This is a genomic window from Clostridium amazonense, from assembly GCF_056431285.1.
Genome location: NZ_JBWKMH010000028.1, coordinates 188,531 through 271,028, shown reverse-complemented (window position 1 = coordinate 271,028; position 82,498 = coordinate 188,531). Strand labels below are relative to the sequence as shown.

Annotated in this window: 71 protein-coding genes and 1 pseudogene; 10 read left to right on the top strand and 62 right to left on the bottom strand. The window is 25.3% G+C overall.

Features of this window, described 5'->3' with window-relative positions; genetic code table 11:
- From AC07E4_RS12660 to AC07E4_RS12600, 13 genes and pseudogenes are all read right to left on the bottom strand, one after another.
- Positions 1–483 (bottom strand): annotated as a pseudogene (locus AC07E4_RS12660) (collagen-like protein); the annotation flags it as partial.
- 157 nt (positions 484–640) lie between these two features.
- Entirely contained in the window at positions 641–1,411 is a 771-nt protein-coding gene (locus AC07E4_RS12655) for an SDR family NAD(P)-dependent oxidoreductase (protein ID WP_478216574.1), read from the bottom strand.
- A gap of 37 nt (positions 1,412–1,448) precedes the next feature.
- Positions 1,449–2,384 (bottom strand): ribonuclease Z, encoded by a 936-nt coding sequence (locus AC07E4_RS12650; protein WP_430828654.1) that lies wholly within the window; start codon positions 2,382–2,384, stop codon positions 1,449–1,451.
- A gap of 23 nt (positions 2,385–2,407) precedes the next feature.
- Positions 2,408–3,232, bottom strand: a complete 825-nt coding sequence (locus AC07E4_RS12645) for an alpha/beta hydrolase (protein ID WP_430828653.1) — start codon at positions 3,230–3,232, stop codon at positions 2,408–2,410.
- Positions 3,233–3,342: 110 nt separating this feature from the next.
- Positions 3,343–6,567: a ligand-binding sensor domain-containing protein gene (locus AC07E4_RS12640; RefSeq protein WP_478216571.1), complete on the bottom strand. Its 3,225-nt coding sequence runs from the start codon at positions 6,565–6,567 to the stop codon at positions 3,343–3,345.
- Positions 6,568–6,782: 215 nt separating this feature from the next.
- Positions 6,783–8,021, bottom strand: a complete 1,239-nt coding sequence (locus tag AC07E4_RS12635; protein ID WP_040329657.1) for a metal-dependent hydrolase family protein — start codon at positions 8,019–8,021, stop codon at positions 6,783–6,785.
- A 188-nt stretch (positions 8,022–8,209) separates the two neighbouring features.
- Positions 8,210–9,634 (bottom strand): HAMP domain-containing sensor histidine kinase, encoded by a 1,425-nt coding sequence (locus tag AC07E4_RS12630; RefSeq protein ID WP_478216570.1) that lies wholly within the window; start codon positions 9,632–9,634, stop codon positions 8,210–8,212.
- Positions 9,635–9,638: 4 nt separating this feature from the next.
- A complete protein-coding gene (locus tag AC07E4_RS12625) occupies positions 9,639–10,307 on the bottom strand; it encodes a response regulator transcription factor (protein ID WP_040329655.1) in 669 nt (222 codons plus the stop codon).
- Positions 10,308–10,569: 262 nt separating this feature from the next.
- Positions 10,570–11,853: a hypothetical protein gene (locus AC07E4_RS12620; RefSeq protein WP_040329654.1), complete on the bottom strand. Its 1,284-nt coding sequence runs from the start codon at positions 11,851–11,853 to the stop codon at positions 10,570–10,572.
- Positions 11,854–12,680: 827 nt separating this feature from the next.
- The gene (locus AC07E4_RS12615; protein WP_051540440.1) at positions 12,681–13,523 is read right to left on the bottom strand and encodes a sensor histidine kinase; all 843 of its coding nucleotides are present in this window, start codon (positions 13,521–13,523) and stop codon (positions 12,681–12,683) included.
- A gap of 70 nt (positions 13,524–13,593) precedes the next feature.
- The gene (locus AC07E4_RS12610; protein ID WP_478216569.1) at positions 13,594–14,331 is read right to left on the bottom strand and encodes a hypothetical protein; all 738 of its coding nucleotides are present in this window, start codon (positions 14,329–14,331) and stop codon (positions 13,594–13,596) included.
- Complete coding sequence (locus AC07E4_RS12605) at positions 14,324–15,232, bottom strand: ABC transporter ATP-binding protein (RefSeq protein WP_478216568.1); 909 nt, start codon at positions 15,230–15,232, stop codon at positions 14,324–14,326. Before AC07E4_RS12605 ends, AC07E4_RS12610 begins: the two co-directional genes overlap by 8 nt.
- A 111-nt stretch (positions 15,233–15,343) precedes the next feature.
- Complete coding sequence (locus AC07E4_RS12600) at positions 15,344–16,039, bottom strand: response regulator transcription factor (RefSeq protein WP_040329649.1); 696 nt, start codon at positions 16,037–16,039, stop codon at positions 15,344–15,346.
- Between the two features lie 208 nt (positions 16,040–16,247).
- Between AC07E4_RS12600 and AC07E4_RS12595 the strand changes: the two genes are divergently transcribed.
- Complete coding sequence (locus tag AC07E4_RS12595) at positions 16,248–16,793, top strand: NADH peroxidase (protein WP_478216567.1); 546 nt, start codon at positions 16,248–16,250, stop codon at positions 16,791–16,793.
- 65 nt (positions 16,794–16,858) lie between these two features.
- On the opposite strand, the gene AC07E4_RS12590 is transcribed toward AC07E4_RS12595, so the two are convergent.
- The 6 genes from AC07E4_RS12590 to AC07E4_RS12565 form a co-directional block, all read right to left on the bottom strand.
- A complete protein-coding gene (locus tag AC07E4_RS12590) occupies positions 16,859–18,367 on the bottom strand; it encodes a carboxypeptidase M32 (protein WP_040330435.1) in 1,509 nt (502 codons plus the stop codon).
- A 29-nt stretch (positions 18,368–18,396) separates the two neighbouring features.
- Positions 18,397–20,253, bottom strand: coding sequence for a PAS domain-containing sensor histidine kinase (locus AC07E4_RS12585; protein ID WP_478216566.1), 1,857 nt, complete (start codon positions 20,251–20,253; stop codon positions 18,397–18,399).
- 255 nt (positions 20,254–20,508) lie between these two features.
- Complete coding sequence (locus AC07E4_RS12580) at positions 20,509–21,429, bottom strand: AEC family transporter (RefSeq protein ID WP_478216565.1); 921 nt, start codon at positions 21,427–21,429, stop codon at positions 20,509–20,511.
- A gap of 152 nt (positions 21,430–21,581) precedes the next feature.
- Complete coding sequence (locus AC07E4_RS12575; RefSeq protein WP_040330433.1) at positions 21,582–22,118, bottom strand: putative ABC transporter permease; 537 nt, start codon at positions 22,116–22,118, stop codon at positions 21,582–21,584.
- Positions 22,119–22,199: 81 nt separating this feature from the next.
- Positions 22,200–22,598 carry a hypothetical protein gene (locus AC07E4_RS12570; RefSeq protein ID WP_430828645.1) on the bottom strand — a complete coding sequence of 133 codons (399 nt, stop codon included), beginning with the start codon at positions 22,596–22,598 and terminating at the stop codon, positions 22,200–22,202.
- 213 nt (positions 22,599–22,811) lie between these two features.
- Entirely contained in the window at positions 22,812–23,228 is a 417-nt protein-coding gene (locus AC07E4_RS12565; RefSeq protein ID WP_040330431.1) for a hypothetical protein, read from the bottom strand.
- A 243-nt stretch (positions 23,229–23,471) separates the two neighbouring features.
- Between AC07E4_RS12565 and AC07E4_RS12560 the strand changes: the two genes are divergently transcribed.
- The 3 genes from AC07E4_RS12560 to AC07E4_RS12550 all read left to right on the top strand — a co-directional run bounded on the left by AC07E4_RS12560 (position 23,472) and on the right by AC07E4_RS12550 (position 26,665).
- The gene (locus AC07E4_RS12560) at positions 23,472–24,176 is read left to right on the top strand and encodes a hypothetical protein (protein WP_478216564.1); all 705 of its coding nucleotides are present in this window, start codon (positions 23,472–23,474) and stop codon (positions 24,174–24,176) included.
- 396 nt (positions 24,177–24,572) lie between these two features.
- Complete coding sequence (locus AC07E4_RS12555) at positions 24,573–26,036, top strand: methyl-accepting chemotaxis protein (protein ID WP_478216563.1); 1,464 nt, start codon at positions 24,573–24,575, stop codon at positions 26,034–26,036.
- Positions 26,037–26,146: 110 nt separating this feature from the next.
- Entirely contained in the window at positions 26,147–26,665 is a 519-nt protein-coding gene (locus tag AC07E4_RS12550) for a L,D-transpeptidase (RefSeq protein WP_430828643.1), read from the top strand.
- A gap of 45 nt (positions 26,666–26,710) precedes the next feature.
- Here the strand turns inward: AC07E4_RS12550 and clpB are convergent, their stop codons facing one another.
- The gene (gene clpB / locus AC07E4_RS12545) at positions 26,711–29,311 is read right to left on the bottom strand and encodes an ATP-dependent chaperone ClpB (protein ID WP_430828642.1); all 2,601 of its coding nucleotides are present in this window, start codon (positions 29,309–29,311) and stop codon (positions 26,711–26,713) included.
- A gap of 269 nt (positions 29,312–29,580) precedes the next feature.
- Here clpB and AC07E4_RS12540 point away from each other — a divergent pair, with 269 nt between their 5' ends.
- The gene (locus AC07E4_RS12540) at positions 29,581–29,745 is read left to right on the top strand and encodes a DUF3006 domain-containing protein (protein ID WP_148361119.1); all 165 of its coding nucleotides are present in this window, start codon (positions 29,581–29,583) and stop codon (positions 29,743–29,745) included.
- Positions 29,746–29,782: 37 nt separating this feature from the next.
- On the opposite strand, the gene AC07E4_RS12535 is transcribed toward AC07E4_RS12540, so the two are convergent.
- Positions 29,783–29,962 carry a DUF4177 domain-containing protein gene (locus AC07E4_RS12535; RefSeq protein WP_478216562.1) on the bottom strand — a complete coding sequence of 60 codons (180 nt, stop codon included), beginning with the start codon at positions 29,960–29,962 and terminating at the stop codon, positions 29,783–29,785.
- Between the two features lie 257 nt (positions 29,963–30,219).
- Between AC07E4_RS12535 and AC07E4_RS12530 the strand changes: the two genes are divergently transcribed.
- Positions 30,220–30,723, top strand: coding sequence for a SprT-like domain-containing protein (locus AC07E4_RS12530; protein WP_040330426.1), 504 nt, complete (start codon positions 30,220–30,222; stop codon positions 30,721–30,723).
- A gap of 187 nt (positions 30,724–30,910) precedes the next feature.
- Here AC07E4_RS12530 and AC07E4_RS12525 read toward each other — a convergent pair whose 3' ends face one another.
- The 9 genes from AC07E4_RS12525 to AC07E4_RS12485 form a co-directional block, all read right to left on the bottom strand.
- A complete protein-coding gene (locus AC07E4_RS12525; RefSeq protein WP_430828641.1) occupies positions 30,911–31,603 on the bottom strand; it encodes a hypothetical protein in 693 nt (230 codons plus the stop codon).
- Between the two features lie 178 nt (positions 31,604–31,781).
- A complete protein-coding gene (carB, locus tag AC07E4_RS12520; protein WP_430828640.1) occupies positions 31,782–34,997 on the bottom strand; it encodes a carbamoyl-phosphate synthase large subunit in 3,216 nt (1,071 codons plus the stop codon).
- A gap of 35 nt (positions 34,998–35,032) precedes the next feature.
- On the bottom strand, positions 35,033–36,079 hold the full coding sequence (locus AC07E4_RS12515; protein WP_478216561.1) for a carbamoyl phosphate synthase small subunit: 1,047 nt from the start codon (positions 36,077–36,079) through the stop codon (positions 35,033–35,035).
- A 443-nt stretch (positions 36,080–36,522) separates the two neighbouring features.
- Positions 36,523–37,413 carry a fumarylacetoacetate hydrolase family protein gene (locus AC07E4_RS12510; RefSeq protein WP_478216560.1) on the bottom strand — a complete coding sequence of 297 codons (891 nt, stop codon included), beginning with the start codon at positions 37,411–37,413 and terminating at the stop codon, positions 36,523–36,525.
- Between the two features lie 18 nt (positions 37,414–37,431).
- Entirely contained in the window at positions 37,432–38,562 is a 1,131-nt protein-coding gene (locus AC07E4_RS12505; RefSeq protein ID WP_478216559.1) for a glycerate kinase, read from the bottom strand.
- Between the two features lie 10 nt (positions 38,563–38,572).
- Positions 38,573–39,541, bottom strand: a complete 969-nt coding sequence (locus AC07E4_RS12500) for a D-2-hydroxyacid dehydrogenase (protein ID WP_478216558.1) — start codon at positions 39,539–39,541, stop codon at positions 38,573–38,575.
- Between the two features lie 71 nt (positions 39,542–39,612).
- Positions 39,613–40,074, bottom strand: coding sequence for an MFS transporter (locus AC07E4_RS12495; RefSeq protein ID WP_478216557.1), 462 nt, complete (start codon positions 40,072–40,074; stop codon positions 39,613–39,615).
- A 33-nt stretch (positions 40,075–40,107) separates the two neighbouring features.
- Positions 40,108–40,779, bottom strand: coding sequence for an MFS transporter (locus AC07E4_RS12490; protein WP_478216556.1), 672 nt, complete (start codon positions 40,777–40,779; stop codon positions 40,108–40,110).
- A 296-nt stretch (positions 40,780–41,075) separates the two neighbouring features.
- Positions 41,076–42,227, bottom strand: coding sequence for a retropepsin-like aspartic protease (locus tag AC07E4_RS12485; protein ID WP_478216555.1), 1,152 nt, complete (start codon positions 42,225–42,227; stop codon positions 41,076–41,078).
- Between the two features lie 407 nt (positions 42,228–42,634).
- Here AC07E4_RS12485 and AC07E4_RS12480 point away from each other — a divergent pair, with 407 nt between their 5' ends.
- Positions 42,635–43,399 carry a DL-endopeptidase inhibitor IseA family protein gene (locus AC07E4_RS12480; protein ID WP_478216554.1) on the top strand — a complete coding sequence of 255 codons (765 nt, stop codon included), beginning with the start codon at positions 42,635–42,637 and terminating at the stop codon, positions 43,397–43,399.
- Positions 43,400–43,468: 69 nt separating this feature from the next.
- Here AC07E4_RS12480 and AC07E4_RS12475 read toward each other — a convergent pair whose 3' ends face one another.
- Together AC07E4_RS12475 and AC07E4_RS12470 are read right to left on the bottom strand one after the other, a co-directional pair.
- Positions 43,469–43,948 (bottom strand): GNAT family N-acetyltransferase, encoded by a 480-nt coding sequence (locus tag AC07E4_RS12475; protein ID WP_040330413.1) that lies wholly within the window; start codon positions 43,946–43,948, stop codon positions 43,469–43,471.
- A gap of 19 nt (positions 43,949–43,967) precedes the next feature.
- Positions 43,968–44,696, bottom strand: coding sequence for an HAD family hydrolase (locus AC07E4_RS12470; RefSeq protein ID WP_478216553.1), 729 nt, complete (start codon positions 44,694–44,696; stop codon positions 43,968–43,970).
- 219 nt (positions 44,697–44,915) lie between these two features.
- On the opposite strand from AC07E4_RS12470, the gene AC07E4_RS12465 reads away from it, so the two are divergent.
- A complete protein-coding gene (locus AC07E4_RS12465; RefSeq protein WP_430828633.1) occupies positions 44,916–45,665 on the top strand; it encodes a 3'-5' exonuclease in 750 nt (249 codons plus the stop codon).
- Between the two features lie 128 nt (positions 45,666–45,793).
- Here AC07E4_RS12465 and AC07E4_RS12460 read toward each other — a convergent pair whose 3' ends face one another.
- Positions 45,794–46,222, bottom strand: a complete 429-nt coding sequence (locus AC07E4_RS12460) for a hypothetical protein (RefSeq protein ID WP_430828632.1) — start codon at positions 46,220–46,222, stop codon at positions 45,794–45,796.
- 20 nt (positions 46,223–46,242) lie between these two features.
- A complete protein-coding gene (locus AC07E4_RS12455) occupies positions 46,243–47,187 on the bottom strand; it encodes a hypothetical protein (RefSeq protein WP_051540500.1) in 945 nt (314 codons plus the stop codon).
- A gap of 267 nt (positions 47,188–47,454) precedes the next feature.
- Between AC07E4_RS12455 and AC07E4_RS12450 the strand changes: the two genes are divergently transcribed.
- Positions 47,455–49,098, top strand: a complete 1,644-nt coding sequence (locus tag AC07E4_RS12450) for a thiamine pyrophosphate-binding protein (RefSeq protein WP_040330410.1) — start codon at positions 47,455–47,457, stop codon at positions 49,096–49,098.
- Between the two features lie 35 nt (positions 49,099–49,133).
- Here the strand turns inward: AC07E4_RS12450 and AC07E4_RS12445 are convergent, their stop codons facing one another.
- From AC07E4_RS12445 to AC07E4_RS12400, 10 genes are all read right to left on the bottom strand, one after another.
- Positions 49,134–50,021: a sensor histidine kinase gene (locus AC07E4_RS12445; protein ID WP_242838455.1), complete on the bottom strand. Its 888-nt coding sequence runs from the start codon at positions 50,019–50,021 to the stop codon at positions 49,134–49,136.
- Positions 50,022–50,041: 20 nt separating this feature from the next.
- Positions 50,042–50,785, bottom strand: a complete 744-nt coding sequence (locus tag AC07E4_RS12440) for an ABC transporter permease (protein ID WP_040330408.1) — start codon at positions 50,783–50,785, stop codon at positions 50,042–50,044.
- Positions 50,786–50,795: 10 nt separating this feature from the next.
- A complete protein-coding gene (locus AC07E4_RS12435) occupies positions 50,796–51,536 on the bottom strand; it encodes an ABC transporter permease (RefSeq protein ID WP_040330407.1) in 741 nt (246 codons plus the stop codon).
- The gene (locus AC07E4_RS12430; protein ID WP_430828844.1) at positions 51,529–52,452 is read right to left on the bottom strand and encodes an ATP-binding cassette domain-containing protein; all 924 of its coding nucleotides are present in this window, start codon (positions 52,450–52,452) and stop codon (positions 51,529–51,531) included. Before AC07E4_RS12430 ends, AC07E4_RS12435 begins: the two co-directional genes overlap by 8 nt.
- A 200-nt stretch (positions 52,453–52,652) precedes the next feature.
- On the bottom strand, positions 52,653–53,357 hold the full coding sequence (locus AC07E4_RS12425; RefSeq protein ID WP_040330405.1) for a response regulator transcription factor: 705 nt from the start codon (positions 53,355–53,357) through the stop codon (positions 52,653–52,655).
- Between the two features lie 115 nt (positions 53,358–53,472).
- Positions 53,473–53,712, bottom strand: coding sequence for a hypothetical protein (locus AC07E4_RS12420; protein WP_040330404.1), 240 nt, complete (start codon positions 53,710–53,712; stop codon positions 53,473–53,475).
- 147 nt (positions 53,713–53,859) lie between these two features.
- On the bottom strand, positions 53,860–54,303 hold the full coding sequence (locus AC07E4_RS12415; RefSeq protein ID WP_430828631.1) for a GNAT family N-acetyltransferase: 444 nt from the start codon (positions 54,301–54,303) through the stop codon (positions 53,860–53,862).
- A gap of 34 nt (positions 54,304–54,337) precedes the next feature.
- Positions 54,338–55,069 carry a hypothetical protein gene (locus AC07E4_RS12410; RefSeq protein WP_040330402.1) on the bottom strand — a complete coding sequence of 244 codons (732 nt, stop codon included), beginning with the start codon at positions 55,067–55,069 and terminating at the stop codon, positions 54,338–54,340.
- A gap of 14 nt (positions 55,070–55,083) precedes the next feature.
- Positions 55,084–55,542, bottom strand: coding sequence for a GNAT family N-acetyltransferase (locus AC07E4_RS12405; RefSeq protein WP_051540499.1), 459 nt, complete (start codon positions 55,540–55,542; stop codon positions 55,084–55,086).
- Positions 55,543–55,555: 13 nt separating this feature from the next.
- On the bottom strand, positions 55,556–56,128 hold the full coding sequence (locus tag AC07E4_RS12400) for a GNAT family N-acetyltransferase (RefSeq protein ID WP_040330401.1): 573 nt from the start codon (positions 56,126–56,128) through the stop codon (positions 55,556–55,558).
- Between the two features lie 409 nt (positions 56,129–56,537).
- Here AC07E4_RS12400 and AC07E4_RS12395 point away from each other — a divergent pair, with 409 nt between their 5' ends.
- Positions 56,538–57,026 carry a CarD family transcriptional regulator gene (locus tag AC07E4_RS12395; RefSeq protein WP_040330400.1) on the top strand — a complete coding sequence of 163 codons (489 nt, stop codon included), beginning with the start codon at positions 56,538–56,540 and terminating at the stop codon, positions 57,024–57,026.
- A gap of 226 nt (positions 57,027–57,252) precedes the next feature.
- Here AC07E4_RS12395 and AC07E4_RS12390 read toward each other — a convergent pair whose 3' ends face one another.
- The 18 genes from AC07E4_RS12390 to AC07E4_RS12305 all read right to left on the bottom strand — a co-directional run.
- Positions 57,253–58,482 (bottom strand): prenyltransferase/squalene oxidase repeat-containing protein, encoded by a 1,230-nt coding sequence (locus AC07E4_RS12390; protein ID WP_430828630.1) that lies wholly within the window; start codon positions 58,480–58,482, stop codon positions 57,253–57,255.
- A 100-nt stretch (positions 58,483–58,582) separates the two neighbouring features.
- Positions 58,583–62,086 (bottom strand): Ig-like domain-containing protein, encoded by a 3,504-nt coding sequence (locus tag AC07E4_RS12385; protein WP_430828629.1) that lies wholly within the window; start codon positions 62,084–62,086, stop codon positions 58,583–58,585.
- A gap of 48 nt (positions 62,087–62,134) precedes the next feature.
- Complete coding sequence (locus tag AC07E4_RS12380) at positions 62,135–64,108, bottom strand: clostripain-related cysteine peptidase (protein WP_430828628.1); 1,974 nt, start codon at positions 64,106–64,108, stop codon at positions 62,135–62,137.
- 29 nt (positions 64,109–64,137) lie between these two features.
- Positions 64,138–64,824: an ECF transporter S component gene (locus tag AC07E4_RS12375; protein WP_430828627.1), complete on the bottom strand. Its 687-nt coding sequence runs from the start codon at positions 64,822–64,824 to the stop codon at positions 64,138–64,140.
- A complete protein-coding gene (locus AC07E4_RS12370; protein ID WP_430828842.1) occupies positions 64,825–66,432 on the bottom strand; it encodes an ABC transporter ATP-binding protein in 1,608 nt (535 codons plus the stop codon).
- The gene (locus tag AC07E4_RS12365; RefSeq protein ID WP_430828626.1) at positions 66,429–67,331 is read right to left on the bottom strand and encodes an energy-coupling factor transporter transmembrane component T; all 903 of its coding nucleotides are present in this window, start codon (positions 67,329–67,331) and stop codon (positions 66,429–66,431) included. Before AC07E4_RS12365 ends, AC07E4_RS12370 begins: the two co-directional genes overlap by 4 nt.
- 29 nt (positions 67,332–67,360) lie before the next feature.
- On the bottom strand, positions 67,361–68,386 hold the full coding sequence (locus AC07E4_RS12360) for a cell wall-binding repeat-containing protein (RefSeq protein WP_430828625.1): 1,026 nt from the start codon (positions 68,384–68,386) through the stop codon (positions 67,361–67,363).
- Between the two features lie 14 nt (positions 68,387–68,400).
- A complete protein-coding gene (locus tag AC07E4_RS12355) occupies positions 68,401–69,738 on the bottom strand; it encodes a prenyltransferase/squalene oxidase repeat-containing protein (protein WP_430828624.1) in 1,338 nt (445 codons plus the stop codon).
- A 122-nt stretch (positions 69,739–69,860) separates the two neighbouring features.
- Positions 69,861–71,828, bottom strand: a complete 1,968-nt coding sequence (locus AC07E4_RS12350; protein WP_430828623.1) for a cell wall-binding repeat-containing protein — start codon at positions 71,826–71,828, stop codon at positions 69,861–69,863.
- An 85-nt stretch (positions 71,829–71,913) separates the two neighbouring features.
- On the bottom strand, positions 71,914–72,663 hold the full coding sequence (locus tag AC07E4_RS12345; protein ID WP_478216552.1) for a DUF4430 domain-containing protein: 750 nt from the start codon (positions 72,661–72,663) through the stop codon (positions 71,914–71,916).
- Positions 72,664–73,117: 454 nt separating this feature from the next.
- Positions 73,118–74,347, bottom strand: a complete 1,230-nt coding sequence (locus AC07E4_RS12340) for a prenyltransferase/squalene oxidase repeat-containing protein (protein ID WP_430828621.1) — start codon at positions 74,345–74,347, stop codon at positions 73,118–73,120.
- Positions 74,348–74,399: 52 nt separating this feature from the next.
- On the bottom strand, positions 74,400–75,089 hold the full coding sequence (locus tag AC07E4_RS12335) for an ECF transporter S component (protein ID WP_430828620.1): 690 nt from the start codon (positions 75,087–75,089) through the stop codon (positions 74,400–74,402).
- Positions 75,090–76,706 (bottom strand): ABC transporter ATP-binding protein, encoded by a 1,617-nt coding sequence (locus AC07E4_RS12330; protein WP_430828619.1) that lies wholly within the window; start codon positions 76,704–76,706, stop codon positions 75,090–75,092. It lies immediately after the preceding gene.
- Positions 76,697–77,599 carry an energy-coupling factor transporter transmembrane component T family protein gene (locus AC07E4_RS12325; protein ID WP_430828618.1) on the bottom strand — a complete coding sequence of 301 codons (903 nt, stop codon included), beginning with the start codon at positions 77,597–77,599 and terminating at the stop codon, positions 76,697–76,699. The genes AC07E4_RS12330 and AC07E4_RS12325 overlap by 10 nt, the downstream gene beginning before the upstream one ends.
- Positions 77,600–77,622: 23 nt before the next feature.
- Positions 77,623–78,648, bottom strand: coding sequence for a cell wall-binding repeat-containing protein (locus AC07E4_RS12320; protein WP_430828617.1), 1,026 nt, complete (start codon positions 78,646–78,648; stop codon positions 77,623–77,625).
- A gap of 65 nt (positions 78,649–78,713) precedes the next feature.
- Positions 78,714–80,306, bottom strand: a complete 1,593-nt coding sequence (locus AC07E4_RS12315) for an Ig-like domain-containing protein (RefSeq protein ID WP_478216551.1) — start codon at positions 80,304–80,306, stop codon at positions 78,714–78,716.
- Between the two features lie 100 nt (positions 80,307–80,406).
- Positions 80,407–81,468 (bottom strand): prenyltransferase/squalene oxidase repeat-containing protein, encoded by a 1,062-nt coding sequence (locus AC07E4_RS12310; protein ID WP_430828615.1) that lies wholly within the window; start codon positions 81,466–81,468, stop codon positions 80,407–80,409.
- Positions 81,469–81,516: 48 nt separating this feature from the next.
- A partial coding sequence (locus tag AC07E4_RS12305; protein WP_478216550.1) for a DUF4430 domain-containing protein occupies positions 81,517–82,498 on the bottom strand: 982 nt, incomplete at its 5' end.

Sequence of the window (82,498 nt, the reverse complement as noted above, 5' to 3'; positions counted from 1 at the left end):
GCCTTGTTCGCCTCTCGGTCCCCTTGGACCAGTTGGTCCGGTTGGTCCGGTTGGTCCTGTTGGACCTGGACATCCTCTAAATCCTCTTTCTCCTTGGATTCCTTGTGGTCCTCTTTCTCCTTCATCGCCTTTTTCTCCTCTTGGTCCTCTAAGACCCATTGGACCTTCTGGGCCTTGTTCTCCTTGTTCACCTTTTTCTCCTTGTGGTCCTCTAAATCCTCTAGGACCCACTTCTCCCTCTGGTCCTTGTGGACCTCTAACTCCTTGTTCTCCTCTTTCACCTTTTTCGCCTTGTAATCCTCTTGGACCTTGTGGACCTGGATAACCTTCAGGTCCTTCTGGACCTTCTGGACCTGGAACACCATATATACAAATCTTATAATTACATCCGTCTATACATTTATCATAACATTTACATTTGTCTGCATTTTCGCAAAAGAAGTTCTCATCTATTTCAAGATGATCAAATCCGCATTTTTTCATACTGACTACACTCCTATCTAAATTAAACTAAATTATTTAAATATTGCACAATACATCTTATGTATAATATAGGTGTTTTCTCTACACTTTTTTTGACAAATATAAATATTTTATAATAAAAAACTGATATTTAGAATATATCCTAAATATCAGTTTATCACTTTTTATTTATTGCCTTTTTTTGAATATGATTTACAATTTTACTATTAATTAAATTAGGTGAAACTTTTGACATAAAAACTAGCAGCTTATTCATAGAACCTGGAATAATATTTGCTTTTCCCTTTTCTAATCCATAATATGCTATTTTAGCAACCTTTTCAGTACTCATTGCAATATTTAAATCACCTTTACCAGCTCTTTTTGAAAAATTAGTTTTTGTAGTTCCTGGCGATAATGCACTTACAGTTATTCCATAAATTTTAAGTTCTTCTCTTAACGCATAAGTTAATGAAAGTACATATGCTTTTGATGCATAATATACAGAAATCATGGGGCCTGGTTGATATGCACCTGTTGATGCTACATTTAATATTTTTCCACATCTATTTTTTTTCATATCTTTTACTAATAAATTTGTAAGTATTGTAAGAGCTTTTATATTTACATCTATAATTTCTACATTTTTTTCTACTTTAATATCATCAAAATATCCATTGTATCCAAGTCCTGCATTATTTACTAATATATCTATGAAATAATTTTTATTTTTTATATAATCATATAATTTATATAGTTCATCAATATTGCCTAAGTTTATTTGTAATATTTCAACTTTAATATTATCATTAATCTCATTTTTTAATTTTTTTAAAGCCTCATAATTTCTACCAACTAATATTAGATTATGATTATTTTTTGCAAAGATTTTTGAAAGTTCATATCCAATTCCACTACTAGCTCCAGTAATAAGCGCAAATTTCTTTATAATGTTCACCTCACTATTTCTTAAATATTTTTTAAACCTATTCAAATTTTATTGATTTTGTCATTCTATCTTCACCTATTATCACATTTTCAAATATTTCATTTGCATTTTTTATATATATTTGTGGTTCTAACATTGCAGATGTAAAATGTGTTAATATAAGATTTTTAACATTTCCTGAGTCTGCCAACAACGCAGCTTCTCTAAACGTCATATGTTTATTTTTAACTGCTTTTTCTAAATCATCATCATCTCCATAAGTTCCTTCACAAATAAATAAATCACATTCATTTATAAAATCTTTTATACTATCTATTGGTCTACTATCTGTTATATAGCATAAACTAATTCCTTTTCTTTCTTTTCCTAAAACCATATCACTAGTATACAAATTCTCCTCAAAAATTACATTTTCATTTTTCTGAAGTTTATTCCATAGAATCTTAGGAACATTATTTCTTATTGCTTTATCTATATCAAATTTAGGTTTTCTATTTATATTAAACTTATATCCAATACATGAAGTAGAATGTTCTAAACTTATAGTGTCTATTTCAATTTCTGAATTTTCTATTTGTTCTTCCATTTTATTATTTAATGAAAATTTAATTTTACTTTTAGGATTTTCTATAACTCTTATATTATAAGGTAAATAAGGACAAACAACACTAAGCCCTTCAATTACTTTATTTATTCCCTCTGGTCCAATTATTAAAACCTCGTCTTCTCTTCCACTATTGCCCATAGTGGATAAAAGTCCTGGAAGTCCTATAATATGGTCTCCATGACAATGAGTTATACATATAATATCTATAGATTTAAATCCACATTTAGATATTCTCATTGACACTTGTGTGCCTTCACCACAATCTATAAGTATTTTTCGTCCTTTATAACTTATAAGCATAGATGCAAGATTTCTAAAAGGCATTGGCATTCCTCCACCAGTACCTAATAAAACTAAATCTACCATTTTAAATCCTTCTTTCGCTTCTATTATATATTATTTATAAAATCAAAAAGTATATTAGTGTTTTCTTCTCCATTGCCTATCCATAAATTTAGTATGCTTGAATGATACTTACCTTTTATGATTTCTATTCTTGTATTTCCTCCTAATTCATCTATTTTATCTGTAAAATTACTCACACATTTTTTTGGAACTAATTCATCTTTTTCTCCATGTAAACATAAAATAGGAAACTGTGGCTTATAACTTGCCAAATCTAATGGATTTACTTTTCCCTCATATTTAGTTCCTCCTAAATAACCGTCTAAATATTTCTGAGCTCTTTTACTGTTAAATTCTTTAAAATCTAAAACTCCACTTATAGCTATATATGCTTTAAATATCTTAGGATCTATTTCATATCTCTCTTGTAATTTTTTATTCATTACTAAATTAATTCCAAGTTCTGATCCTGCTGAAAATCCAATTACTATAACATTATCATAGTTTCCTTCAGCCCAATATTTTTCTAAAAAATCTTTAAAACCTAAAAATACATCTTCAACTTGACATGGATATTTATATTTAGGTGCTAATCTATATGCTGGAAGTACTGCTGTATATCCCTTCTTTGCAAAAAATTTAGCTATAGCTTTAAATGAAAATGGATTTCCTGACATCCATCCACCACCATGTATAAAATATATTAAAGTTTTCTTTTTAGGTTCATTACCTTCTAATATTAAAGTGTACTTTCTATGATTATGGCCATATTTTACTTTATGAATTTTAAAATCCCTATCTTTATATTTATTCCAAAGCATCATTTTTGCTGCTACAGACAAAATTGATAGTCTTTCTTCTAGTTTCATTGCTATCACCCACCTTAATACTTAATTATTTATATAAAAAGATCTAAATTTAAATATTTAAATTTAGCATCTTTTTATAATTTTTTAAACTTATATATACAATTGACAAATTATTTTTGTTTTATTGGTAAAGTTATTATAAATTCACTACCTTTTCCAACTTCACTTTCTAATTCTATACTACCATTATGTAATTTTACAAGCTGCATAGTTAATGTAAGTCCTAGTCCACTTCCTCCATATTCCTCTGAAGATTTATCATAGGTTTGATAAAATCTATTAAATATAGACTTATGATAAGATTTATCTATTCCTATACCTGTATCCTTTACAGAAATTTTAACATTTTCACCTTCATCAAATATTTTTACTTCTATAAGTCCACCTTTTTCAGTAAATTTTGCAGCATTCCCTAGTAAATTCACTATACATCTTTCTATATCTGATATATCACACTCTATTATTTTCTCCTCTATTTGCGGATCTATAATAAATTCTATTCCCTTATTTTCTATAAAATTCTTCATTGATAGTGAAACTTCTTCAACTAAATAAACTATGTCCGTTTCTTCAATATTTAACTTATAATTCCCAGAATCTATTTTAGATGTATCTATAATATTATTTATAAGTTTTAATAATCTATTAGAATTTTTGTTCATTACATCAGTATAATATAAGAGTTTTTCATCTTCAATTTTTTGCTTATTTACAGTTAGTCTATTTATTAGCTGTAATGTTGAAGATATAATATTCAATGGAGTTCTAAGTTCATGTGATAAATTTATAAAATAATTATTTTTATGTCTTTCCATTTTTATAAGCTTATTATAAAGTTCTTCATTTTCATCTAACTTTTTATTAAGTTCTTTTGTTCTTTGTTTTACCATTTTTTCTAAAATTTTTACATGATTCCAAGCAAAGTAAATTATTATTGTCAATATAATTGCATAAATACAATATGCTAAAGGACTTTCCCAAGGTGGATTCATTATTTTTATTTGTAGCTTTGTTGGATTACTCCATGTTCCAGCTGAATTTCTTGCTATAACCTTAAAAGTATATTTTCCCGGTGGTATATTGGTGTAGTTTGCATGATTCCTATTTTCTATATATACCCATCCTTTATCAAAACCTTCTAATATATATTTATATTCCGATTTAGGTGTACATTTATAATCTGGTACAAAAAACTCTACATCAAAATGATTCTTATCATATTTTAATTCTATATTTTTATGATTATATATTGACCGTTCATTAAATGTAACATCTTTAATGACTACTGGAAAATCATGTTCGCTCTGCTTTATCTTACTTGGGAAAAATGCATTTATTCCATTTATTCCCCCAAAAAACATTTCGCCTTTGCTACTTTTAAACGCTGAATATCCATTAAACTCACTACTTTGAAGTCCATCTGCTAAATTAAACTTTTCAAATTTATTATCCTTTACATCTAATTTAGAAATTCCATTATTTGTGCTTACCCATGGATTTTCTTCTTCATCTAAAAGAATATTATAAACAAAATTATTAGATAAACCTTCACTTTCTGTATACACTGTAAATTTTTCAGTTTCTAAATTAAATTTGTTTAATCCACAATTAGTTCCAATCCAAATATTTCCTAGGCTATCTCCCTTTATTGTTTTTACACTGTTCATGCTCAATGAATTTTCATCATTAGGATTATTTACATAATTCTTAACTTCACCTGTTTGTCTATTGTATTTTAAAACTCCTCCATTCAAAGCAGCTCCAATCCAATAATCTCCATTATCATCTTCATATATAGATGTTATAAATTCGTCCGTTAGTCCACCTTCTTTGAAGATTTCATTTTCTATTTTAAAGTTCCCATTTTTATCTATTACTGTTATTCCATTTCTAGATCCGACCCACATGTTATTCTCTTTGTCAAAATATATGTATCTTGTTTCATTAGATGATAATCCATCCTCTTTATAATATCTTGTAAATTTTTCTGTCCTTTTATCAAATTTATTTAATCCATCAGATGTTGATATCCATATTTCATTATCATTGTTTGAAGCTACATGCCATATTTCATTGTTACTTATAGAGTTTTCATTCTGTGAATCATATTTATAACATTTTATTTCACCAGTTTTTCTATTAAATTTATTTAAACCACTGCTTACAGTTCCAAACCATAAAACTCCTTCATTATCTTCATACATTCCCATTATAGAATTATCACTAAAAGCATTTTCTGCCATCAAATTACTTTTGTAATGAATAAAATTACTCTCTGGATTAAATACACTAATTCCATCATATGTTCCAACCCATACAAGTCCAGTATTATCATGAAATATACTTAATATATTGTTGTTTATTATGCTTTGAGGATCACTTACTTGATGACTAAAAGTTTTAAATTTATTATTTTTAATGTCATACTGAGATAATCCACTATCTGTTCCAATAAATAACTTTTCATTAGAATAATTTAAGTATTGTATATTATTACTAGCAATTTGATTACTATTTTTCATATTCTCATTATTCTTATAATATGTAAATTCATCTTTTAAAATATTTAATTTATTTAATCCTCCACCTCTAGTGGCAATCCACAAGTTGCCATCTTTTGTAGAGCAAATATCATATATGTAATTATTATTTATTGAATTATTTTCACTTTTCATATACCTCTTAAATGTATTATTTTCTTGATTTAACATATTAAGACCATTTTTAGTCCCTATCCATATATTGCCTTTTTCATCTTCATCCATAGATAAAATAAAATTGTCACTTAAACTATTTTTATCATCTTCTTTAGAATAATATTTTACAAATTCATCAGTTTTTTCATCATATAAATTCAATCCATGTTCTGTTCCAATCCATACTCTATTTTTAGAATCTATTAATATACACCTTATATTATAATGTGATATACCACTTTTATTGTTTTTATCATATACATAATTTTTTATGTCATTATTATTTTTACTTATTTTACTTAAACCTTTACTTGTTGCAACCCATATATTTCCAAACGAATCTTCTTGAATATCACCTATATAACTTCCAGATATACTATTCTTATTTTTAGGATTAAATTTAAACACTTCAAAATTATACCCATCATATCTGTTAAGCCCATCTGCTGTACCAAACCACATATACCCTTCACTGTCTTGATAAATAGATGAAACTGAATTTTGTGATAGTCCATTTTGAATAGTTATATTTCTAAAGTTTATATTAGTATTTTTAGCACTAACTGCATATATATTTAGAAATAAACATATTACTACTAAGCTTAAAACCCGTCTTAACCTTCTCATTCTTCTTCTCATTAATTACCCTCTTTTATATTCTAGAAATATATTTTCTTTTTAAAATTATACCAATATTTTGTTAAACCTTCTAGTTATTATAATTAAATTTATAATTTTAAATGTTTTTTGAAATTTATTTAAAATTTAAAAGAGATTATTCTAAACATATATTTAAAACAATCTCTTTTATTATCTCAATTAAATTTTATGAAAACATAAAGTAATTTTTGCTTTTATTTATTTTTAACAAAAGTTCCTTCTTTCATTATTATATCCATTTTATCTACATCTATATTCTTTATATTTTCTAATGGATTTCCATTAATAACAAGTAAATCTGCAAATTTTCCTTCTTCTAATGTACCTGTTATATTATCTATTCTAAGCATTTCAGCACCATTTTTAGTTGCTGCCATTATTGTTTCCATTTCTGTTAATCCAGCTTTATTAAGTGCATACATTTCTGTTATAGCATATTTTCCATATGGAGTTAAACTACTACAGAATGAATCTGAACCTACTGTAATTCTGATGCCCTTTTTATTTGCATTTTGAAGATTATCAATTATTCTATTTAATTCTTTTTCAGCTATTGTTTTTCCTGGATATTTATCATGTATTGGTCTATAAGGTGGTTCATATACTGTAAACCATTCAAAGAAAAATTGAAGTGTAGGACAGAAAGTTATGTCTTTTTCCTTCATTATCTCTAAACATTCTTCATTTAATTCTTGTCCATGTATTATTGCAGATACTCCTGCTTTACATGAATTTAATGCACCTTCATAACCTTCAGCATGAGACCATACAGGAAGTCCAACCATACTAGCTTCATCTACAACTGCTTGAATTTCTTCCATACAATAATGTGAATCAGCTTTTGCATCATGTCTCCAAATTCCACCGCCAGTTGACCAAATTTTAATTGCATCTGGATTTTCACGAAGTCTTCTTCTTATAGCTTTACGTAACTCCCATGGTCCATCAACTCGTTCTGCCCATGGATGAGATTCACTATTATATTCTATTGGTAACTTGTGAGAGTCTCCATGTCCTGCTGTTCTACAAAATCCAAGTCCTGTTGTTACAACACGTGGTCCAGGAATTATACCTTCTTCTATCATATTTCTTATATGTATTCCTGAACGTGAAATTTCACCAACTGATGTTAAACCATGTTCAAGTGATTCACGAGCCTGAGCTACTGCAACTATAGTCTTTTGTATAGGTGGTTCAAGTACCCAATCACTATCATTATCAGTTAAATTACCACTAAAGTGAAGATGACTATCAATTAATCCTGGCATAATACTTTTAGAAGTTACATCTACCTTTTCATAATCATCATCAAAACTCTTCATTACTCCAGCATATTTAATTTTTTTACCTTCTACTAAAACTAATGAATTTTTTATTGGTTCTTTACCAGTTCCATCTATTAGTAAACCACCAACAAATGCAATTTTACTCATAAAAATTCCCCCCAATTAAATTTATAATTAATTATATGTATATGTTTTCACATAGAACAAAATTGATAAATATCATAATTAATATAACTATAAAATTTAAATAAATTTGTAAGTTCTATATTTTATTAACATATTTAGTATATATTAATTTGTAAATTTTATCTAGACAAACTATAAATTTTTTGTTTTTATTTTTCAAAAATTATAACAAAACAAATTTTCCCACTATTTATTTTATAATCAATATTTCCACCATTTTTTTCTATTAAATTTTTACATATAAACAATCCTAGTCCTGAACTTACCATTTTGTTATCTCCATAATTATATTTTAAAAATGGTTCAAAAAGATTGTCACCTATTTCCTTAGGTATATTACCACAATCATTTTCTATGATAATTGTTAATTTTTCATTTTTATAAACTTTAATTTTTATTATATTAGACTTATTATATTTTCTAGCATTGTCTAGTAAATTTAAAAATATTTTTCTTATTGCTTCTTCTTCACCTAGAATGGTAAAAAACTCATTATTTCTTACATAATCTAACTTTTGATATTTTTCCACAATCTGAAATTCCTCAACAACTTCATTTAACACTTCTACAACATCAAAATATTGGGGCTTATTCTTTAAATTTTCCTTTTCTCTGGCTATTAACAACATATTTTCAACCATAGTTTTTAATCTTTTTCCTTCGATTTCTATTCTCTCATATGCTTTATATTTATCTTTATCATTTAGTACATCATTTTTTAGAAGTTCACAATATCCTAAAATCCCAGTTAAAGGAGTTTTCATTTCATGAGTTGCACAATTAAAAAATTCTTTTCTAGAAGCCTCTAATTTTTCTACTTTTTCATTTTCACATTTTAATTTATAAACTTGACTAACTATTTTAATTCTCATTTTTTCAAATTGTTTTGATAGTGTTGCTACTTCATCTTCTCCCTTAATATTAAAATTAGTATTTGAAAGCTCATTATAATTATTTATATCTCCTATTGTTTTAGATAGTTTTCCTATAGAATACACTGACTTGCTTGTCCATATATATATCATAAATATCATAATAGAAAATAATATAATCTGAGCTATTACAATTTCAATAACAAGATATTTATTATCAAGATACTCATTAAAATATCTTTTTTGAATAGTAAGTGTAGCTATATATTTACTATTTTCATAAATAGGATATACATAAGTAGCATAAAAATCTTTCTTTTCTTTATGTGTAAAAATTATAACTGATTTTTTATTACAATCTTTTATAAGGTTCATTTTTTCTTTTTCATTTAATTCTACTCCAATAAATACTAAATTCTTTTTCTCATTCTTATCTAGAGATATATATACATCATATTGACTATTTATATTGTTTAATATAGGTAATAATTCACTTTTACTATTATAAATTAAATTTTCAACACTATTAAATTTAATAAATTCATTGTATGTTATATTTTTAATTGTAGTTATATCATTTATTACATAATCATTAAACTTTTTATGAACTGAAGTTCTAATTATAATGTTTACGACAATAATTATAATTACTGTAATTCCAATTATTCCAATTAAAATTTTCCCCTTCAATGTCTTTATCATTTAATTACCTCATTACATATCCTTTTCCAAAAACTGTTTCTATAATATTAATATCAGTTACATCAAGTTTCTCCCTAATTCTTCTAACATGTACATCCACCGTTCGTGTTCCACCATAATAATCATAACCCCAAACATTATTTAAAAGTTCTTCTCTCCTTAAAATTCTATTTCTGTTATTAACAAAATAAAAAAATACTTCACTTTCTTTCCTTTTAAATACTATTTCTTTTGAATCTTTATAAACCCTTTCCCCTATCAAATCAATACTAATATTTTCATTTAACTTAATTATATTTTCACTTTTATTTTCTTTTTCCAACATTCTAAAGATAGCTTTTACTCTAACTACTACTTCCTTTATTTCAAAAGGTTTTGTTATATAATCATCAGCACCTAATTCAATTCCAATTATTTTATCAAATATACTATCTTTTGCTGTAACCATTACAACTAAAAAATCTTTAGATATTTTTTTGCATAACTCAAACCCATCTCCATCTGGAAGCATTGCATCTAAAAGTATCAAATCTGGATTATATTTATATATAATTTCCTCAGTACTTTTTATATCAAAAGAACTTTTAGTCTCATATCCCTCATTTTCTAATGAAATTCTTAATATCTCATTAATTGAAAACTCATCTTCAACTATCAATATTTTTCTTTTCATTTTGCCCCCCTATAAAATATAATTTCTTCATTATATTTACATTTTAACATGTCTTAAAATTTAATTCTTTAAAATCATCTTTTTATTTATAACTATGCAATTGGAAATTCATTAGAGTTTCTTTGAAATTTTTATGAATAACGTTTTAAATAATTCCTGTTTCCTTTACTAACATTAATCTCATTTAATATTTGAATAACTTAAAGTTTCAACTTGGAACCCTATACAAAACTCAATTTGTAAATTTACTTTCGTACTACTTTTACTCTAATATATATTTTTTATATATATTTTTTTTAAATTCTATATCATTATTTTTTTTAAATTCACTTATGTTTTTATATAAAAGTAATTCTTTTTTATCCATATTGGGTATTACACTAACTAATGTATTTATTGTTTCTCCTTCATCTTCTATATTTTCTTTATATATTGTTTTTAATTCCTTATTACCTAATACTTTAAAATATCTATTCTTAGATTTTATTTTATCTTCCTTTAAATCAAATTCATCTAAAATAATCAAGCCATTTATAAAGTTTGGTGCACTAAAATGAGTGTTTTCATCCACTTTCATAAGCTCAGTAAACTGATTAGTTTTAAAATTAAACTTATCTATTGAAACTAACTCAACATTTCTAAAGTAATCTTTACTTATACAGGGTATTTCTTTATATTGAATTATCAATACTTCATTATCATTAATACTTTTAATTGTTATATTATTATCAGTATTACAATCCAACTTTTTATTTGTATATTTACTTAAATCTATAAATTCTTTAAATTCAAAATATTCCCCTTCAAAAACCATTTTATAAAATTTAAAATTTTCATCTAATCTAATAAGTGAATCTAAAGCTTTTATATACTCTGAATTACTAATCCCATACTTTGAATCAAAACTAAAATTTACATCTTTTAAATTTTCTTTGTATTGATACACTCTATCATTTTCATCATCATATAAATAGAAAAATTTTGAACCGTCCCCAAAAAACTCTAAACTTAAAACAAAATTTTTATTATCATAATTATATTTATAAAGAAATACATTTTCAGTAGCATAGTGACATTTCTTTAACGCCTCAGTTAATTTTTTATTTTCAATACTAATACCATTTTTAGAGTAATCTAATTCATAAACCTTACCATCTTTATAATATATATTGCCATTATAGTTAAATTCTATATCACTCCTTTCTAGCTCATTATTCTCTTTTAATTTATATAACTTTTCCTCCACATATTGTTCTGAATTTTCTTTGATTTTTACTACAGATCCATAAATTTCATTATCTATAAACATATATGGTACAAAATCTTCATTGCCTTTTATATTTAATTCTTCAACATTTTTAACTTTAATATCCATTTTTCCATTACTATTTCTAATATATATTTTATTTTTTTCATTTTCTTTATTTTTAGTTACATCATTATTAATGATAATTTTTGAAGTTTCAAATTCATTTCTTTTATCACATCCGTTCATACACACACAAGCCAAACTTAATAATATAACGAAAATATTCTTTCCTATCATCACTATCTCCCCCTTAATATATAACTTACACTTATATATTAATAAATAATTGTTTTGCTTTTAGTTCTAACTTATTTCCAAGTTGTTAAATATTGTTTTTTATTATTAATTATAATTGTTTAATTTATATAATTTTCCCATTATCCAATAATATGCTAAAAATAAGTTAACCTATCGGAATCCAAGTTAAAACTTTAAGTTATTCATGTTTCAATTGAGAAATTATATGAAATTAACAATACAAATTAGTTTAAAACAATATAAAAACGCAGTTTTTATATATTTCTATTTTAAAATGTTTAGATATTAGGAACAAAGTGAGTAATATCTACCATAACTTTTCACTTTTCACTATTCACTTTTACTTCTTACTTGGATCCAAACATGATAATAGCAATAAACTTGTAAGATTAGTAGTATCATCTTTTAAATTATTAGTTCCAAAACTTGAACACCCTCAAGAGTGAGATTAGTTCCGAATCATCTTAGAATCAACAATTCTTTTAAATACAATATAAATTTTCAAAAATTATACCCAATAAATAATAATTATCTATTGACATTTATTATTTATTGGGTATAATTATATTCATAAGTATAAATTATTTATTTTGAAAATGAATTAAACATTGTAAACATAGTATATCCCCCTAACCTTAACTTATATAAAACTAACATCCTTTTATATACTATGTTTACATGTTAAGTTTAAGGTATATAATTGTTACCTCCATAAAAATTATTATATACTTTTAAATACAGTTAAACATTTATTATTCACATAAAAAACACTCACCAATGCATCATTTAGGTGAGTGTTTTCTATTTTATATTTTATTGAAGCTAATATAAATTTTAAGTATATCTCCATTTAATTTTGCGTATATTTTCCCATCAATTTTCTCAATAAGTTTTTTAGTTATAGTAAGTCCTAATCCTGTACTTTTAATATTAGGATTTCTTGAAATGTCTTTAGTAAAAAACTTATCAAACATTAAATTTAAATCGTCTTCATTTAAATTTTCAATTTGATTTTCGAATTCAATTATTACTATTTCATATTCTTTATACAATCTAATTACTTCTTTCCCCTTAGAGTGTTTAATCATATTAGTTATTAAATTATCTATGCTTCTTCTTAAATAACTTTCATCGCCTACTATTCTTAAACATTCACTCAAAATATCTATTTGTGGACTAATAGAATGTTTTTGAAATTTATCATAAAATGCTGTTATACTTTCACATAATATATTGTTTACATTTAAACTTTGCAAATTAGCCTTGCACTCTGATGATTCTAAAACAGATAATTCAAAAAATTCATCTAGAAGCTCCTTTAAATTATTAGAACGCTTTTCAACTATATTAATATACTCATTATATTTTTCATCATTTATCTCTTTTCTTTTTAACATTTGTATATACCCCAAAATAGATGTAAGTGGTGTTCTAATATCATGAGATATACTAGCTATTGCAATTTTAAGTTTTTCTTCACTATCTTTATATTCTGACATTATATTTTCTATTAAATTTAAATTTTCATTTATATTTACTGCTAATTTTTCTATATCTTTATCACCTAAATTAATACTTATTTTCTTTTTTGAATTTAAGATATTATAATCATATAGTTGATTACTAATACTTCTTATTTCTCTTTTCAAAAAATAAACTTTATATAGTAAAATTAAAACTATTATAACTAAGATTATTATATTATCACCACCTAAAATACTAAAATATATCTACTTTTGAAAAATAATCTACGCCTAAAAGAACACTACATAAAACAACAACTATAGAAATTAATATATATTTTAAAACATTTACATTAGAAATTCCATTTGAAGCTATATTCATTAGCATTAATGAGGTTGTATTATCCCTTAGCAATTCACCAAATATTGTAACAAAAAATATAGAAAAAGCTACATATATTGTTGCTGATAAAAACTTACTCTTTACAACTATACAAATAAAAGTATAAAAACTGCTAATTGTACAAATAAGAATTATGTATATGATAAATTCTTTAATTAATATTATATTAGTATTTAAGTCTAAACTTGAAATATCTACTTTAAGTATAAAACACATAAAATTAAAAATTAAAGTTATTATAACAGTACATACATTAATAACTATTAAACTAGCTATATAAATATCTCTTCTATTGTATCCATATGAGATAGCCTGTCTTGTAATTCCGCCATTATATTTATCTACTACTATATTATTTATGAGCATTATAATTATTATAATTAATATAGGTGTTGCCCCCATAGCTGTATGAAGTGCATCTATGGGTTTTATTGCATTAAGTTCTAAGAAAAAGCCAAAACCATTTATATCTACAAACTTCACATTACTTCTAGAAGATGTAATACCTAATATAAATGTTACTAGGATTATTATGTTAAAAAACATACTATTTTTTATTCTATAAAACTCCGCTTTAATTAAATTATTCAAGAGCTTCACCTCCAATTAAGCCTATAAAGTAACTTTCTAAATCTCCTTTTGTAGATACTATTTTTTCTATACCTATATTATTTTTAGAAAGTGTAGATGAAACTTTTATTGGATTATTAATATAATCGTAAATTTTTACAATATTGTTTGGCAAAACCTTAAAATTTGTACTTTTAAGTTCATTTTCTATAACTAAAACAGCTTTATTAATATTATCTACTTTTACTTCTATTGCACTTTCACATCTTTTTTCTAATTCTTCTTTTGTAAACTCATCTATTAGCATTCCATTATCTATAACTCCATAGTTTGTGGCTATTTTTTCGAGTTCTCCTAGTATATGACTAGTTATAAGTATTGTTACATTTTTCTTTTTATTTAGATACAGTAATAATTCTCTTATTTTTATCATGCTTATAGAATCTAATCCATTAATTGGTTCATCTAATATAAGAAATTCTGGATCTCCAATCATTGCCATAGCAATTCCTAGTCTTTGCTTCATTCCTAAAGATAATTTTTTTATATTTTTATGTGCTTCATTTTGTAAATTCAAAAGTTCTAATTTTTCATTTACTTCATATTTATTAGGAATTCCCCTTTGAATTCTTATAAATTCTAAATTCTTATAAACTGTCATATCTTCAATCAAACAAGGTTTCTCTATTAAAGCACCTATTCTTCTTCTTGATTTTTCTAATCCAGCTTTTGTATACTCACCAAATAATTTTATTTCCCCATCATTAGGATATATAAGACCCAATATAACCTTAATAAGCGTTGATTTACCTGAACCATTTTTTCCTATTAACCCATAGATTTCTCCTTTTTTAATCTGCATATTAACTGAATTAAGCATTGTTACATCAAAATATTTATTGCTTAGCCTACTTGTTTTCAAAATAAATTCATCCATTTTTGTCCATTCCTTTCTTCAATTTTTCTTCTATACTAAAAGTATATTTACAAATCACTAAGCAAATATTAATCATTCCTTAAGCAACTCTTAAGTTTAAGTATCTAATTTATACCCAATTCCCCAAATTGTTTGTATGTATTTATATTTATTATTACTAGTGTTTAATTTACTTCTTAAATTGCTCATATGTACATTAATTGTATTATCATCACCTAAAAACTCTTCATTCCATACACTTTCAAATATATTTGATTTACTAAAAACTTTTTTAGGATACTCCATTAATAACTTCAGTATTTCAAATTCTCTTGTGGTCAAATTAATTATCTTATTATTTATATATACTTCCATATTGTCTATATTTAATAATATTTCTTTATACTTCAAAATATTTTCTTCTGAAGCAGAAAAACTATCTTCTTTAAATGTCTTATATCGTCTCATTTGGGCATATACCCTAGCTTCAACCTCATCTATATCAAATGGCTTACTTATAAAATCATCAGCACCTCTTTTTAATAATTCTATTTTCGTGTTTTTATCGTTTTTTGCTGATATTACGATGATAGGTATTGATTTTAAAATTCTTATTTCTTTTAATACTTCTTCTCCACATTTACCTGGTAACATTAAATCTAATATAACCATATCTATATTTTCATTTTTCAAATACATTAATGCTTCTGTACCAGAGTAAGCAGATTTAATTTCATAATTTTTTTCTTCTAGCATTTCAGAAATCAATTTATTAATATCATTGTCATCTTCTACAATTAGTATTTTATTCATTCCATCCTCCAAATCCATAAATAGTATATATATGTATATTATCATAAATTTTATATAAGTTTATATTTAAAATATTTTTCAAATAATAATTATTATCCGTTGACAATAATTATTTTATGATATATAATAAATCTTGTAAGGACGAAAGATTAATAAAACATTATAAATTATAAATAAAAAAAGTATTGAATTTTGAGGAGGATATATTATGAAAAAATTTGTTTGTACAGTTTGTGGTTATATTCATGAAGGAGAAAGTGCACCAGAAATTTGCCCAGTTTGTAAAGTAGGTGCTGATAAATTTGTTGAAAAGAGCGATACTATGGTTTTTGCTGATGAGCATAGAATAGGAATTGCTAAAGATATAGATCCTGAAGTTATTGAAGGTTTAAGAGCTAATTTTATTGGGGAATGTACTGAAGTTGGTATGTACATTGCTATGAGTCGTCAAGCTGATAGAGAAGGTTTCCCTGAAATTGCTGAGGCTTATAAGAGAATAGCATGGGAAGAAGCTGAACATGCTGCTAAATTTGCTGAAATCTTAGGTGAAGTTGTTGTAGCTGATACAAAAGCTAATTTACAAGCTAGAGTTGATGCTGAACACGGAGCTTGCCAAGGTAAAAAAGATTTAGCTACTCTTGCTAAAAAATTAAACTTAGATGCTATTCATGACACTGTTCATGAAATGTGTAAAGATGAAGCAAGACATGGTTGTGCCTTTAACGGATTATTACAAAGATACTTCCAAAAATAATTAAACATTTATTATTAATATAACAAAACACTCACCTTAGTTTAACTAGGTGAGTGTTTTGTATTTTATAAATTGTAAATTTCACTAAATTTCTTATTTAAATATTCTATGAAATATTTTGAGTTCAATTTTTCGCCTGTTACCTTTATTAATAATTCTTCCGGCTTGTATAGTTTACCATATTTGTGAATATTATCTCTTAACCAAGTTCTTAAATTATCTAAATTTCCATTTTCTATTTCCTTATATAAATTAGGAATATCTTTTAATATTGCATTTAAAAATTGTGCTCCATATATATTTCCTAACGCATAGCTTGGAAAATATCCAAACTCTCCATCTGACCAATGTACATCTTGAAGGACTCCTTCACTATCATTTTGGGGCCTTACACCTAAATATTCATAATATTTGTCATTCCATATCTTAGGTAAATCTTTAACTTCTATCTTTCCTGCAATTAAATCTTTCTCTATTTCATATCTTATGATTACATGTAAACTATAAGTTAATTCATCTGCTTCTGTTCTTATCAGTGATGGCTTAGCTATATTCATTAATTTATAAAACTCTGCGAAATCAATATCTTCAAATTTTTTAAAGTGTTTCTTAAGCTCATCATATATAAAACTTAAAAATGCCTTACTTCTACCTATTATATTTTCATAAAATCTTGATTGTGATTCATGAATTCCCATTGATGCACCATCTTGTAATCCATATTCTTCTAATTCATCACATATTTGTTGTCCATAAATGGCATGTCCACCTTCATGTATAGCACTATACATAGCATTTGAAAAATTACTTTCATCATAATGATTAGTTATTCTAACATCTTTATTACTAAATTCAGTAGTAAATGGATGTTCTGATGTTGATATATTACCTCTATTTTTATAATCATATCCTATTAAGTCCAAAAGATATTCATTAAATTTTATTTGTTCTTCAGTACTATAATTACCTTTTAGTATATTTTCATCAATTTTAACATTAGATGATTTTATTCTATTTAATATATCAACTATAGAATTTCTTAAATTACCAAAAACTTTATCTATAATTTCTACAGTCATTCCCTTTTCATATTGGTTTAACAATGCATCATATGGATGTTTTTCATATCCATAAAAATTTGCAAATTGTCTTTTATAATTAACCATTTTTTCTAAATGTGGCTCAAATATAGAAAAATCTGATTTGTTTTTTGCTTCCTCCCAAGCCATGCTTGATTTGGCAGAATCTACTGAAAACTTAGCATATATATCTTCTGGTATTTTTTTAGTTTCATTGTATGCATCTTTAATATCACTTATCATAGCTACTTCAAACTCTGATAATCCTTTTTCATTTTCTAGTTCATCTATTAGTTTTTTTATTTCCACACTTGTTATCATTTTATAATATTCTGAAGATAGATAACCTATTACATTTCCTCTTGATTCTCCTGCTGCTTTAGGCATGTTTACACACATGTCCCAATGCACAATTCCAAGTGACTGTCTTAAATAATTCATATTTCTAACTAATTCTTTTAATTTTTTAATATTACTTTCACATACTTTCTCCATAACATATCTCCTTAACTAATATTTAAAATTTAAAAATATACATCTGAAAATTCTATTTCTCTCTTTTCTTTATTTGAATTTATATTGTACTCTTCTTTTAAAAAAGCACTACACTCATCTATTGTTTTGTTAGGCAATTTAACTACAAATTCTGCACCCTTTCCACTTTCACTTTTTACACTTATGTCTCCATCATGAAGTTCAACTAGCGACTTTACTAATGAAAGACCTATTCCTGTTCCACCAGCCCTTTGAGTTAGTAATGCATCTACTTGCCTATACCTATCAAAAATTTTATCCACATTCTCTTCTTCAATACCACTTCCACTATCTTTCACTGTTATTTTTATAAATTCTCCATCTTCCAACAATAAAACGTAAACCTCTCCATTAGGTGGTGTATGTTTTAATGCATTTGACAATAAGTTTAATATTATTCTTTCAATTTTTTCTGCATCACATGAAATTAATTTTTCTTCTACATTAGTGTCAAAAATTATATCTACACCTTTATATTTAGCATACTCAACTACTGACATTGTAGTATCTTCTACTAAGTTTACTATATCATAATTTGCAAGTTGTAATTCAAAATATCCTGCGTCAATTTTGGTCATATCCATTATATTGTTAACAAGTTTCAACAATCTACATGAATTTTGTCTAATAGAATTCATATATTTCTTTAAATTTATATTTTCATTCAATTCAAGTTTTTCTTCATCTATTTTTTTTAAAATTAATTGTGTTGTAGCTAAAATTATATTTATTGGAGTTTTGAAATCATGGGATATATTTGTAAACAATTTATTCTTTGCATTTTCCAAGCTAACTTTATTCTCTAACGTCTCATTTTTACTTTCCAAATTTATTTCTTCCGTAACATCTTCAGCTATAACCATAAATGCATTTCTTTCTATGCACTTATAATTGATCTCTAACCATTTATATTCTCCATTCTTAGTTTTATACTTATTTATAAATGGCCTATTTTCGGCTACCTTGAAACCCTTTAAAAATTCTTTATCTATAATTAATTCCCTATAATTCATTGATAAAAATTCTTTTTCACTCCAGCCCAACAAATTTACACATTGTGGCCCTACTTTTTGAAAATACCCCTTTTTATCAATTATACATATCATTCGCTTCGAACTACTTAAAAATATCTCCATTTCTTTTTGCAGTTCAATTCTTTTTCTCAATTCGCATTTCAACACTTCTATAAGCTTGCATCTACTCATTATTGGACCAATTTTTTTGCAGAATTCACCAATAAACATATTTTTTTCATTTATAGAATCATTTATTTTTTCATATCCTATTATCAATAATCCAATTAAGTTATCATTATTCATTATTTTATAACAACCTAAATACTTTATATTATTCTTTATAAATACTTCTTTATCGTCAAATTGAAAAGCTCCTATTTCTTTAATTCCCTCATAATATTCAGTATGAATTATCTTATACTCTTCATTTTTAGTTATTTCAAAATCTTTATGATTTTCACAAAAGTTTTTTCCAAATTCCAACATATCATTTTTTATTAATGAACAATTTTCAGCATCATATATAAATATATTCATTAAATCTGCATTTGAAAAATTAAATAAACATTCTCCAATATTTCTTAATAACTTAATCGATACTGTTTCTCTGCTAGCCATATCTAATAAATTATTTAACTCTTCTTTTATATAATAATTATTTTGTAATTTAAATTTTCTATTTTTCAACACTAAATTTTCATCAATAGTTTTTACAACTTTTTTCTTTTCTTTATATGATTTAAAATAAAGATAATTATATTTAGGTTTATTTATTTGTTTTTCTTCTATATCATTCAAATTATTTTTAAAAGAATTAGATAGTGATTTCATAAGTGTTCCCCCTAATTACTTATTACCACTTGTATAAAATGCAGTAAGTAATATTTTGTAATTTTTCTTTCATAAGCTTCATCAAGCGCTTGAATTTATACAAAAGAATTTATTTTCTGAATTTTCATTTAAATAGTAACATATTATACTTATTTTTACAATATATTGAACATAGCTCTAATTCTACTTCTACACTTAAAAATACAATATAGACTACACTAATCACTATCTTTATCTTTAATACTATTTATATATTTAAATTTTTAATACAATTTTTAATACACATGAAAATGTAAATACTGACAAAAATGTAGTCATAAATACAAAAACTGCTGCATATTCAGCTTCTTTATTAAAGCTTTCTGCTAAAATCGATGTCATTGCTGCTGCTGGCATTGCCTGAAGTATAACTAAAGTTTTTGAAACTACAGTATCTTCTTTTATAAATATAAAAAACAATAAAGTTATCATAGGAATTATTATAAGTTTTATAAAAGAACCATAATAAATTGTTATATCTTTTAAATATCCTCCTAAATTAATATCAGCAAGCATAGATCCTATTATTAACATTGATAATGGTGTTGTTATAGATCCAACTGATTTTATACTGCTAAATATTACTTCTGGCATTTTTATATTTAATAACATTATCAAAGCCCCTATGTACACACCTATAACACCAGGATTTAAAAGAACTTTTTTTATTTCCTTTATAGAGATTTTATCACTAAATAGCATTACACCATAACTCCACATAAATATACTAAAAAACATATTGAATATTGATGCATATATTATCCCTTCACTACCATATATACTTTCTATTATAGGAAATCCCATAAAACCACAATTAGAAAAAACATTACCAAATTCTAATATCTTTCTTTTGTTTTTATCTTTCACTATTAACAATAATAAGTGAGTTACAACTATAGAAAGAACAATTATTATTGCACTATAAAATAATGTTTTTCTTATATTGCTTTTTATACCACTATTATAAGTTATATTAAATGATGCAATAATCATAAGTGGTAGCGTTATCTTAGTTAGTATTTCTGTTAACCCCTTATTTAATTCTTTAGTTATAATTTTTCTTTTACTTCCATAAAATCCTATTATTATTATTAAAAATATAGAAATAACCTGATTCATTATAGAGTTAATCTTCAAACCCATCTCCTCCTTTTTATATTTATGTAATTATTTAAAATTATTTACATTTGTTATTATATATAGAATACTTTTCAATTACAACTTTCTTTCAATAAATATATAAAGCTACAGCAAAATACTGTAGCTTTAAAAAATATACATTATTAAATTTAATCTTGATTGGCATTTTTTAAAAGTGATGATTTTTTATTCATTGTAATTATGGTATATATCATATCTAATGTCATTATTCCTATAAAGAACGGTGTTAATATTGACCATAAAGCTGGCTCTATTTGATAAATTATATTAATTACTGGCTGAACTATATATATAGCTACAAAAGTTAATAAAATCCAATAAAATGAAAACTGTAAACTTATTAATCCATTGATTTGATATTTCAAGTTTGAATAGTCCCAATAACTTTTTGAGAAAACTGCTTTTAATATATAACCTGTACAATATTCTGTAATTGTAGGAATTATAAATCCAATTATAATTTTTTCTATTAAATTCAAATTAAATGCTGTATTTAATAGAATTATTATAGCTCCTGCTATGCCATACATAGGTTTAAATGGTCCAAATAGAAAACCATCTTTTTGAAACTCTCCTTTTGTAGCAACTGAATATATATTTTCTACAATCCAACCAATAAAAGAATAAATTATAAAGTTAAATAAAGTAAATATAACTAAATCCATTGAAATTCCTCTTTTCTAAATTTAAATTTAAACTTAGTATGAGCAATTTTAATCTAATTTATTTACATCATCTAATAGTATTTAATCAACTCTCTTTGCAATTAAAGAAATGTTTCTCTCTTTATTCCCATTTGTTATACCTATACCCCTTACTTTAATTGTTTCTCCTTTTCTTATATCAGTTAACTTTTCTTCTTTTGGAAATCCTAAAATTATATCCTTATCTCCATTTTTAGCTTTAATTATATGTTTTTTATTATCTATACTCTTTACTTTAACTTCCAACTCCATTATTTTTCCCTTTAAATACTCATCGTCAATTTGATTTATAGAATTATTTGATTTTATAATCAGAACTTCATTGTCACTAACTTTCTTGATTTTAGAGTATAAATTATCTGCACTAACTCTTATTCCTATTGTTGACATTATAAGCATTATAGTCATTATATTTACTATCATTATTATCTTTTTCTTCATAATCCTTGCTCCCACTAAACTATTTATATATAGTTTTATTTCTCAATACATTCTATATTGTACACACGACTTCTTTAATTTTCCTTTATTAAATCTTAATTTAATCTTAATTTTTTATTTTAATGTAATATTTGTATATATAAAAAAAGAACTTCCTAATAGTTCTATCAAGTAAGTTCTTTGATGTAATATAAGTCTAACACACTTATTATTTTATATAGATGAATATATAATCTCATTATCTTTATATATTAAAACATTCAATTTGTAATTAAATATATTATAATATATTTTTATATTATCAATATCTAACATATCACTAAAAATCATATCTTTATGCTTAAGTTCTGAAGTTTTATTTCTATTTTCTCCATTTTTATAGAAATATATTCCAACAACCATTCCATATTTATATCCTTTTACTGGACCATCTTTTTTTATTATAACTGGGAACATATTTTCTCCAGCACCTTCAACTACAATTTCATCACTCTCTCTTCTTCCTAATCCAAAATGAGCAAGTCCTTCTATAGATGTTAATGCAGCCTCTTCCTTTTCATCTCCATTTATAAATTCAAAATGTAATGATTTATCATTTTTCTCTATAATATTAATATCTAAATTTCTCATCCTATGTCACCTCTAAAATAAACTTTAGCTTATTGTATTTACATTATACTATATATAAACTCTATATGTATTACATATTAATTAATTTTTAAATTTATAGATAATATATATTGTAATATTATACATATTATATATAATGTATCTATAATTAAGCCTTACAATTATTTCTAAAACTATATATTAATCTTATTCATTATATTTAACTTTACTTACATATTAAAAAATGTAATATACTTTAAGGAGATGATAAAAATAAAGAAAAAAAACTTTTTTCTAATTATTTTAATTGGAATAGTGATTATTTTCTTATTGTTAATTTTTATTCCAACTAAAACTAATTCCACAGATATTGGAGATTACACAATTATACGTGATGATGATTTAGCTATAAAATTTGCACCTATTATATATACAACTAATGAATTTGAAATTCCTAAAAAACTATATTATAGAGCTGCTTTAGATGAATATGAAAATTATCATATTGCTTATCATATTTTATGGGATAGAGAAATAAATAAGACTAAAGGTTTTATGCCTTTTTTAAACAAATGTTTATATACTAACGGCTTGAAAATTCAAAGTTTAATGTTTGGCAAAGGTGATATTGAGGTCATTGAAATTATTTTAGATAAAAATAAATCACCTAAAACTTTAACATATGCGACTTGTAAAAATTATAATCCTAAGGACTTTAGTGTTAAGCATAGTACAATTTCTATAGATAAACCTATACATTCACCTTTTAAATTTGAAGTTATATCTTGGAATCATCTTTTTAATTATATTTCAAATGATCAATCTAATGATAATTTAAACGAAGTAACTTTAAAACCAGAATATTTCACAGAAGAATTATGGACTAATTTTGAAATGTTCAAAGTTAAAGAAACCTTTTTCAAAAAAAATAGAGCTCATTTCATTTATGAAAGAGAATGTTATAAATAAAAGCGAAATATCTTTTCGCTTTTATTTATTTTGTATCATAATTTATATAATATTTAACTAATTTACTATGCACCTTATTCTAAAATGCTATTTTAAGACTAACAATTCATTTTTACTCTTCATCTCTAATTTTTTTATATAATAATTCTATTTTTCAATAGTTTATTTTATATAAATTTATCTGTCTCATTTAAAATATGGTAAATTTTTCTTTTTTTATACGATAAATTATTATATTAATTTACAAATTCTAAAAATATAATTTTAAAAGTAATATTTTGTAAGTTTTGTTCTAATTAAGTAATTACTTTTATATCAAGTGTTATAATTTATAATGTAAACTTAAAATTTATTATGCTGATTTTTATATTTTAATAATTAGGGAGGGTATTCACATTGAATAAAAATTTAAATTCTAAAATACTCATTTTATTCTCAATTACACTTGTTCTATTTTGTTTTTTATATGGCTATAATGGAAAGCATTTAGTAGCTCTTATAACATTGGGATTAATCAGTCTCTCAATTATGTCACTTCCATTAATGTTTAAAAAGTTAGATAAATATAGTTCCTTAATGGTTCCTATATCAATGCTACTATTTTTATATGTTTTTATATTAATTGATGGCTTTAGTATTTTAATGCTACTATGTTTCTTTTTACCTATAATTGTTTCAACGTTGTATAGTGCTCCTAAATCTGCATTATTCACTAGCATTTTAAGTTCTATTTATTTAATAATAATGTATTTTGGATTTAAAGACATAGCTATAAATAGTAATACATACGCCTTTTTAACTTTTCAACATATACTTACTTTTATAGCAATATTATTAGTTGCTGGTATAATGTCATATATACAATGTAAACGTGGTCTAGATATGATAAAAAATGTAACAAATAATGCTAAAGAAATAGAACAAAATAATATAAATAATCTAAACACTATAAGTTCTGTACAAGATACATCAAACTCAGTTGATAAATCTATTGAATCCTTAAATTCAAACTCAGATAATATGGTATTTATATGTAAAGATATTTCTCACATAGTTACAAATATTTCTGACAACTTAAGTTTTGAACGTAACTCTATTGGTAAAACCATTGCTTTCTTTGATAATTTAAAAAATAATTTTGAAGATATGAATTCTTCTTTTAATGAAGTAGATGAAAATATATATTCTACAGAAAATATTTGCAATATAAACTCTTCAAACATGGATAAAATGTCAAATAAAATGAATGATTTAAAAATTACAACTAAAGATTTACTTTTATTTATGAATGATATAAGTGAGCATAATAAAAAAATAGAAGATATTCTTAAGGTTATAAATACTATTTCGAATCAAACTAGAATGCTTAGTTTAAATGCTTCTATAGAAGCTTCTAAAGCTGGTGAGTTTGGACAAGGTTTTTCAGTTGTAGCTAATGAAGTAAAAAAACTTTCTATTCAAACTGACGAATATGCAAAAGAAATTGGTGCTTGTTTATCTCTTATAAATGAGTCTGCATCTAAAGCTAAGTTAACTTCTGAAAAATGTGCTGCTGAAGTTCACGAAGGAGTTATTTATGCAACGGAAGCCAAAACCTCTTTTAATAATATACTAATTTCAATACGCACCATTGGTAATTCATCTAAAACATTTGTATCTAATTTAAGTAATTTAAACTTAGAGTTAAATTCATTAAATGATGACTTACTTAATATCTCATCACTTAATGATGAATCTAATAAATATGTTAAGGATATTGTTGAGCTAACAAATGAGCAGTCTAATAATGTAAATATTTCTAAAGACAATTTAACAGAAATTTTGAATAAAATGGATGATTTAAAGTCTTCTCTTAACTAATTTTTAAAATACATTTATTAACATTTCAAACAATAATCAATATTATAATTAGTAGTTAAACTTTTATATTATTGATTATTGTTTTTTATTTTTTAATAATAGGTGATTATATGAAAAAAAATATAACCTCTTTACTCAAAAGTTCTAAAAATATTTTTTTATCAACTTTTTATAATTTAAAGTCAAACTTTAGAAATACAAATGATTATTTTGAAATAGCTACAAATTATGCTAACTCAAATAGTTTTTCAAGCTCTACTACCTATTTCATATGGGTTGATAAAAATAATTTTAAAACTAATATATTTAAAGGATCTAAAAATAATTGGAAACTAATTAATAGTTATCTTTGCACCATAGGTAAACCTTCTACTCAAACTCCAAGTGGTAATTTTAAAATTGGTGTAAAAGGCTTATATTTTGGAGTTAATAAGGGCTATAAATGTAAATATTACACACAATTTTATGACAATTACTTATTTCATTCAATTATCTATAATTTAAACGGCTCCATTCGTGATGGCCGACTTGGTATGGAACTTTCTGATGGCTGTATTCGTCTTTCTTTAAATAATGCAAAATGGATTTATGATAATATTCCTAAAAATACTTTTGTTCATATTTCTTAATAAAAAATTATCGCAAAACATTTAAGTTTTGCGATAATTTTTATTTTATTTTACTCTTATTTCTAAAATTTCATTTTTTCCATCTATAACTACAGTAGATCCATTATATATTTCTCCTGCAATCATTTTTTTAGCAATTTGAGTTTCTAATACATTACCAATATACCTTTTTAAAGGTCTTGCTCCATATATAGGATCATATCCTTCTTTTCCTAAAATCTCTTTTGCTTCATCTGTAACTTCCATTTTAATATTTCTATCTTTTAATCTGTTTTTTACATCTTTTAAGAATATATCTATTATCTTTTTAATGCCTTCACAACTTAATGGTTTAAACATTATAATGTCATCTACTCTGTTTAAAAATTCAGGCTTAAATCTCATTTTAAGTGAATTCATTACTTCTTCTCTTACTTTTTCATCTATTGTAGCCTTATTATGATTTTCTAGTAAATAGCTACTACCTATATTAGATGTCATTATTATGATAGTATTTTTAAAATCTACAGTTTTACCTTTATTGTCTGTAAGTCTACCATCATCCAATATTTGTAAGAATATATTGAAAATATCATCATGTGCTTTTTCAATTTCATCAAATAATATTACTGAATATGGATTTCTTCTTACTGCTTCTGTAAGGAAACCGCCTTCTTCATATCCAACATATCCTGGAGGAGGTCCTATAAGTCTAGACACAGCATGTTTTTCCATGTATTCAGACATATCTATTCTTATTATATTATCTTCACTATCAAATAAGTTTCTTGCAAGTGTTTTTGCGAGTTCTGTTTTTCCTACACCTGTTGGCCCTAAGAATATAAATGAACCTATTGGTCTTCTTTCATCTTTAAGTCCAGCTCTAGCTCTTATTACAGCATTTGCTACAGCAACAGTTGCTTCATCTTGTCCTATTACTCTTTTTCTTAGTTCTTCTTCAAGTCTTAAAAGTTTTTCTCTTTCACCTTCTACAAGTCTTGTTACAGGTATCCCAGTCCATTTAGAAACAATACTTGATATCTCTTCTTCAGTTACTTCTTCTTTTAAAAGTGCACCTTCATAATTTTTGTTCATATCTTCTTCTTTATTCTTTATTCTTTCTTCTAATTGTGGAATTACACCATACTTGTATTCGGCAACTTTATTTAAATCATACTCTCTTTCAGATCTTTCTAAAATTCCTCTAGCTTCATCAAGCTCTCTTTTCAAATTTCTTATTTCAAGAATATGACCTTTCTCTTTTTCATATTTAGATGTCATTTCATCATTTTTTGCTTTAAGTTCTGCTAGTTCTTTTTCAAGATTTTCAAGTCTTTTCTTAGATGCTTCATCACTTTCCTTAGTTAATGCTTCTTTTTCAGTTTCTAGCATTAATTTTTTTCTTCTTATAACATCTAATTCTGTTGGAAGCGAATCTATCTCTGTTCTTATCATTGCTCCAGCTTCATCTATTAAATCTATAGCCTTATCTGGAAGAAATCTATCTTGAATATATCTATCTGAAAGCTTTGCTGCTGCAACTATAGCTGAATCATGTATTCTTACGCCATGATGTATTTCAAATCTCTCTTTTAGCCCTCTTAATATAGACACTGTATCTGAAACTGTTGGTTCTTCTACTATAACTGGTTGGAATCTTCTTTCAAGTGCCTTATCTTTTTCTATATATTGTCTATATTCATCAAAAGTTGTAGCACCAATACAATGAAGTTCTCCTCTTGCAAGTAATGGTTTTATTAAGTTACCTGCATCCATAGCACCTTCTGTTTTACCAGCGCCAACTATAGTATGAATTTCATCTATAAATAATATTATTCTTCCCTCTGAGCTTTGAACTTCTTTAAGAACAGCTTTTAATCTCTCTTCAAATTCTCCTCTATATTTAGCCCCAGCAATAAGTGCTCCCATATCTAATGAGAAAATTATTTTATCCTTTAACCCTTCTGGAACATCTCCTCTTACAATTCTTTCTGCTAATCCTTCAACTATTGCTGTTTTACCAACACCTGGTTCACCTATTAAAACTGGATTATTTTTAGTTCTTCTTGAAAGAATTCTTATAGTTCTTCTTATTTCTTCATCTCTTCCTATAACTGGATCTAATTTATGCTTTTTAGCTAACTCTATAAGATTAGTTCCATACTTAGCAAGTGCATCATATGTTCCTTCTGGGTCTTGTGTATCAACTCTTTGATTTCCCCTAACCTCTGATAATACTTTTAGAAAATCATTTTTATTTATAGCAAACTTCTTTAGTATTTTCCCTACAATTCCATTTTTATCAACATCCATCATTGCAATCATTACATGTTCAACACTTATATAAGAATCTTTGAATTCTGTAGCAATGTTTTCTGCTTTAACTAAAACTTCATTTATTCTTCTTGTTGCTGTTACCCCTGAAGCATTGGCACCTTCTCCTAAAACTTTTGGCATTCTTTCCAATTCTTCATGGATATCATTTCTAAGAAACGTTAAATTAACTCCCATCTTTTCAAAAATATTTGGAATTAATCCATCCTCTTGATTAACAAGTGCTGCAAATAAATGAATAATATCTACTTGTTGATGATTATATTTTACAGCCTCACTATATGCATCATTTAAACTTTGTTGTACTCTTAAAGTCATTTTATCTATATTCATATATTTTATTCACCTCTTACAATCAAATAATTTTATAATAAACTTTTCATTATTTGTATTATTTCTTTATGTTTATATAATAATACAAAAGTCAAAGAAAGTCAAAGTCTAATTTATATTTTTTTCACCTTAAATTTAAGCAAAATATTTAAATATAGCTAATTATGTAATAATATATATAAATTTAGATGTTTTAATTTAAATTTGACTTACTTTTATTCATATAGTAAACTAAAAGCTAATTCTAAACATTAAGGATGTGTAAAAGTATGAAAACAATAATGTATATAGTTACCACTATAGATGGTGATTATGCAGTGTTAAAAGATAAAAATGATAATGAAAATGCCGTTGCACTTGCACTTTTACCTGAAGGAATAAAAGTAGGCTCTACTTTGCTTTGGGAAAACTTTGAATATAGCATTATAAAATAATATAAACCCTACATAAATTATGTAGGGTTTATATTATTTACTCTTCTTTTTCAAAAACTAAATCAAATCTTATAAATTTACCATTTGCCTTAATAGTCTTTGGTATAGCTGTTACAAATCTCCATCCATTTCTGCTATATTCATTTATTATTTCTCTATGTGTAGCGTTTGATAATAACCCTTCATTCTCTGATTCAACATATATGTACTTATACATGCTAATGTCCTCCTTATAGTAAGTAATACCTCTGTACAACTTATATATTCTATATCATACATGAATTAACCTTTTTATCTCTATTATTATATATTTTGCCAATTACTAAACTTATAATTTAAAATTTATCACTTTACAAATATATAAATAAATTATATATTTGATAATTAAATCTATCATATGTTAAGATGACTATAACAATCTAAACTAAAAATATTTTACTTGAGGAGTGAATATCATTGAAATGAAATGAAGCTATGATAAAAGATTATATTTGTTATCTAGGATATGAATGGGGTGTGGATTGTTCCAATATACCCATTAGAATAAGCAAACGGATGACTAATACTTGGGGACACTATACATTTAATGCCAGAACATTTAAACCATTAGAATTTGTATTTTCTCATTTTTTACTAGATGGAAGTTACACTGATGAAGAAATAAAATCTGTTCTAAAACATGAATTTTGCCATTATTATGTAAATACTCTACATAAAAAAGATTGCAAACATAATCATGAATTTCAAAAAGCTTGCAAATTTTTAAACATAGATGGTTCCCGATATAGTAAACTTAAAATTAGCGAAAATCTTAAAAATTACATATCTTCTAGAAATAAATATAAAGTAACTTGCAACAAATGTGGAATAACATTTTTTCAAAAAAGATTGCCAAATCATTGTACTTTAGAAAACTACAATAAAAATTATCGTTGTGCTAGTTGTAAAGGCACACTTGAAATAAAACCTATAAAATAATATAAAATATATGGACAAGCTTTTAAAAAATATATATAACATTAAAGACTGTGTAATTTGCACACAGTCTTTTTAATGTAAATTTTAGAATTAAATATAATTTTCATATGATGTAATGCCATATATATGGTATCATATTTTTTCCGCATCACTTTTATACTAATTGTTACTCCCTAATTTTAATATATTACTCTACCCAATTATATATTTTTACTCTTTCACCATTTTGCATATGATATGCAGGTACATATCCTTGAGTAGGTATTAAATATACATTACCACTATTTATAGCAACAGCATATGTTCCAGAATAATATTCACTATTTTGTTCTGATACTCCAAACATTAAAAACTTATCTTCTGGTATTCCCCAATTTTTAGATATATTATTCCAATTACTTTTAAAATGGTCTTCTATTTTTTCTAGTACTGCACCTTTTTCAAGTTTATCTTGAATTGACTTTTCAGCATTATTTTTTATAGCTGTTTTTGCTTCTTCTTCTCCAATAGATATTTCTTTTTCAGGTTCTTTAATTATCTCCTCTTCATTTTTTTCATTAGCTTGCTGTGTTGACTCATTTACTACTGCTTCTTCATTTGAATTCTTATTATTTTCTACTTCTTGCATAGATACATTTTCATCTGCATTATTTTTAAATTCATTGCTTGATACTTCATTTATAGGAGGTGTCTTAACTGTTTCATCTTTTTTTTGTTTATCTTCTTTTTTATTATTAATAATATTTTTTTCTGCATTATCTTTTTTTGCAACTTCAACTTTTTTCTTTGTTTCTTCCTTATTTTTGTTATCTTTTGCATTGCTACATCCTACTAGTGTTAAAGTACATAATATAAGTAATATAACTTTTTTATATTTCATAAAGCTCACTCCTTATTAATTTCATATTCATTATATCACTGTATATTTATTAAACAATATTTATTACAAATATGTAATTATTTTGTTATTATTTATATTAAAATGTAAAAGAACAGGCTCTGCTTTCTGAGCCTGTTCTTTTTGTGTATCTTAGGTAAGGCAATTATTGCCTTAGGGTTTAGCTATTTATTTGTACTATATCGAAAACTTCCAAGTCACTTACATTTATATTTTCTTTTTTAACTTTAACCATTGCTCTTAGTGTATCTAATGCTGTAATTACTCCTAATCCTTTTTCTATAGCCTCTCTTCTTATAATAAATCCATCTCTATTTGATTCATTACCTTTTGTTGGTGTATTTATTATCATATCCAAAGAATTATTCTTTATAGCTTCTAAAATGTTATTATTTCCTTCTTTAATTTTATTTATTCTTTCTACATTAATATTATTTTCTTTTAATAACTTGTATGTTCCACTAGTTGCTACAAACTTATATCCAAGTTTATTCATTTCTTTAGCTATTTCTAAAAATTCTTCTTTATCATTATCATTTACAGTTGCAAGTATACGACCTTTTTCTTTTTTCATATACATGTTAGCTCCAATAAATCCTTTATATAATGCTTCATTTATATTTCTTCCTACGCCCAAAACTTCCCCTGTTGATTTCATTTCTGGTCCAAGACTTATTTCAACATTTGGAAGCTTTTGTGTTGAAAATACCGGAACCTTAACTGTTACTACATTTGGCTCTTTATAAACGTTAGTTCCATATTCTAATTCTTTAAGTTTTGCTCCAAGCATTACCTTTGTAGCAAGTTCAACTATTGGAACTGAGCTTACTTTACTTATATATGGTACTGTTCTACTTGCACGTGGATTAACTTCTATTACATATAATTCATTTTCAAACTCTATAAATTGAATATTTATCATACCATGTACGCCTATACCTAATGCTAATTTTTTAGTATAGTTTAATATCTTTGTTTTTATTTCATCACTTATATTTTGACTTGGATACATTGTTATACTATCTCCAGAGTGAACTCCTGCTCTTTCTAAATGCTCCATTATTCCAGGAATAAGTACTTCTTCTCCATCACATATTGCATCTACTTCTATTTCTCTTCCAAGCATATATTTATCTATAAGCACAGGGTTTTTACTATCAGATGTAAATGCATTTTCAAGATAATACTTAAGTTCTTCTTCACTATATGTTATCTCCATTCCTTGACCACCTAGTACATATGAAGGTCTTACAAGTACAGGATATTTTAAAAGTTTAGCTTGTTCTAATCCTTCTTCCACATTCCAAACTGCTTTTCCCTTTGGTCTATATATATTAAGCTCTTCTAATAATGCATCAAATTTTTCTCTATCTTCTGCCATATCTATTTGCTCTGCTGTTGTTCCAAGTATTTTTATATTCTTCTCTTTTAAGAATTCAGCTAATTTTATTGCTGTTTGTCCTCCAAATTGAAGTATTACTCCATATGGATTTTCTTTATCTATTATATTTAATACATCTTCTTCTGTTAATGGTTCAAAATATAATTTATCAGATATATTAAAATCAGTACTTACTGTTTCTGGATTATTGTTTATAATTATAGTTTCTATTCCAAGTTTTTTTAGTGCTATTACACTATGACAAGATGAATAATCAAATTCTATTCCTTGTCCTATTCTTATTGGACCAGAACCTATTACTATAACTTTCTTTTTATCACTTACTTCAACTTCATCAAAAGTATCATAAGTTGAGTAATAATATGGTGATACTGCATCAAATTCGCCACTGCATGTATCTACCATTTTATATACGGGCTTTACATTCCAAAGATTTCTTAAGCTGTATACATCATTTGGCTTACAATTTAACATTTTAGCTATTGCTTTATCTGAAAATCCTTTTTTCTTTAAATCATATAACCATTCTTTATTTAAATCCTCTATTTTAGAAACTTTTAATTTTTCCTCTTCATCTACTATATTTTTTATTTTAGCTACAAAGAATCTATCTATACCTGTTATTTCACATACTTTATCTAACATATAGTTTCTTCTTAAAAGTTCTGCTAAAACAAATATTCTTTCATCATCTGCACTTATTACTTTAGATTTTAAATCATCTAATGTTAAATTTTTAAGTTCTTTATGTTCTAATGAAAATTTCTTTATTTCTGATGAACGTATTCCTTTAAGAAATGCTGCTTCAAAGTTACTTCCTATTGACATTATTTCACCAGTAGCCATCATTTTTGTACCTAACTTTTTGTTTGCACTTTTAAACTTATCAAATGGCCATTTAGGGATTTTTACTACTACATAATCAAGTGATGGTTCAAAACATGCATAAGTCTTTTTGGTTACCGCATTTTTTATTTCATCTAAGTCATAACCTAATGCTATCTTTGCAGCAACTTTAGCTATAGGATAACCTGTAGCTTTTGATGCTAGGGCTGAGCTTCTACTAACTCTCGGATTTATTTCTATTACTGCATATTCAAAACTTTTAGGATTTAATGCAAATTGTACATTACATCCTCCTTCAATCCCTATTTCATTTATTATATTTATAGCTGAAGTTCTAAGCATTTGATATTCTCTATCACTTAATGTTTGACTTGGTGCCACAACTATGCTATCTCCTGTGTGTATTCCTACAGGATCTATATTTTCCATATTACAAACAGTTATACAGTTTCCACTTTTATCTCTTATAACTTCATACTCTATTTCTTTCCAACCTTTTATACTCTTCTCTAATAAAACTTGACCTATTGTACTTAATTGTAAGCCACTTTCTAATATAATTTTCAATTCTTCTTCATTATCAGCAATTCCACCACCAGAACCACCTAGTGTATATGCAGGTCTTACTATAACTGGATACCCTATTTTATTTGCAAATTCTATTCCACTTTTCATATCAGTTATAATTTCACTCTCAATAACAGGTTCATTTATTTTGTTCATAACTTCTCTAAAAAGTTCTCTATCCTCACCTTTTTTTATAGATTGTATGGATGTTCCTATTATATTTAATTTATATTTTTCAAGTATTCCTGCATCATGAAGATCTACTGCTAAATTAAGTCCTGTTTGACCACCCATTCCTGCAATTAATGAATCTGGTTTTTCTTTTTCTATAACTTTTTCTAAAAACTCTAATGTTAATGGTTCTAAATACACTTTATTTGCTATTTCTTTATCTGTCATTATAGTTGCTGGATTTGAATTAACTAATACAACCTCTATTCCTTCTTCTTTTAAAGCTTCACAAGCTTGTGTACCTGAATAATCAAATTCTGCTGCTTGTCCTATAACTATTGGACCTGATCCTATTACTAATACTTTTTTTATATCTCTATTTAATGGCATAATAACAACCTCCGAATTTTGAATTTTAAATATTTTTATAGCATTTCTAAGAATTTATCAAATATATAATTTGCATCAAAAGGGCCTGGACATGCTTCTGGATGATATTGAACACTGAATATTGGAAGATTTTTATGTCTCATTCCTTCACAAGTTCCATCATTTACACTAACATGAGTCATAATCATATTATCTGGCAATTTAGTTACTACATATCCATGATTTTGAGAAGTTATATGAATTTTATTTTCTTCTAAATCTTTAACTGGATGATTACAACCTCTGTGCCCAAACTTTAATTTTCCTGTTTCTCCACCTAATGTTAATGCTAAAAGTTGATGTCCTAAACATATACCTACTATTGGCTTTTTACCAATAAGCATTTTTAAGTTTTCTATAACTTCTTCTAAATCCTCTGGATCTCCAGGACCATTTGATAAGAATATTCCATCTGGATTTACTTTTAAGATTTCTTCATAACATGTATTTGCAGGAAATATTGTAATCTTACATCCTCTTTTTTGAAAACTTCTTAGAATATTTTGCTTTATTCCAAAATCTAATACTGCTATATGTTTTCCATTTCCCTCCAAAGTATAACTTTCTTTTACTGTCACACTTTGAACTGCTTTTTTATTGCAGAAGTTTCTTAATCTTTCGTTTATTTCATCTTCATGTATATTTTCAGTTGCTATTATGCCTTTCATTGTTCCACTATTTCTTAATATTTTTGTTAATGCCCTTGTATCAATTCCTTGAATTCCAATTATATTGTTTTGCTTTAAATAATCCTCTAAATTCATTTCACATCTAAAATTGCTTGGGTCATTGCAAAGCTCTCTAACTATGAAGCCCTTTACTTTTGGATTTTTAGACTCTATATCCTCTAAGTTTATACCATAGTTTCCTATAAGTGGATAAGTCATAGTTACTATTTGTCCATAATAGGATGGATCTGTTAAAACCTCTTGATATCCTGTCATTCCAGTATTAAAAACCACTTCTCCTACTGTATCTTCTAAATTTCCAAAAGCCTTTCCTTCAAATGTCATTCCATTTTCAAGTATTAATTTAGCCTTCATACTAACCCTCCTAAGTATTTCTTATTTTGTCGTCTACGGCATGCTTAAAAGTTAATATATTTCTTTACATACCTTTGTGAAATACACTTAAAGTTAGGATTAATCATTATCTGTTTTGATTTATAAATTATAAATCACATCGCAAATATTCTTTAAAATTACAAATAAAAAAGGATTAATAAAAGATATTATCTTTCATTAATCCTGTAATTCCAAAGTATATTAATCTAGCTTCAAACTATGCAATAAATAATATAGATATAAAACTATATAATTATAGTGCACTAACATACTCCTTACTGGCCTCACAGGACCAATTTAAAGTGTATTTCTAAACTTTATTTATTTTTATAATTTAATTTTTTCTTTAAATAAATTCTAGTTCAAAAGAAATTTTTTGTCAATAACTTTTTTACATTTTCTTAATAATTTATGATATTTTCTTAATTTTCTTCATGAATTTTATTTATAATTGTCCCTATATTTTCTACATAACACTCAACCACATCACTATCCTTAAGATATCTTGGCGGATTAAACCCTTTTCCAACACCTTTTGGAGTTCCTGTTAAAATTATATCTCCTGGCCTTAAAGTAATGCCTTTAGATAAATCACTTATAATATAATCTATATCAAACATCATTTCACTAGTGTTTGACTCTTGTCTAATTTCATCATTAACTTTAGAACATATATTAAGCTTTGGTGGATATGAAATTTCATCTTTATACACTATATAAGGTCCTATGGGACAAAATGTATCTAATGATTTTCCAACAGCCCATTGTTTATGCTTACTTTGAAGATCTCGTGCAGTCACATCATTAGCTACAGTATAGCCCAATATATAATTTTTCACATCTTCCTTTTTTATATTTTTACCTGTTTTACCTATAATTACAGCAAGCTCAACTTCATAATCTAATTCATTTGTAACACTTTTATTGTAAATTATATTTTCATTTGTACCAATTGTTTCACTTGCCATTTTTAAAAAATATATTGGATTTTCAATACTTTCTCTTTTAATTTCTTCTTTACTTAACTCTTTCATATGCTCAAAATAATTTTTACCTAAGCAAAATAAACTTCTTCTTGGCTTGGGTATTGGAGACAAAACTGTAATTTCTCTAATATCTACAAACTTTTCATTTTCATTTTTTAATGATATATATATTTTGTTTTTTATATCTTCAGTAAAATTTTCTATAAAATCATTCATATCTTTAAAATCTTTATTTAAAATGTCTTTAATAAAAACTACTTTATCTTTATCTTTGCTTAAAACCGCTAAATTTTCACTATTTTTATATATACAATTTAAGAAATACATATCTTTTAAAATCCTTTCTTATGCTTTTTTATTATATAAATCTTTGTATATTCTTATAATTCTTTCTGATACATTTTGCAATAAAAATTCACTTTCTTTCATGGAATCCTCTAGAGACATTGGTTTATTTATTATAGAAAATATAGATGTAAATCCTTCCTCATAAAGATTCTCTATATTTTCTCCAATTGTTCCACAAACTCCTATGGCTGGCACTCCATATTTTTTTGCTATTCTTGCTATTCCTAAAGGAGCTTTTCCAAACTGTGTTTGATAATCTATTTTCCCCTCACCAGTAATAACCAAATCACTACTTCTTATTTTTTCTTCAAGACTATTTTTTTCTATAACTATATCTATTCCTCTTTTAAAATGACCATTTAAAATAGCAAGTAATGCTGAACCTAAACCTCCTGCCGCTCCAGAACACTTTATTTCATTAATTTTAATATTAAACTCTTCATCTAAAATATTAGCATAATTTGTAACAGCATTTTCTAAAATATCAATCTCTTGTTTTGTAGCACCTTTTTGAGCTGCAAAAACCCTTGATGCCCCATTTTCACCATATAAAGTGTTTTCCACATCACAAGCTACAATTATTCTTGAAAAATTAAGTCTTTCATCCAAAGAATCTAAATCTATTTTTGCTAGATTGTTAAGTGCCTTTCCTCCTAAGTCTATACTTTTACTATTTTTATCTAAAAACTTAGCTCCTAATGCCATTAACATTCCTACTCCAGCATCATTAGTGGCACTTCCACCAATTCCTATTATAAAATCTCTAATTCCTTTATCTAATGCAGCTAAAATCAATTGTCCAGTGCCATAAGTACTAGTTATTAATGGATTACGTTCATTTATATCTAACAAAGTAAGCCCAGATGATAACGACATTTCTATTACTGCTGTTTTTTCATTAACTATTCCATAATAACTTATAATATCTCTGTAAAGAGGATCTTTTACAGTTACATATACTTTTTTCCCACCTATAGTTTCAATAAATCCTTCACCACCATCTGATATGGGAACTTTTACAACGTCTATGTCTTTAAATTTACTTTTTATGCCCTTCTCCACTAATTTACAAGCCTCCATTGAAGTAAAGGACCCTTTAAATGAATCTAGTGCAACTATAACTTTCATATTATTAACCTTAACTATTTACTACATTTATAGGTTTTCCATCTATAAATGATTTTAAATTTTCTATTGCTATTTGCATAAGTCTTATTCTAGCTTCTTTAGTTGCCCATGCTATATGTGGTGTGATTATGCAATTTTCTAAACTATATAGTGGATTATATTCTTTAGGTGGTTCCACTCTTAAAACATCTAATGCAGCCCCGCTTATAATCTTTTCTTCTAATGCTAATTTTAAATCTTCTTCATTTATTAATTTTCCTCTAGATGTATTTATTAAAAAAGCACTTTTTTTCATTTTTCTTAAATTACCTATATTTATTATTTCTTCCGTTTCTTTAGTTAATGGACAATGTAAAGATATTATGTCAGAATTTTTAAACAATTCCTCGAGTTCTACCCACTTTAAATTTTTTATATCACATTCTTTTTTCTTTCCTCTATTGTAAGCAATAACTTTCATATTAAATGCCATAGCTATTTTAGAAACTTCATATCCTATTCTTCCAAATCCTATAATTCCAATAGTTTTACCACTTAATTCTATAAGTTGTGAATTAGTAAAACAAAAGTCACTTTGATTTGCCCATTTTAAATTTTTTACACTATCACTATGACTTTTTACATTATTACAAAGTTCTAAAACAAGTGCAAAAACATGTTGTGCTACAGATGTTGTACCATAAGTTGGTACATTAGTTACAATGATATTTAAATCTTTTGCATAATCATAGTCGATAACATCATACCCTGTGGCCAAAACTCCTATGTACTTGCATTTAGTTAATTTTTTTAAGATTTCTTTTCTAATTGGCGTTTTATTTGTAATAATTATATCTGCATCCTTAATTCTTTCAAAAACCTCATCTTCCAATGTTCTATCATAACAAATAAATTCCCCTAACTCTTCAAACCCACTCCAACTCAAATCTCCAGGATTTAAAGTATATCCATCTAAAACAATAATTTTCAAAAATATCACCTACCTTAAAAATCCATAGTTAAAAATAGATAATGAACTTTTTCATTATCTATTTTTAACTTTTATTTATATTAATTTTTTAATATTTCATGTTTTATTCTTTTTTTATAAATATTCCATATTAACAAAAGCATAAATACTATAAAATTTAAAATCACCATAATTATTAAAGCTGATGTCATAGATTGTTTTGCTGCTATGCTTATTATTCCATTGCATAATGCTGATATTACATTTGCTACCATGGCATAAGAAGATAATATAGTTGCCCTATTTTGAGATTTTATACTTTCATTCTTAATAGTTTCTGTTATTGGCTGAGTAACTGCAAATGCACCTTCCATCAAAAATATTAAAAGTATTGTTATATATGATACATGACTAAATATTAATCCTATATTTGTAATTAAAATTACTCCTATGCTAATTATATATATCTTTTTAGTTCCTATCTTATTCTTTATATTATGAGCTCTAACTGCTATAAATGTTGATATTTGCATAAAAGCTGTTAAAACACCAAACCATTTCATATCTATACCACTTTTTATATACAATGGCTGATTTTAAAAAACACAAACACTATGGGTAGTTTCACCAATTATTGCTAACAAAATAACAAAAACTAATATTTTCTTATTTGATATAGCAGTTTTAAAACTACAATATACACTTTCTCTTTTTTCATGTTTAGTATCTTTAACTTCTTTTAAGAAAAAACTTAATATAAAAACAACAACATAAGCAATTATTGTTGCAAACGCTAATAAATCTAAGGATATTTTCACCATAAATCCACTTAATAATGATGAAATTAAAAAACCAGCTGTTGCAAAAGCATTATACCGTCCAAAAACTTTATCACTTTCTTCATTTTCTACTGACAAATATAAAATAGCACTGTCACATCCAGATATTCCTGATATAGCTAAAGCTCCTAAAACTGCTTCTAATAAAAATATAGAAAATGAATGAGCATAATAAAATGCTATCTTAGATAATAAAAATAATCCAAAAGATAATATAAGTGTTTTTCTATATCCTATTTTATCTCCAATAATTCCCCATGGTAATTCAAATACCATCATAAGAATAACAAATATACTTTCTAATAAAAATATATCACTTAATTGAATTCCTCTATTTAGTCTGTAAATAGTTGCAAATGCACCATAAAAAACTAATCCCTCAAAGAAAGAGATTAAATATAATATATATTTATTTTTTAAATTCTTCATAACCGTCCTCCATATAAAGCTCAACTTAATTATGAATATAAATTCTTAATTCTTCATATTCATTTAAATCGTCTTATTTATTTCTAAACATTTTATTGCATAACAAATAAACCTAAATTTGTAGGTTTAAAAATTTATTTTATTAATACAATTTAATCAATGTTTAGATGCGGTCATAAAGACATTCCCCTTTCTAATATTTAATCAAGAAATATATTTAATTTTCTAAATATTGTCTTTATATAATTTTACTTCATTCTCTATGAAAAATAAAGTATATATTTAAAATTTATTTTTTATTGTCTTTCTACTGAAAACATTTTGTTAGTGTAATCTATAATCATTTTTCCATCTTTTATTATGTCACTTCCAATTATTCCATCCATTATAAAAAACTCTCCAACTGTTTCTAAATCCATACTAATATTCCTATCTTTCAAAACAAATTCTTCATTTGTTATTCTAATTTTTAAATTTCCTACAGTTTTAACTTCCTTTTCTTTATATCCTCCAACACCTCCTATAAATGATGTTTGAAATTTAATGTTTTCTTTGTTTATACTAAAGGTTTCACCTAAACTACATTTATTCGCTCCAGTATCAAGTCCAAAATAAATTGGTTTATTTTCATCATTTAAAATTTTAATAATAGGATATGCAGAGCAAAACATATTTCTATCTTCACAACTAAGTTTTTTAGGTTTTCTTATTTCTATTTTCTCATTTTTATAATCTATAATTACATTCATATCTTTTATTAAATCCCACCCTATAATTCCATCTATTTTAACTATTTCATTAGTTTTAGGATGTTTTAATATTAAGTTTTCAGTAGCTATAATTATCATTATTTGATCATATACTTTGAAGTTTCCAAGTTCTAAACTTGGCACTGTACACATTCTAGATTCTGTACATTTACCTGTAGAAGCTTTAACTTTAACAGTTAAATCATCTTCCATTTTTATATTACATAATTCTGCTGTTTCTTCAGATATTATACTTATAAGTGCTCCAGTATCAAACCAAAATGTTTTATATACCCCATTAATTTTAACATCAATTGTTGGAGAGCCAGATGAACTTAATTTCATTGGAATACTTGCAAAATCACTTAAAAAATTATAATTCTGATTTAACTTTTCATATCTAATTGATATACTTCTATAATCTTCATCTATTAATAAGTTTTTATCAAGATTTAATCTTTTTATTTCACTCCATTTATTTTGCCAATATAAAATTTGAAATAATATTTTAGTTGCATTATCTTTTATTTCTTTTTCATTGCTTTGTAAATGTAACTTCAATAATATACTTTCTGAACTATCTAAATCCCCTTTTATAAATAAATCTATACCCTTATAAAAGTTCAATTCATCTTCTGTTAGTTGATTTAAATCTATATCATCAAATTTAAATCTTCTTATTTTTTCAATTAAATCCATACCCATCACCTTCTTTAAAATAATATACCTATATCATACCATTAACTTATATTAACATTTAATAGATATTATGTTAATTTAAGAATGCTTTCATCCATTAATATCGTTTTACTAAATTATTAAATATATATAAGAATCAAAGCTTAAGAATTCAATTATTTTTATTAAATTGGATAAAGAAATTATTTAAATAAGTGTTTCTTTAAGAATTTATTTAGCAGACCTTGTTAATTTGCTTTTTTTACCTCAAAACCATATAATCATTTTTTTGACTTAACTTTTATATTTAAGTCAATACTTAGTAATGTGTTAAATATTACATTACGGTTTCAATTTTAAGATTCTATTCACATTAAAATTATTTATTAATATATTACTTAGTGAAGTATACGTTAGGAGTGATTTTCTTGAAAAAATTAATTTGTATTGTTGCTGCAATTTGTACATTAACTTTTGTTGGTTGTGCCAATAATAACAATAAAGTATCTTCTACTAATGAAAAAAAAGTTTTAGCTTCTGATTCATCAGTAAAAAAAGATGTAAATATTGCAAATAAAAATATTTCTAAAAGTGAGCCTAAAAAAAATGAAACAACCCCTGTTAAGGATAAAGCAAGTGAAGTTAAAGTTGAATCTTTAAAAACTACGCCAGTTATTACTAATGAAAATCCTGCTCCAGTTGCACCTGTTCCAGCTGAACCTGAAACTACACCTGCTCCTGAGCCAGAAAAAAGTATTTATCCATCAGAACCTGAAATTATGAACTTTATTAAAGGTGCTGAAAATGCCCTTACACCTATATTTAAAGGACCAGCTCTTTACTCTAAAAATCCTTTAATAATAAATAATGTTTATTATGGTGAAGTTACTAATTTTAATTCTAGAGAAGAAATGGCTGATTCATTAAGAGGATATTTTACAGAAGATGTTATAAATAGTATTCTAGATAAATACTTGCTTGAAAAAGATGGTAAGCTATACTTTACTATAGGTCAAGCTGGATTAAGAGTTAATTATGATTCTTGTACTAAGAATTTCTCCTATGATAATAATAAGATAATTGTAAAATTATCATCAAATTATTCTAATTCACCAAATGATATTGTTACAGAAACTAAAACCCTTGAATTTATTAATGGTCAATGGTTATTTACAAACTTTTGGTATGTATAATTTAATTTTTTAATAAACTTAAAGCATATGTATATAATTTATCATAATATATACATATGCTTTTAAATTTTACACTCTCATTTCCATCCTTACATTTCGTTCTTTCATCCCCATAAACTTATAAAATTCAATAGCATCTTCATTAAAGCTCCATACATTTAATTGTACTGAGTCTACACATTGTTGTTTTGCATATTCTAATATAAAATTAAATAACTTTTTCCCAATACCTTTTCTTTTATATGCTTGCTTAATACAAAAATCATCTATATATATATACTTACTTTTCACTACTATATCTATATTAGGTGTATTCATTAGTTTTAAATTGCTATATCCTACTATTTCACTATTCTCTAAATTTTCTATAACAAACAATTTTACATCTTGATTATTTAATAAATCTTTAAAATACTCCTCTTTCATGGGACTATCAGTAGCTTTAAATACATCATTTCTATTTTTCACATGTAAATTATGAAGCTCCAACATTAGATTATTTACATCATTAAAGTCACTAAATTTTGCATTTCTCATAATTGTATTCATTTTATAATTCTCCATTTCATCAAATATATATCAATATCTCATCTAAATCTTTCACTTCTTTATAAGGTTCATTTAAAACTTCTTTTTCTTTATTTTTTATATTTAGCCAAATTGCTTTCATACCTACCTTAATTGCTGGTTCCATATCGTTTTTTAAGCTATCACCAACCATAATTGCCTCTTTAGGTGTAATATTCATTTTTTCTAATGCCTTATAAAAAATTTCTTTTTTGGGTTTTCCTAACTTTAAGGAATAGCTAAATATAAACACATCTATAAATTCATATAAACCTAATTTTTTAAAACATTCCTTCATAATTTCATCATAATATGCTGTATTTGATATTACACCTATTTTATAACCTCTATTTCTTATACAGTTTAAAACTTCTTTTGTGTTATCATAAGTTACAACATCATCTATATATGGTTTATAAAATATTTTAATAGCTTCTACACATTGTTTTAATGACAGATTAATTTCATAATCATTTAAAAAACTATTTAAATATTCCTCTATTGGATACTCTAAATATGTTTTCTTTCTCATTTCAAAAGCTTTATTCCATTTAACATAGAATTTATTTTCTACATCCTTGTAAGTAATTTTACTGTTCATAGTACTTAAATATTCTGTAAGTAACTTTATTCCTAACTTATCTTTCTCTTCATCACTTCTACCTTTGTGAAAATCTATTAACGTATTTCCCATATCAAAGTATATAACTTTAACATCGCCCATTCTCATATTTATTTAGCTCCACTCCCTTTTATTATAAAATTATTTATTCTATATTCACACTTAAAATCCCTTTTTTCAATGTCTTACATTTTTTGTGTATAAACAAAACTTTAATGTTTTTTAAATTTATTCACAACTTAATTTTTCTTAGTGATATAATATAAGAAAATAAAATTCAATCTTTTTTCTATAGACTTATAAAATTAATTATCTTAGGAGATTTTTATGAATTATATAATATTTGATTTAGAATTTAACCAAGAATATAAATGTACTGAAAAAAATGAGAATACTTTAAATTGTCCTTTTGAAATAATTCAAATTGGTGCAATAAAACTTGATGAAAATTTAAATAAAGTTTCCAGTTTAAATATGATTATAAAACCTAGTTTATACTTAACTATAAATCCAGTTATTGAAAAATTGACTAACATAAATAATAAAGACTTAAATTCAGGAGTAAATTTTAAAATAGCCTATGAGTCTTTTATAAATATGTTGGATTCAAATAGTGTTCTTGTTGTTTGGGGTGTATCTGACATAAAAGAACTTCTTAGAAATATAAAGTTTCATGAATTGGATTACTCATTAATTCCTAAGAAATATATTGACATACAACGCTATGCATCTAAACATTTTAAATATACAAAAGGAAAAAATATAGGTTTAAAAAATGCTATTAATTTATTGGATATATCCTTTAAAGATGAATTTCACAATGCTTATAATGATGCTTATTACACAAGTGAAGTATTTAAAAAACTTTATAACGATAAATTTAAATTTCAAATCTACAACAATAATACTAGAAGAAATTCTAGTATTAACAAAGAAAAATCTTCTGTAGATTTCCATGCTCTAATAAAACAATTTGAAAAAATGTTTAAAAGACCTATGACCACTGAAGAAATTTCTATTATAAAACTTTCTTATATTATGGGAAAAACTAATCAATTTCAAAAGACTAAACACTAAATTTAACTTTTAAGCAAATGTATCAATATTATTATTTAATTATAAAGGTCCAAGCTTTAAAATAAATAATTTTAAAACTCGGACCCAATTAACATTGAAATGGCCTCTTGCCAATTTAATTTTTAAACTTATTTTTCACTTTCTAATACATTTAGTATATCTAATGTACCTTTCTTTACCTCTATAATTTCATCAATTAAATTATTCATTGCCCTATCCATTTTATTCATATTCAATGAAAAAATTTTATCTGAATCTTGTATAGCTTTTTTAAGTTCATCAAAATTCAAATTATTAATTTTAGAATAATTAGAACCTTCTAATTCACCATTAAATTTATTTATACTATCTTTTATATTTTTTAGTCTTTCTATCATATTGCATATTTGATTGTTTTTATATATTTCAGAAATTGTACCCATTTCAAAATATCTAAAATAACTAATCTTACTTATCTTTTTTGCAAATGTTTTAAAATCTTCTATAGAAACTAAAATATCTTTTCCTTTTTTTATTATCTCTTGTTCTTTACACATTTTTACATTAATTGAATCCATATTAACTGTACCTTCTTTAATTAAGCATTTTCTATAAAAGTATAATATTCTTTCTTTAAATTCTTTAAATTTCTTTCATTTAATCTTTTTCTTTCTTCTAAATTATTCATAACATTATTTATTTTAGCTTTTAAATCAACAACTCTTTCTATACCACCATTTATTTCATTTTGTACAGAAATATCCGAAAATATATTATCAAAAAATATATCAAAAGTTTTTGTAAATGAAGATATATTAACATCTAAAACCTCTGTATTCACATATACATCTCTTAATTCTTTATTAAAACTTTCTATTAAATATGAAACTTTGTGTAAATTTTCTGTTGCATCTTCAATTTTACTATGTTTCGCTATTGATGATAAAAAATCTCCTCCCAATATATCTAATGTTCCCCAATTCTTAGCACTTTCAAATGAATTTAGGGCTAATTCTATTTCATCTAAAAGCTCCTGTCCTACTGTTAATGCTTCATTAATTTCAGTTCTTTCCTTTATACAACTATCTTCCATATTTTCATACTCTAATAGTTTAAATTTATTGATTTCTTCATTAGAAAGTTTTATATTTTTAATTTTTTCATCTAAAAGTTCATTATAATCCGTTTCAATATTTTCTAATTCCTTTAATCTTTTTTGTTTATCTTTAATCTTATTTTGAATTTCACTAATTTTAAATTTAAATTCATCATACTTAATTTTTACTTCAATATATTCTTTTTGTTCCTTTTCTAGTTTTTCTTCTCTATTTTTTAATAATTTTGAAAGTAGTGATGCAAATGAAATTCCTTCCAACTTTCTAACATCTTTTTCTTCCTTAACTAAAACTTTTTTTAACTCTTCAAATTCATTTAACTGTTGTTTTAACTCTGAATTTAAATTTTCTATTTTTATCATTAAGTTCTTCTTTAATTCTATGCTCGTTTTAGCCTCTTGAATTTTATTATCAATATTTTCATTCATAATAACTCATCCCCCTTATAAACTAAATATATTATTCATTATATCGAATAATATACTATTATGCTTTAATTAAAGATATACCTTGTTTATATAGTTATATCTTTAATTTCTGTATTTTTTTGCATTTATTTAACGTTTTTTGTATAACTGTAGAACTTTTCCTTAATATAGTTTATTATATAGTAAGTGAAATATTTAAAATTTTGTAAATTTTAAAATATTTTATAAAATAATAATATTTTTTTTAATAGGGGGTATTACTTTAATATGAAACTTACAATTTCACAAGCAATTTTAAAATATTTAGAGGACTTAGGCGTGGAATATATTTTTGGTATTCCTTCTGGAAATACATCATACATATATGATAGTATAACTGACTCTCCAATTAAAAGCATAGTTACTAAACATGAATCTGGTGCAACCTATTCTGCAGCACGTTATAGTGAACTTACAAATAAGCTAGGAGTTGCATTTTTATGTGGTGGTGTTGGTGTTACTAACTCTATTAATGGTATTGCTGATGCTTATATAAATAAATTACCTATGCTAGTTATAAGTGGTGATTCATCCACTAAAAGCAAAGGTAAAGGTGCTATTCAAGAATTATGCACTATTCCTATAACAGAAAGCATAACCAAATATAGTGTTAATATAAAAAATCCTGAAGATACTATAAAAATATTAGATCATGCAGTTAATTTAGCTTTAACTGAACCTTGTGGCCCTGTTCATATATCTTTACCCATGGACATACCTATATTAGAAACTGAATATATAGAACCTAATACTAATTATGAAAAAATTGAAAACGATTTAACAGCAATTTCTAAAGCTGTCAATGTACTTAATAAAGCTAAAAAGGGACTTATATTAGTTGGTAGAGGTGCTAAAAATGTTAACAATGAAATCAATTTATTAGCAGATAAACTTAATTTCTATATAGCAACAACACCTCAAGGTAAAGGTAAAGTGTTACATTCTTCTCCATACTATATAGGAAATTTTGGTTTCTATTCTTCTGATTTTGCATCTAACTACATCAATGATAATGACGTAGATACTGTTTTAGTTCTTGGTTCATCACTTGGAGAAAGCTCAACTCAAAACTTTGATGTTGATTTTTATACAAATAAAACTATTATCCAAATTGATCACTGTACTAAATCATTAGATAAAAAAAGTGTAGAGAATAAACTTGCTGTTAAATATGATATTAAGGATGCGTTAGACTATTTAATTGCAAATATAGATAAAAAATCTTCTAGAGTTGAACCAATTATGGATAAATCTACTTTAAATAAAAAATATATTCAAACTAATAATGGCTTATCTATTAAAGAAGTTTTAGATACATTACCTAAGGTTTTAAATGAAAATACTACTTATTTATGTGATATTGGTGAATTTATGAACTACGTATACAAATTCTTATATTTACCAGATAGTTCAAAATTTATTGGTAGTTTAAATTATGGTTCAATGGGTGCAATTATAGGTGGTGCTACAGGTGCTGCCATTGCAAAACAATCTAAATGTTGTGCTGTAATAGTTGGTGATGGATCATACTATATGAATGGAATGGAAGTTTTAACAGCTAAAGCATATAATCTTCCAATAATATACTTTGTTATAAACAATGCTAAATATAATTATGTTGACCAAGGTCAAAGTTTTGTATTTGGAAGAAGTCTTGATGGTATTTTCTTCAACCGACTAGACATTACTAAAGTAAGTGAAGCTATGGGAATTAAATCATTTAAAGTTTCTAATATAAATGACTTATATAACCTAAAAGATACCTTATATAATATTAATGAGCCTATAGTTGTTGAATTAATAACAGATGGAAATGAAAAAATTGGTGATTGTGATAGATTTAAATCAGTGAAAAAAAGCGTATTAAAATAACAAAAATAGCTACTTTTTAGTAGCTATTTTCTTATTTATAATACCCATCTTATAGATATTATAAGTTTATCTTCATCTTTTTTTGCATAGATTATATGTCCTTGTTTTTCTACCAGCTCCCTAGCTATAGCAAGTCCTAATCCTGTGTTTTGACCACTTCTCATCCTGTCTACAGTAAAAAATCGTTCAAATATTCTCTTTGCATCTTCTTCACTTAATTCTTTTGCATCATTAGAAAACTCTGTTAAAATATATTTATCAAAACTTTTTAATTTTATTTTTAAACTTCCTTCTGCATGCTTTAATATATTTTGTATAAGATTTGTAAATATCCTATTAGTAGCACTTTTATCTCCATTAATTAAAGGTATATTTTCATCTATATCTATTTTAGGTTCCAATCCTCTTCTTTCAAATTCATCATAAAATCCAAGTAAAAGATTGCACAAAATAGACGATATATTTATTTTTTCTATACAAAAATTATACTCATTAGCCTGTAATCTAGATAAATCATAAAAATTTGAAATTAAAGCCTTTAAAGATGCTGATCTATTTTCTATTATTTCAATGTACTCTTTCTTTTCTTCCACTAATATATTGTCATCCTCCAAAAGTTGTATATATCCCATTATTGATGTTAATGGTGTTCTTAAATCATGAGACATATTAGCAATAGCTTGTCTTAATTCTAAATCCATTTCTTTATACTTAACTTCTGTAGATTTTTTTAATTTTAATGTTTTATTAATTTCGCATAAAAAGCTCTCAAGATTTTTATTAGGAGACGAAATTCTTAAAACTTCATTTGTATCATTTTCATTAATCTTTTTTAATTTTTTTGTCAGTTTTTTTATCTCTACATTTTGTAAAATCAATTTCCACAAAAGTATTCCTAATAATATTATTAGTACATATATCATATATATCTCCAAACTTTAAATTATCTTATCTCTACTTTTTGAAAAAATATAATCCCTAACATAGTGAAAAATATTGTAGTGATAATTCCTATTATAAATGCATGAATTATACTGGTTTTGCTTGCATATGGCTTAGTAAGCATAACTAAATTTTCATAAATACTTAAATTACTTATAAATTCAAACTTATTAGAAACATTTTGAATTAGAAAGTCTTCTATTTTTTGAGGTAAAATTAATAATATTACATATATAGAACCTACTATTGCCTCATTTCTTATAATTATAATTAGAAAATTAATAATGGAAATTCCTCCTACATATAATGGAATACAAGCTATAAATCTTTTTATTAAGTCATATAACAAATTGACATTATATCCATCTCCATCTTTCAACAAATTAATTGAAAGTAGAAAAATACAAAAGCAAATAGTTGCTACTATTATACACACTACAATTTCAATTATAAATTTACTTAAATATACTTTTCTCCTGGATATATCAAAGGAAATTATATTTTTAAAAGTAGAAGTTTTATACTCTTCAAAACATAATAATGAGAAAATCCCAGTGAAAATAAAAGTAATATTAAAAACTATGGGGCAAATAATTTCAATTACATAAACTTTAAATCCTATATATGGATCATTTTTAAAAATAAGTTCCACTAAAATTATCAAACCACATAAAATAGTGGTAATTATATAAACTAGTGGATTACGAACAACTTTATACAATTCTGCTCTAATTAAATTTAACATATTTAAATTCCTACTTTACATCTTGTCTCCTATATAAAATAACTGTAATAGCTGTGAATATAATAGTATAGATAGTTCCTATTACCACAGCATTAATTAATTGCTTACTTGAAGCATATGGCATTTGAACATATTCAAGTGGTGATTCTAATAAAAATTTATATAGTAATTTAAATTTATCTGATACCATTGTAGATAATAGATAAATTATCTTAGAACCTAATATAAAAACAAAATAATAAATTAAACAAGCTACACCTTCTTTTCTTGTTAAAACTATTAAGAAATTAACAAGAGCAATCCCTGCTATAAATATAGGTGTTGAAGCTAAAAATCTCATTATAAAATCTAAAACAAATTTTTTTGTATATCCATCACTATTATCTAACATACTAATAGATACAAGAAGAACTATAATACATATAGTTGCTGCAAATATAGCTAATACTATTTGTACAATAAATTTACTAAAATATATTTTTGTTTTTGATATTTTAGAACTCACTAAATTTTTAAGCGTACCATCTTTATATTCTTCTGAAAGTACACAGCCAAAAATCATTACTAAAGTTAATATCATTCCAAAACATCCACCTGTCATAGTTAGCGCAAATTGTTTTGATGAATATTGTCCTGAATTTTTAAGCATCATCATAACAGCTATTACACCTATTGAAAGTGTCAATATTATTCCATATATAAATGGTCTTTTTGAGTACTTATAAAGCTCTGCTTTTATCATTTTAAGCATTATGCTCACCCCCTACTAAGTTTAAAAAATATTCTTCTAAATTACTTCCTATTTTTTGTAGTGAATAAACCATAATATCGTTTTCTACAAATGATTTATTTATAATATGCGACTCTTCTAAATAATCGTATATCTTTATCAAATTACCATTTAACACTTCATAATTTTCACATTTAAATTTACTTTCTAGTATTGCTGATGCTTTTTCTAAATCATCAACTTTTATAGCTAAACAATGTTTACATTTATCTAATAACTCTTCACTAGATATTTCCTCTATTAATTTACCATCATCTATAAATCCATAACAACTTGCAAGTTGTGAAAGTTCTCCTAAAATATGACTTGATATTAAAATTGTAGTATTTTTAACTTTATTAAGCTTTAATAGTGTTTCCCTAACTTCTTTTATCCCCATAGGATCCAATCCATTAATAGGTTCATCTAATATAAGAAAGTCTGGATTACTCATTATAGCAAGTGCTAGTCCTAATCTTTGTTTCATTCCAAGTGAAAATCCCTTAAATTTTTTGTTTCCTACATCTTCAAGTCCTACAAATTTTAAAGCTTCATCTACTGCATCTTTTTCCACAATTCCTCTTTGCAATCTATAATATTCAAGATTTTGTTTAGCACTTAAATAAGGATAAAATGCCGGTGTCTCTACAATTGAACCTACTAGTCCATGTTTTTCTAATTTTTCTTTTTCAGAAGTTGCATTGAATAATTCAAACTCTCCTGAGCTTTCTTTAGACAATGATAAAATCATTCTTATTATTGTTGTTTTTCCTGCTCCATTTTTTCCTACAAGACCATATATATCACCTTTTTTTATAGTCATATTTACATTATCAACAACAGTATTATTTCCATATTTTTTACTAAGATTCCTTGTTACAAGTATATCTTCTCTCATTTCCATCATCCTTTCTTCAATCCACCTACCATTGATTTCTACTTTGCATAAGCTTTGAAATCATTTGATAAAGTTTAAATCTAAATTAAATTTTTAATTTACTTTCTTGTATACTAAATTAAAGACGTCTTATTACCATATTTTTATTGTAGTATACAAGAAACAATTTAACTTAAAGAAAAGATTAAGAAAGTCTTAAGTTATTCACAAAGTTTAAATCCTATACCCCAAACAGTTTTTATGTATTCGTTATCACTATCAACAATAGATATTTTAGATCTTAAATTGCTCACATGTACATTTACAGTATTGTCATCACCTAAAAAGTCACTATTCCATACATGTTCAAATATATTTGCTCTTGAAAAAACTTTCTTAGGATTATTAAGTAAAAGTTCCATAATTGAAAACTCTTTGGCCGTAAGTTGTATTATTTTATTGCATACAGTTACCTTAACTTGTTCTTTATCTAAAATTAAATTTTTATAAGTTAAAATTTTAGTTTCTTCTTCATCACAATGTGAAAACTCTGTATATCTTCTTAATTGTGCTTCAACTCTTGCTACTAGTTCATTTACATCAAAAGGTTTAGATACAAAATCATCTGCACCCATTTTCAAAACATTTATCTTATCTTCTTGAGCACTTTTAGCTGATATAACTATTATAGGCATTTTCTTAATTTTTCTTATTTCTTCTATTATAGCTTCACCTGTAAGTCCTGGAAGCATCAAATCTAATATAACAAGCTTATAATTAAACATATCTAAATACATTTTTGCTTCAGTACCTGAAAAAGCTTGTTTTACACAATACCCTTTCTTAGTTAAAATTTTATAAACTAATCCATTTATATCTCCATCATCTTCTACAACTAAGATATTTGTATTTTTCAAATTTATCATCTCCTTACATTAATTAACTCACAATATTTATTCCATTATACAATAAAAACAGGTTAATATTGTATATTAACCTGTTTTTACACATATTAAAAATTATTAACTACAAAAATATAATTTAATAATTAATATCTGCAGCTTTTACATTATCTTTATTTTTTGAACTACATGGTGTAACACCATATGTCATTTGACACTTTGGACACTTATCAACTAATTTAGTCATTATAAATATATTATTACAAGAACACTTTATTTCATGTGGCACAGCTAATAACATCTCTTCCTTACCTTTACTTCTAACTAAATCTACTATAGCTTTTCCATCATTAGATATATTTGAACATCCACAACTCATTTGTTATTCCTCCTAAACACTATAGAAATACAAGTTTAAACATGAATAATTTCATTTTTAAGCTTGAATTCCTATATGATCTTTAATAGTTATATTATAAATACTATTTATTAATTTATAAGTATCCTATGTTACTATTTATTAGTTTTATTTTTCAAAAAACATTTCTACATGTGGAATATTATCTTCCAAGTAAATATCTGATACAACTTTAAATCCTAAGCTTTTATAAAATTCTAATAAATACTGTTGTGCAGATATTCTTATTCTATCTTCCTTAAGTTTATCTTCTATAAATGACATTGCATAAAGCATATTTTTTCTAGCAATTCCTTTTCCCCTATAATTTTTTTTTACTAGTACTCTACCTATAGATACTTCATTATAAGAAACACTTTTTTCTAAAATTCTTAAATATGCAACTATATTTTCATTATCATAACTTAAAATATGATATGATTTAAAATCCTTATTATCACAATCTTGATAAGCACAATTTTGTTCTACAATAAAAACTTCATTTCTTAATTTTAATATTTCATATAATTCTATATTAGTTAAATCATTAAATCTTTTTACAACTATTTTCATATAAAAATTCCTTTACTCATATACATAAAATATATTAATTAGTTTTAAAATAATCATGACATTTTTTTATCCAAATATTTTCGTGTTCTTCACTAGTTACCACTCTTTTTGATAAGTCTCTTACATTATATATACCATCTTTTTCACACCAACTTATACATTCTCTAAAAAACTTTTCATCTACATTATCCTTTTCAAAATATCCATACACATAAGAAAATCCTTTTAAATATGCACAAACTAATCTAGAATGACCATCTATAGAAACTATTTTATCATCTATTTTTACACAAGAAATTATTATATCTTCTGGATTTTTAACCCATGAATATACTCTGTCTAACTTTTCTTTATCAACAGTTAGCTGTTCTGGTTTTATGTCTTCAATGTTTATTTTAAAAACTTCTATACTACTATCTATTTTCTTTATATAATTTTTATCTTTTACAAATCCATTATTTTTAAGTAATTTATCCATAAATTCATCTTCATTTTCTTCATAAATAATTTCTTTGATATACGGATTCCAATATAATACTTCCTCTATCATTCCATTTAAAATTTCATTTGATTTACATTTTCTCAATATATTAAGATTTAATATTCTTGCAATATCAAAATTTAATATATTGTACTCTAATATTCCTAAAAAATCATCACTTTCTTCACATATAATAGCAGTGCTCCGTTTAAAACTTTCCTCATACTTTAAATACTCTATTTGATCCTCTTTTGCTCTATAAAACTCTATAAAACTATCCACCATATCCTAAACCCTCATTATAAATTTATACTAAGTCTTATCATATCTATACATCTAATATCATTTTCAAATATTTCCTCATCATAATTCAATTTAAAATAATCTTTATATATGCCATTAATTCTAAAACCACATTTTTGATATAACTTCAGCTGATTTATACTAGAATTGCCGGTTCCAATCTCTAATAATTTTGCATTTTCTTCTTTTGCAAAATTAATTGCATGAAATATCAATTGTTTTCCTAATCCTCTTCCTTGATATTTTTCATTTACTGAAATATTCATTATTTCCATTATATCTTTTTTAATATTTAAAATTGAATATTGACCTACTAATTCATTACCTAAGTAAATACCATAACAAATGCACTTGTCTATATATTTTTTTATCATATCATAAGATGGATCTGCCATTAATAATAGTTCACTTAACCCTTCCTCATCTTTATCCAATTTTTTTATGATAAAATTCATTTAAAACTTCTCCTTAATATATTTGATTTAAATTTACAATTTTCTTTATATAGCTATTTTTAAATTCATTTGACAATATATCCATAACAATTATGTCATACTTTTCTCCAGCAATAATTTTTCCTTCTCTTAATGCTCCAACTTCCTTAAATCCTACTTTTTTATAACAATTAATAGCTCTACTATTATAAGAATAAGTTTTTAACTTTACACTATTAAAATTTAATATATTGAAAGTAAAATCTAACATTAAATTTAATGCATCACTACCATATCCTTTTCCCCAATAATTTTTATTACCTATAAAAATCCCTACTTCTGCACTTCTATTTATATAATCTATTTGAAAAAGGCCTACACTACCTATAGCCTCATCATTTTTCTTATCCACAATTGCAAAATTAAATTCTTGTTTTGATAAATTTTGTAACATTTCTCTTTCTATAAATTCATTAATTTGCTTTTTCACTAATCCTAAATTACTAGATACTTCTATATCATTAATCCATTCTGCATATTTTTCACAATCTTCTGGATTCATTGGTGATAAATAAACCATTTCCCCTATTAGTTTTTTGAAATACATAGTATTTCCCCCTTATATTATGAATTTTGTAATTTTTTACATTGTATCATTTTATTTTAAATTTATAAAGTAATTTTACAATAAAATTATTATTGACATGCCATTACATACTATGATATTATAAAAAATTTGATTATTTTTTTTATTATGTTATAATTAAACTATAAAGAATTTATTTATAAAAAAATACGTAAAAACTTTTTTTTCAATTCATTTTAAATATATGTAAAATGAAATTGAAATTACTTCAATTCTAGTTTAGCTTATCATTATATTTTACATATAAGCTAACTAAATCATCCAACATAATTAGATTTAATATAGTTTTTTAATTTTTAAATATTTTAAAAATTTTCTTACCTTTTAAATATCATTAATTTAAAACCAAATTTTATAGGAGGTGCTTTTTTTGTTTAAAATAGGCGATAAAATTGTATATCCAATGCAAGGTGCAGGTATAATTGAAGACATAGAAGAAAATGTTTTTGGTGGTGAAAAAAAACAATATTTCATAATTAGAATATTAAATAATAATATGAAACTAATGTTACCAATAGACAACATTGAAAAATCTAATGTTCGTTCAATAACTAGTCCTTCAGATTTAGAGGAAACTTTATCTAGCATAAATGATTCAGAATCATCATTAGATGAATCTACAAATTCTAAACAAAGATATCAAGCTAATGTAGAAAAAGTTAGATCTGGTTCTTTTGAAAAAGAACTAGAAGTATTTTCAGATTTGAGTGCTATAAATAAAAATAAACCACTTAATACTAGCGAAAAACAATTACTAATGAATACTAAAAAATTCATAATTGATGAAATAGCTTTAAGTAAAGATATAACAGAAAATGAAGCTAATGATTTATTAAATAATGTAATTTCATTTGAATAAATAAATTTTCATTTTTGATATAAAGTTTATATATCTAATATAAACTTTAACCTTTTATTTTCATTTAATAAAATACATATTATCTTTATTAATTTATATAAAGTATTAAATGTTCCAAATTATTTATATAAATAATTTTTTATTTTTATAGTTTTATTAAACATTTAATAAAACTACAAAAACTAATGTAGAAAGTTTTTAAAATCTACATTAGTTTTTTTATTATTTAAAATTCATATAAATTTAGCCTTCCATTTTTCAACTCTTTATATGCTTCTAATGCTAATAATGCTTGTTCTGTTGCCTTTCCATTACTATTCCCTTCATATATGTGTTTAAATCCACCATCATCACTTTTAAATGTTAATAAAGCATCTATAAGATTTTTACCACTTTTAGTAAATTCACTACTTGTTGGATCTATTCCATTTGCACATAAACCTATTATAACTTGTGATATACTTTCACTATTTTTTAGACCTACTGATGAAAATGTTCCATCTGTGTTTTGCATACTACTTAAAAGAGTTATAGATTCTTCTATTGATTTATTTATCTTTTCATCTTTTTTATAATTGCTTAATGCTGCAATTGCCATTCCAGTCATATCTGGTTCTGCTTTAGAACTTAAAAAGCTCCAACCACCATCTTCTGTTTTTGAATTTAACAAAGCATCAACTAATTTTTCTCTTGTCCATATAGAATTATTTTCTAATTGATGATTTTTACTATCTAATGCTATTAATCCAAATATTAAAGCATTATTACCTTGACTATCTAATTCTGGATTATTATATAACTTTTCTACTAAGTTAGTATTATTAAAATTTTTAGGATCTTGTCCTAATGCTGATAATACTAATATCATTCTCTCATAATCTGTAGATTGTACTATTTCATTGTTATCAATTTGTTTTTTTATTTTGTCTAAATACCCACTTGGAATTTCTTTATTATTTTTAGCTAACGCTATTGCTTGCCAATCACTATTTATTCCATTTTTCACTATACCATTACACATATCATCTATATTTTTTTCAACAACATCTTTATACATATAAATAGATTTATTGTAAGAAACACTTTCATTATTTACTTCAAATATAAAAGTTTTTTTACTTTTTATACTTTTACTATTTATATTTCTTATGTTTTTACCAATATTTAATGTATATACATTACCATTTATATATCCTTCTTTTGGTGGATATATAACCACATTTTTTCCTTCTTTAATTTCAACTTTACTATCTATTATATTTCCATCTTTATCAACTACTGAAATTTCATTTTTTAAAGTACTTTCCTTTAAATTCTCATTAAATTTTATAGTCCATACCTTATTTAAATCATTAGTTCTAGCATTTATAGTGTTTCCATAAGCTTTACTAGTTACAAGTATAGATGTAACCATAGTTACTAGCACTATTTTAGATATTATTTTATTTCTTCTCAACTTTCTCACTCCTAAATTCAATTCTCCTGTAAAACAAGGTAATCAATATTTAAGTGCACTATCTTAAATATTGATTACTGTATGATTTTTAAAATCTATGTTATTTAACTTTTATTACTATATTGTCACAAAGACTATTCATATTATCCAAATTATCCCATAAGAATGCTTTAACAGTGTACTTCCCATTACTTGGCATAACCATCATTGATTCTAAAACTGTACTTTTATTGGCTTTTATTTTATTTTCTAAGGATATATAGTCTACTAACTTGTTATTATCATCATATAACCCTACTATGAAATTTAAATCTTTTTCTTCTTTAAATGTATTTGTTACCTTTAATCTAACTTTTCCTTCTTGTCCTAATTTAAAGCTATTTTCATCAGTTAGATTTTCAACCTTTATTTCTTCTTTATCTAACTCTTCTGGTTTTGTATTTTCCATTTCTATGTTTATAACATAGTTCATAGGTACAAATAAAATTCCTTCACTTGAACTTCTTTTACCTATAGATATATTAAGGACTTCTTCTTTTTCTATTTCTATATTTCCATTATCATCAGTTATATACTTTTTATTATTAACTGTAACATCCATTCCTCTTATACTTTTATTATAACTATTAAAGTTTAATATAACTTTATCAACTTTAACTTTATAAGTCATATTAGGTGTTTGTGTTTTTATATCTGTATCCTTATAGTCACTTACATAAAGCACTATCTCATCCATAGATAAATTTTCTTTATCTATTTTGTATGAGTCCATCCCTACACCTGGATGTTCTACTTTGTTGTTTTTTAATATTAAGTAGCACCATCCATATTTACCTTCTAATTCTTTTTCATCTAATATAGAAGCTACCATCATGTTGTTTGTTTCTCTAAGCTTTACTTTGTCAAGTCCTAAAGAAATTTTTATTAAATCTAATACATTTTTAGAGCCTTCTCCAACTTTAATCTTTTCATTAAATAAAGTTTTTTCTCTACCTTCAACTCTTAAATTAATCTCAGTGCTTTGATTTTTGTCTATAGCAAATTGTAAAGATTTAGTTGTTTTTAACCCTTTATCATTTTCAGCTACTACCTCTAGTGTATGAATGCCTGAAGTAGTGAATTTTCCGCCTGTAAAGTTTTCACCATTTAACTTGGCAGTCCATTTATTACCTTCAGTTGATGAAATTTCAACATTAACATCACCTTTATAAACCTTATTATTTTCCACTCCAATTATAGTTATTTTTGGTGCTTCACCATTATCCATGTCAACAGAGGATTTTATACCAAAATTTGATTCTTTATTATATAAATCTACTAATGCACATAATGCATTAGTTGTACTCTGTGCATTAATTACATTGCTTCCATAACCTATACCATTTGCAAAACCAAAATAAGGATTTCCATTCTTTAATTGGTCTGATTTATAACTTAAAAGTACATCAAATAAATTCTTCTTTTCTTCACCTTTAACATATGTAAAATCTTTTCCTAATGGATTTATGTTATTAGCAACTAATGCTTGAATAACTAATGCTGTACTTCTACATCTATCATTTTTACATTGAAATTGTCCATTTTTTAAGAATTCATTTTTCATATCTAATATAAGACTTTTTAAATATTTTGTTTTTTCTATATCCTTATCAACCCCAGCAAGAACTAAAGCTACCAATGCTTTTTTCTGAACTTCTGTATACGTTGTATCTCCATCTCCATTTTTAGATAAATCTATTATAGATTCTATAGCACTTTTTTTATCATATTCTTCTTTCGCTAAATCTAGTGCTAATACTGCATAACATTGGCTTTTTAGATTATTTTTATCCGAATAATCATTTTTTATAAACTGTCCTTTATTTTCTCCATCTTTCTTTTGGATTTCTTTTAATTGTTCTACATAATTATTGTTTTGGTAATTTCTAGGGTTTTCACCACTTCCTATTGTAGCAAATATATTTAAACTAAGATCATATGCATTAGCACAATTTCTCCTTATATATGCTTTTTTTACTACACCTATTTTTGATAATGCTAATGGTACTAACCCATCTTTAGTTTCAGTTAAATAATAATTTTTTAGATTTTCAACTTCTGCTTTAATCTTCTCATGGTCTTTTTTACTTATTTCATTAAGGCCTAAGTTATCTTGAATCTCTATTTCTTTTTCAGCATATACAGTTTCATTGTCTTCAATAGAAACTTTTATATTAACTTTACCAACTTTTTTAGCCGTTAAATTACCTTTATTATCTATACTCACTATATTTTCATTATCTGAAGAATATTTAAAATTACTGTTATAAACTCTATCATCTTCATCATCCTTGCATATAGTTTCCACAGTAACTATGTCATTAACTTTTATTGGCATATAATCTTCATTTATATTTATTTCTATCTTTGAAACTGGATTTTTATAAACTTCTATGTCTAAATTAGCTTTTATATTATTATTTTTCTTTAAAGCTACCTCTATTTTTGCATTACCACATTTTAATGCTTTAACTTTTAAACTTCTTTCATCTAGCTCTACTAAATCCTTATTATGATTTGTAAATACAAACGCTTCACCTATCATAGGATTATTTTTTTCATCATAAATTTTTATATTTAAACCTTGTTCTTTGCCTTCTTTTATTTTAATATTACTATTTTCAAATTCAATTTTACTTGGTGTAGATATTTCATAATCTAAATTATACATAGATTTTTTATTGCCATATTTAAAATTATAATAATCTACAAGTGCAGACAACTTTGCCAAATTCTTAGTATCTGTGTCATATTTAAAAGAATTTAATCCATCTATCAAATTGAGTCCATCTTCAGAAGTCCAATCTTCTGATGTAGGGTCTTGGCCTATTAATATAAGTGCTTGTATTAAACTTCCATTATAGCTTGGCCACGTTCCATTATCTATTTCAATTTTTCCTTCATGATTTATAGAGTATTTAAATATATCTAAAAATCTATCTATATAATTATTATAATTTTCCACCTTTAAAAGATTTAATGCAATTATTGCATTAGTTATTGGTTCTATATTTTTAACACTATCAGTATCCTTTTCTAATTCGGTTTTAACATAATTTAATAAAGATTGTTTTGCTTTTTCTTTATCATAATCTACATGCGCAAGTTCTAATGCTATTATACATAATGCAGTAGTATTTAAATCTAAATCTATATACTCCCTACCACTTTGGGATAAAAAGCCTTTTTCACTTAATCCATTAGTAAGTGCTTCTACATATTTCTTGTATTTTTCACTATTTACATCTTCCTTTACACATACAAGTTTTAGTATATTTTGTGCATTTACTTTAGAATTATTTTCATTGTCATAAGCAGAACTTATGTTATCAATAAGATTTATCTGTGACTTATCCACCGGTTCACCTAACGCTCTTAATGTTAAGCAGTCTAAATAGTCTTTAGGACTTCTGCTTTTAACCTCTTTCTTTAATGTTTCTATTTCCTGCTCTAATTTGGCTTTTTCTGAAGTAGTATCAGCAAAAACTTTTACAGGCATAATAATATTTATAACCATAATAAATGATAAAATGAAACTTATTATTCCTATTTTATTTTTTTTCATAAACTTCTCCCCCTTAATTTCTTCGATCTTTTAAACAAATTTTTATTATTACCATTGATGAAAATTTTCTCCACCATCAACGCAATTTTCTTTATCAAACCATGAATCTAACATTTCAAACCAATTGCCAACAACATTAATTTTAGTATCTATTCCATCTTTACACCAACTTAATGCACCATAATCTCCACCATATATATACTCACTGCTATACCAACTTTGATTTTTCCAAGTAGACTCTCCATCTGGTAAAAATATACTTACGCCATTAATATTATCTTTAAATCCATTGGTTTTATATTTACTTTGTCCAAAAGAATAAATGATAAATTCATTTAAAGATTTTTTAGTATTTTCACAAACTACATTTAACTCATCACTACATTCATTGCTAGCTATGATTTTTTCACATAAATCATATAAATCAAAGTAAGGATACAATGTCCATCCATCTTTTTCATTATATACATAATCCTCTTCATTATTAAAATATGAAATTACTTGTCCACTTTTTTTAAAATTTCCTCGTAACTCATCTATTAATTCTTTTTTATTTTCCTTTGCTAATAACCTAGATAATTGGTCTACATTATTTTTAATCCTGCCTACTTTATTTAAATCATAATATGCTAATATTTGATCTCTTTTCTTTTTAGTATATTCTTTATGTTGCTTTATAAATATTGAGCCTATATCATTCATTGTCATAGTCGAAGGATCATATGTAGTTGTCCATTCATTAAATATTTTTTCATAATTAAATCCTGAAGACAACATTGTTGCACTTGAAGCAATCATATATTTGCTCTCAAAACTTCCATTATTAGGTCTATATTGATATGCAGTTTCTAAATTTCCCATGAAACATGCTTCATATATAATCATGTCTACAGATTGCTTTTTACTTAAATTATCTGAAACTTCCGCTATATTTAAGATATCTTTATCTGTTTCATCTATGCAAAATCCTCTATTTCCTTCACCATGATTAAATGGAATTAATATATATGAATCTGCACTATAGTTAGATTTACAAAAGTCTATAAAGCTTCTTAAGGTCTTTGCATCACCCATATTTGCTTCATAATCACCATCTATCTTTATCTGTGGCATTTGTTCTTTTCCATCTAATCTTATAACTTTATTATTTTCAATTTTATACAATCTTGTGCTTTCAAAATTTTCTCCTAAAACTTTACTATCTTCACTATATCCCTTTATCCTATCAACTAATGCAATAACATTTAAATTTACATTATCTTTTATGCCCTTTTTTATTTCTTCTATATCCTTAAGCATTTCAGATTCTAAATTATTATCCCCATCAAAATACAGCATCACTGTCATATTTTTTAGATCATTCTCAATTGTTATTTCTTCATTGTTTTTATATTTCAACTTTACTTTTTCAGACTTTTTAATATCACTTGAAATATCTAATATTATTTTATTATTTTTTAATATAGCTGAAGTTACTTTTTTTTCACTTTCTAAAAATTTGAAATCATTTTCAGTTATATTATTTGGTTTAATTTTATCATTTAAAAGTATCTCTATTCTTTTAGAATTAATAGTTTTCCCATCCTTTAAAATTGCATTATTATCACCTATATTAATTTCTCCTATAGGTATTTCTATTTCATTTATTCTTTTATTATTAACTTCTCCATATACTATTATTTTCTTAGATTTATTGTCAGAAATTTTAACTTTACTATAAACATATTCATTTTCCAACTTATCTATTTCCTTATTTAAAGAAACACTCTTTAAAATTTTATTTTTTCCATCAACTATTTTTATAAAAAAATTGACATTCTTATTTTCATTAGTATTGTTAATTAACTCAAATTTAATATTAGCGTTTTCACCTATTTTAAAATTATTTTTTTCTGTTAAATTTTTTATAATTACATTATCACTTTCAAGTCTACTCTCATATCCATAAACCTTGTAATTTATAGTACTTATAGTAATAATGCTACTTAATGCTAATATTCCTATAAATTTTTTTATATTCAATACCTATCACCTCTTTATATTAAATATACTTATACCTTTATTCTTAAAAATTCATTTTTTCTATTGTATCTTTCCAATGCTTCTATGAAGGTTTTTCCAAATAAATAGGCAAATAATACATTTCCAATAGCATGAAGAGTATCATGTCCAAAACTTCCTATGCTACCTATGAACATAGCTTTCAAGTTTATTGGATGAATAAACTCTAATACATACCATTGATTCAAAATAAACCCATATATATACCCCCATAAACCGCAAAGTACAATAAATCTTTTAAAACTTTTTTGTATGAAAACTTTAAATATGCCAAAAAACATTCCACAAAGTCCCCATCCAAGAATTTGCCACATGGTCCATGGACCATGTCCTAAAAAGAAATTTGAAATAAATGCACATATAGCTCCCACCATAAAACCATTTATCGGTCCTAAAGTATAACCAGATACAGCAGTAATAAATGTAACTGGCTGAAATCCTGGTATAACTGCACACGGAACTCTTAAAACTCCTCCTAATGCTGCCATTGTAGCTACTGCTGCCATTGTTCTTGCACTCATTTCTTTATTTTCAAACAAAATTATAAAAGTAATAATTATAAATATGCTTGAAATTTCTATGGCCTTGTCCATTTTCAAATTGTTATAAGTCATTACAAATATAATAGCTAAATATAAAGCTATTAATATAAATCCTAATTTTATTCTTCTTCTCATTTATCTCTCCATTAAAAGCTCTATAGCTTTTTTAGAATTTATTACTTTACATTTATCTTTAAAAACCTTAGATATTTGTGGTGAATAGTAAAGTGAATCACAAAGTATTTCTAGTGCTTGTCCGTTAGCTACAATTTCACCATCAAACATAAGCATTACAGAATCAGCATAATTTCCTAAAAAATCAGCATCGTGTGTAATGATTATTATACTTTTTCCTTCTTCTTTTAAATTTTCAATTATTAATCCTAAATTTTCCTTAGCTAATGCATCCATACCTCTAGTAGGTTCATCTAAAATTACTATGTTAGGATTGGTTACTAATGTACACGCTATTGCAACTCTCTGTTTTTCTCCACCACTTAAATCCCTTGGATTTCTATCCCTTAAATGGTCTAAGTCTAATTTATTTAAAATATCATAAACCTTCGCTTCATGATATTCACCTATATTCCTTAAAGTATAAGCTACCTCTTCAAAAACCGTTGGCCTTCCAAAATAATCATTAGGATTTTGTGTTAAATATCCTATTTGTTTAATTCTCTCTTCTGACTTTAACTTCTTCATATTTTTGCCATAAATCTCCACCAAACCTGAATATTTACTTATAATTCCTGAAATTATTTTAAATAATGTACTTTTTCCTGCTCCATTTTCCCCCATAACACCAAGAATTTCGCCTTTTTTTAACTGAAAACTTACACTCTTTAATGTTTTACTTCCTTTCTCATATTCAAACTTAAGTTTTTTTGCATTTAATACTATTTCTGAATCTACTTTCTTAGATTCTTCATCTTCATATCTTAAGCTTTTTATTGCTTCTCGTCCTTCCTTTACTGTAACTGGTATAACATCTCTATTTGCTTCTTTAAATATATAAGATATATTAGGAAGATGATATTTTTTACTTATGTTTTCAGGAATATCATTAGGTGTACCTTCACCAATTATTTGTCCATCTTCCATAAATATTATTCTATCTGCTATATGAAAACATTTATCTAATCTCTGCTCTACAAGAATAATTGTTTTTCCCATATCCACATTTAACTTTTTTATAGAATTTAAAACATCTTCAGCGCTTATAGGATCTAACTGTGAAATAGGTTCATCAAAAACTATTATATCTGGATCCATAGCTACGACTGATGCTATTGCTACTTTCTGTTTTTGCCCTCCAGATATTTCTGTTGTCTTGCTTTCTTTTATTTCATTCAATGATAGTAAGGACATTACCTCACATACATTTCTTTTCATAAAATTCATATCTTTGTTTAAATTTTCAAGACCAAAAGCTATCTCTCTTTCAACATCTTCAAGCACTATTTGTTTTTCTGGATGTTGATATACCATTCCTACACTTTTAGCAATTTTAAGATTTTCAATAAAATCTATATCTTTATTCTTTAAATAAATCATTCCCTCTAAAATTCCGCCATAATAATTAGGTATAAGCTTATTTAAAAGTCTAATTAATGTAGACTTACCACACCCCGATGGTCCTGCTATAACTACAAGTTCTCCTTCTTTTACTTTTAAATTGATATTCTTTAATACTTTTTCTTCACAATTAGGATAAGCAAAACTAACATTCTCCAAATTTATCATTTCCACATTTTCCACCACCAATTTATAAGAGCAATTAAGTAAGTTCCTACACAAAGAATTATTCCTTCTCTTGAAGTTTTAAGAAGTACATTATCAACCTTATTATAAAAATTGAATTCATTGAATCCATTAACCGTAAAATAATAAAGATATATAAATATTTCTATAGATATTACTATTATCACAAAATCCCATATTGTATATTTTTCTCTGAAATAAGAGCTTCTTTTATTTAAAGCACCATATCCTCTTGAATACATAGATTCTGCCATATCTTCAGAGTCTTCAAGACTTGATAAAAACAATATATTTGCTATATTTCCGCTCCCCTTTATTTTGTTCTTCATCCCATCTTTTAAAATTGAATTACATCTCAACTTTTCAATTTCTAATATATTTTCATATGATTTCATCATAGTAGGAAATAATCTTATAGTCATGCTCATTAAAAGCGATGATCTTTTTATATACTTTGCAAAATATCCAAAAGTTCTATCTGGATGGACTATTAAATTTCCAAAACCAAACAAAGCTGTTATTGAAACCATTCTTAGCCCATTGAAAACACCGTATAATATAGCTTCTTTTGTTATTATAATTTTCCCTAAAACAGGTATATTTAAATATCCTTGATACAATATAGTATCACCATTATGCACTAATAATGGATTCAATATCATAATTCCAGCGGCAAATGGCATCATTATCTTTGCATATCCCATAACTTCTTTTAAACATCCATCCAAATAAGCTATGGTTAATAAACTTGCCAATACACAAACAAAATATAATGGATTTTTAAACTTTAAAAACAATATTAAGTATGTACTAATAATTAATGTTACTGTTAATGGATGTAGCCCTTGTAAAAATGTATTCCTATTTTTATAACTTAACATAACTCCACTTCCCTGCTAATAACACTAATTTAGAATAAATTTATTTTATTCATTGCTATTTCTAATATATCAAAATCTGATATAAATTTATCTAATATGCCTTCTGGAATACAGTTTTCTCCACCAACTGCTATTACTTCACTTTCACTTGTAATATTAGAATTTACTAGTATTTCCGTATCTCTAATTACCTCTTTATCTGCAATTACTACCACGCTATTTTTTTTTGATGCCATTGGTGCCACTGATAATGCATCTGCAAAATCATCTCCTCTAACAAAATAAACATTTTCAAAATTTAATTCTTCTTTGAAATTCTTTAAAACTTGCATATTAGTTAAATATCTATTATCGCCACTCAACCTTTTTGAATTTTCCAATGAACTCAATACATTATTAGATAAAACCCCTTCTCCTCCTATACAATAAATTTTATCTATATTATTTTTCTCTATATATTCTCTTGCATTATCATTTAACTTTTCTTTTGTTGTATATATTATAGGACTTCCTTTTGTTGCTGCTATACTTGATATAGATAGAGCATCAGCATAAGTCTCACCATTAGTTATAAATGCACTCTTTACATCACCCAACTCTTTGGCAACCTTTATTGAAGTTTCATATCTATTTTTCCCATATATTCTTTTTACATCTTTTATACCAATTTCATTTAATTGATTCTCAACACCTTTAGAAATTACTAATTCTCCCCCTAGTATAAATACTTCTTTAGGATTTAATCTTTTTATTTCACTAATTGTATTTTTAGGTAACACATCTTTTCCATTTAACAGTATTGGTCCATTGTTCTTTCTGGCCAGCGGTGCCGCTGAAAGTGCATCTGCAAAATCATAAGCTGATGCAATAACTACAGAATTTGATCCATTTTTCCAACCAATTTTGCTTATTTCTACAGATGTCTCTATTCTATTCTGACCATATATTCTATTTTTTTTTAATATATCTTCGCCCTTAGCATTACATGGAATACTTGCTAAAATTCCTAATCCTATTGTAAAAATAGCTAAATTTGTTTTTAAACTTTTATTCATTTTCTCCCCCTTATTTAATTAACTGGTATAACAATTTCTTTTGCTAAATTGTTCATATCATTAAAATTATCCCAAATAAATATCTTTACCTCATAATTGCCTTCTTTAGGTAACTTTACATTGACTTGTAAGTTTTCTTTTTCATCAATATCCAATTTTTTACTTGAAGCTGCATATTTAACTATTTTATTAGTATTTTTATTGTATAAACTTACTATGAGTGTAATTTCTTTTTCATTTTTTAATTTATTTAATGCTTCTATTTTTATTTTTGCCTCTCCACCTAGTTTAAACTGCTTATCTGATGTTAAATTATTTATAAATAACCCTTCTTTTTCTTCTAAATTTTTTTCAAATTTACAAAGATTTTTTATATCATATAATGCAGTATTATTGGTTTTTAATTTCTTATATGCAGCAAGAGCCATAAAGGCTTGATCTGTTGCCATTTCATTTAATTCATCTAATCCAAATTGTTTGGTATGTGCAAAACCACCATCTTTTGTTTCATAACTTAACAATAGTTCTATTAAATTTTTATTATTTTTTGTGAATTTGTCACATATTACAGGATCAATTCCTAGTGAGCAAAGAGCTATTATAGCTTGTGATAAACTTTCACTAGATCCATTTTCATTATATCTTCCTACTAATTCTCCTTCTTCATTTTGCATTTCAACTATTCCAGCTATTCCTCTATCTATTGCTCCTTTTACATTTTCTTTCAAATTATAATATGGAGCCAATGCTGTTATTACCATGGATGTGGAATCACAATCAAAATCACTTCCAAATTTATTCCATGTACCATTTTCTTTCTGACTTTGGAGTAAACTTTTTATTGCATCTTCCTTTTTTAATTTCATATCTTCTGAAAGCTTAAAATCATCACAATTAAGTGCTAATAGTAAATATAAATTTGAATATATATCTTCTCCAATCTGATAACTACTTAAATCTTCAATCAAATTATGACCTTGAATATTAGTTGCTTCTACCCCTGACGCTGTAATAGCCAAAATTGCCTTACAACACTCTGTTGCTTTTTCATATTTTCCAATTTTTTTTATTTCTTCTATTTTATTTTTAATATAACTATCTGGCATCAAAGTACCTAATGCACTACACGAAACTGCTATATTATCATTTCTATCTTTTTGAAATCGTTCATTTTCTACCAATGTTAATACTCTTGAAATTGCATTATCAATAACTCTTTCATCATCTTCATTTACATTTGCTATTTCACTGGCATATACAATTGAAGAATTTATTATATCGAAATTAGCAAATGTACTAGTACCTATCATTGTAAGGGCCATGAACATTGCTAAAAAACTTTTTCTTTTCATCTTATTTCCCCCATAACTCTAGTAATAATGTATTAGTTTTTTAGAAACTTGTTTACAACTCTACCTTTTTAGCAAACCCTTATACTTTCATAATATATAAGGGTTTAAAATTTCTATTCTTGTTAATTAATATTAAATTCAAAGTTTATTGGAGTTTTATTTACTTTACATACTCCTTTATATTTTCCTTTATCTAATTCAGTTCTTAAAGTGTATTTCCCATTATTCAAAGATACCTGATCTATATACACTAATGAATTTTTTTCATCTAAAACTTTTATTGTAACTACACTATCATTTTTGCTAGAATCTTTAATTTGAAAATTTACTTTTTCATTATTGCCTCTCACTTCAAAAATAATATTTTCTTGCACTTTTCTAAATATAACCTCATCTTTTCCAGTAGATGTACCTTCACCAGAAGTATTTCCATCTTGATTACTCTCTTTAACATTTATATCTTTTTTATAAATTGATCCATATTTTTCAACTGTAATAACATGTTTTCCCACTTTATTTATCTTAATTACTGCTTGTCCTTTTGTATCAGTAGTTACTACCTCAACTCCATTAATTTTTATTGATGCACCATATACTTTTCCTACTGATAAATCAACATTTACATTAAAACATTCATTTGCTTTAACCTCATTTGGAATACCACTTACGTTTAGCTTTGGCTTTTCACCTGGTGATACTAAACTAGTGTAATCCCATTTCTCATATGCTACGTTTATAGTATCTTTTTCTTTTATTCTAATATCATTTGCTCCTACATTAGCTCTTTTTCCATTAACATATATAAACCAATCAGCAGACAAGTAACCATCTTTTATTTCTTTTTCTGTTAGTTCATTGAATTCTTTTCTTTTTGTTCCATTAATTTCACAAATAAAACCATTTTTGTCTTTTACTTTTGCATTTTCTCTTAAATAATACATAACACTTTTCTTATCAAGAATCTTCAGATTTTTATTAACAATTTCATTTCCATCTGTAGTTACTAATAATTTAAATTCCCCTTGTTTAACTTCAGTGTTTAAATTATTATCTCCACCAATCCCTGAACCACCAGCATCATTTCCACCATTACCTTTATCTTCTTCAATTTTACTATTTGTTATTTTATCTAAAACATTTTCAGGAACTATCTTTTCTCCACCTATAGCAATTAATTCACTTTTATCTTCTAATTTAGAATTAACATATGTATTTAATTCACTATTAATCTGTTTATTTGTTAGTACTATTGGTGATTTTGTAAATGCTGCTAATGTTGATATTGCTAACGCATCAGGAAAATCTTCTCCTGTTGTAAAGTAAATCTTTTCATATTTAATATCTTTATCAAATTTTAGTAACACATTTTTATTGGTCAAATATCTATTTAAGCCTGAAACTCTCTCTATATTCTCTATACCACTTATAGCATTTTCACTTATTACACCTACTCCACCTATAGCATATGTATTTTCTATATTATTTTTAATCATATAATTTTTAATTTCTCTAGAAATTTCATTTCCATTTGTATATATTATGGGTGCTCCTTTTTGTGCCGCTATAGATGATATTGATAATGCATCAGCATAAGCATATCCATTAACTATAAATAATTCCTTAGCTCCACCTAATTTTTCCGCAACTTTCAATGCTGTTTCATATCGTGTTTGTCCATATATTCTTTCTATATTATTTACATTTATATTTTTGAGTTGGACTTCTACTTCATTACTTATTACTTTTTCCCCACCTAATATAAATATTTTTTTCGGATTTAATCTTGTAATTTCATCAACAACCTCTTGTTTTAACCTTTCTTTTCCACTTAATATAATTGGTCCATTTAATTTTTTTGCAAATGGCGCAACTGTTAATGCATCTGCAAAATCATATCCTTGTACAATAAATACATATTCTGAACCATTTTCCCATCCACTTTTACTAATTTTTATAGAAGTTTCTATTCTATCCTTCCCATATATTCTGTCTTTCTTAGATATTGCAAATGTATTAGTCCAGCTAATTAACATAAAAAAGCTAAGAAATAATATAAAAATACTAGTCTTTCTTTTAAATAATTTCGTCATAAGTCTTTCCCCCTTATTTTATACTTTGAAATTTCCCTTAATTTAAAATTATATAAAAATTCTAAATTCACTTTTAAAATGATATTTATGAAAACTCCCTATTATCCCATTCATGAAAATCAATCAAAATGATATCACCTTCTTTTGGATAAACATCATTTGCTCCTAAAGAAGTTTTTTCTCCATTTAAATATATAAACCAATCGATTCCTAAAATATTTTTTTCTTTTTGTTCAACAGTTTTCTCTGCTTCTGGTATAGGATACAGATTATGTATGCCATTTATCTCATATATGAATCCTCCAGTTTCCTTTATTGATACATTTTCTCTTAAATAAGTCATTGCACTTTTATTATTATCAATTTTTAATGTAAATTCACCTATAACTTCCTGATTTTTCCCAGTATATCCCTTGGATTCCCTAGTTACTATCATAGTAAATTTACTTTCATCTAACTTATTATCTTGATTTAAATTTGCTTCCTTTTTTTCTATAGTTTCTTTTTGTTTTTCTACAGCAATACTTTCTTTTGCAGCTTTTTCTTTTGACAATTGATTATCTTCATCACTATCAACATTTAATTCACTTTTTTCTTGTTTATTCACTTCATTTTTTTGCTTCTTTACTTCATTTTCTTGTTTTTTTACTTTTTCTTCTTTCCTGTTAGTTTTTTCTTTATTTTCAACTTTCTCATTTTTTTCTTCAAGCTTACTCTCTATTTTAGTTCTATTATTGTTATTATTTTCTAATTTATTATTTGTGATACAACCTACGCAAGCCAATATAATAAAACTTATAATGACAGATATAAGCATCTTGTATTTTTTTTTCATAAAACTCCTCCTTTTTTTATATTTTACATTGATAAATTTTTAATAATTAAAATCTTTAATTTTATTTTTTTTAACAAGCACATAGCAATGTTTATTTCATAATCTACTTAATTCCTATTTTTTTTTATTTTAGCTTTTTAATAACAAGAAAAAAATTTACCTAATTTCCAATATTTACTTTTATCAACATTGTATTACAGCATTCGTATATTTTCAACATACTTTGACATTCCTTCTTGTTATCATGTAGTTAATATATTAACTATGTTTCTTGTTACCACTATTTAAAAAACTTATTTTCACCAAACTTTTTTGTAAAATTTCATTTTCACGTAAAAATAATAAAATTAATATTTCCATCTACAATTTTAAAATATAAAAAGGTGATTTCTATAGAATACATTTTATAGAAATCACCTTTTTATATTTTATAACATTATCTAATTTTTGTTATTTAAAATTCATATAAATTTAGTCTTCCATTTTTTAACTCTTTATATGCTTCTAATGCTAACAATGCTTGTTCTGTTGCCTTTCCATTGCTATTTCCTTCATATATGTGTTTAAATCCACCATCATCACTTTTAAATGTTAATAAAGCATCTATAAGATTTTTACCACTTTTAGTAAATTCACTACTTGTTGGATCTATTCCATTTGCACATAAACCTATTATAACTTGTGAAATACTTTCACTATTTTTTATTTTATATGAAGAAAATGTTCCATCATCATTTTGCATATCACTTAAAAGCTTTATAGCATTATTAACATCATCTTTTACTTTTCCATCATCAGTATAATTATGCAATGCTGTTAATGCCATTCCTGTCATATCTGGATCAGCCTTTATACCTGCAAAATCCCATCCTCCATCATAAGTTTTCATTTCAAGTAAAGTATTGACTAAACTTTCTCTACTCCAAATTGAATTATTAGGAATTTCATAATTTCCAGAATCTAGAGCTATTAATGCAAACATCACTGCATTGGGTCCCTGATTTTTTATATCCTTATTATTGTATATATTATCTAAAAAATTCACATTATTAAACTTAATTGGATTTTCTCCAAGTGCTGATAAAAGCATAGTAGTTCTTTGATAATCTGTTGGCTGCATTAGCAACCCATCATTTATAATATCTATAACCTTATTAATATAGTCTTTTGATATATTTTTGTTGGCTTTTGCTAAAGCCATAACTTCCCAATCACTTTCTAATCCTTTATCTATAATATATTTTGATACAGACTCTATATTATTTTCTACAACACTTTTATATTCATAAATCCCATTGTTGTAGCATAAACTTTCTGCATCTACTTTAAAAGTGAATTCCTTTGATGACTTTATATTTTTTTTATTTTGTGACTTTATGTTTTTTCCAATCTTTAATGTATATACTTCTTTATCTTTGTATCCACCTTCTGGCGGATATATTAATAATGTATTATCCTCTTCTAATTCTATTTTTATAGGAATTTTTGTTTTATTTTCATCTAAAATTACTATTTCTTCATCTAAGTTACATGTATTCACTTCTTTATTAAACTTTATTGTCCATACTTTATTTAAATTATTTGTTTCTGCATCTATATCAATTGCATTTGCTTTATATGTAATTAATGTGGATGTAACAAGTATGGAACATAATATTTTTAATACTATATTATTCTTTCTCACAACTAATCCCTCTTTCTATACTTAAACTAATTTAGTTTTATGCATTTTAATATTATGATTTTATTCTAATAACTGAATTTCTTTTATTATATCGCTCTAATGAATTTATAAAAGTTCTTCCAAAAAAATATGAGAATAATACATTGCTAAATGCATGCATAGTATCAAACCAAAAACTTAATATATTTCCAGTAATTATAGTATTTACTGTGATGGGTCTTATGAATTCAACAACATACCATTGATTTAAAATAGTTCCATATATATATCCCCAAATACCACAAAGTAAAATAAACCTTGGAAGTTCATTCTTCTTTATAAAATTTCTGCATTTCCCAAAAAATACTCCACAAAGTCCCCATCCTAGTATTTGCCACAAAGTCCAAGGACCATGTCCTAAGAAAAAATTTGAAATAAAAGCACACATTGCACCTACCATAAATCCGTTTACTGGACCTAATGTATAACCTGATACTGCTACAATAAATGTTACTGGCTGAAAACTTGGAATTGCAGCACATGGAACTCTTAATACACCACCTAGTGCTGACATTGTAGCTACTGCTGCCATAGTTCTTGCACTAATTTCTCTATTTTCAAACAATATTATAAATGTTCCTATAATGAAAATAGTAGATATCTCTACTGCCTTTTCCATTTTAAAATCAGCATATGTCATAATTAAAGTTATTATTATATATAAAATTACTATTATAGGTCCTAATTTAAATTTTCTTTTCATTTACATCACCTTCAAAAGATTTATAGCATCTTCAGACTTTATTACATTGCATTTATTCTTAAACACCTTAGATATTTGTGGAGAATAATATAGTGAATCACATAATACTTCTGTTGCTTCTCCACTAGCAACAATTTCTCCATCAAACATAAGCATAACTTCATCTGCATAATCTCCTAAAAAATCTGAATCATGAGTTATAACTACAATAGTTTTCCCTTCACTTATTAAGCTTTTCATTATTTTCCCTAAGCTTTCTTTTGCAAGTGAATCCATTCCTCTCGTTGGTTCATCTAAAATAAGTATTTCCGGATCCGTAATTAGTGTACATGCTATTGCTGTTCTTTGCTTTTCTCCTCCACTTAAATCTCTAGGATTCCTATCTTTTAAATGTATTAAATTAAGTTTCTCAAGTATTTCATATACTTTTTTGTCATCATACTCTCCTATATTTTTCAAAGTATATCCAACTTCATCAAACACCGTTTCTCTTCCAAAATAATCATTAGGATTTTGTGATAAATATCCTATTTTCTTTATTTTATCTTTCATTTTTATTTTTTTAATATTTTTACCATCAACTTCAATATTTCCATTGTATTTATTTATAACACCTGAAATTATTTTAAACAAAGTACTTTTACCTGCACCATTTTCACCCATCACGCCAAGAATTCTTCCTTTTCTTAGTTGAAAACTTATATCTTTTAATGTTTTGCTTCCTTTTTCATATTCAAATTGTATTTTTTTTACATCCATTATAATTTCTGAATTAAACTTATTTTTTTTTAATTTATTTTCAAAATTACAATCTTTTATTATATTTCTTCCTTCCTTTACGGTTACAGGAATATTTTCCATCTTAGCTTGTCTAAAAATATAAGATATATTAGGTAAATGGTATTTTTTATCTATATATTGTGGTATATTATTGGGTTTTCCCTCTCCTAAAATACAGCCATTTTCCATAAATATTATCCTATCAGCCATATGAAAACATTTATCCAATCGTTGCTCTACAAGTATAATAGTCTTCCCCATATCTGTATTCAATTTTTTTATTGAATTTAACACTTCTTCTGCACTTATAGGGTCTAGTTGTGATATAGGCTCATCAAAAACTATAATGTCTGGATCCATAGATACAACTGAAGCTATTGCAACTCTTTGTTTTTGACCTCCTGATATTTCTGTTGTTTGCTTTTCTTTTATTTCATTTAATGCTAATAAAGATATAACTTCTGCTACATTTCTTTTCATAAAATTCATGTTTTTATTTAAATTTTCAAGTCCAAATGCTATTTCTCGTTCAACATCTTGAAGTACAATTTGCTTCTCTGGATGTTGATATACCATTCCTACAGTTTGGGCAATTTCCGAATTATGAACAAAATCTATATCCCTATTTTTTAAATACACCATTCCTTCTAAAGTTCCGCCATAATAGTTAGGTATAAGCTTGTTTAAAAGCCTTATAAGTGTAGATTTTCCACATCCTGATGGCCCTACAATAAGTACTATTTCACCTTCATTAATTTTTAAATTAATGTTTTTCAATGCTTTATTTTTACAATCTGGATAAGTAAAACTAACATTTTCTATATTTATTATTTCCAATTTTTCCACCACCAATTTATGAAAGTTGGTATAAATGTGCTTAAACACAATATAATACCTTGCTTTGAAATAGTATCTTTAAAACTATCCATTTGATTATAAAACTCAAAAGTATTTAATCCTATAGCTGTAATCCAATATGTATAAATTATTATAAATCCACATATCAAAATTAAAATTCCATCCCAAACAGTATATTTCTCTCTAAAGTAAGAACTTCTTTTCTTAAGTGCACCATATCCTCTCGAATGCATAGATTCAGCCATATCTTCTGAATCTTCAAGACTTGATAAAAATAATATATTAGCTATATATCCACTAGATTTAATTCTTCCTCTAAATTTTTTCTCTGAAAATGAATTACCTCTAAGCTTTTCAACTTCTATAATGTTTTCATATGATTTCATCATAGTAGGAAAAAGTCTTATAGTCATACTCATTAATAATGAAGACTTTTTTAAATATTTAGAAAAAAAACCAAACATTCTATCTGGATGTATTATTAAATTACCAAATCCAAATATTATCGTTATAACAATCATTCTAAATCCACTATCAACACCAAACATAATGGCTTCTTTTGTTATTCTCATAGTTCCAAGTACCGGTATATTTATATGACCTTGATATAATACAGTTTCACCATTATGAACTATAATTGGATTTAATAACATTAGCATAATAGCGAATGGAATCATTATTTTTCCATAACTCAATACATCTTTAATTGAACCATCTACATATATAGCTGATATTATTCCTGTAAATATTAATCCAATATATATTGGATTTTTCAATTTTAATACTATTATTAAATATGTTATTATTAACAATGTTACTGTAAATGGATGCACATTTTGAAAAAATGTATTTCTATTTCTATAAGTGAACATAAGAACACTTCCTTATCTTTCTATTAGATTAAATTTATACTTTTTAATGCTATTTCTATTACATCAAAATCTGATATGAAATTATCTAAAATACTTTCTGGAACAACTTTTTCTCCACCAATAGCTATTAATTTAGTTTCACCTGTAATATTTTCATTAATTAAATTTTCAATTTCCTTACCTACATTTTTATTAGTTAAAATAACTGGTGATTTTTCTTTTGATGATAGTGGCGCAACTGCTAGTGCATCTGCAAAGTTATTTCCTGTTACAAAATATACATTATCAAATTTTAATTCATCTTTGAAATTCTTTAAAACTTCACTGTTAGTTAAATATCTATTATCACCATATATTCTTTTTGAATTTTTAACTTCATTAACAACACTATTACTAAGAACACCTTGTCCACCAATAAAATAAGTGCTTTTGATATCATTGTTATTTATATAATTTCTTACTTCACATTTTAGCTCATCTTTTTTAGTATATAAAATAGGACATTCCATCTCTGCTGCTATACTTGATACTGATAATGCATCTGCATAAGTTTCTCCATTAGTTATAAAAACTTTTTCTACTTTACCTAACTTTTCAGCTACTTTTAAAGATGTTTCATATCTATTTTCACCATATATTCTTTCTACATTTTCAACCTTCAATACTTTAAGTTGATTTTCAACCTTTCCTGGAATTACTCCTTCTCCTCCTAATATAAAAATGTTCTTTGGATTCAATCTTTTAATTTCATTTATAGTACTTGTTGATAACTCACTTTTCCCATTTAATATTATTGGTGCATTATACTTTTTTGCAAGAGGTGCAGCTGATAAAGCATCTGCAAAATCATATGCTGCTGCAATCACTACAGAATCTGCACCCTCTTTCCACCCCTTCTTACTAATTTCTATAGATGTTTGTATTCTATCATTTCCATATATCCTATCCTTATTTGAATTTTCTTCTGCGAAAGTATTTGTTGTAGTACTTGATATTATTCCTAAGCTCAATGCTAATACAAATAATTTTATCTTTAATTTTTTATTCATAAATTTTCTCCCTATTCAATTATTATTTATACTGAAAAACACAAAATCTCTTCACATAATTTGATTTATTTTATTTTCATATCAATTCTATTTGATAAACTATTCATATTTTCCATGTCATCCCATGCAAAAACTTTTATATTATATTTTCCATGAGTAGGTATTTCTATTTTAGTTTTAAAGTTTTCAAATTCTCCACCATTTATCATGCCTTCAATTAAATCATAGCTTATCATTTTATTATCTTCTTCATTATATAATGCTATAATTAATATAAAATTTTTGTCTTCTTTGAAATTATTAATAGCTTTAACTTGAATTTCAGCTTCATTTCCTAATTTTAATTCTGAATTTGGTGTTAAATTAACTATTTCTATAATATTTTTTTCATTTTTAACTATTTTTACCTTACATTTAGCCATCTTGTTTCCATCTTTTGTGATTGCTGTTATGACAGTAGTTCCTTCACTTATACCAGTTATATTACCTTTCATATCCACCTTTGCTATATCTTCATTATCACTTGTCCACTCTATATCCTTATTAGATGCATTTTCAGGAATTACACTTGCTTTTAAAATATGCTTTTCGTTTTCTTTTAAAGTTATTTCATCTTCTTCAAATAAAATTTTTTCAACCGGTATAATATTATCAAAATTTTTCAACAAATATACAGAACCTTTTTTCCCTTCTATAAAGTTTTTATATGCTATTAACGCCAACAGTCCTTGTTCTGTAGCCATCCCATTTGAATCTTCCATCTTAGCATCTTTTTGATGTGAAAATCCTCCATCTGCTGTTTCAAATTCAAAAAGTAAATCTATTAAATTTTTATCTTTTCTTATAAAGTCCTTATGAGTTGCTGGGTCTTTTCCTATTGAACAAAGTGCTATTATAGTTTGAGATACACTTTCACTAGATGCTGAAGTTGTTTTATCACTGCCTTTAAATTCTCCATTTTCATCCATAGTTTTGCTTAATGCTATAATTGCATCATCAACAGTTTCCTTAACATCACTATTTTTTTCATAATATGAAGATAACCCCGTAATTGTCATTGCTGTTGTATCTGGATCTACTCCATTTATACCATTCCATCCACCAGTTTCCTGATTTTTTTTACTTAATATACTTTCAACTATTTTTTCTTTTGAAAAATTTGAGTTTGTTGGCACTTGAAAATTTCCACATTCCATAGCTATAATTGCAAATGTTTTAGCAAATAAATTATGATCTTTTTTAAAGTTAATTTCACACAATTTATTTATAAGATTTATTCCACCTATATTTGTAGTATCCCCATCTGCTGCAGTTACTGCCAAAATAATTCTTCCATAATCTGTATTAACTCGAAATGTATCATCATAATCTTCTCTTATTTTTTTATCTACTTCTTTTAAATAATCTTCAGAAATTTTTTTTCCTGCTGCCCCAAGGGCTATAGCCTCCCAATCGCTCAAATCTTTTGATTCTTTTCTCATTAAAATATTGCTAATTTCATTTATTTTGTTATTAACTTTTCCTTCATATTTATTTTTAATACATTCTGTAGCTAACACTTCATACTGACTAAATCCTAATATGCTTACACTAATATTTATAAATATCATAGAAAATATAATTAATTTAGCAATATAATTTTTCCACTTTACTTTCATAAATAAAACCCTCTTTAATTAAAATTAATAAAATATTAAATCATAATAACTTAGTATGTTTTAAGTTATTATGATTTAATTGCAATTTTCACATTTTTAATTATTTAAAATTTTTAATTAAATATATTGAACCCTCTTTACCACTTTTTAATTGTTTATATGCTGAAAGTGCTCTAAATGCTTGTTCTGTAGCCATTCCATTAAGAACATCCCCATTCTTTTTATCATGTTCAAATCCGTTATCTTTAGTTTTATACTCTAATAATAAATCTAAAATATTTTTACCATTCTTACTAAACATTGTAGCATCTGTTGGGTCTATTCCAACTGAACATAAAGCTATTATAGTTTGTGCTAAACTTTCACTAGATCCATTTGGAGTCCAAGTTGTTACAAATTCTCCATTTTCACTTTGTTCTTTACTAAGAGCTCCAATAGCTTTATCTATGGCATCTTTAACTTTATCATTATCTTTATAATATGTTGACAAAGCTGATATAACCATTGTTGTAGTGTCTACATCAATGGAACTTCCCCAGCTCCAACCACCAGTTGGTAATTGTTTTTTTACTAATCTGTTTACTAAGTCATCTTTACTAAATAAACTATTTTGTGTCAATTCAAAATTTCCACAATCTAATGCTATAAGACCAAACATTTGAGCAAAAATATTTTTTTCCTTTTTTAAATCTCTTGTACATAAATCTTCAATTAAATTATATCCACCTATATTTCTAGGATCTTGTCCTGCTGATACAACACCTATAATTACTCTTTCACAATCTGTAACAGATTTAAATTTACCATCTTCCCCAAATAATGAACCATCTCTATTTTGTATTTTTTCTGTTAAATTTTTAATATATGATTGTGGAATTTCCTTATTAAAACTTGATACTGTAAGAGCTTCCCAATCTCCAAACTCCTTGCTATACCAAACACCTGAATCCTTTGTTATAAGATTGTTTAGTCCATTATTTACACATTGATCAATTATTTTTTCATAGTCTTTTGATATATGCTGCCTTGATTCTACTATATAATTAGCTTGTCTAACTTCTGCAGCAAATACATTACCACCTATTATTCCCATATTACTTGTTGTTAAAACGGTGTTTGCAATAATAAATGCAGCTAAACCTCTTTTTAAATTCTTATTCATAATTTTTCCCCCTATACTAATAATTGTAACTAATGTTACACTTAAAATTTATTTTATATTAATTTTAAAATTAATTAATATACCTTTTACACTACACTTTCCCCAATATTTTCCTTTGTCCAAAACTGTATTAAATTCACATTTTCCATCTATAGTTTTACTTTGATCTAAATATACATACTTACCTTTTTCATTTAACACTTTAATTGTTACTGGTAAATTTAAATCTCTCTTGTATTCATCTATACAAAATTTTATTTTATTTCCTTCGACTCTTTTAATTATTAATGATTTTCCATCAACTTCTTCAGTTGTTAAAATTTCTTCCTTAATAATAACTTCTATTTTTGCACTTGTTCCATATTTTTCTACAGTTATTATGTGTTTTCCCGGCTCTTCTATTGATAATTCAAAATCTCCATTTAAATCTGTTTTTCCTACTAACTTTCCATCTACTTTTACATCTGCATTGTATACAGCCTTATTTACACAAGAAACTCCAATTTCAAATTCTTCTCCACTTGACATTTCATCATCGTCATAGTTTTCTAACATCAATACTGGCAACCCTTTGTAATCCGGTGCATACAAATCATGCCAATCCCAATCTCTATATTCAAATGTTAATTTGTCTCCTTTTTTTACAAATACTCCTGCAGCTCCTACTGGTGTTTTTTCTCCATTCAAATATATAAACCAGTCTTTCCCTAAAACATCTTTTTTTCTATCTTCTATGCTAAGTTTTTCTATAAGTACATTCTTTAAACCATTAATTTCATAAATAAATCCATTGTCTACTTTTACTTTTGCAACTTCATTTAAATAATCCATTGCTGATTTTTTACTATCTACTTTCAGAGTTTTGCTTAACATTTTTGTTCCATTATTTAAAACTGCTAATTCAAATTCTTCACTTTCTGGTTTTGATGGAACTTCTGGTTTTGTAGTTTCGCCTTTAATAATAACTTCTATTTTTGCACTTGTTCCATATTTTTCTACAGTTATTATATGTTTTCCTGGCTCTTCTATC

Coding starts and splice junctions, on each gene's coding strand:
- AC07E4_RS12465 (WP_430828633.1), top strand. CDS start 44,916: ATGAATTATATAATATTTGATTTAGAATTTAACCAAGAATATAAATGT.
- AC07E4_RS12585 (WP_478216566.1), bottom strand. CDS start 20,253: ATGAAATCACTATCTAATTCTTTTAAAAATAATTTGAATGATATAGAA.
- AC07E4_RS12590 (WP_040330435.1), bottom strand. CDS start 18,367: ATGGAGAAAGTATGTGAAAGTAATATTAAAAAATTAAAAGAATTAGTT.
- AC07E4_RS12490 (WP_478216556.1), bottom strand. CDS start 40,779: ATGAAGAATTTAAAAAATAAATATATATTATATTTAATCTCTTTCTTT.
- AC07E4_RS12560 (WP_478216564.1), top strand. CDS start 23,472: ATGATAAAAATAAAGAAAAAAAACTTTTTTCTAATTATTTTAATTGGA.
- AC07E4_RS12635 (WP_040329657.1), bottom strand. CDS start 8,021: ATGAGTAAAATTGCATTTGTTGGTGGTTTACTAATAGATGGAACTGGT.
- AC07E4_RS12575 (WP_040330433.1), bottom strand. CDS start 22,118: ATGGATTTAGTTATATTTACTTTATTTAACTTTATAATTTATTCTTTT.
- AC07E4_RS12355 (WP_430828624.1), bottom strand. CDS start 69,738: ATGAAAAGAAAAAGTTTTTTAGCAATGTTCATGGCCCTTACAATGATA.
- AC07E4_RS12470 (WP_478216553.1), bottom strand. CDS start 44,696: ATGAGAATGGGCGATGTTAAAGTTATATACTTTGATATGGGAAATACG.
- AC07E4_RS12315 (WP_478216551.1), bottom strand. CDS start 80,306: ATGAAAGTAAAGTGGAAAAATTATATTGCTAAATTAATTATATTTTCT.
- AC07E4_RS12370 (WP_430828842.1), bottom strand. CDS start 66,432: ATGATAAATTTGGAGAATGTTAGTTTTGCTTATCCTAATTGTGAAGAA.
- AC07E4_RS12475 (WP_040330413.1), bottom strand. CDS start 43,948: ATGAATACAATTATGAGAAATGCAAAATTTAGTGACTTTAATGATGTA.
- AC07E4_RS12640 (WP_478216571.1), bottom strand. CDS start 6,567: ATGAGAAGAAGAATGAGAAGGTTAAGACGGGTTTTAAGCTTAGTAGTA.
- AC07E4_RS12445 (WP_242838455.1), bottom strand. CDS start 50,021: ATGATATATGTACTAATAATATTATTAGGAATACTTTTGTGGAAATTG.
- AC07E4_RS12400 (WP_040330401.1), bottom strand. CDS start 56,128: ATGTATTTCAAAAAACTAATAGGGGAAATGGTTTATTTATCACCAATG.
- AC07E4_RS12385 (WP_430828629.1), bottom strand. CDS start 62,086: ATGAAAAAAAATAAAATAGGAATAATAAGTTTCATTTTATCATTTATT.
- AC07E4_RS12375 (WP_430828627.1), bottom strand. CDS start 64,824: ATGAGAAGAAGAATAAAATTAGGATTTATATTAATAGCTTTATATTTA.
- carB (WP_430828640.1), bottom strand. CDS start 34,997: ATGCCATTAAATAGAGATATAAAAAAAGTATTAGTAATAGGATCAGGT.
- AC07E4_RS12425 (WP_040330405.1), bottom strand. CDS start 53,357: ATGATAAATTTGAAAAATACAAATATCTTAGTTGTAGAAGATGATGGA.
- AC07E4_RS12455 (WP_051540500.1), bottom strand. CDS start 47,187: ATGAATGAAAATATTGATAATAAAATTCAAGAGGCTAAAACGAGCATA.
- AC07E4_RS12415 (WP_430828631.1), bottom strand. CDS start 54,303: ATGAAAATAGTTGTAAAAAGATTTAATGATTTAACTAATATAGAATTA.
- AC07E4_RS12650 (WP_430828654.1), bottom strand. CDS start 2,384: ATGGTAGATTTAGTTTTATTAGGTACTGGTGGAGGAATGCCAATGCCT.
- AC07E4_RS12535 (WP_478216562.1), bottom strand. CDS start 29,962: ATGTATAAGTACATATATGTTGAATCAGAGAATGAAGGGTTATTATCA.
- AC07E4_RS12550 (WP_430828643.1), top strand. CDS start 26,147: ATGAAAAAAAATATAACCTCTTTACTCAAAAGTTCTAAAAATATTTTT.
- AC07E4_RS12460 (WP_430828632.1), bottom strand. CDS start 46,222: ATGGATTCAATTAATGTAAAAATGTGTAAAGAACAAGAGATAATAAAA.
- AC07E4_RS12625 (WP_040329655.1), bottom strand. CDS start 10,307: ATGAAAAGAAAAATATTGATAGTTGAAGATGAGTTTTCAATTAATGAG.
- AC07E4_RS12510 (WP_478216560.1), bottom strand. CDS start 37,413: ATGTATTTCTTAAATTGTATATATAAAAATAGTGAAAATTTAGCGGTT.
- AC07E4_RS12310 (WP_430828615.1), bottom strand. CDS start 81,468: ATGAATAAGAATTTAAAAAGAGGTTTAGCTGCATTTATTATTGCAAAC.
- AC07E4_RS12420 (WP_040330404.1), bottom strand. CDS start 53,712: ATGAGTTGTGGATGTTCAAATATATCTAATGATGGAAAAGCTATAGTA.
- AC07E4_RS12570 (WP_430828645.1), bottom strand. CDS start 22,598: ATGAAGAAAAAGATAATAATGATAGTAAATATAATGACTATAATGCTT.
- AC07E4_RS12595 (WP_478216567.1), top strand. CDS start 16,248: ATGAAAAAATTTGTTTGTACAGTTTGTGGTTATATTCATGAAGGAGAA.
- AC07E4_RS12450 (WP_040330410.1), top strand. CDS start 47,455: ATGAAACTTACAATTTCACAAGCAATTTTAAAATATTTAGAGGACTTA.
- AC07E4_RS12325 (WP_430828618.1), bottom strand. CDS start 77,599: ATGTTCACTTATAGAAATAGAAATACATTTTTTCAAAATGTGCATCCA.
- AC07E4_RS12360 (WP_430828625.1), bottom strand. CDS start 68,386: ATGAATAAAAGTTTAAAAACAAATTTAGCTATTTTTACAATAGGATTA.
- AC07E4_RS12410 (WP_040330402.1), bottom strand. CDS start 55,069: ATGGTGGATAGTTTTATAGAGTTTTATAGAGCAAAAGAGGATCAAATA.
- AC07E4_RS12435 (WP_040330407.1), bottom strand. CDS start 51,536: ATGCTTAAAATGATAAAAGCAGAGCTTTATAAGTACTCAAAAAGACCA.
- AC07E4_RS12565 (WP_040330431.1), bottom strand. CDS start 23,228: ATGAGAAATTTAGATATTAATATTATAGAGAAAAATGATAAATCATTA.
- AC07E4_RS12405 (WP_051540499.1), bottom strand. CDS start 55,542: ATGAATTTTATCATAAAAAAATTGGATAAAGATGAGGAAGGGTTAAGT.
- AC07E4_RS12630 (WP_478216570.1), bottom strand. CDS start 9,634: ATGATAAAGACATTGAAGGGGAAAATTTTAATTGGAATAATTGGAATT.
- AC07E4_RS12485 (WP_478216555.1), bottom strand. CDS start 42,227: ATGGATTTAATTGAAAAAATAAGAAGATTTAAATTTGATGATATAGAT.
- AC07E4_RS12540 (WP_148361119.1), top strand. CDS start 29,581: ATGAAAACAATAATGTATATAGTTACCACTATAGATGGTGATTATGCA.
- clpB (WP_430828642.1), bottom strand. CDS start 29,311: ATGAATATAGATAAAATGACTTTAAGAGTACAACAAAGTTTAAATGAT.
- AC07E4_RS12495 (WP_478216557.1), bottom strand. CDS start 40,074: ATGAAATGGTTTGGTGTTTTAACAGCTTTTATGCAAATATCAACATTT.
- AC07E4_RS12505 (WP_478216559.1), bottom strand. CDS start 38,562: ATGAAAGTTATAGTTGCACTAGATTCATTTAAAGGGTCCTTTACTTCA.
- AC07E4_RS12600 (WP_040329649.1), bottom strand. CDS start 16,039: ATGAATAAAATACTAATTGTAGAAGATGACAATGATATTAATAAATTG.
- AC07E4_RS12345 (WP_478216552.1), bottom strand. CDS start 72,663: ATGAAAAAAAAATACAAGATGCTTATATCTGTCATTATAAGTTTTATT.
- AC07E4_RS12320 (WP_430828617.1), bottom strand. CDS start 78,648: ATGAATAAAAAATTAAAGATAAAATTATTTGTATTAGCATTGAGCTTA.
- AC07E4_RS12620 (WP_040329654.1), bottom strand. CDS start 11,853: ATGATAGGAAAGAATATTTTCGTTATATTATTAAGTTTGGCTTGTGTG.
- AC07E4_RS12365 (WP_430828626.1), bottom strand. CDS start 67,331: ATGTTAAGTTATAAAAATAGGAATACATTTTTACAAGGGCTACATCCA.
- AC07E4_RS12350 (WP_430828623.1), bottom strand. CDS start 71,828: ATGACGAAATTATTTAAAAGAAAGACTAGTATTTTTATATTATTTCTT.
- AC07E4_RS12515 (WP_478216561.1), bottom strand. CDS start 36,079: ATGAAGGCTAAATTAATACTTGAAAATGGAATGACATTTGAAGGAAAG.
- AC07E4_RS12525 (WP_430828641.1), bottom strand. CDS start 31,603: ATGAAATATAAAAAAGTTATATTACTTATATTATGTACTTTAACACTA.
- AC07E4_RS12530 (WP_040330426.1), top strand. CDS start 30,220: ATGATAAAAGATTATATTTGTTATCTAGGATATGAATGGGGTGTGGAT.
- AC07E4_RS12645 (WP_430828653.1), bottom strand. CDS start 3,232: ATGAAACTAGAAGAAAGACTATCAATTTTGTCTGTAGCAGCAAAAATG.
- AC07E4_RS12430 (WP_430828844.1), bottom strand. CDS start 52,452: ATGAGAGAAGATATACTTGTAACAAGGAATCTTAGTAAAAAATATGGA.
- AC07E4_RS12335 (WP_430828620.1), bottom strand. CDS start 75,089: ATGAAAAGAAAATTTAAATTAGGACCTATAATAGTAATTTTATATATA.
- AC07E4_RS12440 (WP_040330408.1), bottom strand. CDS start 50,785: ATGTTAAATTTAATTAGAGCAGAATTGTATAAAGTTGTTCGTAATCCA.